At 73.0% G+C, this 115,343-nt stretch carries 92 protein-coding genes and 3 pseudogenes (2 of these 95 cut by a window edge); 53 read left to right on the top strand and 42 right to left on the bottom strand.

Translation table 11 applies throughout. The features are described 5' to 3' along the window. The 3 genes from E1B22_RS12120 to fadH all read right to left on the bottom strand — a co-directional run. A protein-coding gene (locus E1B22_RS12120; protein WP_135224078.1) for a LutB/LldF family L-lactate oxidation iron-sulfur protein crosses the window boundary here: on the bottom strand, positions 1-2,546 show its 5' portion. The gene continues 148 nt to the left of window position 1, outside the view; the window shows 2,546 of its 2,694 coding nt (coding positions 1-2,546); the start codon lies at positions 2,544-2,546; its stop codon lies off the left edge, out of view. Between the two features lie 427 nt (positions 2,547-2,973). Continuing rightward, entirely contained in the window at positions 2,974-3,726 is a 753-nt protein-coding gene (locus E1B22_RS12115) for a (Fe-S)-binding protein (RefSeq protein WP_135224077.1), read from the bottom strand. A 3-nt stretch (positions 3,727-3,729) separates the two neighbouring features. After that, positions 3,730-4,524, bottom strand: coding sequence for a 2,4-dienoyl-CoA reductase (gene fadH, locus E1B22_RS12110; RefSeq protein WP_207669882.1), 795 nt, complete (start codon positions 4,522-4,524; stop codon positions 3,730-3,732). Between the two features lie 200 nt (positions 4,525-4,724). On the opposite strand from fadH, the gene E1B22_RS12105 reads away from it, so the two are divergent. After that, positions 4,725-4,973 carry a hypothetical protein gene (locus E1B22_RS12105; protein ID WP_135224075.1) on the top strand — a complete coding sequence of 83 codons (249 nt, stop codon included), beginning with the start codon at positions 4,725-4,727 and terminating at the stop codon, positions 4,971-4,973. Between the two features lie 165 nt (positions 4,974-5,138). On the opposite strand, the gene E1B22_RS12100 is transcribed toward E1B22_RS12105, so the two are convergent. Next, positions 5,139-6,539 carry an NUDIX hydrolase gene (locus E1B22_RS12100; RefSeq protein WP_135224074.1) on the bottom strand — a complete coding sequence of 467 codons (1,401 nt, stop codon included), beginning with the start codon at positions 6,537-6,539 and terminating at the stop codon, positions 5,139-5,141. A 205-nt stretch (positions 6,540-6,744) separates the two neighbouring features. After that, positions 6,745-8,025, bottom strand: a complete 1,281-nt coding sequence (gene serS / locus E1B22_RS12095; RefSeq protein WP_135224073.1) for a serine--tRNA ligase — start codon at positions 8,023-8,025, stop codon at positions 6,745-6,747. A gap of 527 nt (positions 8,026-8,552) precedes the next feature. Here serS and E1B22_RS12090 point away from each other — a divergent pair. The 4 genes from E1B22_RS12090 (at position 8,553) to E1B22_RS12075 (ending at position 12,598) form a co-directional block, all read left to right on the top strand. Then, positions 8,553-9,068, top strand: coding sequence for a DUF1572 family protein (locus tag E1B22_RS12090; protein ID WP_135224072.1), 516 nt, complete (start codon positions 8,553-8,555; stop codon positions 9,066-9,068). 190 nt (positions 9,069-9,258) lie between these two features. After that, on the top strand, positions 9,259-9,873 hold the full coding sequence (locus tag E1B22_RS12085; RefSeq protein WP_243123474.1) for a hypothetical protein: 615 nt from the start codon (positions 9,259-9,261) through the stop codon (positions 9,871-9,873). Between the two features lie 308 nt (positions 9,874-10,181). Continuing rightward, entirely contained in the window at positions 10,182-10,826 is a 645-nt protein-coding gene (locus E1B22_RS12755; protein ID WP_167758930.1) for an RNA polymerase sigma factor, read from the top strand. A 77-nt stretch (positions 10,827-10,903) separates the two neighbouring features. Beyond that, a complete protein-coding gene (locus E1B22_RS12075) occupies positions 10,904-12,598 on the top strand; it encodes a hypothetical protein (protein ID WP_135225840.1) in 1,695 nt (564 codons plus the stop codon). A gap of 184 nt (positions 12,599-12,782) precedes the next feature. Here E1B22_RS12075 and E1B22_RS12070 read toward each other — a convergent pair whose 3' ends face one another. The 4 genes from E1B22_RS12070 to E1B22_RS12055 form a co-directional block, all read right to left on the bottom strand. Further along, positions 12,783-13,568 carry an SdpI family protein gene (locus tag E1B22_RS12070; protein ID WP_135225839.1) on the bottom strand — a complete coding sequence of 262 codons (786 nt, stop codon included), beginning with the start codon at positions 13,566-13,568 and terminating at the stop codon, positions 12,783-12,785. Further along, positions 13,538-13,807 carry an autorepressor SdpR family transcription factor gene (locus E1B22_RS12065; RefSeq protein WP_135225838.1) on the bottom strand — a complete coding sequence of 90 codons (270 nt, stop codon included), beginning with the start codon at positions 13,805-13,807 and terminating at the stop codon, positions 13,538-13,540. The genes E1B22_RS12070 and E1B22_RS12065 overlap by 31 nt, the downstream gene beginning before the upstream one ends. A gap of 174 nt (positions 13,808-13,981) precedes the next feature. Next, on the bottom strand, positions 13,982-14,413 hold the full coding sequence (locus E1B22_RS12060) for a PadR family transcriptional regulator (RefSeq protein ID WP_135225837.1): 432 nt from the start codon (positions 14,411-14,413) through the stop codon (positions 13,982-13,984). 128 nt (positions 14,414-14,541) lie between these two features. Next, positions 14,542-15,174 carry a hypothetical protein gene (locus E1B22_RS12055; protein WP_135225836.1) on the bottom strand — a complete coding sequence of 211 codons (633 nt, stop codon included), beginning with the start codon at positions 15,172-15,174 and terminating at the stop codon, positions 14,542-14,544. Positions 15,175-15,985: 811 nt separating this feature from the next. Here E1B22_RS12055 and E1B22_RS12050 point away from each other — a divergent pair. Next, the gene (locus E1B22_RS12050) at positions 15,986-16,672 is read left to right on the top strand and encodes a thermonuclease family protein (RefSeq protein WP_243123472.1); all 687 of its coding nucleotides are present in this window, start codon (positions 15,986-15,988) and stop codon (positions 16,670-16,672) included. A gap of 740 nt (positions 16,673-17,412) precedes the next feature. Then, entirely contained in the window at positions 17,413-18,750 is a 1,338-nt protein-coding gene (gene lysA, locus E1B22_RS12045; protein ID WP_135225834.1) for a diaminopimelate decarboxylase, read from the top strand. 132 nt (positions 18,751-18,882) lie between these two features. On the opposite strand, the gene E1B22_RS12040 is transcribed toward lysA, so the two are convergent. Beyond that, on the bottom strand, positions 18,883-19,965 hold the full coding sequence (locus tag E1B22_RS12040) for a DUF1648 domain-containing protein (RefSeq protein WP_243123470.1): 1,083 nt from the start codon (positions 19,963-19,965) through the stop codon (positions 18,883-18,885). 440 nt (positions 19,966-20,405) lie between these two features. On the opposite strand from E1B22_RS12040, the gene E1B22_RS12035 reads away from it, so the two are divergent. The 5 genes from E1B22_RS12035 (at position 20,406) to E1B22_RS12750 (ending at position 28,733) form a co-directional block, all read left to right on the top strand. Continuing rightward, entirely contained in the window at positions 20,406-22,073 is a 1,668-nt protein-coding gene (locus E1B22_RS12035; protein ID WP_135225833.1) for a peptide ABC transporter substrate-binding protein, read from the top strand. A 266-nt stretch (positions 22,074-22,339) separates the two neighbouring features. Beyond that, on the top strand, positions 22,340-23,251 hold the full coding sequence (locus E1B22_RS12030) for an ABC transporter permease (protein ID WP_135225832.1): 912 nt from the start codon (positions 22,340-22,342) through the stop codon (positions 23,249-23,251). 56 nt (positions 23,252-23,307) lie between these two features. Beyond that, on the top strand, positions 23,308-24,351 hold the full coding sequence (locus tag E1B22_RS12025; RefSeq protein WP_243123469.1) for an ABC transporter permease: 1,044 nt from the start codon (positions 23,308-23,310) through the stop codon (positions 24,349-24,351). A 434-nt stretch (positions 24,352-24,785) separates the two neighbouring features. After that, the gene (locus tag E1B22_RS13985; RefSeq protein ID WP_305791207.1) at positions 24,786-27,167 is read left to right on the top strand and encodes an ABC transporter ATP-binding protein; all 2,382 of its coding nucleotides are present in this window, start codon (positions 24,786-24,788) and stop codon (positions 27,165-27,167) included. A 222-nt stretch (positions 27,168-27,389) separates the two neighbouring features. Next, the gene (locus E1B22_RS12750; protein WP_243123467.1) at positions 27,390-28,733 is read left to right on the top strand and encodes a C40 family peptidase; all 1,344 of its coding nucleotides are present in this window, start codon (positions 27,390-27,392) and stop codon (positions 28,731-28,733) included. A gap of 406 nt (positions 28,734-29,139) precedes the next feature. On the opposite strand, the gene E1B22_RS12010 is transcribed toward E1B22_RS12750, so the two are convergent. Beyond that, entirely contained in the window at positions 29,140-29,682 is a 543-nt protein-coding gene (locus E1B22_RS12010; protein WP_135225831.1) for a hypothetical protein, read from the bottom strand. A gap of 135 nt (positions 29,683-29,817) precedes the next feature. On the opposite strand from E1B22_RS12010, the gene E1B22_RS12005 reads away from it, so the two are divergent. Beyond that, positions 29,818-30,561: a transcription repressor NadR gene (locus tag E1B22_RS12005; protein WP_135225830.1), complete on the top strand. Its 744-nt coding sequence runs from the start codon at positions 29,818-29,820 to the stop codon at positions 30,559-30,561. A 72-nt stretch (positions 30,562-30,633) separates the two neighbouring features. On the opposite strand, the gene E1B22_RS12000 is transcribed toward E1B22_RS12005, so the two are convergent. From E1B22_RS12000 to E1B22_RS11980, 5 genes are all read right to left on the bottom strand, one after another. Continuing rightward, a complete protein-coding gene (locus E1B22_RS12000; RefSeq protein ID WP_243123465.1) occupies positions 30,634-31,758 on the bottom strand; it encodes a hypothetical protein in 1,125 nt (374 codons plus the stop codon). 46 nt (positions 31,759-31,804) lie between these two features. After that, a complete protein-coding gene (locus E1B22_RS11995) occupies positions 31,805-32,371 on the bottom strand; it encodes a PTS glucose transporter subunit IIA (RefSeq protein ID WP_207669881.1) in 567 nt (188 codons plus the stop codon). Continuing rightward, positions 32,364-32,678 carry a glucose PTS transporter subunit EIIB gene (locus tag E1B22_RS11990; protein ID WP_256369312.1) on the bottom strand — a complete coding sequence of 105 codons (315 nt, stop codon included), beginning with the start codon at positions 32,676-32,678 and terminating at the stop codon, positions 32,364-32,366. Before E1B22_RS11990 ends, E1B22_RS11995 begins: the two co-directional genes overlap by 8 nt. 354 nt (positions 32,679-33,032) lie before the next feature. After that, entirely contained in the window at positions 33,033-34,166 is a 1,134-nt protein-coding gene (locus E1B22_RS11985; protein WP_135225827.1) for a PTS transporter subunit EIIC, read from the bottom strand. A 206-nt stretch (positions 34,167-34,372) separates the two neighbouring features. Next, a complete protein-coding gene (locus E1B22_RS11980; RefSeq protein WP_243123462.1) occupies positions 34,373-35,503 on the bottom strand; it encodes a PRD domain-containing protein in 1,131 nt (376 codons plus the stop codon). Between the two features lie 619 nt (positions 35,504-36,122). Here E1B22_RS11980 and E1B22_RS11975 point away from each other — a divergent pair. The 6 genes from E1B22_RS11975 (at position 36,123) to E1B22_RS11950 (ending at position 43,319) form a co-directional block, all read left to right on the top strand. Then, the gene (locus E1B22_RS11975; protein ID WP_135225826.1) at positions 36,123-38,234 is read left to right on the top strand and encodes a HAMP domain-containing histidine kinase; all 2,112 of its coding nucleotides are present in this window, start codon (positions 36,123-36,125) and stop codon (positions 38,232-38,234) included. Positions 38,235-38,591: 357 nt separating this feature from the next. Beyond that, on the top strand, positions 38,592-38,954 hold the full coding sequence (locus E1B22_RS12745; protein WP_167758929.1) for a DUF2512 family protein: 363 nt from the start codon (positions 38,592-38,594) through the stop codon (positions 38,952-38,954). 410 nt (positions 38,955-39,364) lie between these two features. Further along, entirely contained in the window at positions 39,365-40,477 is a 1,113-nt protein-coding gene (locus tag E1B22_RS11965; protein ID WP_135225824.1) for a M20/M25/M40 family metallo-hydrolase, read from the top strand. Then, positions 40,455-41,489, top strand: a complete 1,035-nt coding sequence (locus E1B22_RS11960; protein ID WP_135225823.1) for a M42 family metallopeptidase — start codon at positions 40,455-40,457, stop codon at positions 41,487-41,489. The genes E1B22_RS11965 and E1B22_RS11960 overlap by 23 nt, the downstream gene beginning before the upstream one ends. Then, entirely contained in the window at positions 41,473-42,798 is a 1,326-nt protein-coding gene (locus E1B22_RS11955) for a M42 family metallopeptidase (RefSeq protein ID WP_243123460.1), read from the top strand. The genes E1B22_RS11960 and E1B22_RS11955 overlap by 17 nt, the downstream gene beginning before the upstream one ends. A 272-nt stretch (positions 42,799-43,070) precedes the next feature. Next, a complete protein-coding gene (locus E1B22_RS11950) occupies positions 43,071-43,319 on the top strand; it encodes a ferredoxin (RefSeq protein WP_135225822.1) in 249 nt (82 codons plus the stop codon). A gap of 159 nt (positions 43,320-43,478) precedes the next feature. Here E1B22_RS11950 and E1B22_RS11945 read toward each other — a convergent pair whose 3' ends face one another. The 6 genes and pseudogenes from E1B22_RS11945 to E1B22_RS13750 all read right to left on the bottom strand — a co-directional run. Next, complete coding sequence (locus tag E1B22_RS11945) at positions 43,479-43,862, bottom strand: DUF1801 domain-containing protein (protein ID WP_243123457.1); 384 nt, start codon at positions 43,860-43,862, stop codon at positions 43,479-43,481. Further along, complete coding sequence (locus tag E1B22_RS11940; protein WP_135225821.1) at positions 43,862-46,675, bottom strand: aconitate hydratase; 2,814 nt, start codon at positions 46,673-46,675, stop codon at positions 43,862-43,864. Before E1B22_RS11940 ends, E1B22_RS11945 begins: the two co-directional genes overlap by 1 nt. 201 nt (positions 46,676-46,876) lie before the next feature. Continuing rightward, a complete protein-coding gene (locus E1B22_RS11935) occupies positions 46,877-48,367 on the bottom strand; it encodes an NADP-dependent isocitrate dehydrogenase (protein WP_135225820.1) in 1,491 nt (496 codons plus the stop codon). A 361-nt stretch (positions 48,368-48,728) separates the two neighbouring features. Then, positions 48,729-49,001, bottom strand: coding sequence for a DUF3243 domain-containing protein (locus E1B22_RS11930; protein WP_135225819.1), 273 nt, complete (start codon positions 48,999-49,001; stop codon positions 48,729-48,731). A gap of 33 nt (positions 49,002-49,034) precedes the next feature. Next, on the bottom strand, positions 49,035-50,042 hold the full coding sequence (locus tag E1B22_RS13755; protein ID WP_371413500.1) for an MFS transporter: 1,008 nt from the start codon (positions 50,040-50,042) through the stop codon (positions 49,035-49,037). A 153-nt stretch (positions 50,043-50,195) separates the two neighbouring features. Next, positions 50,196-50,426: pseudogene (locus tag E1B22_RS13750) on the bottom strand (MFS transporter); the annotation flags it as partial. A 168-nt stretch (positions 50,427-50,594) separates the two neighbouring features. Between E1B22_RS13750 and E1B22_RS11920 the strand changes: the two are divergent. Then, positions 50,595-52,205 carry an IS200/IS605 family accessory protein TnpB-related protein gene (locus E1B22_RS11920; protein WP_243123453.1) on the top strand — a complete coding sequence of 537 codons (1,611 nt, stop codon included), beginning with the start codon at positions 50,595-50,597 and terminating at the stop codon, positions 52,203-52,205. On the opposite strand, the gene E1B22_RS11915 is transcribed toward E1B22_RS11920, so the two are convergent. The 4 genes from E1B22_RS11915 to E1B22_RS11900 form a co-directional block, all read right to left on the bottom strand. Further along, on the bottom strand, positions 52,200-52,601 hold the full coding sequence (locus E1B22_RS11915) for an MFS transporter (protein WP_135225817.1): 402 nt from the start codon (positions 52,599-52,601) through the stop codon (positions 52,200-52,202). The two genes, E1B22_RS11920 and E1B22_RS11915, sit on opposite strands and share 6 nt — an antisense overlap. 439 nt (positions 52,602-53,040) lie before the next feature. Continuing rightward, complete coding sequence (locus E1B22_RS11910) at positions 53,041-54,171, bottom strand: ABC transporter permease (RefSeq protein WP_243123450.1); 1,131 nt, start codon at positions 54,169-54,171, stop codon at positions 53,041-53,043. Further along, positions 54,131-54,967 (bottom strand): ABC transporter ATP-binding protein, encoded by an 837-nt coding sequence (locus tag E1B22_RS11905; protein ID WP_135225816.1) that lies wholly within the window; start codon positions 54,965-54,967, stop codon positions 54,131-54,133. The genes E1B22_RS11910 and E1B22_RS11905 overlap by 41 nt, the downstream gene beginning before the upstream one ends. Beyond that, on the bottom strand, positions 54,964-55,521 hold the full coding sequence (locus E1B22_RS11900; protein ID WP_135225815.1) for a MarR family winged helix-turn-helix transcriptional regulator: 558 nt from the start codon (positions 55,519-55,521) through the stop codon (positions 54,964-54,966). The genes E1B22_RS11905 and E1B22_RS11900 overlap by 4 nt, the downstream gene beginning before the upstream one ends. Positions 55,522-55,832: 311 nt before the next feature. Here E1B22_RS11900 and E1B22_RS11895 point away from each other — a divergent pair, with 311 nt between their 5' ends. The 7 genes from E1B22_RS11895 to lpdA all read left to right on the top strand — a co-directional run bounded on the left by E1B22_RS11895 (position 55,833) and on the right by lpdA (position 71,919). After that, on the top strand, positions 55,833-59,405 hold the full coding sequence (locus E1B22_RS11895; RefSeq protein WP_135225814.1) for a helicase-related protein: 3,573 nt from the start codon (positions 55,833-55,835) through the stop codon (positions 59,403-59,405). Between the two features lie 97 nt (positions 59,406-59,502). Next, a complete protein-coding gene (locus E1B22_RS11890; RefSeq protein ID WP_135225813.1) occupies positions 59,503-62,337 on the top strand; it encodes a DUF1156 domain-containing protein in 2,835 nt (944 codons plus the stop codon). 37 nt (positions 62,338-62,374) lie between these two features. Next, positions 62,375-65,764 (top strand): Swt1 family HEPN domain-containing protein, encoded by a 3,390-nt coding sequence (locus E1B22_RS11885; protein WP_135225812.1) that lies wholly within the window; start codon positions 62,375-62,377, stop codon positions 65,762-65,764. A 137-nt stretch (positions 65,765-65,901) separates the two neighbouring features. Then, positions 65,902-67,254 carry a pyruvate dehydrogenase (acetyl-transferring) E1 component subunit alpha gene (gene pdhA / locus E1B22_RS11880; protein ID WP_243123447.1) on the top strand — a complete coding sequence of 451 codons (1,353 nt, stop codon included), beginning with the start codon at positions 65,902-65,904 and terminating at the stop codon, positions 67,252-67,254. Then, complete coding sequence (locus E1B22_RS11875; protein ID WP_135225811.1) at positions 67,254-68,231, top strand: alpha-ketoacid dehydrogenase subunit beta; 978 nt, start codon at positions 67,254-67,256, stop codon at positions 68,229-68,231. The genes pdhA and E1B22_RS11875 overlap by 1 nt, the downstream gene beginning before the upstream one ends. A 447-nt stretch (positions 68,232-68,678) precedes the next feature. Then, positions 68,679-70,298 (top strand): dihydrolipoamide acetyltransferase family protein, encoded by a 1,620-nt coding sequence (locus E1B22_RS11870; RefSeq protein ID WP_135225810.1) that lies wholly within the window; start codon positions 68,679-68,681, stop codon positions 70,296-70,298. Between the two features lie 136 nt (positions 70,299-70,434). Beyond that, on the top strand, positions 70,435-71,919 hold the full coding sequence (gene lpdA, locus E1B22_RS11865) for a dihydrolipoyl dehydrogenase (RefSeq protein WP_135225809.1): 1,485 nt from the start codon (positions 70,435-70,437) through the stop codon (positions 71,917-71,919). 329 nt (positions 71,920-72,248) lie between these two features. Here lpdA and E1B22_RS11860 read toward each other — a convergent pair whose 3' ends face one another. After that, positions 72,249-72,449: a hypothetical protein gene (locus E1B22_RS11860; RefSeq protein ID WP_135225808.1), complete on the bottom strand. Its 201-nt coding sequence runs from the start codon at positions 72,447-72,449 to the stop codon at positions 72,249-72,251. A gap of 216 nt (positions 72,450-72,665) precedes the next feature. On the opposite strand from E1B22_RS11860, the gene E1B22_RS11855 reads away from it, so the two are divergent. After that, positions 72,666-73,814 (top strand): MFS transporter, encoded by a 1,149-nt coding sequence (locus tag E1B22_RS11855; protein WP_207669880.1) that lies wholly within the window; start codon positions 72,666-72,668, stop codon positions 73,812-73,814. Between the two features lie 985 nt (positions 73,815-74,799). Continuing rightward, the gene (locus tag E1B22_RS11850; protein WP_135225806.1) at positions 74,800-75,402 is read left to right on the top strand and encodes an ECF transporter S component; all 603 of its coding nucleotides are present in this window, start codon (positions 74,800-74,802) and stop codon (positions 75,400-75,402) included. A 316-nt stretch (positions 75,403-75,718) separates the two neighbouring features. On the opposite strand, the pseudogene E1B22_RS11845 reads toward E1B22_RS11850, so the two are convergent. Beyond that, a pseudogene (locus E1B22_RS11845) lies at positions 75,719-76,015 on the bottom strand (YunC family protein); the annotation flags it as partial. A gap of 543 nt (positions 76,016-76,558) precedes the next feature. Here E1B22_RS11845 and E1B22_RS11840 point away from each other — a divergent pair. The 4 genes from E1B22_RS11840 to E1B22_RS11825 all read left to right on the top strand — a co-directional run bounded on the left by E1B22_RS11840 (position 76,559) and on the right by E1B22_RS11825 (position 80,787). After that, on the top strand, positions 76,559-77,773 hold the full coding sequence (locus E1B22_RS11840; RefSeq protein ID WP_207669879.1) for a hypothetical protein: 1,215 nt from the start codon (positions 76,559-76,561) through the stop codon (positions 77,771-77,773). A 426-nt stretch (positions 77,774-78,199) separates the two neighbouring features. Then, a complete protein-coding gene (gene lipA, locus E1B22_RS11835; protein WP_243123445.1) occupies positions 78,200-79,360 on the top strand; it encodes a lipoyl synthase in 1,161 nt (386 codons plus the stop codon). Further along, on the top strand, positions 79,357-80,073 hold the full coding sequence (gene lipB, locus E1B22_RS11830; RefSeq protein WP_243123443.1) for a lipoyl(octanoyl) transferase LipB: 717 nt from the start codon (positions 79,357-79,359) through the stop codon (positions 80,071-80,073). Before lipA ends, lipB begins: the two co-directional genes overlap by 4 nt. Before the next feature lie 42 nt (positions 80,074-80,115). Next, positions 80,116-80,787, top strand: coding sequence for an MBL fold metallo-hydrolase (locus E1B22_RS11825; protein WP_135225804.1), 672 nt, complete (start codon positions 80,116-80,118; stop codon positions 80,785-80,787). Here the strand turns inward: E1B22_RS11825 and E1B22_RS11820 are convergent. Continuing rightward, positions 80,784-81,386 (bottom strand): DUF2203 domain-containing protein, encoded by a 603-nt coding sequence (locus E1B22_RS11820; RefSeq protein ID WP_243123441.1) that lies wholly within the window; start codon positions 81,384-81,386, stop codon positions 80,784-80,786. The genes E1B22_RS11825 and E1B22_RS11820 overlap by 4 nt on opposite strands. Before the next feature lie 66 nt (positions 81,387-81,452). Here E1B22_RS11820 and E1B22_RS11815 point away from each other — a divergent pair, with 66 nt between their 5' ends. Beyond that, the gene (locus E1B22_RS11815; protein ID WP_256369289.1) at positions 81,453-81,992 is read left to right on the top strand and encodes a dCMP deaminase family protein; all 540 of its coding nucleotides are present in this window, start codon (positions 81,453-81,455) and stop codon (positions 81,990-81,992) included. A gap of 279 nt (positions 81,993-82,271) precedes the next feature. On the opposite strand, the gene E1B22_RS11810 is transcribed toward E1B22_RS11815, so the two are convergent. After that, the gene (locus E1B22_RS11810; protein WP_135225803.1) at positions 82,272-83,132 is read right to left on the bottom strand and encodes a DUF421 domain-containing protein; all 861 of its coding nucleotides are present in this window, start codon (positions 83,130-83,132) and stop codon (positions 82,272-82,274) included. A 218-nt stretch (positions 83,133-83,350) separates the two neighbouring features. On the opposite strand from E1B22_RS11810, the gene E1B22_RS11805 reads away from it, so the two are divergent. The 3 genes from E1B22_RS11805 to E1B22_RS11795 all read left to right on the top strand — a co-directional run bounded on the left by E1B22_RS11805 (position 83,351) and on the right by E1B22_RS11795 (position 85,356). Beyond that, positions 83,351-83,770, top strand: coding sequence for a translation initiation factor IF-2 (locus E1B22_RS11805; RefSeq protein WP_135225802.1), 420 nt, complete (start codon positions 83,351-83,353; stop codon positions 83,768-83,770). Positions 83,771-83,776: 6 nt separating this feature from the next. Beyond that, complete coding sequence (locus E1B22_RS11800; protein WP_135225801.1) at positions 83,777-84,142, top strand: DUF4363 family protein; 366 nt, start codon at positions 83,777-83,779, stop codon at positions 84,140-84,142. Between the two features lie 170 nt (positions 84,143-84,312). Then, on the top strand, positions 84,313-85,356 hold the full coding sequence (locus tag E1B22_RS11795; RefSeq protein ID WP_243123438.1) for a serine hydrolase: 1,044 nt from the start codon (positions 84,313-84,315) through the stop codon (positions 85,354-85,356). A gap of 3 nt (positions 85,357-85,359) precedes the next feature. Here the strand turns inward: E1B22_RS11795 and E1B22_RS11790 are convergent, their stop codons facing one another. The 3 genes from E1B22_RS11790 to E1B22_RS11780 form a co-directional block, all read right to left on the bottom strand. Continuing rightward, positions 85,360-86,355, bottom strand: a complete 996-nt coding sequence (locus E1B22_RS11790) for a hypothetical protein (RefSeq protein WP_135225800.1) — start codon at positions 86,353-86,355, stop codon at positions 85,360-85,362. A gap of 259 nt (positions 86,356-86,614) precedes the next feature. After that, complete coding sequence (locus E1B22_RS11785; protein ID WP_135225799.1) at positions 86,615-88,018, bottom strand: aspartate ammonia-lyase; 1,404 nt, start codon at positions 88,016-88,018, stop codon at positions 86,615-86,617. A gap of 57 nt (positions 88,019-88,075) precedes the next feature. After that, entirely contained in the window at positions 88,076-89,011 is a 936-nt protein-coding gene (locus E1B22_RS11780; protein ID WP_135225798.1) for a TerC family protein, read from the bottom strand. A gap of 471 nt (positions 89,012-89,482) precedes the next feature. Here E1B22_RS11780 and crcB point away from each other — a divergent pair, with 471 nt between their 5' ends. Together crcB and E1B22_RS11770 are read left to right on the top strand one after the other, a co-directional pair. Further along, a complete protein-coding gene (crcB, locus tag E1B22_RS11775) occupies positions 89,483-89,860 on the top strand; it encodes a fluoride efflux transporter CrcB (protein WP_135225797.1) in 378 nt (125 codons plus the stop codon). 197 nt (positions 89,861-90,057) lie between these two features. Continuing rightward, positions 90,058-90,444, top strand: coding sequence for a DUF190 domain-containing protein (locus tag E1B22_RS11770; RefSeq protein WP_135225796.1), 387 nt, complete (start codon positions 90,058-90,060; stop codon positions 90,442-90,444). On the opposite strand, the gene E1B22_RS13590 is transcribed toward E1B22_RS11770, so the two are convergent. Continuing rightward, entirely contained in the window at positions 90,441-91,028 is a 588-nt protein-coding gene (locus tag E1B22_RS13590) for a cupredoxin domain-containing protein (protein ID WP_243123435.1), read from the bottom strand. The genes E1B22_RS11770 and E1B22_RS13590 overlap by 4 nt on opposite strands. A 183-nt stretch (positions 91,029-91,211) precedes the next feature. On the opposite strand from E1B22_RS13590, the gene E1B22_RS11760 reads away from it, so the two are divergent. The 14 genes and pseudogenes from E1B22_RS11760 to E1B22_RS11695 all read left to right on the top strand — a co-directional run bounded on the left by E1B22_RS11760 (position 91,212) and on the right by E1B22_RS11695 (position 106,720). Beyond that, positions 91,212-93,053: an ATP-binding protein gene (locus E1B22_RS11760; protein WP_135225795.1), complete on the top strand. Its 1,842-nt coding sequence runs from the start codon at positions 91,212-91,214 to the stop codon at positions 93,051-93,053. Between the two features lie 330 nt (positions 93,054-93,383). Next, positions 93,384-94,424 carry a PstS family phosphate ABC transporter substrate-binding protein gene (locus E1B22_RS11755; RefSeq protein WP_243123433.1) on the top strand — a complete coding sequence of 347 codons (1,041 nt, stop codon included), beginning with the start codon at positions 93,384-93,386 and terminating at the stop codon, positions 94,422-94,424. A gap of 158 nt (positions 94,425-94,582) precedes the next feature. Next, a complete protein-coding gene (pstC, locus tag E1B22_RS11750) occupies positions 94,583-95,689 on the top strand; it encodes a phosphate ABC transporter permease subunit PstC (protein WP_371413475.1) in 1,107 nt (368 codons plus the stop codon). After that, positions 95,689-96,666: a phosphate ABC transporter permease PstA gene (pstA, locus tag E1B22_RS11745; protein ID WP_135225794.1), complete on the top strand. Its 978-nt coding sequence runs from the start codon at positions 95,689-95,691 to the stop codon at positions 96,664-96,666. Before pstC ends, pstA begins: the two co-directional genes overlap by 1 nt. Positions 96,667-96,691: 25 nt before the next feature. Then, positions 96,692-97,636 carry a phosphate ABC transporter ATP-binding protein PstB gene (pstB, locus tag E1B22_RS11740; RefSeq protein WP_135225793.1) on the top strand — a complete coding sequence of 315 codons (945 nt, stop codon included), beginning with the start codon at positions 96,692-96,694 and terminating at the stop codon, positions 97,634-97,636. Positions 97,637-97,664: 28 nt separating this feature from the next. Continuing rightward, positions 97,665-98,321, top strand: coding sequence for a phosphate signaling complex protein PhoU (gene phoU / locus E1B22_RS11735; RefSeq protein WP_135225792.1), 657 nt, complete (start codon positions 97,665-97,667; stop codon positions 98,319-98,321). Positions 98,322-98,506: 185 nt separating this feature from the next. Then, the gene (gene arsC / locus E1B22_RS11730) at positions 98,507-98,962 is read left to right on the top strand and encodes an arsenate reductase (thioredoxin) (RefSeq protein ID WP_135225791.1); all 456 of its coding nucleotides are present in this window, start codon (positions 98,507-98,509) and stop codon (positions 98,960-98,962) included. Between the two features lie 150 nt (positions 98,963-99,112). Further along, entirely contained in the window at positions 99,113-99,697 is a 585-nt protein-coding gene (locus tag E1B22_RS11725; protein ID WP_135225790.1) for a glycerol-3-phosphate responsive antiterminator, read from the top strand. A 659-nt stretch (positions 99,698-100,356) separates the two neighbouring features. Beyond that, positions 100,357-101,070 carry an MIP/aquaporin family protein gene (locus E1B22_RS11720; protein ID WP_135225789.1) on the top strand — a complete coding sequence of 238 codons (714 nt, stop codon included), beginning with the start codon at positions 100,357-100,359 and terminating at the stop codon, positions 101,068-101,070. Between the two features lie 18 nt (positions 101,071-101,088). Continuing rightward, positions 101,089-102,090: a dihydroxyacetone kinase subunit DhaK gene (gene dhaK, locus E1B22_RS11715; protein WP_135225788.1), complete on the top strand. Its 1,002-nt coding sequence runs from the start codon at positions 101,089-101,091 to the stop codon at positions 102,088-102,090. A gap of 1 nt (position 102,091) precedes the next feature. Continuing rightward, positions 102,092-102,760: a dihydroxyacetone kinase subunit DhaL gene (gene dhaL, locus E1B22_RS11710; RefSeq protein WP_243123431.1), complete on the top strand. Its 669-nt coding sequence runs from the start codon at positions 102,092-102,094 to the stop codon at positions 102,758-102,760. Continuing rightward, a complete protein-coding gene (dhaM, locus tag E1B22_RS11705; protein ID WP_135225786.1) occupies positions 102,757-103,248 on the top strand; it encodes a dihydroxyacetone kinase phosphoryl donor subunit DhaM in 492 nt (163 codons plus the stop codon). The genes dhaL and dhaM overlap by 4 nt, the downstream gene beginning before the upstream one ends. 36 nt (positions 103,249-103,284) lie before the next feature. After that, a pseudogene (gene glpK / locus E1B22_RS11700) lies at positions 103,285-104,784 on the top strand (glycerol kinase GlpK). Between the two features lie 289 nt (positions 104,785-105,073). After that, positions 105,074-106,720: a glycerol-3-phosphate dehydrogenase/oxidase gene (locus tag E1B22_RS11695; RefSeq protein ID WP_243123427.1), complete on the top strand. Its 1,647-nt coding sequence runs from the start codon at positions 105,074-105,076 to the stop codon at positions 106,718-106,720. Positions 106,721-106,820: 100 nt separating this feature from the next. Here the strand turns inward: E1B22_RS11695 and E1B22_RS11690 are convergent, their stop codons facing one another. The 8 genes from E1B22_RS11690 to cobA form a co-directional block, all read right to left on the bottom strand. Beyond that, a complete protein-coding gene (locus E1B22_RS11690) occupies positions 106,821-107,402 on the bottom strand; it encodes a redoxin domain-containing protein (RefSeq protein ID WP_243123424.1) in 582 nt (193 codons plus the stop codon). Between the two features lie 349 nt (positions 107,403-107,751). Further along, positions 107,752-108,423 carry a response regulator transcription factor gene (locus tag E1B22_RS11685; protein WP_135225785.1) on the bottom strand — a complete coding sequence of 224 codons (672 nt, stop codon included), beginning with the start codon at positions 108,421-108,423 and terminating at the stop codon, positions 107,752-107,754. A gap of 248 nt (positions 108,424-108,671) precedes the next feature. Then, positions 108,672-109,388, bottom strand: a complete 717-nt coding sequence (locus E1B22_RS11680; RefSeq protein WP_135225784.1) for a nicotinamidase — start codon at positions 109,386-109,388, stop codon at positions 108,672-108,674. A gap of 36 nt (positions 109,389-109,424) precedes the next feature. After that, positions 109,425-111,461: an adenylyl-sulfate kinase gene (gene cysC / locus E1B22_RS11675; protein ID WP_135225783.1), complete on the bottom strand. Its 2,037-nt coding sequence runs from the start codon at positions 111,459-111,461 to the stop codon at positions 109,425-109,427. A gap of 22 nt (positions 111,462-111,483) precedes the next feature. Then, entirely contained in the window at positions 111,484-111,942 is a 459-nt protein-coding gene (locus E1B22_RS12960; protein ID WP_207669878.1) for a hypothetical protein, read from the bottom strand. 95 nt (positions 111,943-112,037) lie between these two features. Then, entirely contained in the window at positions 112,038-112,856 is an 819-nt protein-coding gene (locus E1B22_RS11665) for a phosphoadenylyl-sulfate reductase (RefSeq protein WP_207669877.1), read from the bottom strand. Between the two features lie 13 nt (positions 112,857-112,869). Further along, a complete protein-coding gene (locus tag E1B22_RS11660) occupies positions 112,870-114,594 on the bottom strand; it encodes a nitrite/sulfite reductase (RefSeq protein WP_243123422.1) in 1,725 nt (574 codons plus the stop codon). Between the two features lie 5 nt (positions 114,595-114,599). Then, positions 114,600-115,343, bottom strand: partial view of a uroporphyrinogen-III C-methyltransferase gene (gene cobA / locus E1B22_RS11655; RefSeq protein WP_243123421.1) — the end only. Its footprint extends 1,029 nt past the window's final position; only the last 744 of its 1,773 coding nucleotides appear in the window; the start codon falls outside the window, past its right edge; the stop codon is at positions 114,600-114,602.

Raw genomic sequence — 115,343 nt, 5'->3', positions numbered from 1 at the left:
TCGATAAGGCCGGCGATGGCCTCGGCCAGAGTGGGCACCATGACGGCCGCGGGCACCAGGATCAGCAGGTGTTCAGGGAGCAGGCTCACCGCCCGGCCCCGGCCCGGACCGTGCACCACCGCCACGGTGCCGCTGGCGGCGACGGCGAAGTGGGCCACCACGATGCCCAGATTCGCCGTGGCCGCCGCCTCACGCAGGCTCAACGGAGCATGCCGCGGCCGGTCTTCCCGCCAACGGGCGATCTGGCAGCCGGCTTCTTCCAGGGCGTGAAGCACGCCTTCCAGGACCGGCCCGGCGCCCTCCGGCAGGTCCGGGGCGGCGGGGTCCCAGGCCACCACCCGGCGCAGGCTGCGGGACCGGACGAATGCGGCACAGGCGGCCGCGCAGGCCGCCGCAACGGCTTCGGGCGTTCCGCCGTGGACGCGGGTCCAAGTGCCGTGGACAGCCTCCAACTCCCGGCCAAAGCGCTCGGGCCAGCCGGAGGGGTCGGGGCCCGGGTGGTCCGCCCGCGGCAAGCCGGCGGTGGGACCGGACGCCACCACGGGGAAGGGGGTGGAGGCAGGTGCAGCGGGCGCCAGGCACCGAGCCATCGCCCGGCCCGGGGTCCGGGGCTCGGACCCGGCCTCGGATCCCTTCCCGGATCCGTTCTCAGGCCGGGACCCGTCGTCGAACCGGGCTCCGGAGCGGGGGTGCGACGGCGCCTCGGCCGTACCTTGGGACCGGGTCGTCGGCGCGGGCTGCGGCTGGATCGCAGCTGCGTCCCTGGCCGGTGGGCCGGCTTCGGCGGAGGCGGGCGTGAGGGATGGACCGCGGTTGCCCCCGGGCTCGGCGTCCTGGGACCCTGCGGGGCCGGGATCCACCTCCCGGGCTAGGGCGGCCCAGCGAGCATGGAAGGGCCGGGAGGCGACGGCCGGGAAGTCGCGGGAGGCCGTCCAGGCACCCAGGGGGCCCGGCTCGCCGCGGAGGACGGCCCCGACCATTAGCCCGGCCGCCGGTTCGTCCCTGGTGTGGGATTCCGCATCGAGCCACGGCACCTGCACCCACGCGGCCAACCGGGCCGCCAGCCGGTACCGCCGCGGGTCAGAAAAGACCCACCGCCACAGGCGGAAGGCCCATCGCTCCGCGTGGTCGTGGAGGCCCTTCGTGCCCGCCGCTGTGGCGTCGTCGTTGCCGGTGGGCGCCTGACCGGACCGCCCCCGGTTCACCACCTCTTCCCGCAGGTCGACCAGAAGATCGTGCAGGGGGATCATCACCGGGCAGGCCTCGTGGCAGGCGCCGCAGAGGCTGGAGGCATAGGGCAGGTCGTCCCAGCCGTCCAGGCCGCCCAGCAGCGGCGTGATCACCGCCCCGATCGGCCCGCTGTAGACGCCCCCGTAGGGATGGCCCCCGATCTGCCGGTACACGGGGCAGGCGTTCAGGCAGGCGCCGCAGCGGATGCAGTGCAGGGCCTCCTGGAAGCGGGTGCCCAGCAGGTTCGACCGCCCGTTGTCGACGATGACCAGGTGGAACTCCTCGGGTCCGTCGGCCTCGCCGGGACGCCGCGGCCCGCCCACGAAGGTGGTGTAGACGGTGATCTTCTGGCCGGTGGCGCTGCGGGCCAGGACCTCCAGGAGCACGGCCAGGTCGGCCCAGGTGGGCACGACCCGCTCCATGCCCATGACGGCGATGTGGATCCGGGGCAGGGAGGTGACCATGCGGCCGTTGCCCTCGTTGGTCACCAGCACAACGGTGCCCGACTCCGCCACCAGGAAGTTGACCCCGGAGATGCCGACGTCGGCGCGGAGGAACTTCTGGCGCAGCTGCTGGCGGGCGAAGGCGGCCAGGGCGACGGCGTCGTCGGGGAGGGGGCGGCCCGCCTCGCGGCTGAAGATCTCCCGGATCTGCTGCTGGGACAGGTGCACGGCCGGCGCCACGATGTGGGAGGGCCGGTGACCGGCCAGCTGGATGATGTACTCCCCCAGGTCGGTCTCCACCACCTCGATGCCCGCCGCCTCCAGGTGGGGGTTCAGATGGATCTCTTCCGTCACCATCGATTTCGACTTGACGACCCGGCGGGCGCCGGCCCGGTGGATGATACCCAGGATCGCCTCTACCGCCTCACCCGCCGTCGCCGCCCGGTGGACGTGGCCGCCCCGGGCCTGGACCGCGGCGATGGCCTGGTCCAGGTACCGGTCGAGCTGGGCGATGGTGCGGGCGCGGATGGTCCGGGCCCGCTCCCGCCACTTGAGGGGATCGCCCAACTGGGCCAGCGCCTGCTCGCGGCCGTAGTGCTGGCGGTAGGTGGCGCGGGGGACGGCGACGCGGAGGAAGTCGTCCCGCAGGGCCGCGGCGGCTCGCTGGTGGAAGGGCTCGGCGGGGGGACGGTGGGAGAGGCTGGCGGGTTGCGTGGTGCTGCTCAGGGCGGGGCCATGGCTGGGGCCGTGGGCGGGGCTTGGGGTGGCGCCGGCCGGGCCGCCGGAACTGCCGGGCGTGTTTCCGAGGCTGCCAGCCATGCTGCGAGTCGGCGCCGTTCCCGCCTGATGGTGATCGAATGGTGCGCTGTGCATGGCCGGTTCCTCCCCTCGGTGCGTCACTGTTGCGTTGCGGTACGCCGGTCAAGGGTGAACCTGGCGGACGAACCCGGCGGGCACGGGCCAGGGCCGGGGCCAGCGAACCCGCGGCCGTGGGGCCGTTGCGGGGACCCTGGGTGGGGACCCTGGGGCTGCACCGAGGAAGCCCCCGACCGCCTGGCGTCGCCCCAGGTTGCTCCGGCCCGGCCGCCGGGCCCCACGATAGCCGGCGTCCGTCACCACCGGCTGTTTCCGTGGCAGTGACGCCGCGACAGTCACACCGCGGTGCTCACCCTGCCGAACCACGATGGTATACGGGCTACCGCCCAACGGTCCCGTGGCGGCGGCAGGCCCTCCACCTGCAGCCGGCATCGCCGGGCAGGGGCGATACCGGGCCCGGGCCCCCGGGCCACGCTGGCTTCCCCTACGCCGTCCACCGGGCCGGCCTCGTCACCTCGTCCAGGAGCTGGGCCAGGTGCAGCACCCGCACCGGCCGGCCGAGGCGCCGCAGCCGCCCGCCGATGTGCATGAGGCACCCCACGTCGCAGCCCACCAGCAGTTGCGCCCTTGTCTCCTCGATGGCCTGGACCTTGGCGTCAACCATGGCCGTCGAGAGCTCCGCCATCTTCACGGCGAAGGTGCCGCCGAAGCCGCAGCACTCGCCGGGGTGGGGCAGGTCCACCAGCTCAAGCCCCTCCACCGCCCGCAGGAGCGCCAGGGGTTCCTCCACGAGGCCCAGCCCGCGGGCCATGTGGCAGGACCGGTGGAAGGTGGCGACGGCGGGGTAACGAGCGCCGAGGTCCGTCCGGCCCAGGACGTGGACGATGAACTCCGACAGCTCATAGACCCGCTCGGCGAAGGCCGCGGCCCGGGTGGCCCACTCCGAATCGCCGGCAAACAGGCGCGGGTAGTGGTGGCGGATCATTGCGGCGCAGGAACCCGACGGAGTGACCACCGGCACGTCCGGTGCCTCCCGCTCGAAGACCTCGATCAGGTTGCGGGCCACGTCCCGGGCCTCGGCGGTGTAGCCCGTATTGTAGGCCGGTTGGCCGCAGCAGGTCTGCCCGGCGGGGAAGGTGACCTCGACGCCCAGCCGGCGCAGCAGCCGGACGGTGCTCTCGCCCACCTCGGGGAAGAACAGGTCGCACAAGCAGGTGATGAACAGGGCGGCGCGCACGGTTCATCGCCTCTGGCCCTTGAACACGCCCCGCCCCAGCCACTGCCCGCCGTCGATGGTCAGCACCTCGCCGGTGATGAACCCGGCGTAGTCGGACACCAGGTAGGCTGCGGCATGGGCGATCTCTTCGGGCCGGCCCATGCGGCCCAGGGGGATGGAGCGCAGCACCGCCTGGCGGGCCTCTTCCGTGGGCCAGAGCTGGGGTGCGGCACCCGTGCCGTCGACGGGCCCGGGGGCGATGCAGTTGACCCGGATCCCCTTGGGCGCCCACTCCACGGCCAGGGTGCGGGTCATGGCCAGAACCCCGGCCTTGGCCGCCGCCGAGTGGACCGTGCCGGGCCCGCCCGTCCAGGCGTAGGTGGCGATGATGTTCAAGATGTTGCCGCCCCGGCCCTGGGCGATCCAGTGCCGGGCGACGGCCCGGGTGCAGTAGAAGGTCCCGTGCAGCACGATGTTGACGACGGCGTTCCAGCCGTTGACGGAGAGCTCCTCGGCAGGGCACACGAAGTTGCCGGCGGCGTTGTTGACCAGGATGTCGATCCGGCCAAAGCGGTCCAGGGCGGCCTGGACCATCCGGTCGACCTGCTCCGGGTCGCGGACGTCGGTGGGGACGGTCAGGGCCTCGCCGCCCCGCTCGGCGATCTCGGCAGCGGCCTTCTCCAGGTTCTCGGGCTTGCGGCTGGCGAGCACCACCCGCGCCCCCAGACGGGTGAACTCCAGGGCCATGGCCTTGCCGAGGCCGGTTCCTCCCCCGGTGATGATGGCGACGCGGTCCTGTAGCGTGCCTGGCGGCAGCACGCCGGTTCCCCTCCCCTGACGCAGGTTCTTAACAGACATTCCCTTTCGGGAGGCCGGATGCCTGCTGGGCGCCGGGCCGCAAGATCCCGTCGCCCACGGGCGTAGTAGAGAGTAAGGGGCCCTTACGGGGGAGGCACCTCATCCGCCTGGGCCTCGACCTGGGTCCGGCTCGGGACGGTGCGACCCTCCGGACGGTCAGCGTGCAGGGGCTCGTTCTACCGGCAGGGGCTGGCGCGGGTGGGAAGGGCGGCGAGGCGGCCGGTGAGAGCCTGGATGGCGGCTTCGCAGCGAACGCCATCGGCGGGACGTACGATGGCCAGAACCGGCTGGTGGAAGTATGGCTCGACTTTCCCCGTCCGCTCCCCCGGGGTGGAGAGGTGGTTGTGCGGCTGACGAACCCGACAACGGTGGTGGAGGGTCCCTGGACCGTTTCCATTCCCCTGCGCTAGTCCCCCGCGCGAGCCGGGTGAGCGGGCGGCGCGGCTGCGGCGCCCCGGCCGCAGCGCCCGGGCTGGCCCCCTTGCCGGTGCCGGCTGACTTGTCTGTCGATTCGGCCGCCGGAGACGATGGCGCGGCCCCATAGATCTGGGAAGGATACCTATATGGACAGGAGCCTATGGGAAGAACAAGGCCCGGGCCTGTCGTACGGCCGCCTGCATCCGCTCCCGGTCCCCCGCCGAGTACACCGACGCGAACTGCTCGGGGGTCAGAAAGAGCCGCAGCCAGTGATCCGGTGACGGTACGAAGGGCAGGACCTGTTCCACCATGGCCGCCATCAGCACGATATAGGTCGGCTCGGAGTAGTAGTTCGAGCGAAGAGCGCCCAGGTACTCCACCTTGCTCAGGGTCACCCTGGCTTCCTCCAGGGCTTCCCGCCGGGCCGTTTCCTCCAGGCTGCGGTCGCCCCGCTGAACGTGGCCGCCGGGGATGTCAAAGCCCCGGGATTGCAGGGTGACCGCGACCTTTCCCTCCCGGGTGAAAGCGATGACCCCCACGCTGGTGACCTGCTCGAAGGGGGGTATGAACTCTTTCGGCAGGGGAGTCAGGGTGACCCGGTGGCGGCTGGCCGGCAGCAGGTCGGTGCGCCGCCGGTCCTGCGCCGAACGGGCCCGGTCACCGGCGTTCCCGGCACCGGTCGGGTGGGGCGCGTTCCCCAAGGCGTCTTCCTTATCGTGGGTCTTATCGTGATCGTGGGTCTTATCGTGGGTCACGCCACGTATCACGGGTGCATGGGCTGGACGGTCAGGGCGACGTACGAGGAGGATACCCTGTTGCCCGTCGGCGATGACCCGCACGGTCCGGCCCACCAGCGCCTGGGCCGGAAGCCAGGCGACGGACATGTAGCCGAAGCGGTCCCTGGGGACCCCCGGGGGAGGCAGCCGGTCATGCCGCGGGGCGAGATGGAAGCCGTCCTCCGCATCGAGCACCACGACCGGCCGGCCCTGACGCAACAGGGCAGCCAGTCGCCCGTTCTCCCACAGGGGCCGGCGCCCGGTGAGCAGGATCGCGGCGGGATGGCCGCTCCGATGGGGGTCCCGCCCGCCGGTGGCCGGTTCGTCCGGGTGGCCATGCCAATCATCGACGCAGGCCACGACACCCTCGCAGTCGAAGGCACCCCACACGAACCGCGTCTCGCTCCACTTCGCATACCATGCCGCTCCCCGGGGCCACCGTTCTTCCAGGGTCCAGGGGGCCGGGCGCGGCGTGGCCCGCTCGGTGCAGCGCCTGACGGTCAACTGGTGGTTGTCGAACTCCAGCTCGGCCAGAACGGACCGGGACCCCAGGGACGGGTACCTCGTCCGGTACCAGCTCCGGAGATCCCCGACCAGCTTGTCCAGGTCCAGCAGGTTCTCGATGTACGAAGCATTGCGGTCCCAGCGCGTGGTCTCCCGGTAGCGCACGGCACCGTCCGAGACCTCCAGATAGTAAACCTCGCGGCCCCAGTGGACCTCGAGGGCGATGGTCTCGGCGGTCACCGCGGCGACCAGGGTTGTCCTGCCCGTGGAGTGGTCCATGGATTGGCGTGCTCCTCTCCCGCCGCGGCGGGTCACCGGTCCGGACCCACCGGCAGCCCACCGGCGCCTGCGGATGCCTTCCGTTCGGGGTGGCGGGTGCCGGGCGGGGCGCTGGGCGTCTCTGCAAGAGATTCCCTGCCGCGGCGCCGCCGCCTGCCGCCCTCCCCCGGGACTGCCCTCGGCTGCCGTTGCGCTGCCGTGACACTTACGCAATCCGGGGGGCCAGCGCCTCCAAGCCGCCCATGTAGGGCCGGAGTGCCTCCGGGATGCGGACGCTGCCGTCTTCCCGCTGGTGGATCTCCAGGAGCGGGATCAGGATCCGGGGCGACGCGACGGCGGTATTGTTCAGGGTGTAGGCGTACCGGACCCGCCCGTTCCTGTCCCGGTAGCGGATGCGAGCGCGGCGCGCCTGGAAGTCGTGGAAGCTGGAACACGAATGGGTTTCTCCGTACCGGCCGCGGCTGGGCATCCAGGTCTCGATGTCGTGTTTCAAGACCTGTCCCTGTCCCATCTCGCCCGTACAGACTTGCACGACCCGGTAGGGTAGTTCGAGGGCCTGCAGGATGTCCTCGGCATTTTTCAGGAGTTCCTCGTGGTAGCGGCGGGAGGCGTCGGGATCGGCCTCGCAGATGATCACCTGCTCCACCTTGAAGAACTGGTGGACCCGGTAAAGGCCGTGGACGTCGCGGCCCGCGCTGCCGACCTCGCGTCGAAAGCACGGGGAGAGTGCGCAGTAGCGCCGGGGCAATTCGTTCTCCTCGAGGGTCTCATCCATGTGGTAAGCCACCAGCGGGACTTCGGCGGTGCCGACCAGGTTCAGCTCGTCCCGCTCGAGCCGGTACACCTCCTCGCGTCCCAGCGGGAAGTACCCCGTGGCCGTCATGGCCTCGTCCCGGACCAGCACCGGTGGTGCCAGCAACGTATAGCCCCGCCGAAGCAACAGGTCGACGGCGAATCGGAGGACGGCCCATTCGAGGAGGGCCCCCTCGTTCTTCAGGAAATAGGCGCGGGAACCCGCCATTTTCACCGCCCGCTCCGTCTCGATGATCCCCAGCAGCTGCCCGAGTTCCATGTGGTCGCGTGGCGGGAAGGGAAACGAGGGCGGCTGGCCCCACCGGCGGACCTCGACGTTGTCTTCGTCGGATGAACCTACCGGGGACGAGGGCGCAGGCGGGTTTGGCAGGCACAGCAGGAGGTGCTGGAGCCGGTTCTGGACGTCCCGCAGCTCGGGTTCCAGCTGTGCCAACCGCTCCTTGAGCACGGTCGCGCGGGTGAGGGCCGCGTGACGCTCCTCCGGGGGCAGGCTACCGATCCTCTTGGATAGGGCATTGCGCTCCGCCCGCAGGCGCTCGACGACGGCGAGGAGCTCGCGCCGGCGCCGGTCCAGGGTGACCGCCAGGTCTACCGTTTCAGGGTCGAAGCCCTTGAGTCGGGCCGCTTCGCGGATGCGCTCGGGATCCTTGCGAAGCAGTTCCGGATCGATCACGATCGTCTCCCCCTTCGGCACTGCAAAAAAGAGACTCCCGCCCTTCCGGGCGGGAGTCGTCCCGCGGTGCCACCGGACTTGACGCCGTGACGGCGCCCCCTCGTGCCGCGTATCGGGCGGCAGCCGGCCGCCTTCCCACCAGGCATGTGCACGCGACGGCGCGCGAACTGCATCCGTGGCTCGGCGGCGGGCTCCCGGGCGGATTCCCCAGGCGCGGCCTACCGGCTTCCACCGTCCCGGCTCGCTGGGAGGCGCGCTTCCCGGGTACTCTTCCCGTTCATCGCCTTCGGAAATCGGAGATGGCCAGACCCCGTTGTCTGTCACGACGTTAACAAGGATCCAGCGAGCGGGTCAACGGACCGAGGGCTCTAACAATAGGAACCAAGAAGAAGGGGGGCCGGGAGGCGCAGGAACCGCCCGGCACGATGTGCAACGAACTCTATACGCGCGCCCTCGTTCGGAGCCCGGCGCCACGCCGCCGGCCGGCAGGCGAGGTGCGTGATCCCCAGCCCAGGGAGGGAAGGCCCGTGCATGACCTGGTGGACGGCCCGGGGGTGGCGGAGGTCTACCTCGAGGCCGTCAAGAGCCGGTTCCGCTACATCAAGGACCTCGCGGAGCGGGCGCTGGCGCAGGTGGACGACGACGCCCTCGCCTGGTCCCCCGGCGGGGAGTCCAACAGCATCACGGTGCTCATCAAGCACTTGAGCGGCAACATGGTCTCCCGGTGGACCGACTTTTTGACCTCGGACGGCGAGAAGCCCGATCGCGACCGGGATGCCGAGTTCGTCGAGGAGCGGCTGCCCCGGCAGGAGCTGATGGAGCGCTGGGAGAGGGGGTGGCGGGCGCTCTTTGCGACGCTGGATGCCCTGAGGCCGGACGACCTGCTGCGGACCGTGTTCATCCGCGGCGAGCCGCACACGGTGATCGACGCCATCGAGCGCCAGCTGTTCCACACCTCCTATCACGTGGGCCAGATCGTCTACCTGGCCAAGGCCAGGGCTGGCGAGCGGTGGCAGAGTCTCACCATACCTCGAAGGCGATGATCGGAAGCGACTGTCCCTGCCCGTTCTTTCGGCCAGGGCCATTGCCTGACCCGTGCCCCCGGACCCCCGCACGGCTGCCCCGGTAAGCGGAGGGAGATGACTGCAGACTAGGCTACAGGGAATGGATTCACGCCGCACCGTGACCGTACGTGTGCCGTGTCTCGGGCGGCCCGTCGGGGGGGGAGAGGGGGTGGTTCTCCTGCTGCTCGCCGGTCTTGCCGGGGTGTTGGGGGTGGTTGGGATCCGGCGATCGCTGGTCGACCGGGTGCAGGGCCATGGCCTGACCCGTCACCTGCTACGATTTCCGTGGTTCCACCGGGATACGGGCGCTGGCGGGTTCTTGCTGGCATCGAACCTGTTGCTGTTCGGCGCGGCGCTGGCGTTGCTGTCGGGCGTGGTTCGGCTACGGATTCCGTATTGGCACCGGCTCGTCATGGTCGGTGCGGTCGTTACCAGTGTGTACCTTTGGCTATGCACAGCCGCCGCCTGCGGGGTGAGGGGCCGCGACAGCGTTCGGGTGGCACTCCTGGGCAGCAGCCCGTATTTGTTTCTGGCGGCCGCCTTTTCCTACCGGCTCGCGGATCTCAAGCCGGCGTACCCGGGAGACGACCTTGTCATGGCTACCGTGGGCCTGATCAACTGCGGTGCTGGTGACCGCCGTCGCTTTAGCCACCTGCCTCCTGATCGTGGGTTTTTCGGGGCGCGCACTCGGCTGGCCTTACGGGTGGCAGGCGCACGGCCGGTCCCGCCCCGCCCCGTCCCATGCCACCGACCGGATCCTTCCCTCGCAAGAAGACTCCGGTGACCACCGTAGTAACGGGTGAAGGGTACTCTGCGAGGAGGCGACGGGCCATCTCCCATCGGCCGGCGGGGGGCTCGACCCCACCACCATTCCGCATTCGATCCAAGGCACCGCAAAGCGTCATGGCGTCATCTGAAGGCGTCACGGAGTCACCGGAAGGCGTCACGCACGCGCAGGACCCCACCGCATGTCCGGACGGTGCCGGCCCAACCCCGGTGGCCCCGACCCCTGCGGCCACCGTCCCGGCGGGCCTGACCGACGACTTTCCACCGGACCTGGTCGACCGGATTCGCCGGGGAGACCCGGACGCCGTGGCGGAGATGGTGCGGCGTCTTGGGGAATCCGTGCTGTACCTGGCCCGGCTCATCCTCGGGCCCGCGGGCACCGACGCCGACGCCGAAGAAGTCGCGGCGGACGCCCTGGTGGCCGCCTGGCAGCGGGCGGCCGAGTTCGACCCGGCGCGCGGCCGGTTCAGGACCTGGGTCTTCATGCTACTCAAGTACGCGGCCCTGGACCGGCGCAGGCAGCTCAAACGCGAGCTGCGCCGTCGCAGCGGGTGGCTGCACAGGGCCGGGGCCGGCCCGGGAAGGCGTCCCGGTCCCGCGTCGCACGCTGGCGGCCCGGCTTGGTCCAGCCTTGACGAAGGCTTGCCTTCGGGCGGCCACGCCCTGGTCTCACCGGCGGACCCCGCCGAGCTGGTGGCGGCGCGGGACGAGGCGGTGCGGCTGCGCATGGCCCTGGAGTCCCTGTCCCCGGCGGAACGGGACCTGCTGATCCGCCGGTACTGGATGGAAGAACCCATCGAACGGATGGCGCGGGAGGCAGGCATCTCGCGGAACGCCATGGACAGCCGGCTCTGGCGAGCGCGCCAGGCCCTACGGAAGGCGCTGGTCGAACGGGCGCCAGCGGCCGGCAGGCGGCCGGCATCCGCCGATAGGAAAGGAGATCCCACATGACGCGGCAGCGAATGGGACGCAGCGGGGACCGGCACGGGGGAAGAGGGGGGCGGCACGTACAACGGAGCCATCCCGGTGTGAAGCTGCTGCGCCTGGCGCGGGACCGGCGAGGACCCGACTCCACGGGCGATGGAGAGTCGGTGCGCGTGACTCCCCGCTGGACCGCTGAGGAAGCCGCGTTCCTGCAAGAGCTGGGCATTCCCCCTAGCCGCCTGGAAGCGGTAGGGGATCTGCTCCTCGAACGCGTGGCGGCCTCCGCGCCTGCGGCGCCGGCAGGGAGCCTGGAGCGGCTGCAGGAGCGTGTCGCCGCCCGGGTGGCCATGGGCGCGGAGTCCAAGGACGGCCTGGCCAAACAGGGCGCCGGCTCACGTCGGTCCTTCCGGGACCGGCCTGTGGCTCAGGGTGCTCTCGCCAGCTCCCGCCCATGGCTCGTGGCCGCAGCGGTCCTGGCCGCGGCGGGCCTGCTGGTCTGGACGAACCCGGCCGTGGTCCAGGCCGCGTTGGAGCACATTGCCCGGTGGCTGCCGGGGGCCGGGTTCGTCCGCGAGGAAGGGGCCAAGGTCCGGGCGCTGCGGGAGCCTGTCACGGTGCCGCTGGCTTGGCTCGGCCCCGGCCCGGACCGCCTGACCGTCGAGTCGGTGGTGGCGCTACCGGAGCTGACCGAGGTCCGGATCCGGATGGGTGGCGACGGCGCCAGCGGAACCCGGGGCGGCACCAACCGGGAGGGGGAGGGGGAGCGGGACGGGAGCGATGAGCTCATGCACGGATGGGCCCTGCAGCTGCCCGATGGAACGGTCCTCACGCCCAAGGTGGTGTCGTGGGGGCCGGACGACCCCCTGTACCTGTGGTTCCCTCCCCTCCCGACGGGGATCGCAGAGGTGACGCTGGCCCACGAGCCGGACCTGCGGCTTCCCCTGGTCCTCGTGGATGGCGCTCGTGCCGGCAGGGCGGCCATGGATCCGGATGCCTGGTCCAGCGCCCGGGCGGGGCTGCAGCTCGGCGTTCCCCACCTGGTCGGGGGACGGGACGAGGTGGTCCTCCATCTAGAGGTGCGGCCAGCGGCCGGTTCCGGCGCATCGCGGCCGGACGGTGCCGGCGCCGTCCCGGACGCGAGCCAGGGGCCGGGTGAAGCCGGCGACTCCGGGCAAACAGCCTCCTGGCACTTGGTCGGGGTGGAGGACCTGCGCCTTGCGGGCCCGCTGGGTACCCGGCTGGAGCTTGCCGACGTGCAGGTGCCCCACGGCTGGGTTGACGCCCCCACCTTCCAGCTGGTGGCACGCTTCCGCGGGGTCCTTCCGTCCTGGGTCCGATCGCTGCACCTGTCGGCCTCCCGCATCCGCGTGCTCGAGCCGGGGGCTGGGGTGATGCGGATCCCCCTGGACGAACTGGCGCCCGGCAGCACCCGGCGTGTCGACCGGCGCGTCCGGGTGGGCCGGTGGACCGTTGCGGTCAAGGAAGTAGCTCGGCCCGACCGGGCGCGGATCGTGTTGAACCTGGACCTGGGGCCGGCGCAGGACGGGAGGGTGCTCGAGCGCGTATCCGTCACAGCGAGCGTCATCCCTGAAGGTGTGGCGGAAGTCTCCCCCGGAGCGGAGGCGGGCTGGATACCGGACGGCGTGGCCACCGAACACGACCCCCACACCGGCCAGTTGGACCGAGTGCACTTGACCTATCCAGTCCTTCTTCCCCGGGACGGGGTCCTCGTGGTCCGTTTCGCCACCCCGCAGTCAGTGGTGGACGGCCCGTGGTCGGTGGAGATCCCCTTGCGGTGACGGCCCTGCCGGGCCGAGGCACCCCGCCACTGGGACGAACCGGCGGCGGGGTGCCAGGCTGGGCGAGGGAAGAGGGGCCCGGGCAGATCCGGCGCCAGGATCGGGTACGGGTCGATCGACCCGCACCCGTTTCCCATCCTTGCGGTCCTCGCGCGTTCCGGGCCGGCCACGCCGGCTTGCCCGTTCAGCCCATGTCGGCGCCGTTCAACCGCCGCCAGAGCAGATACGAGTAGACCGTCGTTCCCATGGTGACCCCGATGACGCTGGCCAGGATCACCGGCACCGTCCAGCTGGGCGGCAGGAAGGCGGTCGTCGCGATGGCCAGCCCCGCGAGGATGAACAGCCAGCCCCCGGCACGATGGGTCTTGCGCCACACCGCCTCACTGGACAGCGTCCACGGCGTGCGGATGCCGAAGAAGAAGTTGGGGCGCACTTGACCCATGACGTTGCCCATGATGATCAGCATCAGGCCGACGCCAAGACCGATGACCCGGTCGACGGCGACGGGGATGCCGAGGCCGGTCATGAGGACCACCGCGTGGACGCCCAGCAAGAACAGGACGGTGATCTGCCGGACCAGCCGGTAGGCGCCTGCGAACCGGGGGTAGTTGGCGCGGCGCGGGTCGATGGACGGAAGAACCTTCAGCAGAAGGTACGTGCCCGCCGCCGTCGCCCAGCCGAACCACGCTGCGAAGGCCCTGGGAGCCCATCCGTCTGGCTGCCCGGCTGCGTTCCAGTGGATCACCATCTGATCCGGGAGGCGCGGGTAGACCCCGGCGGTCGCCAGGGCCGCCAGGGCGAGGAGCAGCCATTCCAGAACGTCGCGACCGCGGTCGTCCCGGTCCGGCCCCTGGCCGTCTTGCGGCGGAGCCGCATGCCCACCGCGCGAGGACATCGCGGGGCCGCCGGCTTCCGGGCCGGACCCGGAGCCGTGCGAGGTCACCGCGGGCCCGCCAGGTCCATCAGCCATGCGATCACCTCCTGGAAGACCGTGGTGTTGAGGGAGTACGCCACGTGCTGCCCTCGCCGCTCGTCCAGCACCAGCCCCGCATGCTTAAGGAGGCTCAGGTGGTGCGAGATGCTGGCCTGGGTGACCGGGAAGTGCGCGGCGATCTCCCCTGCCGTCAGGTCGCGGTCGCGGAGCAGCCGCAGGATGGCCCGGCGGGTGGGGTCGGCCAGGGCTTTGAAGACCAGCTGGGGCTCACCCACGCTGTGCCTCCTTGAGGCTGTTTTTAGAAGTTTGTCTAAATATTAAACTACGTATCGTGAACCCATCAAGGGGTGCATCCCTTGGTCGCGGGTTCGCGGGGGTCTGGCCCGGTGAGGCGGTCAAGAGGAGGTCCCTTCGGGGGGGCGGCCCCGGTGGTGACGGGCGGGGCGCGGTCAGGGGCCCGGACCCCCACGGAGGGGGATGGCGGGATCGGGGGCGGAATCGCCGCGTCCGCAGGCCGGGTTGGCTGCGCGGGCGGCGGGCTGGCCCGTCACCACCCCGTCCACGCCCCGTGCGAACCGTTGCCACTCGTCCACCCACCGATGAAGGGCCTGATGGCCCTGGGGCAGGATGCGATAGTACTTCCGCGGTGGCCCTTGCGGTGAGGGCTCGAAGTATCCTTGGACGAACCCGGCCCGCTCCAGGCGGGCGAGAACGGGGTAGATGCTCCCCTCGCTGACGAGGTGCAGCCCGCGCCGGCCGAGTTCTTCCACCATCTCGTAGCCGTAGCGGGGTCGCTCGGCGATCAGGGCCAGGAGCAGCATGTCCAGGACGCCTTTGAGCAGCTGGCTGCCGCGGGTTTCATCGCGACCACGGTCGCGCAAGGCTCGGACACCTCCTCCGGCAACGGTCTGGGCCTCGTTCGTGCGCCAGGACCCGGTGGCCGGCCCCGGCGGCCGGTGCATGACCCGGGCGACCATGGTGGCCTGATCCGGGTGCTGGCGTCGTCCGCCTACGGGAGGGAGGCCGGTGCCCGCGGCCGGGTGGGGTCGCGGAGGATCGCAAGCCCGTTGATCACGAGGCAACCCACCATGACGAGCACCGCCTGCCACCGGGGGATCTCGAGGAGGACCCACTCGGGTACCCAGGGCATGGCCGGGCTCAGGACCAGCATGCCGACGAAGGTGACGGCGGCCACCGCCACCCACAGGCGGCCGTAGCGCTCCCTGGCGCTGTTGGCCAGCCAGCGCGCACCCAGCCGGGGCGAGAACAGGATCCAGACGCCCGTTGCCATCCACAGCACCTGGACGAGGTGAGCCGCCTCCACCGCGACGACCGGCTGGACCCAGACGGCCGGTAGCAGCGTGATGAAGACCGCCGCCGCGACGATCTGCGCCGCCAGCACCAGCGCCTGCCATCGGGGCTGGTGCCGGCCCACGGCGCGCCACCACTCCTCGGCGAACCGGGCGACGTCGCCGCCGATCACGGCCTCGACGGATTTGCCGGCCGCCACGGCTTGCTCGAGGTGGGCCCGCAGCTCGGCGGCCATCTGATCGATCTGCGCCCGGGGAAGGCCGGCGGCGACCCAGTACACGATGCACGAGTCGACGGCCTCGGTGACGGGGTTCTTGGGTCCCTGCGCCATCGTCCAATCCTCCTGGCCATGGCGTATCTTGTACCGCAAGGTACTGCGTCGAGCATAACAGAGGCTATCATGTTTTGCAATATAGTCGCGGCCGCGAGGCGACGCAGGGCTGGGGCGCGGGGCGGCGCAGGGGTGGGGTGGGTTGCGAGGCCGCTCACGGGTGGGTCGCGAGGCGGCTCAGGGGCCGAAGTGGCCGCCGGTCCGCCGGCCGCACGCGTGAATGGGCGCGGCCCACGCCCCTTGACGCCGGTGGCGTCAGCTGCGGACAACTAACGGTGGTAGGCCGCGGTGGCGATGGTGGGATGCCGGTGGCCGACGCCTGTGGGGACTGCGACCTGTGCAACGAATGGTGGCGGTGACGATGGTGGGATGCTCGACCTTGCACCGAGGTCAGCGGGGGCTGGGCCAGGCCGACGACCCGTGGGCGATGGGCCCCGGGAGGAGCGGTCGAGCGATGCGTGATCTGGCGGTGTGCAAGCTGGGAAGGTGCGGCGTGCCGGCGCGGGCCCGTGCCAAAGCCGCGGCCCTGCTGGTCGCGTTGGTCCTCGCCGTCGCCCTCGGAGCGGCTGGGTGCGGCACCGAGACGGAGCCGGCCACACCGGCGGGTCCCGGCTCGTCGGGGGTGGCGCCGTCCGGCCGCGATGCGGCCGCGAACGATGGGACCGGGGCCACGGAGCCAGCCGCGGGTGCCGCCGGCGAAAGCGCCGAAGGGTCCACGGGCACCGGTGCGAAAAGGGATTCGTCGCCGTCCTCGGGGCGGCTGCAGCCCGCCGCGGAGCGTCAGCGTCCGGGACTCACCCGCGCCCGGGTGGTGGACGTGATCGACGGCGACACCCTCGAGGTCGAGCCCCTGGGCGGTGCGCCGCTGCCCTCGACGCGGGTGCGGCTGATCGGTGTCAACACCCCCGAGGTCCACGGCGAGGTCGAACCCTACGGTCCGCATGCGGCCCGCTTCACCCGGCGGCATCTCGCGGGCCGGGTGGTGTGGCTCGAGAAGGACGTGTCGGAGACGGACCGCTACGGCCGCGCCCTGCGCTACGTTTGGCTGGTCGAACCGCCTGAGCGGCCGACGCCGGCCCATGTGCGGGAGGGGATGTTCAACGCTATCTTGCTCCTGGAGGGCTCCGCCCAGGTGGTCACCTACCCGCCGGACGTGCGATACGCGGACCTGTTCGTCCGGTTCCAGCGCGAGGCCCGGGAGGCGGAGCGCGGCCTGTGGGGCCTGCGGGCTGCGTCCGGCGGAAGGTATGGTGCCGGCGCGGCTGACGGCGGCTCGTCGCAGCCGGGATCCGGCGCGATCCGGACGGCGGGAGCGCGGGATCCCGCCCCCGTCGGCCGACGCGGAGGGTGCGATCCCGCCTATCCCGATGTGTGCATCCCATCGCCGCCGCCGGATCTCGATTGCGGGGACATCCCCTACCGCGACTTCCGGGTGCTGCCGCCCGATCCGCACCGGCTCGACGGCTGGGACCGGGATGGCGTCGGATGCGAGCGGTGATCGCCGTCGCGACCGCTGGGGGACCGGTGTCCGATCACGGCGGGCATCCGAACGCGGGGCCCGGTCCCATGAAGGTTGCGACCGGGGGGTGGAGACGGCCCACGCCAGGGCCACCACACCCCCCAAGAGGTCGAGGGCCCATATCGGACGACCAGCGTGATCATGCAGTCGCATCCGTCGTGCCGCCACACCCCCCAAGAGGTCGAGGGCCCACATCGGTCTGCGGGCCTGGGTCCGGTCGATGCGATACCCCCAACAGGCGAGGCCGAGCAGTACGGCGCCGCTCGCCCCTCGTACCAGGGCGCTGAGGACTGTCAGGATTCGGCCGACGAGTGCGTCCGGCATGGGATCGACCCTCGTCCCTTGTTGCCGATGACGGCGCCAGGGCTGACGTGGTGTCGCGTGCTGACGTGGTCCCTGGGCCCCCGTTGGCCAGGACCGTCTGCCCGCCTGGGTCCCCGGCCCCGGCCTCGGCGACCTGCGGTCGGTGGGGGGAGCGGTCGCACGGGGTGAGCCGACCTGTCATCGGAGTTCGTCACCGCAGGCGGCGCTCCCACCCGCGTTGCCGCTCCCACCCGCGCTCCCGTCCCTCCGGCCTTGTGCCCCTTCCCGGACCTGTGCTACGTTAACCGCGATTTCCCTGCTCCCACCCGGGTCCGGCCGGCCGACGGGCGGCGCGCAGCACCCCGCCCGGCCGCGAACGACCCAAGGGCACGAGCGTCGAGCGGGAGGAGAGCACCTTGCCGCAGCCGGAACTGCAGTCGCGCACGGCCTGGCCGCCGGTGGTCACGAGCCCCCGCGGCCACCTGGCCATCGGGGGAGCCGACGCCCTGGACCTGGTGGAACGGTTCGGGACGCCTCTCTACGTCCTCGACGAGGCCGCCATCCGTCGGCGTTGCCGCGCCTACCGCGAGGCCATGGGCAACGCCGGGGTCGTGGCCTACGCCGCCAAGGCGCTGTGCACCACCGCCGTCCTCCGCATCATGGACCAGGAGGGGCTGTGGCTCGACCTGGTCTCCGGCGGCGAGCTCCACACCGCCCTGTCCGCCGGGTTCCCGCCCGCCCGCGTCCTCCTGCACGGGAACAACAAGAGCGACGAGGAACTGCGCCTGGCCATCGAGGTCGGCGTGGGCCGGGTCGTCGTCGACAACTTCCACGAGCTGGAGCGCCTGGCTGCCATGGCCCGGGCCGCCGGCCGCACCGTTCCCGTCCTCCTGCGGGTGGCGCCGGGGGTCGAGGCTCACACCCACGAGTTCATCCGCACCGGCCAGCAGGAGTCCAAGTTCGGCTTCGACCTGGCCACCGGCCAGGCCCTGGAGGCCCTGGACCGCGTGCTGGACGAACCGGCCCTGGACTGGTACGGCTTCCACTGCCACATCGGCTCGCAGATCCTGGCCGTCGAGCCCTGGGAGCAGGCGGCCCGGATCATGATGGACCTGGCCGCCGAGGCGCACCGGCGCACGGGCCGGTTCGTCCGGGAACTGGACCTGGGCGGCGGCCTGGGCATCCGGTACGTGCCGGGTGACGAGCCGCCCTCCATCGCCGAGACGGTCACCCGCATCCGGACCGCCGTGGCCCGCCTGGCGGACGAGCGCGGCCTGCCGGTGCCGCGACTCATCCTGGAGCCCGGGCGGTCCGTCGTGGGCGAGGCCGGGGTCACGCTGTACACGGTGGGGTCCGTCAAGCGCGTCCCGGGCCTTCTGCCCTACGTGGCCGTCGACGGCGGCATGGCCGACAACCCCCGCTACGCCCTCTACCGCGCCCTCTACACGGCCGTGCTGGCCAACCGGCCCCTGGACGAACCGGCCGAGCGGGTCTGCCTGGTGGGCCGCTACTGCGAGTCGGGCGACGTGCTGATCCCGGAGATCGAGCTGCCGCGGGTCGAGCCCGGCGACGTGGTGGCGGTCTTCAGCACGGGCGCGTACAACTACAGCATGTCCAGCCAGTACAACCGCTTCCCGCGGCCCGCCATGGTGCTGGTGCGGGAGGGGGAGGCCGCGGTCATCGTGGAGCGGGAGACCTACGACGACCTGGTGCGCCACGACCGGATCCCGCCGTCCCTGGCGCGGGAGGGCTGAGGGACCTCGTCCCCGGTTCGTGGCGAGAGCCTCGGGTCCAAACGCCCCGGACCCGATCCTCCAGGGGGTAGGGGTCGCGCCGAGCCGGCCCATCGCGAGCCGCCTCGCCCGGGACTCGGGAGGAAATCCCGCTCAGCGGCATGGGCCGCGGCCGCCTTCGACCACGGCCTGGGGGCAGCGTTCCCGTAGGACCGCGATGAAGCCCTCGCGATCCACGGGGGATACCAGCACCGTCTCGCCCGCGTCGGTCTCGATGGCCACGCGGCGCAGGGACGGTGCGGCGCTCGCTACAGGGTTCCACGTCGGTCGCACCCGGCGGATGCGCTGGAGCGGCACGTCAAAGTCCATCAGCCCCACCCGGATCTGGAGGTGGGTCGGCGTGACGCGGTAGTAGGACGGGCGCCAGAAGGTGTAGCCCACCACCAAGAGGTACGGCCCCAAGGCGACGAAGCCGACGATGGCCGTCTCGTCTCCGCGCAGCGCCATGTAGAAGGGAATCAGCGGCGGGATCGCCGTCAGGGCCATCAGGATCTTGCTGCGGGCGGCGGGGAAGTCGACCACGTCCGGCCAGGGCCCGTCCGGCCCGCTCGCGGCCGGCGCCGCCCGAAGGCGCAGCCCCGCCCGGTACACCGCCGCGCACCCCCCGATCGCCACCGCCAGCAGCGCCACGATCCACAGATAGAACCAGGGGGTAAGGCCGACCCACCGGCCCAGGGCGACGGCGGTGACCCCCACCGTCAGATGCAGCCACGCAGCCATGAGCAGGAACTTGAACCCACGGAGCAGGTGGCGGCTGGCGCGGGCCATGGCCCGGGCCGTCTCCGGCCGGGGTTCGATGGGCCAGTTGAGCAGGGACGCCGGCCATCGCGTCACCGCCGTGGCCAGCGCGTAGAGGAGCACGCCGATCCCGAGCAGGCCCCAGATGCTTCCCTTGGCGGCGAAGCCGTCGGCCTCGCCCCGCAGGTTGAAGTGGATGGGGACCTGGTCGGGCAGATGGGGCCACCAGATGGCGACCCAGACGAAGGACGCCAGCAAGAGGAGGGCGGCGGCGAGTTCCAGCACGCGCTCGCCGGGCTCCAGGGGCTTGCGCCACGCCGCCTCCAGGGCGTCCTGCCAGGTCCCCGCATGACCACGGGGCGCCCCGGGGGCCGCGTTCCCGGGGCCCGCGGGCGCGTCCTGGGAGGCCGTGTCGGTGCGGACACCCCTCTCCTCCAACCCGATGACCTCCCTGTCCGCCTATGCCATGGGAGCCGGGCATGAGCCGACGTGGGCCTCGGATCCCGACGATCCCGCCGTGGGCCTCGCATCCCATGGCGAGCGACCTCCTATGGATCAGCTTACCATCCCGGCGGCCCGGGCGTCCTCCCGGAAACGCCGTGGAGGGAGGGACCCCGCCTCGGCCCGGCCGGCTGGATCGGGGTCGCCCCGGGCGTCCTCCTGCCAACACCGTGCAGGAGGATGGCTCGCCCGGTGGCCCGGGTACCCCGTTCTAGGCCTCTCCGGCTGGTCGTAGGCTTGGAGGGGCACGAATTCGGACGAACCTCGCCGGCAGCCGGCAGGAATGCGGCCGTCCGGAAAGAAATCCCCGTCGATCCGAATCTTGGAGGCCACGTCGGAGGCCACGTCGCGAGGCCCACGGGGCGGGAGGGGATAGGGTGAGCCACGGTTCGTGGCGGCGGTTGCCGCGACGTCTTCGCCGGGCGGGCGGCGTCGCGCTCATGGTGGCGTTGGTCGTCTCGCTGGCCCTCGGCGGCTGCGGGGCGCCGAGTTCGTCCGGAGAGGGGGGCGCGGGGGGCGGCGACGAGCAGGTGCTCAACGACAACATCGGCTCCGAGCCCCCGACGCTGGATCCCGCGCTGATGACCGATCTCACCAGCTTCCAGATCGTCAATGCGGTGATGGAGGGCCTCACGCGCATCGGGCCCAAGGGTGTGGAGCCCGGCATGGCGGAGTCCTGGGATGTGAGCGACGACCAGTTGACCTACACCTTCCACCTGCGGGACGCCGTCTGGCAGAACGGCGATCCCGTCACCGCCCACGACTTCGTCTACGCCTGGCTGCGGGTGCTGGACCCCAAGACCGCGGCTCCCTACGCCTACCAGCTCTACTACGTCAAGAACGCGCAGAAGTACAACAGCGGCGAGCTCACCGACCCCTCGCAGGTGGGCGTCAAGGCCCTCGACGACAAGACGCTGCAGGTGACCCTCGAGGCGCCGACGCCGTACTTCCTCAGCCTGACCGCCTTCCCCACGCTGATGCCGGTCCACGAGGCGACGGTGGAGGCCAACCCCGACTGGGCGGGGGAGGCCGCGACCTACGTGGGCAACGGTCCCTTCCGGATCGCCGAGTGGGTCCACGACAGCCACATCGACCTCGTCAAGAGCGACACCTACTGGGACAAGGACACGGTGCGCCTCGAGCGGATGCACATCGTCATGGTCAACGAGGGCAGCACCGCCGAGACCATGTTCGCCAACGGCGAGCTGGACTCCAACGGCAGCCTGAACCCCCAGGACATCCCCCAGCTGCTGGCGAGCGGCGAGGCGAAGACGTCGCCCATCATCAGCGTGACGTCGATCTACTTCAACACGAAGCGGAAGCCCTTCGACGACCCGCGGGTGCGCAAGGCCTTCACCCTGGCCCTGGACCGCAAGGCCATCGTCGAGCAGGTCCTCAAGGGCGGGCAGAAGCCGGCGCTGGCCTTCGTGCCCTACGGCATCCCCAACCCGGTGACCGGCAAGGACTTCCGGGAGGAGGGCGGCGACTACTTCCAGGACGCCGACGTGGAGACGGCGCGGCGGCTCCTGGCGGAGGCGGGCTATCCCAACGGACAGGGCTTCCCCAAGGTGACCTACTTGTACAACGACAACGACACGAACCGGGCCCTGGCCGAAGCCTACCAGCAGATGTGGAAGCAGAACCTGGGCGTGCAGGTGGAGCTCCAGTCCATGGAGTGGAAGGTGTACCTGGAGACCACCAAGCGGGGTGAGTACGACCTGAGTCGCGGCAACTGGGTGGGCGACTACCTGGATCCCATGACCTTCCTCGACCTGTGGGTGACGGGCGGCGGCAACAACCGGGTCGGGTGGTCGAACCGCGAGTATGACCGGCTGATCGCCGAGGCCAAGGCCACCGCCGATCAGGAGGTCCGCTTCCGCAACATGCACGAGGCGGAGCGGATCCTGATGGACGAGATGCCCGTGGGGCCGATCTTCTTCGGGGTCAACGTCTACCAGGAGAAGCCGTACGTGAAGGGCGTGTTCCGCACGGCCCTGGGGACCACGGACTACAAGTGGGCGTACATCGAGGGCAAGGGCCGGTGAGGGAGGGGCGGTAGGGTGGCGCCCACGGGTCGTCGCGGGCGCGGACTCGCGGGCGCCCGCACCGGCCCCCAGTGGCCCCGGCCCCCGGCAGCGCCGGTCCCCCGGCCGGTCCCCCGGTGGCGTTGTCCTGCAGACCCTGAGCCCACGGGGTTCGCCGGTTGGCGTCGAGGGGCGGGGTCGCGGGTTCGCGACGCCGAGGCCAGCACGCCCGGCGGGCTGCGGCCCGGGGGCCGGTTCGTCCCCGTGGTGCAGGAGGAGGCCGAGCCGTGCAGTACGCCGGCCAGCGCCTGGTGATCACGCTGATCACCCTCTGGGCCATCGCGACGCTGACCTTCTTCATGATGCGCGCGGTGCCGGGCGGGCCCTTCGACGCGGAGAAGGACCTGCCGCCGGCGGTCAGGGCGAACCTCGAGGCCCGGTACCACCTGGACTGGCCGGTCTGGCGGCAGTACCTGGACTACCTCTACCGCACCGCGGTGTGGGACCTGGGGCCGTCCTTCACCTACCCCAACCGGACGGTCAACGACATCGTGGCCGAGGGGTTCCGGGTGTCCGCGGCCCTGGGTGCCCTGGCCATCGCGGTCGCGCTGGTCCTGGGGATCGGCGTGGGCGTGGTGGCGGCGCTGCACCACGGCCGCTGGCTCGATCGGGCGGCGATGTTCGCCGCGACCCTGGGCATCTCCATCCCCAACTTCATCCTGAGCGGGCTGCTGATCTACGTGTTCGCCTTCCGCCTGCGGTGGTTGCCGGCCGGCCTGTGGGGCAAGCCCGAGCAGGCGGTCATGCCCACCCTCGCGCTGGCGGCGCTCCCGACGGCGGTCATCGCGCGGCTGGTGCGGGCCAACATGCTGGAGGTCCTGCGGCAGGACTTCATCACCGTCTGTCACGCCAAGGGGTTGAGCCCCGGCCGGGTGGTGTTCGTCCACGCCCTGCGCAGCGCCGTGCTGCCGGTGATCACGTACCTCGGCCCGCTGGCCGCCGGGGTCCTGACGGGTAGCTTCGTGGTGGAGAACATCTTCGCGATCCCGGGCCTCGGCAAGTACTTCGTCCAGAGCGTGACGAACCGCGACTACACCGTCATCATGGGCGTCACCATGTTCTACAGCGTGCTGCTGGTGGTCGCCAACGCATTGGTCGACCTGGCCTATCGGCTGGTGGATCCCCGCATCCGCCTCTGAGACGGGGCGAACCGGCGGGCGGGACCCTTCGCAGCGACGCGGAGAGGAGGGCCGGCATGAAAGCGTCGTCGCACCAGGCGCTGCCCGGGTCACCGGCACGGCCGCGGTCCGACCCGGCCGAGGGAGGGGGGAGCGCTTCCACCGGGCCGGGAGGTGGCGCACCCGGTGCCGGCGGCGAAGGGGGCGGCTCCCCGGCTGTACCGTGGGCCGAGGGCGGCGACGGCTTCGGGGGGGTACCCCCGGAGGCGCTGGCCCCGGCGGCACCGGGATACTGGCAGGAGGCCTGGCGCCGCCTGCGGAGGAACCCGCTGGCGATGGCAGGGCTGGTGGTCATCGGGCTGATGGTCCTGGCCGCGGCCATCGGACCGGTCCTCTCGCCCTACGGCTACGACGAGCAGGTGCTCGCCGAGGCGAACCAGCCGCCCAGCGCCGCCCACTGGTTCGGCACCGACCACCTGGGGCGGGACATCCTGACCCGCGTGCTCTACGGAGCCCGCATCTCGCTGGCCGTGGGCATCATGGCCAGCTTGATCGGCCTCACCATCGGCGTGGCCTACGGCGCCATCGCCGGGTTCTACGGCGGGGTCGTCGACAACGTCATGATGCGCGTCATCGATGTGATCTACGGGCTGCCCTTCATCCTCTACGTGGTCCTGCTCATGGTGGTCCTGGGACCCGGCCTGGACAACGTCTTCATCGCCCTGGGGGCGGTGTACTGGACGGGGATGGCGCGGATCGTGCGGGGCGAGGTCTTGAGCCTCAAACAGCGGGAGTTCGTCCTCGCCGCCCGCGTCATGGGCGTCCCGCCCTGGCGGGTGGTCTGGCGCCACCTGGTGCCCAATGCCATCGGTCCCATCCTGGTCACGATGACGCTTTTGGTGCCCGAGGCCATCTTCAGCGAGGCCTTCCTGAGCTACTTGGGCCTGGGGGTGCAGGCCCCCATCGCCTCCTGGGGCGTGCTGGCCGCCGAGGGCAACCGCGCCTTGCGGGCGGCCCCGTGGGCCCTGTTCTTCCCGGCCACCTTCATCTGCATCACCATGCTGGCCTTCAACTTCCTGGGGGATGGGTTGCGGGACGCGCTGGATCCGCGGCTGCGCTGAAGGGCAGGGCGCGCCGGGATCCGCTCCGGACGACGCCGGGGTCGGCCGGCCGGGGCCGACGTGGGGGCGGTGCAGGGATCGCGAGGGGCCAGGGCCGACGCAGGGGGGGACGCAGGGATCGGGATGGGCCAGGGCCGACGCGACGGGCGACGCAGGGATCGCGATGGGATGGGGCCCTGCCGGTGGGATCGGCGGCGCAACTCCGCCGGTGGGGGCCGCGTGCAACTCCGCCGGCGGGGTCCACGGTGCAACTCCGCGTGGGGCCGGCGGTGGCGCCCCGCAGGCAGGATCCGCGGCGGCACCCCGAAGCGGCCGAGGGGATGCTCCTGTCGCCGCCGCTGGATCCTCGTGGCCGGTGCGATGGGCACGTCCGGGCCGGTCGGCGCCGGCGGCTCATCACGGCATGACCGAAGGGCGATCGAGGAGGCGACGCCGTGGGCGGGTTGGACCCGAGGCGAACCGGTGCAGGGGCCATCGGGAGGCCTCCGGCCATCCGGGAGGCCGGGGCGGCCGGCCCTGCGGAGCGGGGGATCCCGGAGTCCGGGCGGGCGCTGGCTGCGCACCGGGACCCGGCCTCCGCGGGCACCGATCCCCTGCTGGTGGTCGAGGACCTGGAGGTCACCTTCTTCACCGACCAGGGCCCGGTGCCAGCCGTGCGCGGGGTGAGCCTCACCGTGGGAGGCGGCGAGGTGGTGGCCCTGGTGGGCGAGTCGGGGTCGGGGAAGTCCGTCACCGCCCGGGCCATCACCGGCCTGGTGCCGCCCCCGGGCCGGGTGGTCGGCGGGCGGATCCGCCTGGCGGGGCGCGACCTGACCGGCCTCGGTCCCGCCGACTGGCGCCGGATCCGGGGCCGCGAGGTGGGGATGGTCTTCCAGGACCCCATGACGTCCCTGGACCCCCTGTTCCGCGTCGGCGACCAGCTGCTCGAAGCCATCACCGCCCACCGGCGGATGACGCGATCCCAGGCTCTGGCCCGGGCCGAGGAGCTGCTGGCCATGGCCGGGCTGCCCCGGCCCGCCGACCGGCTGCGCCAGTACCCCCATGAGCTCTCGGGCGGCATGCGCCAGCGGGTGCTGATCGCCATGGCGCTGGCGACGCCGCCGCGGCTGATCATCGCCGACGAGCCCACCACGGCCCTGGACGTGACCATCCAGGCCCAGATCCTCGCCCTGCTGGACGACCTGCGCCGCCGCACCGGGGCCGCCCTGCTGCTCATCACCCACAACCTCGGCGTGGTGGCCGAGCTGGCCGACCGGGTGTACGTGATGTACGGCGGCCGCATCGCCGAGGCGGCGCCCGTCGACCGGCTCTTCACCCGTCCGGCCCATCCCTACACCCGGGCCCTGCTGGCGGCCGTCCCCGACCCCCTGGCCACCGAGGCGCGTCCGCCCGAACCCATCCCGGGCGACCCTCCCGATCCGCGGCGGCTCCCTGCCGGCTGCCCCTTCGCCGGCCGCTGCCCCGTGGCGGAACCGCGGTGCTTCACCGAGGCGCTGCCGTTCCGGGAACTGGCTCCGGGTCACGGGGCGGCCTGCTGGCTGCTGGACGAGGCCAGCGGGCCCGCGGAACCGACGGGGGCGGCCGATGGGTACGGGGCCGCGCCGGCGGGGTGGACCGATCACCGCCGGGCGAGCCCAGCGGTGCCGCCGGCGGCGGACGAACCGGCCACCGAACGATCCCGGGGGCCGCGGGTCCGGCTGACCTTCGGGGCTGCAGAGCGGCGTCTCCCGGCGGATCGCAGCGGTCCCGCAGGAGGCGAGCCGCCTTCCACGGCACGGCGTTCGCCGGCGGCGGCCGGCGGGCATGCCGCCGACGCCATCCCCCGCCCCGCCGACCCCACCGCCCGGCCGGGCGACGCCTTGCTCCGCCTGGAGGCCGTGACCACCCTGTTCCCCGTGCGGCACGGCTGGCGCAAGGTGCGCCAGCTGCGCGCCGTGGACGGCGTCTCCCTCGAGGTGCGCCGGGGGGAGACGGTGGGGCTGGTGGGGGAGAGCGGGTGTGGCAAGACCACGCTGGGGCGGACCATCGTCCGCCTGTATCGGCCCGCCCGGGGCCGCATCCTGTTCCGCGGCCACGACCTGGCGAACCTGGACGAACCGGCCCTGCGCCCCCTGCGGCGCCATCTGCAGATGGTGTTCCAGGACCCCTACGCATCGCTGGATCCGCGCATGCGGGTGGAGGACCTGGTCGCCGAGCCGCTCCACCTGATCCCGGGCCTCAGCCGGCGGGAGCGACGGGAACGGGTGCGGGCCATGCTGGCCCGCGTGGGGCTGCGCCCCGAGCACGCCCTGCGGTATCCCCACGAGTTCTCCGGCGGCCAGCGCCAGCGCATCGGCATCGCCCGGGCGCTGGTGGTCGAGCCGGAGCTGGTGGTCGCCGACGAGCCCCTCTCCGCCCTGGACGTCTCCGTCCAGGCCCAGATCCTGCGCCTCCTGGCCTCCCTCCAGGACGAACTCGGCCTCGCCTATCTGCTGATCACCCACGACCTGGCGGTGGTCCGCCACGTCTGCCAGCGGGTGGTGGTGATGTACCTGGGACGGGTGGTGGAGGAGGCGCCGGTGGCGGAGCTCTTCGCCCACCCCCTGCATCCCTATACCCAGGCCCTCCTGGCCGCCATCCCCGTCCCCGATCCCGTCCGGGCCCGGCGGCGGGAGCGGCGGCTGGTGCAGGGCGAGCCGCCGGATCCGCTGAGTCCGCCTTCCGGGTGTCCCTTCCGAACCCGGTGCCCGGTGGCCCAATCCCGGTGCGCCGAGGAGGTCCCCATGCTGCGGGAGCTGGCGCCCGGCCACCGGGTGGCGTGTCACCTCGCGGGATGAATCGACACCGCTGTAGATCCACTGCCGCAGGCGGGAGAGGAGGTCGAATCGGTGACAGCCGCCCCTGCACCCTCGTCGACGCCCTGGGCGCCGCCCCCCGTGCAATCCCAGGACCCTCCGTCCGCAAGCTCGGACCCGGGCCCAGGGTCCGGACCGCGTGTCGCCCGTCCGGTTCCCGATCCGAACCCTGGGCCGAAGCCCGGCGCCACCCGCTGGGTGGCGGTGGCCGTCGCCACCGTGTGGCGCGACCCGGACCGGCCGCGCCCTGTGGACCTGCCGGCCCTGGCGAACCCGACGGCGCTGAGGGAGTGGCTGGCGGCCCTGGACGTCGCGGCGAAGAAGGATCTGGTCGGACGCATCGAAACCCAGGTGCTCCTGGGCCAGCCCGTCACCGTGCTCGAGGAACGGGACGGGTGGGTGCGGGTCGCGGTGCCCGAACAGCCGGAACCGGGGGCACCGCGAGGCTATCCCGGTTGGATCCCCAGTTGGCAGCTGACATCCGATCCGGCGTGGGCAGCCCTGGCAGGGCCGGCGGGGGCCGGCGGGGCGTGGGGCCCCTGGACGGCACCTTCGACTCCCCCGGACCAGAGCACCGTCGGCAGTGGCTCCAAGGCCGCGGTGGTGCCCGCGACCGTCACCGTGGCTGCGGTGACCACGTGGCTCCATCACCGGCCCCACCCGCAGGCCCGCTGGATGGAGATCAGCTTCGGGACCCGCCTGCCCCTCGTCGGCGAACTGGCCCCCAGCGGCTGCGGGGGGGCCGGTTCGTCCCCTTCCGCGCGGTCGAGCGGCACGGGGCCGTCCACGACCGACGGGGGAGCGGGGACGTCGAGCGGCGCGGGCGCGGCCTCCTCCTACACCACCCGAGGACGGGAGGCACGGGGTGGAGCGGGAGGGCCCATGGCGACCACGGAGCGCGAGGGGTGGATCGCGGTGGCGGTCCCGGTCCCCGAGTGGTGCGCCGGGCTCTCGCCCCCCGGTGAAGGCGCGGGCGGTCGGGTTCCCCGGGGTGCTCGGACGGATCCGGGAGCGACAGGCGCTGGCGTGGCCGTCGCCTGGGTGCGCCGGGCCGACGTCCGCATCGACGGCCGCCAGACGACCCCGGGGGTGGCCGAGGGCGCCAGGGAGGAGCACGGGCCAGCGCCGACCGGCGCGGGCGGCGTCCGGCCGGGTTCGACCGCCACGGGGTCCATGCTGCTCGAGACGGCCCGGCGTTTCCTGGGCGTGCCCTATCTATGGGGCGGCACCTCGGGCTTCGCGGTCGACTGCTCGGGCTTCGTCTACCTGGTCCACCGGTTTCACGGCATCGCGATCCCGCGGGACGCTGCTCCCCAACGGGACCACGGCGGGGGCCAGCCGGTGCCCCGGGACCGGCTGCGGCCGGGCGACCTGGTCTTCTTCGCCCACGACGGCGGCAAGGGCCAGGTCCACCATGTGGGCATGTACGCGGGCGACGGGCGCATGATCCACGCGCCCAACTCGGAGCGGGTGGTGGAGGAGATCCCCCTGGACACGCCGCCGTACGGCGAGCGTTACGCCGGCGCCCGCCGGTACCACGCCGGCTAGGTGGGGCGGCGCACCACGGGCAGGCAGGGTGGCGCGCCACGCCGGGCCCGGGTGCCGGCCATCCGGGGCACGCCAGGGGGCCAAACCGCGCGGGCCAGGCGGGCCACCCGCGGCGGCCCCGCCCGGACGACCGCCTAGCTTCCCAGGCCGCTGGGACCGCCCGGACGACCACCGGACGACCGCCGAGCTTGCCACGCCTCCGGAAGCCCGCCCGGGCGACCGGCCGGCTCGCCAGGCCGCCGGGGCCTGCCCGGACGACGCCCCTGCGTGCAAGGCGGCCAGGGCCCGCCCGCCCCCCGCCCGCCTTGCCAGCCGGGCGCGGGCCGGGTCCAGACGACCCCGCGGCCAGGGCGGGTGGCCGTCCGAGCAGCCCGGGCGGCCACCCGCCGGCCCCGGCGACCATCCCCTAACGGCCTTGGCCGGCGGTGGGCAGTCCTGAGGCTGCCCGCCCCGGACCGGCGAGGCGGATCCCGGCCCGCGCCAGGAGCTGCACGACGGCCAGGGTCAGCGCCCCGTCCATCAGGTGATGGACGGCGGTGCCGACCCCGGTGACCCAGCCCTGCCAGGGCGTGCCCGACGCGGCCCAAACCACCAGGGCCTCGCCGACGGCGTGGATCGGCAACACGGCCAGCAGCGCCGCCCACGGCGCCCAGCCCCGACGGAGCAGCAGGGCGCCGACGGCGGCGAAGGGCACGTGGGTGAAGGCGCGGGCCGCGACCACGGGCCCGAGGGTCAGGAAGAACCCGGCCGTGGCCCCCAGCCCCACCATGACCGCGGTGGTCGGCCCGAGCCACATCGCCAGCATCGACGGCACGTGGGACGCCAGGGTCGCGCTGAAGTGGGGACCGATCATCACCTGGAGGGTTCCCCGGAAGAAGATCGGAATCATCAGGGCGAGGGCCGTGAGCAGGCCCCCGAGGACCACCTGGCGCGCGGGTTGCGACGGCATGGCGGCACCCCCCAACTTCTGGGTCCTGTGTGTTTTCAGCTGTATATACAGCACGATGGGGACGGGATCCTGCCGTCGGCGCCGACCGGGTCGAGGCGCCGTGCGCCGGGGAGGGGGTCCGGAGGTGAGGTCGGCATGCCCCGTGAGGGGAGGGCTCGAGCGGGTGCCCCATCCGAGGCCGGTTCGTTCCATCGACCGGCGCCGGCGCCGGAGGGACGGCTCCCTGGCGCCGGAGCGCAGCCGGCAGGGGGTGACGCCACGGCGCGCCGTCACGCCATCCTCGAGGTGCTGGAGGAGGCTGGAGAACCCGTGCCCGGCCACCGGCTGGCGGCGCGGTTCGGCGTCACCCGCACCGTGATCGTCCACGACATCGCCCTCCTGCGCGCCCAGGGGGCGCCCATCGTGGCGACCCCGTCGGGGTACGTCATCAACCGACCGGCCGCCCGCCACGTGTGGAAGGTGGCCGTCGAACATGGCCCCGACCTCGAGGTGATCCGGCGCGAGCTCTATGCCATCGTCGACCAGGGGGTGACGGTGCGGGACGTGATCGTCGAACACCCCGTCTACGGCGAGCTGCGCGGCTGGCTGGATCTGCGGTCGCGCCACGACGTGGACCGGTTCTGTCGGCGGATGGCGGCCACCCGGGCCGAGCCGCTGCTCACTCTCTCCGGCGGGCCCCATCTCCACACCCTGGAGGCCGACGATCCGTCGGCCCCGGGACGGGTGGCCGAGGCCCTTCGACGGCTGGGGTTCCTCCTCGAAGAAGGTGCGGCGGGTGCCCCGGAGCCGCTCGGCCGCGGCGGGATGACGACGGGGAACGGCGATGCGCCGCCAGGGAGCGGCGGCGCATCGAAGGAAGACCGGGCACGCGGTCCGTGATGGCACGGTCCCCGGTACGAGGCCAGGGAGGGCGGCGGGCTGCCGGCCGCGAGCGTGCCGCGACCGCCTGCCCTACGCCCGCGCCGTCGACATCGCCATCCGGCGATAGGTGTGCCGGCGCCCGCGGATGGCGATGCCGTAGGCCAGGATGTTCTCGGGCAGGGCCACGCCGTGGTACCCCGCGTCGCCCAGGTGGTGCAGGTCGAACCCGCAGGCCTTGCTCATCAGGGCGATGTGTCGCACGGTGGCCTCGTCGGCGCCCTCCTGGGAGGTCCCGACGGTGGCCATCGCCAGGGCGCCGGCGGCGTGGGCCGCCCCGACCCACCGCCGCGCCTGCTCCACCGTGACGCCGGGCACCGTGGCGGGTGCAGGCAGGGCGACCACGTCCACGCCGGCCGCCACCAGCCCTTGGATGGCGGCCTCGTCCAGGAAGGGCTCCTGTCCGAACCAGGCGCCGGCGCCGTGCATCCGCCCCGCGGCCAGCAGCAACCGCTCCGGCGGGAGCACCCGGCGGATGGCGGCGGCGGCCCGCTGGATGCCCTCGACGGTGACGCCCGTCTGGGGGTTGCCCGTGAGGAGGATCCACTGCGCGCCCTGGGCCACGGCGCGCAGGGCGTTGTCCGGCGTCGCCCGACGACCGGTCGGGACCCGCTCGCTGGGCTCCAGGTTGATGCCCACCACCCGACCGGCCAGGCGGGCCAGGGCGGCAAGGGGGCCGAGGGGTGAAGAGGGAGCCGGCCCCGCCGCGGATGCGGCCCTGGGCTCGACGCCGGAGCGGCCGTCCCCTGCCGCCGGGGTTGCCGAACCGCCTTCGTCGCGCTGGGCGTCGGCTTCCGCCCTTTGGGGGGATGAACCGGCCCCGGCCGCCGTCGGCTCGTCGGTCGGCATGGCCCACGCGGGCGCAGCGGTGCCGGCTTCGTCCGAGCCGGGCAGGCCCGCGATCCGGGGCCTCAGCACGTCGTAGACGTTCACCAGCAACAGGTCGGCACCGAAGGCGGCGGCCAGCTCGCCGTTGGTCACGCCGTCCACCAGCGGCGGCGCCACGGCCACCGTCTCGGCCGCCAGCACGCGGCCCTCGCTGGCCGCGACGGCGTCCCTGAGGGCGCGTCCCCGCAGGGCCAGCAGCCGGGCGGGCGGCATCTCCAGGAGCCGGGCCGGGTTCGTCGGGGTCGGGAGGGGCACCTCGTGGCGGCTCACGGGCAGGGTCCTCCTTCGACGATGCGGCCGGACCGGAGCGGCGGGTTCACCCCCGGCCTCGCGAGAGGGTGCTGCCCCGCCCGTCCGGGGCGGGGGCCGGCTCCGCCCACACCACGCGGAAGAGCACGTCGCGCCCCGCGCGGACGGGGCCGCGGGCGGGCTCCGCGATGCGGCCGGCCCGTTCGTCCAGATTGGTGACCACCACGGGCGAGAGCACCGACCGGGCCGCGGCGGCGAGGCGGCCGAGATCCGCCCGGATCAGGGGCTGACCGGGTCGGACGCGGTCGCCGACCCGCACCAGGGCCGCGAAGACTCCCTCGGCGTGGGCGGAGTCGATGCCCACGTGGATGAGCAGCTCCAGGCCCTCGTCGGTGCGAAGCCCCACGGCGTGCCCCGTGGGGAAGAGGGCGGTGACGGTTCCCGCCAGCGGCGCCACCACCTGGCCGTCCTCGGGCAGCACGGCGGCGCCGTCGCCGACCATCCGCTCGGCGAAGACCGGGTCGGGGACCTGGTCCAGGGGCACGACGCGGCCCGTCAGCGGGGCGGGCACGGCCACGCCGTGCCCGCCCCCGCCGTCACGCCTCCGGACCCGGGGGGCCACGCCCTCAGCCACGGCCCAGCAGCTCCTTGATCTCGGCCTCCAGGTGTTCGGCGCTGGTCCCGAACACCACCTGCACCGCCCCGCCGCCCAGGCGCACCACCCCCATGGCGCCCTGCCGGCGCAAGGCCGGTTCGTCGACCTTGTTCGGGTCGGCCAGCACCAGGCGCAGGCGGGTGATGCAGCTGTCCAGCTCGCGGATGTTGTCGGCGCCGCCCAGGGCTTCGATCACCGCTTTCGCCTTCTCGGACATGGTCTGCGCCTCCCTGGCAGGTGATGGCGAGGTCGACCGACCCGTTCGGGGCCGGGCGGCCCGTTCCACCCCTCCAGCGACCGGTTCCACCCTACCACAACCCGGCCGCCCCCCGCGTCCCCGCCCCGTCGCGCCCCGTCACCCGCCCGTCCCCGCGGGCGGCAGCCGCTGCGCCGCCCCCTCCCCGCCTCGGCGTCATCGGTCCGGGCCGAGCCTGCCATGCGATCCCGCAGGCGCGGGGGCGTCCGGCGGCAGGGTCCAGCCGGCGTCGCGGCCGGATGGCCGAGACCCTCCCGGCCGGCGTCCGGGCATGGGGTGCGCGGGCGTTGCCGCGGCCCGACGCCCCCACCGCGACGACGCCCGGGGACGCCTTGCGGCCTCACGGTGATTCGCCTTGCGGCCTCCCGGTGACGCCTTGCGGCCTCACGCGCCGGGATTCGACCGCGCCTCGGCGGGCTCGCGACCCGGCGTGGGCAGGTCGAGGCGCCGGATCAGGAAGCGGAACAGCACGTAGTACACCACCAGGAACACCAGGCCGATGGGGATCAGCAGGGCCGGCTTGGTGGCGATCCCCCAGTTGATCACGAAGTCGATGAGACCGGCCGAGAAGGTGAACCCGTGGCGGATGCCCAGCTCGTAGACCAGGGCCATGGAGATGCCCGCCAGCACGGCATGGGTCACGTAGAGCACCGGCGTCAGGAACATGAAGGCGAACTCCAGCGGCTCGGTGATGCCCGTGACGAAGGAGGTCAGGGCCGCCGAGAGCAGGATGGCGCGGGCCGATGCCCGGTTCTCGGGCTTGGCCTCGTGGATCATGGCCAGGGCCACGCCGATCAGGCCGAACATCATGATCGGATACCATCCGGCCATGAAGATCCCGGCCGACGGGTCGCCGGCGAAGAAGCGGTGCAGGTCGCCGTGGACCACCTGCCCCGTCTGCGGGTTGGTGTAGTCGCCGAAGACGAACCACACCAGGCTGTTGATGATGTGGTGCAGGCCGAAGGGCAGCAAGAGCCGGTTCAGCACCCCGAAGACGAAGACCCCGGCGGCCCCCGCCCCCACGATCCAGTTGCCCAGCGCGTCGATGGCCTGTTGGACCGGTCCCCAGACGAACCCGAAGACCACGCCCAGGACCAGGGCCCAGAAGGCGGTGACCAGCGGGACGAACCGGCGCCCGCCGAAGAAGCCCAGCCACTCGGGGAGCCGGATGTTGTGGTAGCGGTTGTACATGGCCGCGGCCAGCGCGCCGGTGAGGATGCCCGCCAGCACGCCCATGTTGAGGTCCTCGTTGATGGTGGTCAACGTCTTCTGGAAGACCACGTAGCCCACCAGGGCCGCCAGGCCCGCCACCCCCGCCTGCTCGGCGAGGCCGATGCCGACGCCCAGGGCGAAGAGCAGCGGGAGGTTCGAGAAGATCGCGTCGCCCGCCTGGGCCATCACCGGGATGTTGAGCAGGTCCGGCTGCCCCAGGCGCAGCAGCAGGCCGGCCGCGGGCAACACCGCCACCGGGGTCATCAGCGCCCGGCCGACCCGCTGCAATCCCCCCATGAGGTTCATCGTCCACACCCCTCCTCGTGAAATCTGTCCATCGGCCCCAGCAAAAAACCGGAGGATGCGCCGCCCTCGGGCTGCGCACGCCTCCGGTTGATGCCGGGTCGAACCCGTCACACACCGGTTCGCTTGGGTGGAACGGCTCCCGGGAAGAACGGGCAGGTCATGGGTTCGACGCCGGTGCGCCACCTCCTGCCGGCGGACCGGGGCCCCTACGGCGCTCCCGGGACCGGACCGGGAGCGGGCGCATCCCTGGGGGGACGGCGCCGTCCGGCCGCCTCCCGGGGTCCGGTCGCCACCGCCGGGTCGCCCCCTGAACGGACCGCGGCGCGGTCGCCCGTCGTCCCCGATCCGGGTGCGGACCGGCCGTCGGGCCGGCCTGCGGGCAGGGGCTCGGGCGACGGCGGACCGGCCGCCCCGCCGTCCAGCATGAGCTTCGCGAGGTGCAATGCGACGTAGCCCAGGTCGTCGGGTTGGACGGGCTTGCCCAGCCGCCGCGCGATCTCCTCCCCCAGCTCCCGGGCGAGGGCCATCGCCTCCGGGAACTCCTCGGCGATGCGGGGCAAGAGCGGGTTGGGCGTGCCGCCGCCCCGGGCCACCGCGTCGACCAGGTACCGCAGGTGGGCGACCAGGCGGGCGTGGTCCAGGCCGCCCGGCCGCAGGGCGACCCCCAGGCGCCGGCGCACCCACTCCACCAGATCGTGGACCAGGGCCGTGCTGCGGGCGGGTTCCTTGACCGGCACCCGCGCCCGGGCGGCCCGCAGGTGGAGGGCCACGAACCCGGCCTCGTCGGGCGGCAGCGGCGGACCGCCCGCGGCCACCACCTCCGCCAGGACCTGCCGCGCCAGCGCCAGCTCCTCCGGGAAGAGGACCTCGATCTCGGCCAGGAACGGGTTCTCCAGGGGCAGCCCGCGGCGCACCCGCTGCACCGCGAAGGCCAGGTGGTCCAGCAGGGCCGGCACGATGTGGGGGTCGACGGGCTCGCCCAGCGCCGCCTCCGCTCGTTCCACCAGCTGCGCGACGAGGCCGGGCAGCCACGGCGGCACGGGGACCCCGGGGGCGCCCGCGGCGTACGTGGCTTCGATGGCCGGGTCGTCCGCGGCGACGTAGGCGGCCTTGCGGGCGCGGAAGCCCAGCCCGCGGCCCTCCAGCACCAGGGTCCGACCCGCGGCGTCCCGCACCAGCACGGCGTTGTTGTTCAGCACCTTGACCACCCGGTACGCGCCATGACCCGCCGGCGACGGCCCGTCGCCCTGCGGATCGGCACCGCGGCGCCGGGCCTGCGCTCGGGGGCGCGTGGTCCGGTCCTGGGGCATGCGGCCGCCCGGCTCCTCGCCGGCCATCGCCGTCCACCCCCTGCCCCTGCGACGGTCCATCGTCCTCCCTGGGGCGGTCGGCCGTTCCGCCCTGCGGCGGTCGCTCCCCCCGGGGCCGGACCGGCCCTGGGGCGCCGCCACGCGTCCGGGACGAACCGGCCGCCCACGGTTCGGGGCGACGGTTCGGGGCGGCGGCGCCCAACTCCTGCTTCGCTGCCCGGGACGGATTGCCATCGCAGGCGGCGAAGGTCTATGGCGAATGTCGCAGCGGCTTCGCCCGCGCGGCGGTTCGCCTCGCAAGCCGCCGTGATCCGGGGGGCGGCGCGGTCGAGATTTGTCGCATGAGGGCAGGGGGCTTCGCGGAATCTCGCGGAATCTCGAGGAATTTCGTGCCAGGATATGGACAAGCCTCACCGAACACCGAACTCGGAACATCCCGGGGTCGCGTGGCGAAACGGGCGGGGTCGGGTCGCATGGCGAGATGGGCGCGACCGGCGTGCCGAAGATGGTCGGCGGGGGAGGGGGCGTCATGGGGGGATCGGGCATGGGATCCACGGCGGGGTGGGACGGGCAGCCCCGATGCGACGGGCAGGCGCGACGCGACCCGGGTCTGGGCGGGGACGGGCTGTCGCGAGGTGGCGGGGGGATGCCACGGGCCCAAGGGCCGCGGAGGGACGGGCGGCCGCCACGGGACATCGCCGCCGCCGTGGGCCGCTGGGGCCGGGTTCCGGTGGCCGGCCTGCGCGGGTGGACGGCGACGCATGCCTGGCGCATCCGCCAGGCCCTCGGCGTGGTCGCGGTGGGTGCCGGGACGGCGGCGGCGGTGGAGCTGGCGCGGAGGGCGGGGGCGCCGGCTTGGGGCACCGCCCTGGCCGGGCTCCTCGCGGCGCTGGCCGGCGCGTGGTGGTGCGACCATCGGGGGCGGACGCAGGTTCGCGACGAGGAACACCGCCACCGGCTGCTGGAGGCGGTCCTCGATGAGTTCCGCTCGCGGGCGACGGCCGTCACCCTGGCCGCGGGGGTGTTGCGGCGGCACGCCCCGGTCGGCGAGCCCGCCGGCGAGGCGGGGGCCCGAGCCGCCCCAGGCGGCGGCCACCCTGGGGCGCGGCGGGGTGCGGCAGCCGCGGAGCCCGGGTCGCCGGCGGCGGGCGGTGGGAGCTGGCCGGGCCAGGCGACCGGCGGCGGGGGCCGATCCGCACGGACGAGCGGGGACGAGAGCCAGCCCGCGTGGACGGGCGGGGACGAGAGCCGGTCCGCGTGGACGGCCGGAGACGGGAGCCGACCGGCGCAGGCGGCCGCGGCGCACCGCGAGGATGCCGCCGCCGACGCTCCCTGGGGGGATGCGGAGGAGGGCCGCGGCCGGCCCGCCGACGGGGCGGACGGCAGGTGGCCTACCGCCAGGCGCTGGAGGCAAGGCGCCGTGGACCACCGCGGGTACGCCGTGGTCCAGCTGGAGGCCGAGGCGGAGCTGTTGCGGGTCGGCGCCCTTCAGCTGGCCTGCTGGTTGCGCCTCCGGGCGGGCCGGGTTCGTCCGGAACGGGAGCGGGTCGATCTCGCCGCGGTGGCCGAGCGGGTGGTCCGCCGCCTGGCGGTGGTCGCCCAGGCCCGCCAGGTCCGCCTGGCCTTCACCGGGTCGCCGGGTCCCGCCGCCGTGGTCCGGGGCGACCGCGCCCTGCTGGAACTCCTTTGCACCAGCCTGGTGGCCGTCGCGCTGGATCGGCACCGCCCCGGGGGACGGCTGGTCGTCGCGGTGGACGGCGACGGGGCCGCGGTGACGTTGGGCGTGCTGGAGGCCACGGGTCGCGCCCCCGGCGAGGAGGGTGGGGCGGCGCAGCCGACGCAGGGCGTCGGGGCGGGTCCAGGGCCGGTCCCGGCGCGCCGGTCGGGCGGGACGGGGGGAGGGGCGACGCCCCTGGGCGATCCCCTGGCGGGACCTTCGGGATCCTCCCGCTGGCGCCGTGGGGGGCCGTGGGCGCTGGCCCTGGAGCTGACGCGCGATCTCGTCAGGCTGCATGGCGGCCGCCTGCGGGTGGGGCGCGGCCTTCCGTGGGTCGTCGAGATCCCCGCGGCCCTCGGCCCCTTCGGGGGCTTGCGCGCCAGGGCCTGGGCGGCGGTGCCCTGGCGCTGGGACGCCGGCCAGGATGCCCCGGGGGCGCGGGCGGCCGAGGCGTGGCGGGGCGCCGGCTTCGCGGCGGGGCCGGAACCGACGGCCGGCGGCAAGGCGAGCCCTTGCCGCCGGCCGTCGCCGGGGGAGGCGGCGAGGCGCCACCGGGCGCGGCGTCCGCCGGCGGAGCGGGGGGCCGCGGCCCAGGCCGGCGGCTGGGGGGCCGGGCGCTCGGCTGTAGGCGACGGGGCGCCGCCGCCCGGCACCGCGGGCGGCGGCGCCCCGGGGCCGGCCAGGGCCGTCTCGCCCTGCGGCGGGTGGCGGGGCAGGGGGGACGGCGGCGACGGCGGCCTAAGCCCAGCCGGGTGGTTGCGGGCTGCCTCGGCGTGGCGCGGCCTCGCCCGGGGCATGCTAGGCGTGATCCGGCGGGCGCGGGCGGCAGGCCCAGGGCGTTTGGAGGGGCCGAGCCGACCGGCGACCGCCGCCGCGCCGAAGCCCGCGGGGTCCGCGGAGCTCCGGGTCCCGTTCTCCGTAGGGACGAACGAGGCGGGGGCGCGCCCGCCGCGAGCCGCCGGGCTCCGCCGGAGGTTGGGGCTGCGCGTCCTCCGGGCTCGAGCCCTCCGCGGGTGGGCTCTCCGCGGATCAGGCGGTTGACGGGGCGCCCGACGGCCGGCGGTCGGGCGGGTGCCTCGCCCCTGGATGCCCGGCCTGATGCCCGACCTTGGGGGGCGCAGGATCCGCGGACGCCGGCCTCGGCGCACGTGCACGACCGCAGGACGTCCGCCCTGCCAGCGGGGCCACGCCGGTCGGCCGTCCAGCGGGGCGGCCACGCCGGTCGGCCGTCACGGGGGGCGCCCGTGGCCTCCCACCCGCTCCGGTACCGGGATCCGCCGGGGAGCCGGGGCGTGGCGCACCGGGCGGCCGGCGAAGCACCGGCCCGGAGGGGGGCGATGGCGCACGACAGAGGGCGCACGACAGAGGAGGAGATGGCGCCTCGAGGGGGTGGCCGAGATGGCGCACCTGGGCGCCTTGGTCGTGAAGTTCGTGGCGACCGCCGCGGTGCTGCTGTGGGTCCTCCCCGCCGGCGGCAGCATGGCCGGGCCGGCGGCCCTGCTCGGCCTGGCGGCGGGGATCATCCTGCTGGGGTACGCGGCCGGGGATCGGCTGGTGCTGCCCGTCGGGGGACAGGCGGTGGCCGTGGTGGTCGACGTGCTGCTGGCGGCGGCGATCCTGGCGATGGCGGCCTATCTCTGGCCCACCCTGGCGCTGCGGCCGGGGGCGATCGGCCTGGCGGCCGTTGCCCTGGGGGTCGCCGAGTTCTTCTTTCACCGTTACCTCCAGGCGCGGGGTCTCGTCCGGTTCGACACGACCTGAGCCCACCCCCGACCGGTCCCTGGGCCCCGCCGGGCGCCCGGGCCGGTGGCCTCGTGCGCCGCCGGGTGGATCGCCGTCGCCACGGGGCGCTGGGCCCGCAGATCGGCGTCCCGGAGGACCTTCCCGCGGGTGGGTTCCGGCGATGATCCTGCCGGCGAAACCGGGCGAAAATCCTCCGGCAATGCCGAAAATCCCCTGGCAAACATGGTATGATCGACGGTTGGGAGGTCGACGGTCCGCCGGTGCGGTGCAAGCCGCACCGGCGGACCGTTCAGGGGGACCGCCGACCGGGAGGCGGTTCGCGGGAGAACCGACCGCACGCCGCGGGGCGGCGACGGCCGGACCCCAGGCCGCGACCATCCCGTGGCCCTCGACGCGGCGGGCCCCCGGCGGGTGGGGAGGGTCGCCCATTGGATGCAGCGGAGGTTCTGGCCCGGCTGGCCGGCATCCCCGGCCCCCCGGGCCACGAGGTCCAGGTGGCGGCCGCGGTGGAGGCGCTGTGGCGCCCACTGGCTGCCGAGGTGCGCCGGGACGCGCTGGGGAACGTGATCGCCGTCGTTCCCGGCGAGGGACTGGCGCTGCCCGACGGCCGGCGGGCCAGCGTGATGTGGGCCGCCCACATGGACGAGATCGCCCTGCTGGTGTCGTCCATCGAAGAGGGAGGGTTCCTGCGGGTCGACGCCGCCGGCGGCGCCGACCCCCGCAACCTGCTGGGGCAGGAGGTGACGGTCCACACCGCCGCCGGCCCCCTGGCCGGGGTGGTGGGCACCAAGCCGCCCCACCTGACCAGCGCCGACGAGGCCCGCAAGGTCCCCCGCCTGCGGGACCTGTTCGTCGACGTGGGGCTGCCGGCCGAGGAGGTGCGCCGGCGGGTGCGGGTGGGCGACCCCATCACCATCCGCCAGTCGCCGGCTCGCCTCCAGGGCCAACGGATGACGGGCAAGAGCCTGGACAACCGGGTGGGGGTCACCGTGCTCACCCTGGCGCTGGAGGAACTGGCCCGGCGCCGGCACGCCGTAGACGTCTACGCCGTCGCCACCGTCCAGGAGGAGGTGGGGCTGCGGGGGGCCGCCACCAGCGCCTACGGCCTCGAGCCCACCCTGGCCGTGGCGGTGGACGTCACCTTCGGCGACCAGCCCGGCATCCCCGACGGCAAGACCGTGGCGCTCGGCCAGGGGGCGGCCATCGCCCAGGGCGCCAACGTGCACCCGCGGGTGCTGGCCGCCCTGCGGGAGGCGGCCACGGCCGAGGGGATCGCCACCCAGCCCGAGCCCATCCCCGGCTCGTCGGGCACCGACGCCTGGGCCATCCAGATCGCCCGGGAGGGCATCCCCACCGCCCTGGTCTCCGTGCCCCTGCGCCACATGCACAGCCCCGCGGAGGTGGTCGACCTAGGCGACGTCCGCGAGGCGGCCCGCCTGCTGGCGGCCATGGCGGCGCGCCTCGACGCCGAGGCGGTGGGCCGCCTGGTGGGGCCGGGCTGGCAGGAGGTGAGGGCCGGTGCTGCTGGCACGGCTCAGTGAGGCCCGGGGCGTCGCCGGCGACGAGGCCGCGGTCCGTGACATCATCCTGGAAGCCGTCCGCCCCTTCGTCGACGCCTATCGCGTCGACGCCATGGGCAACCTGCTGGTCGTCAAGGGAAGGGACAAGCCCGGTCCGCGGGTCATGGTGGCCGCCCACATGGACGAGGTCGGCCTGATGATCACCCGGGTCGAGAAGAGCGGGCTGCTGCGCTTCGCCAAGGTGGGCGGTCTGGACGACCGCCTGCTGCCCGGCAAGCGGGTGCGGGTCGGCCCCGACGGCGTCCCCGGGGTCATCGGCAGCAAGCCCATCCACCTGGACCGCAAGGCGAGCAGCGTCACCCCGGCGGACGAGCTCTACATCGACATCGGCGCCACCTCCCGCGAGGAGGCGGAGCGGCTGGTTCGTCCCGGGCACTACGCCACCTTCGACACGGCCTTCGGCGAGTTCGGCCAGGGCCTCTGGAAGGGCAAGGCCTTCGACGACCGGGCGGGATGCGCGCTGCTGGTCGAGCTGCTGCGGGGCGAGTACGGCTTCCCCCTCTACGGCGCCTTCACCGTGCAGGAGGAGGTGGGCCTGCGCGGCGCGGCGACGGCGGCCCACGCCCTCGACCCCGACGTGGCCCTGGTGCTGGAGGGCACCACCTGCGCCGACATCCCCGATGCGGACGAACACGGCCAGTCCACGCGGCTCGGCTGCGGCCCCGCCATCACGGCCATGGACCGCACGGTGATCCCGCCGCGCTGGCTGACGGACCGGCTGGTGGCGGCGGCGGAGCGCCGCGGCATCCCGTACCAGTGGAAGCGCACCACCATGGGCGGCACCGACGCCGGGCGCATCCACCAGGCGCGGGCCGGCGTCCCGTCGGCGGTGGTCTCGGTGCCCTGCCGCTACATCCACTCGCCGTGCGCGGTGATGAGCCGGCAGGACTTCGAGCACGCGCTGGAGTTGGTGCGCGGCTTTCTCGAGGATCTGAGCGAAGGAGGCGTGCCCCGCCATGGCGACCCCCAGTGAACAGCCCGACCGCCCGACCCGAGGGTCCGCGGGCGCCGGCGCTGACGCCGGTGCCGGCGCGGCCCTGGGCCCTGGGCCCACGGATGCCCCGGACCCGCGACTCGGCGGTTCGGACCCGCGAGGCCTCGGCGCGGCCCCGGGCGCGGGCGCCGCGGATGCGACCCCGCCCTCGGCCTCTTCCACCCCGGCTCCGACCTCGGCCGGCCGGGAGTCCCGCGCGCCCGCAGGCGAGTCCCGGCTGATCGGCTTCCTGCGCGAGCTGACCGAGACCTACGGCCCGCCGGGCCGGGAAGACGCCGTGCGCGAGGCCATCCGCGCACGGGTGGAGGCCTGGGCGGACGAGGTGCGCGTCGACGCCCTGGGCAATCTCATCGCCCGGCGGTCGCCGCGGGGCGGCGCCGGAGCCGGTGCGAGGACGGGCGGCGCCGGCGGCGGGGGCGGTGCGGGTCGAAGCGGCCACCGCGTCATGGTGGCCGCCCACATGGACGAGATCGCCCTCATCGCCACCCACATCGACGACAGGGGCTTCATCCGCGTCGAGCCGGTGGGCGGCCAGGATCCCCTGGTGCTGGTGGGCCAGCGGGTGGCGTTCGCCGGCGGCGTCGTGGGCGTGGTGGCCTGCGAGCGGCTGGACAGCCCGCGGGATCTCAAGATGGGCAAGCTGTACGTGGACATCGGCGCCCCGTCGGGCGATGCGGCGCGCCAGCGCGTGCGCGTCGGCGACATGGCCGTCTTCCACCGGCCGCTGGAGCGCGCCGGCAGCCGCCTGGTGGCCAAGGCCCTGGACGACCGCTCGGGCTGCGCCGTGCTGATGGAGGCCATGGCGCGGCTCAAGGAGTCGCCCCACGAGGTGCCTCACGAGGTGTTCTTCGTCTTCACCGTACAGGAGGAGGTCGGACTGCGCGGGGCGCGCACGGCCGCCTTCGCGGTGGAGCCCGACGTGGCGGTGGCCGTCGACGTCACCGTGGCGGGTGACACGCCGGAACCCGAGCACCGGCTGGCGGTCGAACTCGGCAAGGGGCCGGCCATCACGGTGAAGGACAACAGCCAGATCGTCCACCCGCTGGTCCGGCGCTGGATGGAGACGACCGCCCAGGCGGAGGGCATCCCGTACCAACTGGAGGTCCGGCCCTTCGGCGGTACCGACGCGGGGGCCATGCAGCTGGTGCGCGCGGGGGTGCCGGCGGGCACCCTGTCCATCCCGATCCGCCATGTCCACACCCCGGGGGAGATGGTGGACGCCGACGACCTGGAGCATGCCGTCCGGCTTCTGGTCGCCATGCTCCAACGGCCCCTGCCGGCGGCGTAGGGCGGTGGCAGCCGCCCGACCATTCATGAAAATGAATGTCACTTCTTATCTGCCGAAAACGCGGGATTTTGCGAATTCCCGGCAGGATTCTCCGCCGGACGTGCGGTACAGTAAGAGGGGGTCGACGTGCATCCTCCCCACGGGGGATGCGAGGTCTCCCGCCACGGGGGCGGCCGCCAGGGGGCAACCGCCGCTGCCAGCGCGCTTGCCACGGTGGACGGGGTTGCCATAGACTGAGAGGGGTAATCCGGCGAGGAAAGGAGCACCGGCCGATGATCTACGTCATCTGCGAGCCGTGCATCGGCACCAAGGACCAGTCCTGCGTCGAGGTCTGCCCGGTGGACTGCATCTACGAGGGCGAAGACCAGTTCTTCATCCACCCCGAGGAGTGCATCGGCTGCAGCGCGTGCGCGGCCGTGTGCCCCGTCGAGGCGATCTACGACGAGGACGAGGTCCCCGAGCAGTGGCAGCACTACAAGGAGAAGGCCCGCAAGTTCTTCGAGGAACGCGGCCAGCTCTGATCCTCGGCCGCCCCTGCTCCCATCGCCGATCGTGCCATCCAGGAGCGCCCCGGAGCCGACTCCGGGGCGCGTATCGTATTTGGACCGCACCCCGCGCGGGGGAACACGGCTCCGACCGCCGGACGGCCGGCTCCCCGGAGCTCGAGGCCGGCCTTTGCCTCAGCGCCTGTGGGCCGCCGTGGCGTGCCGCACGATGGCCGCGACGCGCCTCTCCGTTGGTTCGTCCAGATGGCTGAAAAACCAGGCACTGGGCATGAGCTGGTCAGCCTGGTTCGGCTCCCGCTCGAAGTGGGCTTTGTCCGTCAGGCCCAAGGTCATGAAGCGCTCGTCGGCTCGGAAGAAGCAGAGGACAGGACCGCTGCCCCTGGCGTATCCGGGCATGCCGTACCAGAGCCGCGGGGTGAGTTCGGGCACGGCATCGAGGATGACCCGATGCAGTCGCTCTCCTTTCCCAGCTGCATGGGCGGCGGGGCGGCCCTCCTCGGAGCCGCCCCGCCGGTCACCGGTCACCGTGCATCCCACGTTGCCTTGCCCAGGCGGCATCACGCCGCCTGCAGGATCTGCCGCAGCACCTTCTGCAGGATGCCGCCGTGCCGGTAGTACTCCACCTCGATGGGCGTGTCCAGCCGGCACAGCACCTCGAAGCGCACCTCGCTGCCGTCGTCGCGCCGGGCCGTCACCTGCAGGCGCTTGCGGGGCTGGAGCCCCTCGCGGATGCCGGTGATGAAGTACTCCTCGGTCCCCGTGAGGCCCAGCCTCGCCGCGTTCTGCCCGTCGACGAACTGCAGCGGCAGCACGCCCATGCCCACCAGGTTGCTGCGGTGGATGCGCTCGAAGCTCTCGGCGATCACCGCCTTGACGCCCAGCAGGTAGGTGCCCTTGGCCGCCCAGTCGCGGGAGCTGCCGGTGCCGTACTCCTTGCCCCCGATGACGAGCAGCGGCGTGCCCTCCTTTTGGTAGCGCATGGCGGCGTCGTAGATGGTCATCTTCTCGCCGCTGGGGATGTGCACGGTCCAGCCGCCCTCGGTGCCGGGCACCAGCTGGTTGCGCAGCCGGATGTTGGCGAAGGTGCCGCGCATCATCACCTCGTGGTTGCCGCGGCGCGAGCCGTAGGTGTTGAACTCCTCCCACTTGACGCCGCGCTCCAGGAGGTAGCGGCCCGCCGGGCTGTTCTTCGGGATGGCGCCCGCGGGGGAGATGTGGTCCGTGGTGATGGAGTCGCCCAAGAGGGCCAGCACCCGCGCCCGGACGATGTCCTCCGGCTGGCCGGGTTCGTCCGCCATGTCCTTGAAGAAGGGCGGCTCCTGGATGTAGGTCGAGTTGGGATCCCACTCGTAGAGCTCGCCGGTGGGCGCGGGCAGCTGCCGCCACTGCTCCGGGCCTTCGAACACCCGGGCGTACTCCTTCTTGAACAGCTCGGGCCGCACCACCTGGCGGATGGTCGCCTGGATCTCCTCCTGGGTCGGCCAGATGTCCCGCAGGTAGACGGGCCGGCCGTTGGGGTCGTAGCCCAGGGGGTCTTCCAGCAGGTTGATGTCCACCGTGCCGGCGATGGCGTAGGCCACCACCAGGGGCGGCGAGGCCAGGTAGTTGGCCTTGACCAGCGGGTTGATGCGCCCCTCGAAGTTGCGGTTGCCGCTGAGCACCGCCGCCGCCACCAGGTCGTTCTCGGTGATGGCCTGGGCCACGTCTTCGGGCAGGGCGCCGCTGTTGCCGATGCAGGTGGTGCAGCCGTAGCCCACCACGTGGAACCGCAGCGCCTCCAGGTACGGCAAAAGCCCCGCCTCCCGCAGGTAGTCGGTGACCACCCGCGAGCCCGGCGCCAGGCTGGTCTTCACGTAGGGCTTGACGGTCAGGCCCCGCTCCACGGCCTTCTTGGCCAAAAGCCCCGCCGCCAGCATCACCGAGGGGTTCGAGGTGTTGGTGCAGCTGGTGATGGCGGCGATGACCACCGAGCCGTGGGTGAGCTCGGTGGTGGTCCGGGGCCGGGTCAGCACCGCCACGCCGCCGCCCTCACCGGACGAACCGGCATCGCCCGCGCCGGCTCCCGCACCGTTCCCGCCGGCCGCGGCCGCACCCGCCCGGGCCGCCTCGCGCCCCGGCTCGGCGCCCGTCCGGAAGGGGACCGAGGTGTCGCCGGGCTTCTTGCCGAAGGTGGCCAGCGCCTCGCGGAAGGCGCGGCCCGCCTCGCGCAGCGGCACCCGGTCCTGGGGCCGCCGCGGCCCGGCCAGGCTGGGCTCCACGTCGCCCAGGTCGAGCTCCAGCACGTCGCTGTAGACGGGGTCGGGCGTCGCGTCGGTGCGGAACAGGCCCTGCTCCTTGCAGTACCGCTCCACCAGGGCGATGTGCTCCTCGTCCCGGCCCGTCAGGCGCAGGTAGTCCAGGGTCTCGCCGTCCACGGGGAAGAACCCGCAGGTGGCGCCGTACTCGGGGGCCATGTTGCCGATGGTGGCCCGGTCCGCCAGGGGCAGGTTCGCCAGGCCCGGCCCGAAGAACTCGACGAACTTGCCCACCACGCCCTTCTTGCGCAGCATCTGGGTGACGGTGAGCACCAAGTCGGTGGCCGTGGCGCCCTCGGGCAGCCGGCCCGTCAGGCGGAAGCCCACCACCTCGGGCACCTGCATGAAGTAGGGCTGGCCCAGCATCACCGCCTCGGCCTCGATGCCGCCCACGCCCCAGCCCAGCACCCCCATGCCGTTGACCATGGTGGTGTGGGAGTCGGTGCCCACCAGGGTGTCGGGGTAGGCCCGCACCTCGCCGTGTTCGTCCCGGCGGTGGACCACCTTGGCCAGGTACTCCAGGTTCACCTGGTGGACGATGCCCGTCCCCGGCGGCACCACGCGGAAGTTGTCGAAGGCGTTCTGCGCCCAGCGGAGCAGGGTGTAGCGCTCGCGGTTGCGCTCGAACTCCTTCTCCACGTTGTAGAAGAAGGCGTACTGCGTCCCGAAGGCGTCGACGATCACCGAGTGGTCGATGACCAGGTCCGCCGGCACCAGCGGGTTGATCCGCTTGGGGTCGCCGCCCATGCGGGCCACGGCGCTGCGCATGGCGGCCAGGTCGACCACCGCCGGCACGCCGGTGAAGTCCTGGAGCAGCACCCGGGAGGGCATCCAGCCGATCTCCCGGCCGTCGGGCCTGGGCTGCCAGCGTGCCAGCGCCAGGACGTCGTCCTCGGTGATGGTCTCGCCGTCCAGGTTGCGCACCAGGTTCTCCAGCAGGATGCGGATCGTGAAGGGCAGGCGGTCCAGGTCGACGCCCGCGGCCTCAGCCAGCTTGGGCAGGCTGTAGATCACCACGGGGCCATCGGGCGTCTCCAGGGTCGTACGTACGCCAAACGGGTCGCGACGCTCGGTCATCGGTCGTCCCCCTCTCTGGGGCCATTGTAGCGCTTTTCGATCGCCATTTCCGCCAGGACGAACCGGCCGGCGGCGGTACCGGGACGATGCCAGAAAGGCGGGGTGCCCGGCGGCATCCGCCGGGCACCCCGTTTGCGACGATGCGGTCCTCGCGGTCGCTCGTGCCTCGCGGTCGCTCGTGCGCGGGCTGCCGGGCCGCTCTCAGTCCTCGCCCTGCGCCTTGGTGAACCCCGGCTCGCCGTCGAACTCCTGCAGCACCTCGATCTGCATCCAGCGGAAGCGGCTGCCCACGCGCTGGACCAGGTCGACGACGTCCTCCTGGCGCGCCTCGCCGTCGCCCTTGTAGAGGAAGCGGCAGCGGTAGTGGTCCACCAGGTCGATCAGCCCGCCCGTGGGCGGGTACACCTGGGTCCCGCGGTTGGAGATCATCTTCAGGCGGAAGGCGCTGCCCTCGGCCAGTTCCTCCAGGGCGGGACCCAGCTGCTCCGGACGGAGGTCGCTCTCGACGAACACGTCCGCGCCCACGATGCGGCGGCTCTTGGCCTTCACGTAGGCCGGGTCGGGGCTGATCTGGGGCAGGCGCACGGCGCGGTGGGCGCGCACCTGCGTGGTCCGCGGCTTCTGGCCCAGGTTCGCGATGATGGCCTGGGTGTACTCGGTGGTCTTCGCGCCGCGGTCGTAGCCCACGACGTCGCCCGTCAGGACCTTGCCCTCCTCCAGCGTGTAGAGGATGGCGTTCTCGATGAGCTCGGCCACGGCGAACTCCTCGATGTAGCGCAGCATCATCACCGCGGACAGCAGCACCGCGGTGGGGTTGATCACGTTCTTGCCCGCGTACTTGGGGGCGGAGCCGTGGACCGCCTCGAAGATGGCCACCTCGTTGCCGATGTTGGCGGACGGGGCGAAGCCGAGGCCGCCGACCAGGCCCGAGGCGAGGTCGGAGAGGATGTCCCCGTTCATGTTCGTGGTGACGAGGACGTCGAACTGCTCGGGGCGCTTCACCAGCTGGTGGGCGGCGTTGTCGACGATGATGTGCTGGGCCTCGATGTCGGGGTACTCCTGCGCCACACGCTCGAAGACCCGCTTCAGGGTCCCCTCGCTGAGCTTCATGATGTTGGACTTGGTGGCGCAGTGGACCCGCTTGCGCCCCTCGGCCCGGGCCAGCTCGAAGGCGAAGCGGACGATCTTCTCCGATCCCTTGTCGGAGATCAGCTTCAGGGTCTGGGCGACGCCCGGCGTCTGCTGGTGCTCGATGCCGGCGTAGAGGTCCTCCACGTTCTCGCGGACGACCACCAGGTCGATGCCCCGGCCCGAATAGGGGGTGGGCACGTTGGGCAGCTCCCGCACCGGCCGCACGTTGGCGTACGTCTCGAAGAGCTTGCGCAGGGTGACGTTGGCGCTCTTCTCACCGTAGCCGACAGGCGTCTCCAGCGGCCCCTTGAGGACGATCCGCGACTTGCGGATGGACTCGATGGTCTCCGGCGGCACGCCGGAGGCGAGGCCCTTCTTAAATACACTGGCCCCCGCTTCACGGATCTCGAAGACCAGGGGGGCCTTGGCTGCCTCCAGAATCTTTAATGTCGCGTCGATACACTCCGGGCCGATGCCGTCGCCGGGAATGACGGTGACGAGCTTGCGGCCGTCTTCCGTGACGAAGAGCTTCTTCCCGCTCTCGGTGGTTACGAGTGGCATATCTTCCTCCCCAGGGGCTCGCGCGCCCCTCGACGCGAGTATAGCACTGCGCTTGCCAGCGGCGTCAACTTTCGGGAGGAACGGGCGCAAGACCGGTGCGGACCTGCGGGTGCCGGTCCTGTCCACAGGCCCGCGGCCGGCGGTCGGCGGGCGGTCGGGGACACGGGCGTCGGGCCGGTTTCGCGCCGGTGGGGTGGCGCCGGCCACGGCACCGCCGGGCGGAAGGCGCGACGGGGCCCCCGGGCGACGGGGGCGCCCGCCGGTCGGGATCTGCCAGCGGCCGGTCGCTCGGGCCGAACGAGCGCCGGGCCGGCGATCGCTCCGACCGCCGGCCCGGCGCGAAGCGGCTCCCCGCCTCGGATCACTTGACCACGCCGCGTCCCACGGTGCGGTCGGCCAGCTTGATCAGGGCCGAGGCGATCTGCGCCTGCTCCTGGTTGGAGGCGTGCTTCCACATCTCCTTGAGCAGCCGCTGCTCGGCGCTGCGCGGCTCGGCCTCCTTCGCCAGCCAGTCGCCGACCTCGGTGACCACGCCCGTGATGCCCTCGTTGGACATGCCCAGGTTCTCCATGGTCCGGACCTTGTCGGCCAACACGGTCAGTTGCTGGCGGAAGACCTCGCTGAATTCCGGCACCGGCGATTCCTCCCTTCACCGGTGTCTAAGGTGTCACCGGCGGCGAGCGGGTATGCGACCGGCCCGGGAGGCCGGGACCCCGCTGGATGCCGATGGACCGGGGATCGGCGATCCAGTTATGCGACCGGCCCCGGAGGCCGGGATCCACCGGATGAGCGCCAGCAGGCCCACCGCCGGAACCAGTAGCCCGAGCGCCAGCTCGCGCAACATGCGGCCGTCCAGGGGCCCCGCCAGGATGAGCCCCAGCAGGCTGCTGGAGAGGATGCTGCCGATGTACCGACAGGTCATGTACAGGCCGGAGGCGGCCCCCGTCTCCTCCCGCGGGACGAACCGGTACAGCGCGGTCTGCAGCGCCAGATTGTTCACCCCGTTGCTGGCGCCGAGGAACGCCAGCACGACGAAGAGCAGGGCGAGGGGCGCCTGGGGACCGACGGCCAGCAGGGCCAAGGCGCCGGTCGACAACGAGAGCCCGGCAGCCCAGAGGGCCGGCCGGTGTCCCACCCGGTCGACCCACCGCCCCACCAGCGGCGACGCCACGCTGCTGAAGCCGGCGACCGAGAGCATCATGAGCCCGCTGGTGCGGGGATCCAGGTGGCGCACCTCTTCAAAGTAGGCCGGCATCCCGAAGAACACCGTGTAGAAGGCCAGGTTCGAGAGGATCCAGGCGCCGTAGACGGCGGTGCGGGCGCGGTCCCGCCGTAGCAGCCCCAGATCCAGGAACGGCTCCCGGCCGGCGGCGCGGACCCGGCCCTCCCACCGGGCCAGGGCCACGCCCAGGCCGACGGCCACCGCCATCGCCCACCAGGCCGGCTGCGGTTCCGACAGGGAGAGGAGGGCCGCCAGCCCGAAGGTGACGGTTCCGGCGAAGAGGACCACGCCGAGCCCGTCGAGCCGCCGGCCGAGCTCCCCCAGGCCTCCGGCCCGCTCCATCGGAGCCGCAGATCGCTGGCCCCGCCCCGGGCCCGCGGATGGCGAGGACCCGCTGGGACCGTCGACCAGTGCCGACCGCCCGGGGCTCGCGGACGCGGCGGACGGGCCCACCCGCGCCGGCCCAGACGGCACTGCCCCGGACGAACGGGCCCGCGCCGGCCGAGGCGACGCCGCCCCGGCCCCGGGCGAACCCACCCGCGCCGGCCGAGGCGACGCCGCCCCGGCCCCGGACGAACCCACCCGTGCTGGTCGAGGCGATGCCGCGCCGGACGAACCGGCCGCCCCGGCATCGGCCGGGAAGGCCCGCAGCGCCAGTCCCGCGCTCAGCGCCACGGGGACGAAGTTCACGTAGAACAGCGCCTGCCAACCGCCCGCCTGCACCAGGAACCCGCCCAGGGAGGGCCCCAGGGCGGCCGAGGTGGAGGCGAACACCGCCAGGATGCCCAGGGCCTGCCCCGTCCGGCCGGTGAAGGCGTCGCGGACGGCGGCCATCCCCGCCGGGTAGAGGGTTCGTAGCTGCTTACCATTCCATCATCCCATTCCATCATCATCTGTTATCAGCCGGAGGCGAACCTTTCGCATAACGGTTCCCCCCACTTCCGACCCGTCCCCCCTATTTGGCTTGCAGACGGAACATACGTTTGCTATCCTGGAAAGAGGAGGATGATCGGGCCGATGCAGGCGACCTTCCAGACGAAGATCCATGACCGGTCGGTTTACCCGGCCCTGGACGCCCTCGCCGCCCTGTACGGTCGCCTGCTGCGCCGGTTGTTCGTCGATCTCTACGTGCGGAAGCGTCCCCTTGTCGAGTGCAAGCGGGAGTCCATTGCCCGCGACGGCATCACAGCCCGCTACTTCAACGCGCTGGCCACCGAACTGAAGGCCAAGGTGAAGGCGGCGGAAGAAGCCCATCGGCACCATCTGGCGCATCTGCGCGGGCAGATCCAATCCACCGAACGAGCGATCGCCAAGCTCCACAAGCAGGCGAAAGCCTTGGCCTCGGGCAAGGGGCGCTGGGCGACCCTTGCCCCCCAAGAGCGGGCGGCGCGCCGGCGCCGGGTCCGGTTTCGGCTGCACCAGAAGAAGCGGCGGCTGGCGATGCTGCGCGCCCGCCTGGAAGCGGCGGAAGCGCGGACGGGATCGCCGCCGATTTGCTTTGGCTCGCGGCGTTTGTTCCACCGGCAGTTCCACCTGGAGGCGAATGGGTTCGCTTCCCACGACGCATGGCGCAAGGCATGGCGCGATGCCCGCAGCCAAAGCTTCTTCTGCCTCGGCTCCAAAGACGAGAGGAGCGGCAACCAGACGTGTTCGCTCTTGGGCGACCGCTTACGCCTTCGGTTGCCCAACGCCCTGGCCGGCCGCTTCGGGCGGCATGTTTGGCTGCAGGGCGTCCGTTTCCCCTATGGGCAGGATGTCATCCTGGCGGCCCTCGCGTCCGGGCAAGCGATTTCCTACCGCTTTGTCCGGAAGAACGGCGCCTGGTACGTCTTCGCCACCACCGAACGGCCCGCGGCCCCGATCACGACATCGCGGAGGGCGGGCGCCCTTGGCGCCGATCTGAACCCCGACCGGCTGGCCGTGGCGGAGGTCGACCGCTTCGGCAACCCGGTGGCGGCGCGCGACATCCGACTTCCGCTCCAAGGCAAGCGCCGGGAGCAGGTGAAGGCCATCCTGGGCGATGCGGTGGCGGACCTGGTGGCATGGGCCAAGGGCGCCGGCAAGCCCATCGTGGTGGAGCACCTGGACTTCCGGGAGAAGAAGACCCGTCTTCGAGAAAAGGACAAGCGATACGCCCGGAAGTTGTCCGCGTTTGCTTACGGCAAATTTTCCGCCCTGCTCATGGCCCGGGCCGCCCGGGAAGGCGTGGAGGTGCTCCGCGTCAACCCGGCCTTCACCAGCGTGATCGGCAAGGTCAAGTTCATGGCCCGGTACGGGCTGTCGCCCTACGCGGCCGCGGCGGTGGCGATCGCCCGCCGGGGCCTGGGTTTGGGCGAGCGCTTGCGCTCCGGAACCGCCCGCCCTCTACCCGCGAGGAATCGAGGGCGGCACGTCTGGAGCGATTGGCGGCGCATCGCCCCGTCGGTGCGCGGCCAGCGGGCGCACCGGCTCTATCAGCGGTCCTCCGAGGACGCCCCAGGTCGGGGGGAACCCCGATCCACCCGGGCACCGGCGGCCTCAAGGCCCCACGGCCCCGGGTGCGATGGTCTGGCTTGGGGTCCGGGGTGCGATCCCCCGGCGCGAATCGTCGGGAGCACCGTTCGCCCGGCGTCATAGGCGGATGCAATCAATGCCTATGTTTTGAGGAACGGTCGAGCTTCCCAGCGCCTGCAGCACCCGCGCCGCCACCAGCGCGCCCAGGGTCGGCGCCAGGGGCGCTGCGGCCGAGGCGAGGGCCACCAGCGCGAGCCCGGCGAAGAAGACCCGCCGGCGGCCGGCCAAGTCGGCCACCTTGCCCATCACCGGCTGGCCGACGGCGCTGGCCAGATAGAAGGCGGCGATCACCCACGTCAGCCGGCCGAGGGGGACCTGGAAGTCCCGGGCGATGGCGGGGAGGGCCACGGCGATCATGGAGGAGTTCAGGGGATTGAGGAGGGCGCCGAAGGCCACGGCGGCGAGGAGGAGCCCGGGGCTGCCGCCGGTTCCAGCCTCGGCCGCCCGGCGAACCGTCATAGCGGCGTCTGGAGCCGCGGCCGCGCGGGAACCCGCCACCGGGTCCGCGCCGGAGGCTGCGGCCGGGCCCGCGTGGGGGCCCACGGCCGAATCCGTGTCGGGGCCCGTGACCGGACCCGCGGTGGAACCCGCGACCGGACCCGTGCCACGGCCCCCGGCCGGTCCCGCGCCGGAGCCCGCGGGTGGGTCCGCGCCGCAGTCCCCGGCCGGTCCCGCGCCGGAGCCGCCGGCTAGGTCCGCGGTGACGCCGGCGGCCGGGTGCGGGGCTCGTCGTCCGGTCGGATGCGACTCCGGTTCTGCCGGCGGGGGAGGGGCCGGGTTCGTCCCCTGGCACCGCCCCGCTGGCCCGGGTCGGCCGGTTGCCCGGCGCCCATCCGCGTCTCCGAGTCGCTCCACCCCATCCGGTTGGATCGCCCGCGGCTCGGCGTCCCGCCCCACCTCAGGTCACCGCCCGCGGGTAGAGGCGCGACGCCACCGCCACCAGGAAGGCCAGGGCCAGCGCCAGCACCGCCACGTCGTGACCCAGGCCGAACTGGCTGGCGCCGCCGCGGATCATCAGGCCCCGCAAGGCGTCGACCTGGTACGTGAGCGGATTCACCCTTGCGATGCCGTGGACCCACCCCGGCATCAGGTGGAGCGGGTAGATGGCGTTGCTGGCGAAGAAGAGCGGCATGGTCAGCACCTGCCCGATCCCCATGAACCGCTCCCGGGTCCGCACCAGGCACGCCACCACCAGGGAGAGGGTGGAGAACACCGCCGCCCCCAGCACCGCCAGCGCCAGCACGCCCACCAGCGCCGCCGGGTCGGACCGAACCGCCACCCCCGTGGCCGCCGCCAGCAGGTAGATCACCACCGCCTGGGTCAGCGCCCGCACCCCCGCCGACAGGGCCTTGCCCAGCACCAGAGCGGTTCGCGGGGCGGGGCTCGCCATGTACTTGTGCAGGATGCCCAGGTCCCGCTCCCAGATCAAGGCGATGCCGTAGAAGATGGCCACGAACAGCGTGCTCTGCGCCAGGATCCCCGGCGCCATGAAGTCGAGGTAGGGCAGCCCACCCGTCGGCATGCCCCGCAGGCGCCCCATCACCTGTCCGAAGACCAGCATCCACAGGGCGGGCTGGACCGCCCGGGTCACCAGCTCGAAGGGGTCGTGCCGCAGCTTGCGCACCTCGGCTTCCACGATGGTCAGGGTCTGCCGGACGAAGGCGGCTGCCGCGGCGAGCGGGCCGGGCGCGGTCGCGCCCGGCCCGCCCCGCGACCCGGGGTCGCCCGTCGCCGTCGGTCCGGATTCCCCGTCGTCTGGCAGGGGCGCGGCGGGCGCCGCCCCGGGCACCGCTCCGCCGCTCGCGGCGGGCGTCCCGGGGGACGCGGGAGCCTGGATCCATCCGGTCGCGCCCGGGCTGCGGACCCCGGGCTCGACGGCGGTCCAGGGCGCAGGCTGGACCGCGGCTCCGGCCACGGGGGCGCGGGCGGCGCCCGGCCCGGCCTCCCCGGGGCCGGTTCGTCCCGGGTCGAGGTGCGGGTCCGGCTGCTCACGAGAGCCGCCGGGCGGTGCGGCGGGTGCGGGCGACATCGCGGTAGGTCCCTCCCGATTCCAGCGAGCTGCCGGTGAAGTGGACGAACACGTCTTCCAGCGTGGCGGCGGCGCCCACCTGGGCCTTGAGCGCGGCCGGCGACCCCACGGCGGCCACCTGGCCCCGGTGGAGGATGGCCACCTGGTCGCAGAGCTCGTCGGCCTCCTCCATGTAGTGGGTGGTCAGGACCACGGTGGTGCCGAACCGGTCGCGCAACAGGCGCACCTGCTCCCAGACCCCGCGGTGGGCGGTGGGATCGAGACCCACCGTGGGCTCGTCGAGGAAGAGCACGGCGGGGCGGTGCAGCAGGGACTGGGCGATCTCGAGGCGTCGGATCATCCCCCCGGAGTAGCGGCGAACCAGGGTGTGGGCGGCGTCGCCCAGGCCGACCAGCTCGAGGAGCTCCATGATGCGCCCGTACCGCTCCCGGGCCGGGATGCCGTAGAGCTTGGCGAAGATCAGCAGGTTCTCGTACCCCGTCAGGGCGCCGTCGGCGGAGAGGAACTGGGGCACGTAGCCCACCCGCCGGCGCACGGCGGCGGGCTGGCGCACCACGTCGAACCCGGCCACCCGCGCGGTGCCGCCGCTGGGCGGAAGCAGGGTGGTCAGCATCTTGATGGTGGTGCTCTTGCCGGCGCCGTTGGGACCGAGGAGGCCGAAGATGGTCCCCGCAGGGATCGCCAGGTCGAGGTGATCGACGGCGACGAAGTCCCCGAAGGACCGGGTCAGCTGGACGGTCTCCACCGCCAGACCGGAGCCGGCGGGATGCGGCGCGGCAGGCGCTGCCGTGGTCAACCCTCCTCGACCTCCTCGGGCAGGCGGGGGCCGGCCGGGTTCTCGCGCCCCTCGGCCGAGGCCGGCTCCGCGACCTCCGCTGCGACGCGCTCCAGCAGCCGCAGTCCGGCGGCCAGGGCAGCCAGTTCCTCCGGCCGGAAGCCGGCCAGCCGCTCGGCGAGCTCGGCCTCGGTCCTCCGGCGGGCGACCTCCAGGTCTTCGCGGCCGGCATCGGTCAGGTGGAGCACGACGCGTCGGCGCTCAGCCGGATCGATGTTGCGGGTCACGAGCCCCCGCTGGACCAGCCGGTTCACCAGTGTGGAGGCGGTGGGGCGGGCGACGCCGAGGTGCTCGGCCACCGCGGAGAGCGACGCCCCCGGGTGATGGTGCAGGTACAACAGGGTGCGGAACTGGGGCACGGACAGCCGCCCCGGTTGATGGCGGCGCATCTGCCTCCGGATCAGGCGCATGAGCCGGGGGACCACCTCGGTGATGAGGCGGGTGCAGCCTTCAGGCGTCGATGGGGATGTCGCGGAGTCCGCGGCCCATTCCCTTGCCGCCGTGCCCGACGTCATGGTGCATCGCCTCGTCCCCGTGCCGGCTCCCGCGGCGCCAGCCCGCCGCCAGCTCCCCGCTACCAGCCCACCGCGGGCAAAGCACAGATATACGCCGTGGGCAACGAGCTCCCCGCAATTCGATTAGCAGAGCTAACATTTAGTGTTCCAAATCATTTCCCGTAGTCAAGGGTCGAGGCGGGCCCGGGGTCGAGGCAGGCGGCCAAGGTCCCTGGCAGGGATCCATCGCGGACGGCGAAGTAAATACCCTGCGCCTTGTCACGATCGGAGTCCCACAGCACCGAATCCAGGGACGAAGCGGGGACCAAGCCTTGGTACGGCTCGAACACATCACCCGGGGGACGCTGCTCAAGGGGCTCCTGCCCAGCGGGCCGGTCACCGTGGTTGACGTCCGCTGGCACGGGTCCAATGTCATCGAGCTCTTCTACAAGGATGCGTCGGGGCGGCCCGGGACGGAACTGGTCTTCCGCGACCGGGAGCCGGTGCTGGAGATCGTCACGCCCGGTCGGCCCTGGAGCCTGGAGGCCGACGGCGCGGCCCTACGCCTGGTCTCCGAGGCCCTGCGCATCCGCCTAGCCCATCTCTTCGACCCGCTGCTGGCGGTGCACACGTCGCTGATCGAACCCCTGCCACACCAGATCACCGCGGTCTACGGGGAGATGCTGCGCCGCCAACCGCTGCGCTTCCTCCTGGCCGACGACCCGGGCGCCGGAAAGACCATCATGGCCGGCCTCCTCATCAAGGAGCTCCGGCTGCGGGGCGACGTGCACCGGTGCCTGATCGTCTGTCCCGGCAGCCTGGTGGAGCAGTGGCAGGACGAGCTGTCCTCGAAGTTCGACCTGCCCTTTGAGATCCTGACCAACGACCGGATCGAGGCGGCCCGGACCGGCAACGCCCTGGCGGAGATGCCGCTGGTCATCGCCCGCCTGGACAAGCTGGCGCGGGACGAGGCGCTGCAGGCCAAGCTCGCCCGCACCGAGTGGGACCTGGTCGTCGTCGACGAGGCCCACAAGATGTCGGCCTCCTTCTTCGGCGGCGAGGTCAAGGAGACGAAGCGCTACAAGCTGGGCAAGCTGCTGGGGACCATCACCCGGCACTTCCTCCTGATGACGGCCACGCCCCACAACGGCAAGGAGGAAGACTTCCAGCTCTTCATGGCCCTGCTGGACGGCGACCGGTTCGAGGGACGGTTCCGGGACGGCGTCCACACCACCGACGTCTCCGACCTGATGCGCCGCATGGTAAAGGAAGACTTGGTTCGCTTCGACGGGACTCCCCTCTTCCCGGAGCGGCGGGCCTACACCGTGGCCTATGAGCTTTCCGACGGCGAGGCGGCCCTCTACAAGGCGGTCACCGACTACGTCCGCCAGGAGTTCAACCGCGCCGATGCCCTCCAGAACGAGGGGCGCAAGGGGACCGTCGGGTTTGCCCTCACCATCCTCCAGCGGCGGTTGGCTTCGTCGCCGGAGGCCATCTACCAGTCCCTGCGCCGGCGCCGCGAGCGGCTGGAACGCCGCCTGCGCGAGGAAGAGGTCCGCCGCCGCGGTGCTCAGGCCCTGGTCCGCCTGGCTTCCTCCGATGCGGCGGCGACGGCCGAGGGGCGCCTGGGGGACTGGCGTGACCTGCCGCAACTGGACGAGGAGGACTGGGTGGACTTCGAGGAGGACACCCCGGGCGCGGAGCGGGAGCGGATCGAGGAAGAGATCGTCGACCAGGCGACGGCGGCCCAGACCATCGCCGAGCTGCGGGGCGAGATCGAGACCCTCAAGCAGCTGGAGGCGCTGGCGCTGCGGGTCCGCCAGAGCGGCACGGACCGCAAGTGGGAGGAGCTCTCGAAGATCCTCCAGGACCGGGAGGTCATGTTCGACGCCCGCGGACACCGGCGCAAGCTGGTGATCTTCACCGAGCACCGGGACACCGTGCGGTACCTGGCCTGGCGCATCCAGACCCTGCTGGGCCGGCCCGAGGCGGTGGTGGTGATCGACGGGGCCATGGGACGGGAGGAACGCCGCAAGGTCCAGGAGGCGTTCACCCAGGACCCCGACGTGCACGTGCTGGTGGCCACCGACGCCGCGGGCGAGGGCATCAACCTCCAGCGGGCGCATCTCATGGTCAACTACGACCTGCCCTGGAATCCCAACCGGCTGGAGCAGCGGTTCGGGCGCATCCACCGCATCGGCCAGACCGAGGTCTGCCACCTGTGGAACCTAGTGGCCCGCGACACCCGCGAGGGTGAGGTGTACCTGGCCTTGCTCCGCAAGCTGGAGGCGGAGCAGAGGGCTTTGGGTGGGCGCGTGTTTGACGTCCTGGGCAAGGCGATCCACGGTGCCGAGCTGCGCAAGCTCATGATCGAGGCCATCCGGTACGGGGACCGGCCCGAGGTGCGGGAACGCTTGAACCGGGTCGTGACCGAGCGGCTGGATCGGGAACGGCTGCGCCGGCTGCTGGAGGAGGGGGCGCTGGCCCGCGACACCCTGGATGCCCGCGCCATCCAGCAGATCCGGGAGGAGATGGAGCGGGCCGAGGCCCGCAGGCTGCAGCCCCACTTCATCGAGGCCTTCTTCCTCGAGGCCTTTCGCCGGCTCGGCGGCGCAGCCCGCCAGAGGGAGCCCCGGCGCTACGAGATCACCCATGTCCCCTCCGTGATCCGGCAGCGCGACCGCGTGATCGGCAGAGGGGCGCCGGTTCTTCCGCGGTATGAGCGCATCTGCTTCGAGAAGGAGCTCATCCGGGTCCCCGGCCGGCCGCCGGCCGCCTTCGTCTGCCCCGGCCACCCCTTGCTGGACGCGACCCTCGACGTGATCCTCGAGCGGTATCGGCCTCTGCTCAAGCAGGGGGCGGTGCTGGTGGACGAGCGGGACCCCGGCGAGACGCCCCGCTGGCTCTTCTACCTCGAGCACGCCATCCGCGACGGCCGGGTGGACGGCGAGGGCCGCGTGCGGGTGGTCTCGCGGCGCTTGCAGTTCGTCGAGATCGATGCCGAGGGCCGCGCCCGCAATGCGGGCTACGCGCCGTACCTGGACTACCGGCCTGTGGCGGAGGAGGAGAAAGCCCTCCTGGCCCTGGAGCTGGAGGCCCGGTTGGAGGGAACCCAGGCCCACGATCTGGAAGCGCAGGCCGTCTCCTATGCCATCGCGCACCTGGTGCCCGAGCATTTGGAGGAGGTGCGGCGGCACAAGGTGGCCCTGGTGGAGAAGACCGTGGCGGCCGTCAAGGACCGCCTGACCAAGGAGATCGCCTACTGGGACCACCGGGCCGAGGAACTGCGCCTGCAGGAGCAGGCGGGCAAGGTCAACGCCCGCATCAACTCCGCCCGGGCGCGCCAGCGGGCCGACGAGCTGCAGGCCCGGCTGGAGAAGCGCATGCGGGAGCTGGAGCAGGAGAAGAACCTGGCGGCCCTGCCCCCGGAGGTGCTGGGCTATGCCCTGATCGTTCCCGTGGGCCTGTTGCGGCGGCTGCGGGGGGAGGTGGCTGCGGGCGAACCCGGCCTGTTCGCCCGGGAGACGGAAGAGGTCGAGCGCCTGGCCATGGAAGCGGTCATGGAGGCCGAGCGGGCCCTGGGCTACGAGCCCCGGGACGTGAGCCGGGAGCGCTGCGGCTACGACATCGAATCGCGGATCCCCACCCAGCCGGGCCGGCTGCGGTTCATCGAGGTCAAGGGTCGCGTCGCCGGCGCCCGGACGGTGACGGTGACGAAGAACGAGATCCTCACGGCCCTGAACAAGCCCGACGACTACATCCTGGCCCTGGTGCAGGTGGAGGGGGGCCGGGTGCGGGGGGTCCGGTACGTGCGGCGGCCGTTCAGGCGCGAGCCGGACTTCGGGGCGGCCAGTGTCAACTACGACTTTGATGAATTGTGGGGGCGGGGGGAGGAGCCCCGGTAGGATCTCCGCCTCGAGCCACAGGGCCCCACTCAGCACCCTGTCACCGAGTCATCGCCGTATAGGGACGCGTCATCAAAATTCGTGAGGTGCACCCATCGTGACCCGGAAGAAACTCATCGAAGTCGCCCTGCCTTTGCCCGAGATCAACGACGCTTCGGCCTATGACAAGATGCCGGGGATCGGGCCGCACCCCAAGGGGATCCACCACTGGTGGGCGCGCCTGCCGCTGCCGGTCGCCCGCGCGGTGCTGTTCGCCTCGGTGGTCGACGACCCGTCGAGCCACCCCGACCGGTTCCCCACCGAGGAGGACCAGGCGCGGGAGCGGGAGCGCCTCTTCGGGATCATCCGCAAGATGATGCAGAAGCAGCTCCACAAGCACCCCGAGGTCTACGCCGAGGCCCGGGCAGAGATGCTCAAGCACTGCGACGGGAAACTGCCCCCGGTGCTCGACCCCTTCGCGGGCGGGGGCTCCATCCCGCTGGAGGCGGCGCGACTGGGGTTCGAAACCTACGCGGGGGACATCAACCCGGTGGCCGTTCTCCTCAACAAGTGCAACCTGGAAATCGCGCCCCGGTGGACGGACCACCCGCCCGTCAACCCGGAGGACCGCGGCAGGACCGGTGGAAACGCCCGGTGGCGTGGTACGGCCGGGCTGGCGGCGGACGTGCGGTACTACGGGCGGGTGATCCTCAAGCGCGCCCGCGAGAAGATCGGCCACCTCTACCCCCCGGTCAAGGTCACGGCGGAGATGGCCGAGGACCGGCCGGATCTCCAGCCGTACGTGGGCAAGGAACTGCCGGTGATCGCCTGGATCTGGGCGCGGACCGTCCCGAGTCCCAACCCGGCGGCCCGGGGTGCCCACGTGCCCCTCATGAGCACGTTCTGGTTGTCGAGCAAGAAGGGCAGCGAGGCGTACCTGGAGCCGGTGGTGGACCGGGTGGCCGGCACGTGGCGCTTCGTCGTGCGCACCGGGGCACCCAAGGACCGGGCGGCGGTGAAAGCTGGCACGAAGACCGGCCGGGCAACTTTCCGTTGCTTGCTGACCGGGGACACAATCACAAACAACTACGTAAATGCAGAGGCAGACAAGGGCAACCTGGCGTTCCGCCTCGTCGCCATCGTTGCCGCCGGGGGTCGTGGCCGGGTGTACGTGCCAGCCGACCCTTTGCATGAGGCAACGGCCGCAGTCACCAAGCCGGCAGGTGTGTTGACTGAGCCTGCGGCCGGCACCTTTGCAGGGAACGCCGTCGGACTCCCCTACGGATTTAAACAGTTCAGCGACTACTACACCCCGCGCCAGCTAACTGCGCTGCTGATGCTGTCGGACCTGGTGCGGGAAGTGCGGGCGGACGTGCGGCGGGATGCGGCTGCGGCCGGGTTGTGGGACGCCGAAGCCGAGGACTACAGCCGCGCCGTCACGACCTTCCTTGCACTGGCAGTGGATCGGTGCGCGGATTTTAATAATTCCCTGTGCAGGTGGAGCCCAAGTAACCAGAAGGTAATGAATCTGTTCGGTCGACAAGCGATTCCGATGGTGTGGGACTTTACAGAGGCTAATCTGCTAGGGGAGTCGGTTGGTGCCTGGTCGACCTGTAGCGAGTACGTTGCCCAGTGCATCGAAACCATGGCAAGACTGCTGCAAGGCCAAGCCCGTTCCATCGATGCCTCGCGGCCGTGGGATAGACTGAAGAACGTTCTGGTCAGCACCGATCCGCCCTACTACGACAACATCGGCTACGCGGCCCTCTCGGACTTCTTCTACGTGTGGCTGCGGCGTACCATTGGTGACCTTTATCCGGAGTTGTTCTACACCATCCTGGTGCCCAAGGAGCCTGAGCTGGTGGCGGCACCCGAGCGGTTCGGTGGAGACAAGTATGCGGCCAAGGAACACTTCGAGGAGGGCTTCCGCCGGGCCTTCGGGCAACTGCGCAAGAAGATGGACTGCCGCTTTCCCCTCACCGTCTACTACGCCTTCAAACAGGACGACGAGGAGAGCGGCACGGACGACGAGGCCGGACAGGTGAACGGTAACCGGGTGGACCGTACCACCGGGTGGGAGACGATGCTGGAGGCCCTGATCGGCACGGGTTTTCAGATCACCGCTACCTGGCCGGTGCGCGCCTCGCAGAAGTGGCGGATGGTCTCCATGGGCACCAACGCCCTGGCTTCGTACATCGTTTTGGCTTGCCGTCCCCGGCCCGAGGACGCACCCCAGATTGACCGCCGTGGCTTCATGGTCGAGCTCAAGCGCGAACTTCCCGAAGCCATCAAGCGTTTGCAGCAGGGTAACATCGCTCCGGTGGACTTCGCCCAGGCCGCCATCGGCCCCGGCATGGCGGTGTTCTCCCGCTACAGCCGGGTGCTGGAGCCCGACGGCCGGCCTATGACGGTCCGCACCGCCCTGGCCCTGATCAACCAGGTGCTCACCGAGGTTCTCGCCGAACAGGAGGACGAGTTCGACAACGAGACCCGCTGGGCCATCGCCTGGTACGAGCAGCACGGGTTCGACGAGGGGGAGTTCGGCGAGGCCGAGCTGCTGTCTAAGGCGAAGGTGACCACCCTGTCCGGCCTGGAGCAGGCGGGGATCGTGCGGGCCCAGCGGGGCCGAGTCCGCCTGCTGCGGCCGGAGGAGCTGGACCACGGCTGGGACCCCGAGCGCGACAAGGCGCCCACCGTCTGGGGCACCACCCACCAGCTCCTCCGGGTCTACTATCACGAGAACGCCGGCGAGGAAGCCACCGCCCGGCTGGTGGCCAAGCTGGGCGGCCGGGCGGAGATGGCCCGGGACCTGGCCTACCGGCTCTTCCGCATCAGCGAGCGCAAGGGCCGCACCCAGGAGGCCCTGGCCTACAACGCCCTGGTCTTGGCCTGGTCCGAGCTGGTCCGGCTGGCGCAAGACCGCCGCCAGGGCGAGCAGATGACCGTCCTCTGATCGGCCGGTACGGCGCGTTTTTATGGGGGGTGGGACCGTGGCCGTAAGCAACTACGAACGAGTCCGCAGGGCTCTCGAACTGCTGCGCAACGGGCTGGCGCCCTTCGTCGCCCGGGAGATCCGCCTGGCCCGCAAGGAGGGGCGGGTGGATGACCGCGTCCTCTTGCGCTTCGTCGACGATCCCCTGGTGGCCGAGAAGCCGGTGGAACAGTGGGACGTCGCCCTCCTGCTCAAACTGATGTGGAACACGTGGAACGACGTGTTCAGGCATACCCTGGGCCATGCTGAGCGCAGCTTCGTCTCCGAGCTCCGGGAGTGGCGCAACCGCTGGGCGCACCAGGAGCCCTTCAGCAGCGACGACACCTACCGGGTGCTGGACTCCGCCCGGCGCCTGCTGGCCGCCATCTCCGCCCCCGAGGCGGAGGAACTGGACCGCATGACCGCCGAGCTCCTGCGGGTCCAGTACGACGAAAAGGTGCGGCAGCAGCGGCGCAAGGCGGGCGGCTCCCTGATCGAGGCGGCGGCCAGCGGCATGCTCGAGCCCTGGCGCGAGGTGGTGAGCCCCCACGAGGACGTGGCCAGCGGCCGCTACCAGCACGCCGAGTTCGCCGCCGACCTCTGGCAGGTGTACCTGGGCGAGGGCAGCGACGAGTACAAAGACCCGGTGGAGTTCTTCCGGCGCACCTACCTCACCGAGAGCCTGAAGTGGCTGCTGGTCAACGCCGTGCGCCGGCTGTCGGGCCAGGGCGGCGACCCCGTGGTCCAGCTCCAGACCAATTTCGGCGGCGGCAAGACCCACTCCATGCTGGCCCTGTACCACCTCTTCTCCGGCCTGCGGCCGGGGAACCTGCCCGGCGCGGAGGAGGTGCTGAAGGAGGCCGGCTTCACCTCCATCCCCCGAGCGCGGCGGGTGGTGCTGGTGGGCAACCGCATCTCCCCCGGCAACCCCAGCGTCAAGGACGACGGCACGGTGGTGCGCACCCTCTGGGGCGAGCTGGCCTGGCAGCTGGGCCGTAGGGACGCCTACGAGCGGGTGCGGGCCGACGACGAGCGGGCCACCAACCCCGGTGACACCCTGCGCCAGTTGCTGGCGGACTACGGGCCCTGCCTGATCCTCATCGACGAGTGGGTGGCCTACGCCCGCCAGCTCCACGACGCCGGCGACCTCCCCGCCGGCAGCTTCGACACCCAGTTCACCTTCGCCCAGGCCCTGACCGAGGCGGTCAAGGCCGTCCCCAACGCCCTGCTGGTGGTGAGCCTGCCCGCGTCGGAGAGCCCCACCGCCACCCGCACCGGTGCCGAGGACGTCGAGGTGGGCGGCTCCCGCGGCCGGGAAGCCCTGGAGCGGCTGCGCAACGTCATCGGGCGCGTGGAGGTGCCCTGGCGGCCGGCCACCCCCGAGGAGAGCTTCGAGATCGTCCGGCGCCGGCTCTTCCAGCCCATGACCGAGCCCGAGCAGTTCGAGGCGCGGGACGTGGTGGCCCGGGCCTTCATGGAACTTTACAAGGCCCATCCCGGGGAGTTCCCCGCCGAGTGCCGGGAACCGCAGTACGAGCGCCGCATCAAGGCGGCCTACCCCATCCACCCCGAGGTCTTCGACCGCTTGTACGGGGACTGGGCCACCCTGGTGCGGTTCCAGCGGACCCGGGGCGTGCTGCGGCTCATGGCCGCCGTGATCCACAGCCTCTGGGAGCAGGGGGACCGCAGCCCCCTGATCCTGCCCTGCACCCTGCCCATGGACGACCGGCGGGTGGAGTCGGAGCTCACCCGCTACCTGACGGACAACTGGGTTCCCGTGATCCAGCGGGACGTGGACGGCCCCGGCTCGCTGCCGCTGCAGATCGATGGAGAGTCGTCCACCTTCGGGCGCTACTCCGCCGCCCGGCGGGTGGCGCGCACCATCTACCTGGGCTCCGCCCCCACCTACACCGCCGCCAACCGGGGCCTGGACGACCGGCGCATCAAGCTCGGCTGCGTCATGCCCGGCGAGTCGCCGGCGGTGTTCGGGGATGCCCTGCGGCGCCTGGCCGGCCGGGCCACCTACCTGTACACCGACGGGACCCGGTACTGGTACGCCCCCCAGCCCAACGTCAACAGCCTGGCGGAGGAACGGGCGGAACAGCTCAAGTACCAGCCGGACCGGGTGGCGGAGGAGATCGAGCGCCGGGTGCGGGAGGAGGTACGCCGCTCCTCCGGTCATTTCGCCGGCGTGCACGCAATTCCCAGGTCCAGCCAGGAGGTGCCGGACGAACCGGCCGCCCGGCTGGTGATCCTCGGCCTGGATGCTCCGTACCAGCGCAACGGCGAGAGCCCCGCCCTGTCTGCCGCCGCGCAGATCCTGGAGTGGCGGGGCAACCAGCCCCGGACCTACCGGAACGCCCTGGTGTTCCTGGCGGTGGACCGCACCCAGTTGGACGGCCTGGACGAGGCGGTGCGACGCTACCTCGCCTGGGATTCCATCCTGCAGGAGCGAGAGGCCCTCAACCTGGACCCGCACCAGGCCCGCACGGCCGAGCAGCAGAAGACCGCCGCCGACACCACCGTCTCCCTGCGCTTGCTGGAGGCCTTCCAGTGGCTCTTGGTGCCCGAGCAGGGGGACCCGCAGGGTGACGTGGGCTGGTTGGCCGTGCGCCTGCAAGGGTCCGGGAACCTGGTGGAACGGGCCAGCAAGAAGCTGGTGGCGGACGGTCACCTGTACACCCAGCTCGGCGGCAACGTGCTGCGCATCCAGCTCGACCGGGTGCCCCTCTGGCGGGGTGACCACGTGGAGGTCCGCCAGCTTGTGGAGGACTTCTTCCGCTACCTCTATCTGCCCCGGCTGCGGGATCCGTCGGTGCTGGTGGGCGCGATCGAGAGCGGCGTGCGGATGCTGACATGGGTGCAAGACGGCTTGGCGTATGCCGAGAGCTATGACGAGGCGGCCGACCGTTACCGCGGGCTGCGGGCGGGGGAGGGGATCTCCCTGGATCCCGATGTGCCGGCGGGCCTGCTGGTTCGTCCCGAGGTGGCGGAACGACAGCTCAAGGCCGAGTTGGCTGCGCCATCGGCGACCGGGGCGGTGCTCGGCGGTGACCAAGCCGCCCAGCCCGCGGTGACCGGCAACGCTGGCGCGACGGTGGCCGGTGTCGTGGTATCGCCGGGGAGCTACGGGCCGGGGTCGGGCTCTCCGTCTGGGGCGCCGGCCCAGCCCGTCTTCCGCCGCTTCCACGGGCGCGCCGCCTTGAACCCCATGCGGGTGGGTGCAGACGCGGGCCGGATCGCCGAGGAGGTCATCGCTCACCTGGCGGCGCCGCCGGGGGCCCAGGTCCGGGTCACGCTGGAGATCGAGGCGTCGCTGCCCGCGGGGTTCTCCGAGCCCGTGATCCGCACGGTCCGGGAAAACTGCAACACGTTGAAGTTCGAGGAGCACCACTTCGAGGAGGAGTAGCCGCCCGGGGCGAGGCAGGGAATGCCACCGCGCAACCGAACTGAACCGGATGGGCGGTGTCTAACGACCGTTTGTAAGCCTCGCGGGGCGAGGGCCGGCTCGCGCCGACGGGGTTCGGTGCGACAGGGGGGAGCGGCGTGGGCAGCTTACACCACCTCCGGGAGGAGACCTTCGCGATGGTCCGGGTGCTGGACCCCGACGGCAACCTGGTCGGGGAGCCCCCTGACCTGGACGACGCGAGGCTCCTCGAGTTCTACCGGTGGATGGTCTTCGCCCGGATCTTCGACGAGCGGTGCCTGAACCTGCAGCGCCAGGGGCGCATGGGCACCTACGCACCCCTGGCCGGCCAGGAGGCGGCCCAGGTGGGCAGCGCCTTCGCCCTCGAGCCGGACGACTGGGTCTTCCCGTCGTACCGCGAGCACGCGGTGACCATGATCCACGGCCTGCCGATGGAGAACGTGCTGCTGTACTGGATGGGCCGCGAAGAGGGCAACCGGATCCCGGAGCACGTCAACGTGTTCACCGTGGCGGTGCCCATCGCCACCCAGATCCCCCACGCCGTCGGCGCCGCCTGGGCGGCGAAGATCCGCGGCGACCGGCGGGCCTTCATCGTCTACTTCGGCGACGGCGCCACCTCCGAGGGCGACTTCCACGAGGGGTGCAACTTCGCCGGGGTCTTCAAGGCGCCGGTGGTCTTCTTCTGCCAGAACAACCAGTTCGCCATCAGCGTTCCCCTGCACCGCCAGACGGCCAGCGAGACCATCGCCCAGAAGGCGGTGGCCTACGGCTTCCCCGGCGTCCGGGTCGACGGCAACGACGTGCTGGCGGTCTACAAGGTGACCAGGGAGGCCCTGGACCGCGCCCGAGCGGGGGAGGGCCCGACGCTGATCGAGGCCGTGACCTACCGCTTCGGTCCCCACACCACCGCCGACGACCCCACCCGCTACCGCACCCCCGAGGAAGTGGAGGAGTGGCGGGAGCGCCGCGACCCCATCACCCGCATGCGCCGGTTCCTCATGGCCAAGGGGCTCCTGGACGAGGCCCAGGACCGGGCCATCGCCGAGGAGGCCCGGGATCGCATCGCCGCCGCCGTCCGGGCCGTCGAGCAGATGCCCAAGGCGGCGCCGGAGAGCATCTTCGACTACGTCTACGCCCAGCTGCCGTGGCATCTCGAGGAGCAGCGGCGGGAGCTGCTGGAGGAGCTCGGGCGGACCAGCGGCACCCCGGGCGGCGGCACCGGGGCCGGCGGCAGCGGGGACGGCACGGGGGGCGGCGGCGCGGGGGCTGCCCCGACCGGCCGGGCCGGTTCTTCCGGGACGAACGCGGCCGGCGCGCCCGAGGGCGGGGCCGGTTCCACCCGCGGCGGTCGGGCGGGGGGCCCAGCCGGTGCGGCGGGCGCGGCCGCCGGCGGCGACCCGAGCCCTCCGCGGGCCGGCGGCGGCGCGGGCGGCGCCGGGGCCTCGGGGGATGCCCGGGGGGGTGGGTGGTGATGGCCAAGCTGACCATCGTCCAGGCGGTGGCCGACGCCCTGCGCACCGAGATGGAGCGGGACGAGCGGGTGGTCGTCCTGGGCGAGGACGTCGGCGTCAACGGCGGGGTCTTCCGCGCCACCGAGGGCCTGTACGAGCGGTTCGGGGAGAAGCGGGTGATCGACACCCCCCTGGCCGAGTCGGGTATCGTCGGCACGGCCATCGGCATGGCCATCTACGGCCTGCGGCCGGTGGCCGAGATCCAGTTCGAGGGGTTCATGGCGCCGGCCTTCGACCAGATTGTCAACCACGCGGCCCGGATCCGCACCCGCTCCCGCGGCCGCTTCAGCTGCCCGCTGGTGATCCGGGCGCCGTGGGGCGGCGGCATCCGCGCCCCCGAGCACCACTCCGACAGCCCGGAGGCCTGGTTCATCCACCAGCCGGGGCTCAAGGTGGTGATCCCCAGCACCCCCTACGACACCAAGGGCCTCTTGATCGCCGCCATCCGCGACCCGGACCCGGTGATCTTCTTCGAACCCAAGCGGATCTACCGCGCCTTCCGGCAGGAGGTGCCGGAGGAGGCGTACACCGTCCCCATCGGCCGCGCGCGTACGGTGCGGGAGGGGCGCGACGTCGCCATCTTCACCTGGGGCGCCATGGTGCGGATCGTGGAGGAGGCGGCGGAGGAGCTGGCCGGCCGCGGCATCGAGTGCGAGATCGTCGACCTCAGGACCCTGAGCCCGGTGGACGTGGAGGCCATCGTGGCGGCGGTGCAGAAGACGGGCCGCGCCCTGGTGGTCCACGAGGCGCCCAAGACGGCCGGCTTCGGGGCGGAGATCGTGGCGCTGATCAACGAACGGGCGCTCTTGTACCTGGAGGCGCCGGTGTACCGGGTGGCGGGGTTCGACACGCCGATGCCCCTCTTCCACCTGGAGGACTACTACCTCCCCAACAAGGACCGGGTGATCCGGGGTGTGGAGCGGGTCCTGAGCTTCTGAGCCCGTCCACGGTGCCGGCCGCGTCCTGGCGCGCCGTGTCGCGTCGCGGCGAGGGCGGGGGGCGAGTCCCGGCGGCTCGGCTTCGCCTCGGGAGCCCGGGAAAGGGACTAGAGTCCGCCAGGGCGTGGGATGCCGCGCGGTGCGGCGACCGGTGCCGGTGGGCGGGGCCGCCCCCTCCCGAGAGGGTCCGCCGGAGCGTGTGGCGGGGTCCGGTGAGGGAACCGCGGCCGCGACGCGACCGGGGAGGAGCGCGGGACGCTGCCGGCGGTACGATGGCCGCGGCGACGCGGGCGGATGCCGGGCGGGACCCCGCCCGGCCCGGTGCCGCAGGGGGTCGGGGCCCGCTGCGGGCCGCGGTCCGGGAGCAGGGCTAGGGCGAGTTCGGGTCTCTTGGTCGACGCGAGGGTTCGGCGAGGGCCGGCAACGGGGAAAGGCGAGGTGCGGGGCATGGCCTACGAGTTCCGGCTCCCCGACGTGGGCGAGGGCATCCACGAGGGGGAGATCGTCCGCTGGCTGGTCAAGCCCGGCGACCGGATCCAGGAGGACCAGCCGCTGGTGGAGGTCCAGACCGACAAGGCCACCGTGGAGATCCCCTCGCCGGTGGCGGGGGTGGTGCGAGAGCTGCGGGCGAAGGAGGGCGACGTGGTCCCGGTCGGCAGCGTCATCGTGGTGATCGACACCGAGGCCCGCGCGGACGAACCAGCCAGGGCGGCGGCCCCGGCGACAGCCGGCCCGACGGGGGCGGGGGCACCTGCCGCCGGTCCCGCCGGGGCGGGGGCGAACCCGGCGCCGGGCGCCGGGACGGCAGCTGCAGCGGCCGGGCCTGCTGAAGCCGGTTCGTCCGCGGCGGGGGCCCCGGGAGCGGCGGCTGCTCGTGCCGCGCGGGGGGCGGTGGCGGCACGCCCGGAAGGGCCTGCAGGCCCGCCCGGGGTTGCGCCGGCGGGGGTTGCGCCGGCGGCCGCGCCCGGTGCCCCGGCCCCCGACGGGCGGCGGGTGCTGGCTACGCCGGCAACCCGCCGCCTGGCCCGGGAACTGGGGGTCGACATCCGGCTGGTGCCGGGCACGGGCCCGGCGGGCCGGGTGACGGCCGAGGACGTGCGAGCCTTTGCCGCCGCCCGGGCGGCGGGGGCGCAGCCGGTGGCGGCGGCTCCGGGGGGTGGGGCGCCGGGCGCGGCGCTTCCCGCGGCGGGAGCCGGTTCGACCCTCACGGCGCCCTCCCCAACGGGCGTGCCGGCGGCAACGCGACCCGGTGGGCCGGCGGGGCCTGCGACCCCGGTGGCGCCGCCAGGTCCCGCTGCACCGGCAGCCCAGGCCGCACCCGAGGCCCCGGCCGCTCCCGGGGTTCCGGCCGTGCCCCCCGGCGGCGAGCAGCGCGTGCCCTTGCGCGGCCTGCGCAAGCGCATCGCCGAGAAGATGGTCCAGTCGATGTACACCGCACCCCACGTCACCCACGTGGAGGAGGTCGACGTCACCGAACTCGTCGAGCTGCGGCGCACGGCGCTGCCCCTGGCCGAGGAGCGGGGGATCAAGCTCACCTACCTGCCCTTCATCGCCAAGGCGGTGGTGGCGGCCCTGCAGCAGTTCCCGATCTTCAACGCCAGCCTCGACGACGAGCGGCAGGAGATCGTGCTCAAGGGCTACTACCACATCGGCGTGGCGACGGCCACCGACGAGGGCCTGATCGTCCCGGTGGTGCGCGACGTGGATCGCAAGAGCATCTTCCAGATCGCCCGGGAGATCGCCGCCCTGACCGAGGCGGCGCGGGCACGGCGCATCGCCCTGGACGACGTGCGGGGCTCCACCTTCACCATCACCAACGTGGGCGCCCTGGGCGGCGGCGTGTGGTCGACGCCCATCATCAACTACCCCGAGGTGGCGATCCTGGGGGTGCACAAGTTCCGGGAGACGCCGGTGGTGCGGGACGGGCAGATCGTGGTGCGGACCATCACCTACCTCGCCCTGAGCTTCGACCACCGGGTGGCCGACGGCGCCGACGCGGTGCGGTTCGTCAACCGGATCAAGGCGTACCTGGAGCAGCCGAGCCTGCTGTTCTTGGAGATGGCCTGAGGTCCTGGGGGATCCACCGCGGCCCGAAGGGAACCGCGGCTCCGGCCCCGGGTCGTGCGGTGCCCGGACCGAATGGACGCAACGCCTCGCTGCGGCGGTGCGGGACCTGGGTTCTGTGGAGACGGGAGTGGATGCGATGGTCGTCGGCGAAGTCGCGACGGAGACGGAGGTCCTGGTCATCGGCGGCGGGCCGGGCGGCTACGTGGCCGCCATCCGCGCGGCGCAGCTCGGCAAGGACGTCACCCTGGTGGAGAAGGATCGCCTCGGCGGCGTGTGCCTCAACGTGGGGTGCATCCCCTCCAAGGCGCTGATCGACGCCGCCAAGGCCTACCACCGCCTGGCGCGCGAGGCCGAGCGCGGCATCGTGGTCGAGGGGGCGCGCCTGGACTTCGGCCGGCTGCAGGGGTGGAAGCAGGCGGTGGTCCAGCGGCTGACGAGCGGCGTCGCGCAGCTGCTGAAGGGCCACGGCGTGACGGTGGTGAAGGGGCGGGCGACCTTCACCGGCCCGAACCAGGTGCGGGTCGAGAACCCCGGCGGCGGCAACGAGGTCTACCGCTTCAAGCACTGCATCGTGGCCACGGGCTCGCGGCCCGTGGAGCTGCCGGGCTTTGGCTTCGACGGCGTGCGGATCCTGGATTCCTCGGACGCCCTGGCCCTGGACCACCTGCCCCTGCGGCTGGTGGTGATCGGGGGCGGGTACATCGGCCTGGAGCTGGGCACCGCCTTTGCCAAGCTGGGCTCGGCGGTGACGGTGCTGGAGCTGGCGGACCAGCTGCTCCCCGGCACCGATCCCGAGCTGGTGCAGGTGGTGGCCCGGCGCCTCCGCCAGCTGGGGGTCAAGGTCCACACCGGCGTCCGCGTCCTGGGGTGGGAAGAGGAGCCCGGCGGCGAGGGGGTCCGGGTGGTGTTCCGGCCCGAGCCCCGCGGGGAGGGGGCGGCGGGAGCCGGTGCACGGGGATCGGCCGGTTCGTCCGGATCGGAAGAACAGGCCGTGGTGGCCGATGCGGTGCTGGTCAGCGTGGGCCGGCGGCCCAACACCGACGGGCTGGGCCTGGAGCGGGTGGGCGTGGAGCTGGACGAGCGCGGCCGGGTGCAGGTCGACGCCCAGCGGCGGACGCGCCAGCGGCACATCTTTGCCATCGGCGACATCGTGCCCGGGCCCATGCTGGCCCACAAGGCGAGCCGGGAGGGGATCGTGGCGGCGGAGGTCATCGCCGGGCTGCCGGCGGCGGCCGATTACGTCGCCGTGCCGGCGCCGATCTTCACCGACCCGGAGATCGCCACGGTGGGGCTCACGGAGGAGCAGGCGCGCCAGCAGGGCTACGACCCCGTGGTGGGCCGCTTCCCGTATGCCGCCAACGGGCGCGCCCTGACGCTGGGCGAGCGGGACGGGTTCGTCAAGCTGGTGGCCGACCGGGAGACGGGCGTGGTCTTGGGCGCGGGGATCGTGGGGCCGGAGGCGTCCGATCTAGTGGCCGAACTGGCCCTGGCCATCGAGATGGGCGCCACCCTGGAGGACCTGGCCCTCACCATCCACGCCCACCCGACCCTAAGCGAGGCGGTGATGGAGGCGGCGGAGGCGGGGCTGGGCCACGCCATCCACGTGCTGGGGAAGCGTTAGGTGCAGGAGCTGGTCGTACCTGCGGGCCTGGGGCGTGGCCCTCGCCGGCGCGGCTTTGAGAGCCGGCGGCCGCGAACGCCGCATGGCTTCGCGAGCCGGCGCGGCCCCGAAAGCAGGGCGCGTCTCGGAGAGCCTGAACGGTCTCCAAGGCCGGCACGCCGCCGAGCACCGGTGAAAACCCCCCGCGCCGCCCCGCGCCGCTGAGAGCCGGCGTGCTGTCGCAAGCCGGCGCGGTTCCTGCCCCCGCCACCAAGCCATGGCGCGCCCCTGCCGGCCCTGGCTTGACGGTGATCCCCCAGCACTCAACCTTGTTGGTGGTTGCCTGGCGCTCAACGAAGTTCGCCGGTGCCACCAGCATCGTTGCGGCGGCGGGCGAGAACGGTCGACACGGCCCAGATGACTCCGCCGGCGATCAGCAGGAAAGGAAGCAGGCCGAGGCCCAGGGTAAAGGCGAAAATGCCGAGCCGTGCCACCAGCAGCAGAGCAAGTCCGACCACGACCAGCGTCAGCGCCCAGCCCATGACGACCACCCCACCGGTCATCCGGTTCGTCAGGCATAACCTGCCCGGAAGGGCCGGGGCCGAGACCGGCGCCTTGTAACAGCGGGCGTAGGGCCTAGGCGCGATGGCAACGACTGCTAGGATACGAAGGGCCGTGCCTGGGGGTGCGACCGGGCGCTCCAGTTCATCGTGCTGGCCGGTTTGATCAGCTTGTTCACGGACGTCACGTACGAAGGGGCCCGCAGCGTGACGGGGCCCTTTCTGCTGCAGCTGGGTGCGGGTGCGGCGGTCGTCGGCTGGACCGCCGGGCTCGGGGAGTTTGTCGGCTACGCGCTGCGGCTCCCTTTTGGCCGCGTCGCAGACCGGACCGGCCGCTACTGGTTCCTCGCCGGCCTTGGTTACGTCCTCAACCTGGTGGCCGTTCCGCTGCTTGCCCTCGCCGGAAACTGGCCGGTGGCATCGGGACTGATCCTGCTGGAACGGTTCGGCAAGGCCATCCGGACCCCGGCGCGGGACGCCATGCTGTCCTTCGCCGTGCAACAGACGGGCCGCGGGTACGGGTTCGGTTTGCACGAGGCCCTGGACCAGGTGGGGGCGGTGGTCGGGCCTCTTGTGGTGGCCTTTGTCCTGGCGCAGGGTGGCGGCGTTCGTCGCGCCTTCGCCTGGCTGGCGATCCCTGCCGCCCTCACGCTGGCCTTGCTGGTCGTGACCCGCTGGCGCTATCCGGCTCCGCAGGAGTTCGAAGGGCCGCCAGGCTGCGAAGGGCGCCCAGGCGACCAGGCCTCGGCGCCCGCGGCGGGCCGCCCAAGGGCCGGTACGGCGGACCCTCCCGCTGGACTGGGGCCGCTTCTGCCCTTTTTCGGCTTCATCGTGCTGTCGGTGGCCGGATTTGCCCACTTCCAGCTGTTGGCCTATCACTTCGAGCACCGGGGCGTGCTGGATGAGCCTTCCATCCCCATGGCCTTCGCCCTGGCCATGGCCGTCGACGCCGTGTCCGCCCTGGCCCTGGATCGGCTCTACGATCGTCATGGCTTGAGGACCCTGATGGCCCTCCCGCTGTTCACCGCCGAGGGTGCCCTGGCCCTGGGCCCCTCAGCGCGGGTCGTCTGGATCGGCATCCTGGCGTGGGGAGCTGCCCTCGGTTTGCAAGAGAGCATCCTGCGCGCGGCCCTGGCGGATTTGACGCCACCCGGTGGCCGGGCTACGGCTTTCGGCGTCTTTTCCCTTCTCTTCGGCGGTGCCTGGCTGGCGGGGAGCGTCGTCATGGGCTGGCTGTATGAACACGGCACGGGGTATGTGGTCGGCTTTTCCCTGCTCACGCAGGTGCTGGCCGGGCTTGTCCTCTACGTCGTGTTCAAAACCCGCGCGACGGAACCCGCGCGACGCCGTCCGTGACGACCTGCGCAGCGAACAACTGCGCTGCGCCGCCCGTCACAATGATGCTCGCCCGACACCCCCTCCCTTCACGACGACGGGCGTTGATCCATGGCGACCGGCACGCGGCCGGCCAATCCATCGGCGCGGCCTCTTGCCGAATCTCTGGTATAGTGAATCTAGAGGTGGGTTTTCGTCCGGACGGTCCTCACCTCCAAAATCCATGACCTTCCTTCGGGGCAGGGTGGAAGTCCCGACCGGCGGTGATGGCGGCGCGCCAATCCTGGTGCGACCGCACCAGCCCGCGAACCGCGTACCGGAGTGCCGAGCCGCGGGTCGACGGCCGCGATCGTCGTCGACGCCGCTGGGCGCGAGGGCACGGTGAAGGGCGCGGCCGATTCCGGTGAGAAGCCGGAGCCGACGGTGACAGTCCGGATGGGAGAAGGAAGGGACGCGGGACCTCCCGGTTGCCGGCACGTGCGATGCGGTCCCGCCGGCGGTCGTGCGCGGGCTCAGCCGCGGGTGGTTCGCGGCACGCCGGCGACGGCCGCAGGTCGGACGAACGCGGCGAGGCGGCGCACCGCTCCCTTTGCACCGCGGACGGGTGGTGGCCTCCCGCGATCCCCCGGTTCCGCTGAGGCTGCGGCGAAGGGCCAGGGTGCGCCGGAGACCCTCGCGCGCGGGATGGGGCTCCCGTACGGGATGGCGCTCCCGTTTCCCGTAGTGGAGCGCACCGGCGGTGGCGCACCGATCGGCGGTGCCAGTGCCGCTGGCGGCGGTGCGATCCACGCCGGCGATGGGGCGCACGCGGCGCGAGGCCGCAGCCCACCGGCCCGGTGGGCGGGATGCACCGTCGGCGGGCTGCGCGCAGCGGCATCGCACCGGGGGGTCGACGACCCGGACAACCATGGTCATACGGGTCCACCTGCGTCCGTTCCCCCGAAGGGCTGGGCGGGACGGGCTTTTTCATGCCCGCCCGCACGCTCTCTCCAGGGGGTGCATGCCGGTGGTTCGGCGCATGGTGCGCCTCGCGCTGCTTTCCTCCATGGCGTTCCTCCTCATGCTGTGGGAGGTCCAGCTGACGCCGCTGCTGCCCTTCATCCCCACCTACCTCAAGTACGACCCCGGGGATCTGCCCGTACTGATGGGGGGCTTCGCCTTCGGTCCCGCGGCGGGGGCCAGCGTGGCCCTGGTGAAGGACCTGCTCTTCCTCTTCTCCGGCAAGTCGACTGCCGGCTGGATCGGCGTCTCCGCCAACCTGCTGGCCAGCATCGCCTACGTCGTGCCCGCGGCGTGGGTCTACCGGCGGCTGGGGACCCGCTGGGCGTTGGGGCTCGCGATGCTGGTGGGCACGGTGAGCACCAGCGCGGTGATGGCCGTGGCCAACTACTTCGTCTTCCTGCCCCTGTGGGGGGTGCCGGCCGGCCAGGTGGGGACCACCGTGGTCACGGCGATCACCCCGTTCAACCTGATCAAGGGCCTGCTCACCGGGATCCTGGCGCTGGTGGCCTACCCGCGGCTGGCGCGGGTGCTGGACGACCCGGTCTTCGCCGCCCCGGCGGAGGCGCCGTTGGCCAAGGAGGCCGCCGAGGAGGGACGTCGCCCCTAGTCCGCGGCCGGCCGTGCGGGCCGCGGGACCGATCGGACGGCGGGACCGCACCTCGCCCCGCGCCAGCGCCGCTGGTGGTCGCGGGGTGGGGCGGCGTTCTGGAGGCCCTGGACCTCATGAACGCGGCCGATCGGCGGCGCGTCGCCTTGGCGACGCGCCGCCGGCCGGCTCGGGATGTCGTATCGTGGGTCCCCGGCGCCGGCGCGCTTCGCGTCGAGGGCCGCGGCGTGCCTCACGCCGAGGCGTCGCCTCACGCCGAGGCGTCGTCCGCGTCGCGCGGGCCGACCGGGGCCTGGGGATCGCCCGCGACGGCTAGCAGCCGCTCCAGGGCCTGGCGGCCCGTCATGCCCGGGCGGATGCCGAGGCGCTCCGCGGCGCGGGTGACGGCCTGCAGCGGGCGGCTCAGGAGGTCGTCGAAGTCGCGGACGCCGAGGGCGCGCCCCGCCACGACCCGGCGCTCGCCCAGCAGGTCGTCGAGCAGGCGCACGTCCAGGGCTCCGCACATGATGTACCCCGCGGGCGTGGCGATGGCCACGAGCCGCGTCTTGGGCAGCTCCACCTTCACCCCGATGGCCGTCCCTCCGGCGAGGGGAATGGGCCGAACCTCCACCACGTCGCGTCCCTCCCTCGAACCTCTGGCGCCTTCCGCTCCTGGGCTGCCTGCCTCGCAGCCGCCTGCCCTGTGGATTGCTAGCGCGGACCGTGACCCGTCCTGCGGACCGGCGGCGTCGGGCCCAGCGACGGGTCCGGGCCGGCCCGGAGCGATGGCGCGGAGATGGTGCGACCGGGCCTGGGACATCGTATGGTGCGGCCGGGACCGTCGTCCCGGAGACCCGATGACCATCCCGCGCGGGTGCCACGCGCCGCACGCCCAGGGTGGGGACCGGCGGGCAGGCCTGGCGGGTGGGCAGGGAGCGGGCGGGTGGCGGAACGCGCTGGGGTCGCGCTGCCGGAGCACCAGGACTGGGCCGCAGGAGCTGGCGCCGGGTGCTTGCCGTGCAGACGGGGCCGGACCCTTGCCGTGTACAGGACTCTGCAGGCAGGACCGCGTGCTTGCCGTGCAGGCGGGGCCGGGCCCTGCCGTGAACTGGAAGGTATAGCAGCGAGACGGCTCCGCAATCTATCCCCTGGAAGACGCGGTCAGGGGGGATCGATCATGGACGAGGCCAACGCGGCGGGTGGCCCGAGCCACGCCCAGTATGGCGCGACACCCGAGTCGTACAACCCGCGGCAGCAGTACACGTCGCAGTGGCAGTCGCCCGCCGGCGGCCACGGCTTGGGCAACCAGGCGTATGGCCAGGTGCAGTCCCAGGCGGGGCAGCCCGGTGCCCTCCAGAGCCAGGCCGGGCAGTACGGGGCCGCGCAGTACGGCACGGCGGGGTCGTACGGACAGGCGGCACCGTATGGAGCCGCCGGCCAATACCAGGCCCAGGCCGGTCAGGCCGTCCCGTATGCCGGCCAGGCGGGGCAGCAAGCGGGTCAGGCGGGAGCGTACGGCTCGTTCCAGAGCCAGGCTGGCCAGTACGCACCGTACGGCGGGGCGTACGGGCAGGCCGGAGGGGCTCCGTACGGGTCGTTCCAGAGCCAGGCCCAGGGCCCGGGCCAGGCGGGAGCGTACGGGGCAGGCGGTCCGAGCAGCCACGCCCAGTACGGGGCCACCGCCCAGAGCTACGACCCGGCGGAGAACTACAGCGCCCGCTGGCAGTCCGGGGCCCAGGCCAGCGCCGGCGGGATGGCCCAGCAGGCCCAGGGCTACGGGCAGGCGGGGCCATACGGCCAGTACGCGTCCCAGGGCCAGCTGGGCGCGTACGGGCAGGCCACGAGCCAGGCCGGTCAGTACGCCGGCCAGGCGGGGCAGCAGGCGGGTCAAGCGGGAGCGTACGGCTCGTTCCAGAGCCAGGCTGGCCAGTACGCACCGTACGGCGGGGCGTACGGGCAGGCCGGAGGGGCTCCGTACGGGTCGTTCCAGAGCCAGGCCCAGGGCCCGGGCCAGGCGGGGGCGTACGGGGGAGGCGGTCCGAGCGGCCACGCCCAGTACGGGGCCACCGCCCAGAGCTACGACCCGGCGGAGAACTACAGCGCCCGCTGGCAGTCCGGGGTCCAGGCCAGCGCCGGCGGGATGGCCCAGCAGGCCCAGGGCTACGGGCAGGCGGGGCCCTATGGCCAGTACGCGTCCCAGGCTCAGCTGGGCGCGTACGGGCAGGCCACGAGCCAGGCGGGCCCGGCCGGTTCGTCCCAGGGCCAGGGGGGGTCGGCGAGCCACGCCCAGTACGGTGCCACGGCCCAGAGCTACGACCCCCAGGAGAACTATTCCGCCCGGTGGCAGTCGGCGACGGCCAACGAGCAGACGGGCGGCGCCTACCGCGGCTGAGTGGCGGCGCGGTGGCGCCGACGAACGGCGGCAAAGGGCCGGGGGCGAGGCCCCCGGCCCTTTGCCGTGCGCCGAGCGCGGCGAGGCGGGCCGGCGAGCCGGCGGCGGACCCTTTGCCATGCGCCATTCTGCCACGAGCCAGTCGCAAGGGGGCAGAGCGGCGGCGTTCCCCCGGCCCGTTGCTTTGCCGCACCCCGGCCGCAGCCGCGCCTCGCGTTGCGGCGGGGCCGGCGCGGGACCGGAGGGGGGCGGTCGGACGGCGGAGAGGGCTCCGGCCGCCCAGCACGGCACGGGTCGTCCCCGGGGAGGAACCCGGCCGCCGAAGGCGAAGGGCCCGTGTGGTGGTGGATCGGCTGCCGTCGTCGACGGGAGCCGCCACGTCGGGCCCTGTCGCTGCGGGGGCCCTGCGAAGGTGGGATCGATCCGATGGACGCGATGAACCGCCACGCGGAAGCAGGTCTTCACGGCCATGAGGGAGCGAGGCCGCCCATCGACGGCCGGCCTGTCGACGGTCTCCGTCCGGCCGTGGTGCAGCCCGGCGTCGCCGCGGAGCACCGGGACGATCCCGCGCTCCGTGACGCCGCCACGGCGCGCGCCGCGGGCGGGGACCGGCCCCCCAGCGCCCCCCCGGCGGGACGACGTCCCGACTGGCTCAAGGTCCGCCTCGCCCAGGGCCCCAACTACAACCGGCTCAAGCGCCTGCTCCGCGGCATGGACCTCCACACCGTCTGCGAAGAGGCCCGCTGTCCCAACATCTACGAGTGCTTCGAGAACCTGACGGCCACCTTCATGATCCTGGGGAACATCTGCACGCGGGCGTGCCGCTTCTGCGCGGTCACCACCGGCCGGCCGACGGAGCTGGACTGGGCGGAGCCGGAGCGGGTCGCCGCCGCCGTCGAACGCCTCGGCCTGCGGCACGTGGTGGTCACCTCGGTGGCCCGGGACGATCTGCGCGACGGGGGCGCGATCATCTTCGCCGAGACGATCCGCGCCATCCGGAGGCGGTGCCCGGATACGGCCGTCGAGGTGTTGATCCCCGACTTCAACGGCGACTGGGACGCGCTCCAGGTGGTGCTGGACGCGGAGCCGGACATCCTCAACCACAACGTCGAGACGGTGCGGCGCCTGTCCGACAAGGTCCGGTCCCGGGCCAAGTACGACCGCTCCCTGGCCCTGTTGGCGGAATCCAAGCGGCGAGCGCCCCACATCAAGACCAAGTCGGGGCTGATGCTGGGCCTGGGGGAGACCTGGGAGGAGATCCTGGAGACGCTGCGCGACCTGCGGGCGCACCGGGTCGACATCGTGACCATCGGCCAGTATCTGCGTCCCACGCGGGATCCCATCCACCTGCCGGTGGAGCGCTACTATCACCCGGACGAGTTCGCGGAGCTCAAGCGCATCGGGCTGGCCATGGGCTTCTCCCACGTGGAGTCCGGCCCGCTGGTGCGCAGCTCCTACCACGCCCACGAGCAAGCCGACCGCGCCAGGGCGCGAGCGGCGGATGCGGAGTCCGCCGGCGCGGGGGTGCCGGCCGCGGGAGCGGCCGCCGCCCTGCCGGGGGCCGCGGGAGGCGCGGGCAGAACATGAGCGGCGACCTGCGCGTCACGTGGCTGCCGGGGCTGACCCCCTACGAGCCCGCCTGGCGGCTGCAGGAGCGCCTGGCGCAGGCCCGCGCGGAAGGCCTCCTGCCGGACCTGTTCCTCTTGCTGCAGCACCCGCCGGTCTACACCGTGGGCCGCAGCGGCCGGGACGAGGAGATCCTGCTGGATCCCGTCGCGCGGCGGCGCCGGGGGGTCCAGGTGTTCCACATCGACCGGGGCGGCAAGGTGACCTATCACGGGCCGGGTCAGTTGGTGGGCTACGGCATCGTCGATCTGAAGAACCTGCCGGGCGGCCTCCGCCGCTACGTCCGCGGCCTCGAAGAGGCGCTGGTCGCCACCCTCGGGCGGTTCGGCATCGCGGCCCACCGGGAGGACGGGCTCGTCGGGGTCTGGGTGGGCCGGGAGAAGATCGCGGCCATCGGGATCCGCGTCCGTCGCGGCGTCACCTGGCACGGCTTCGCCTTGAACGTCGACCCGGACCTCTCCTACTTCGGCGGGATCATCCCCTGCGGCATCACCGACCGGGGCGTGACGTCCATGGGGCGTCTGCTGGGCAAGGCGCCGCCCCTGGACCAGGTGGCGCGGGTGGCGGCCGAAGAGCTGGCGCGCGTCCTGGAGCGCCGGCTGGAGTGGACGCCCTCGCTGGACTGGCTCCGACCCTGGGGGTTCCCGCTCGTCTCGGCCCCAACCGCGGGCTGATGCCGAGGCGTGCGGCGTCGAAGGCCGAGGGGGCGAAGGCCGATGCAGGAAGCGATGCAGCGATCACGGAAGGAGCCCTTTCGCATCCAGGCGTATCCGCTCGGCCCGGTGCAGGCCAACGGCTACGTGTTGCTGGACGACGTCCACCGCGTCGCGGTGTTCGTCGACGCCCCCCACGATCCCGAGCCCATGTTGCGGGCGGCCGAGGGCTACCGGGTGGCGGCCGTACTGCTGACCCACGCCCACTTCGACCACATCGGCGGCCTGCGGACGATCAAGCAGGCGACTGGGGCGCCGGTGTGGATCCACCGCAACGAAGCCGACTGGCTGGGCGACCCGGAGCGGAATCTCTCGGTGTGGCTGGAGCCGGTGGTGGCGCCGCCGGCCGACCACCTGCTGGACGGCGGCGAGCGGCTGGTCTTTGGCGGGATCGAGCTCGAGGTCCGCTTCGCTCCCGGCCACAGTCCGGGCCACGTGGTCTACGTCGGTCCGGGCGTGGTCCTGGCGGGCGACACCCTGTTCGCCGGCAGCATCGGCCGCACGGACCTCCCCGGCGGCGACCTGCCCACGCTGCTGGAGAGCATCCGCCGGGAGCTCCTGACGCTGCCCGGCGAGACCCGGGTCCTCCCCGGCCACGGACCGGAGACCCGCATCGCGACGGAGCGGGCCTCAAACCCCTTCCTCCGGGAAGGCGCCTTGCCGGCGGAACCCTAACGGCGGGAAGCGTCAGGGCCGCACCCGTCGTCGCGTCCCTGGTCGTCTGCGTCCGGGCACCCGCCGGCGGGCGCCGGCCGGTTCGTCCGCATGTCGGGAGCCTGGACCCCACCGCGGCCGGCACCCTCGGCGGCCGACGCGGCAGGGCGGGGCCGGGAGGCGGGGCGGTGCTGGAAGCTCGCACGGGGTGGCAAGGGCTTGCGGCCGCGGAACCCCTCGTGCTCGCCGTGGTAGTAGGCCACCCGGGGCTCGCCCAGCCGCCAGCAGAGCAGCACCGGCTTGCCGTCGAGCTGGGCGGGGAAATCGACCAGCCCAAGGTCCACGTCCTTGACCAGGCAGCCGAAGCCGTGGATCTCGGCCAGCAGCCGGTTCGCCTCCTCGATCGCGGACCGCAGCGCCTGGCGCGCCAGCTTATAGTCGTAGGCCATGATCAGGGTGCCGTCGGGCTTGTAGCCGACGGCCTTGATCTGTTCCATCTCCCGATAGGACTGGCGGGCCTTCTGGTAGAGCCGGCGCAGGCGCAACAGGCGCTGCCGGATGACGGGCAGCAGGGCGGTGGCCTCCTCCGGCGTGAAGAACTTGCGGCCCCCTGCAGGCATGACGGTCACCTCGACTCAAACTGGTGTTATTGTAACATCGCCCGGAACCCACGAGGAGGGACGGCGGTGGTCCACGGCGAGCCGAAGGGGCAACCCGCAGGCGGATCCTCGTCGCCGTCGACGACGTCGACGACGTCGTCGTCCTGTGCGGGGCAGGGAGCCGGCGTCGAGGGGGAGCGCCCCACCTGGGACGCCTACTTCATGGAGTTGGCCGCGGTGGTGGCCAAGCGCTCCACCTGTCCGCGGCGCCACGTGGGGGCCGTGCTGGTGCGGGATCGCCGGATCCTGGCGACGGGGTACAACGGGGCGCCGCCGGGGTTCCCGCACTGCACCGACGTGGGCTGCTTGATGCAGGACGGGCATTGCGTGCGGACCATCCACGCCGAGGCCAACGCCATCCTCCAGGCCGCGCTCCACGGCGTCACGGTGCGGGGCAGCACCCTGTACACCACCGCGACGCCGTGCCTGCACTGCGCCAAGCTGTTGATCGGCGCCGGGGTGGTGCGCGTGGTGTACCGCGACTGGTATCCCGACCCGCGGGCGGTGGAGTTCCTGCAGACGGCGGGGATCCCGCTCGAGCGATGCCGCGCGGGCGCACCCTCCTGAACGTTCGGTAAAAAGAGCAGAGGCGCTGCGCCGTGGCGCAATCGCCTCTGCCGGGGGCATGGGTACCCTCCGGCCCGCCACCGGACGGGCGGGGCAGGCGACCGTCCGGGCGGGGCCGGAAGCTTGCGGTGGACTGGTCTCGGAACCCGACCGGTCACCCTGCGGGGTCGAAGGGGCAGGACGTGCACCCCGCTGCTTCTCGCTGCGACACGGTCCGGTGGAACCCTGCTCGTTTCGGGACGCGAATCGACTTTTGGACCGCGGATGGGCGGACGTCCGTCAGCGCACCAGGGCGTCCAGTTCCTTCCGGAGCGCGGCGGTCTTGCGGGCGTACTCCTCGTACAGTCGACGGGCGTCGGGGTCGTCGGTCTCCAGGGCCCAGCTGGTGAAATCGGCCTGCAGGGCCTCCAGGTCCGCGCCCAACGCCTCGCGGCTCGAGGGCTGGACGACCTGCTGCGTGTCCTGGCGCAAGTCCACGTACAGCTGGTCCCCGATCACCTGGGCCAGCATCACCTGGCGGGGGTCGTCCACCCCGTGGCGCAGGAGCTCCTGCTCGAGCCACGCCCGGTCCTTCCCCGCCGCCCGCAACGAGTTGGGAAGAACCTGCCCGTCGGCGATGACCACGTAGGGGAAGGTGGGCCGCGACGGGGTCGTGACGCCCGCGGTCTTCGGCGTTAGCGGCTCGTACTCCGGCTTCCTGAGCACGGTGATCTCGCCGTTGGTCTCCATCAGCGCCCAGTCCACCTGCTTCAGGTCGAAGACCTCCTTCTCGCGGAGCAGCTCCATCAGCTCGGCCACCGAGAGCCGGGCCTGCCGCAGCCCCTTCTCCTGGACCTGCCCGCGGGCCACTAGCACCACCGGCTCGCCCTCGATGAACTTGCGCGCGACGTTGCTGGACTGCTGCAGGTAGGCCAGCGCCACCGCCGCCGCCGCCCAGATCGCGGCGCCCACCACGCCGTCCAGGAAGCGGTTCTGCGGGTCGGTGGACGCCTGGGCGGCGATGGAGCCGATGGTGATGCCGACCACGTACTCGGTGAAGGTCAGCTGGGAGACCTGCTTGCGCCCGACGAAGCGGGTCAGGAAGAAGAGCCAGACGAAGGCCAGGATGGAGCGGATGACGACCAGCAGCGTCTCAGGCACCCGCACGTCCCCTCCATGCCGCCGTCCCCGGGCCTTGGTCCCGTCGCCCGCCGGCCACCGGGCGCGGCGGAACCGGATTCCTTCTGGGCAGTCTCTGCTGCCGCGTCGCGAAATACGCGCCCCCGGGGCGGGGGATACTCGCTGTCGACGGCAGCGGTTGGGGGCGGGGTCCCGCCCGCCACGGGCCGGCGGGACCTTGCCCGCGAGGAGGGCCGATCATGACCACCTATGCCAAGCTGCTGCGGGCGGCGGCGACCCTGAAGCGCGTGCGCGCCGGCCTCGACTCGCTGGCCGCCCGGGCGCAGACGGAGGAGGAGCGGGAACGGCTGCGCCGTGCTGCGGCCCAGGCACGGGTGATGGAACAAGGGCTGGAGCGCCGGATCCGCCAGGTGGCGGCGGAAGAACCGGAATACGCGCGCCAGTCGCCGGGTGGCGCGCTGATGGGGGAGCAGGGGGCCGTCGCCGACGGGCAGCGATCGGGGGACGACCGTGCCGGCGACGAAGGAGGGACCCCCCCGAGCGGTTCGCGGGAGGGTGCGCGACGCCCCCGGGGCACCGGCGAGGCTGCGGCCGGCGAGGCCACGGTGGTCGGGCGCGGGACCGCGGGAGGACGCGGCGCGGCGGGCGGCCGGGAGTAGGACGCCATGAAGACACGGCGATACGTGATCTTTGCCGTGCTGGTGGCGCTCGGCTTGGCGATCCTGGTGGCACCGACCTACTTCCGCAAGCCGCTGACCCCCAGCGGTCCGGTGGGACGCGGCATCGCAGAGACCCTGGCGGCGGTTCGGGCGGGCGACTGGGATCGCGCCAGCGCCCTGGCTGCGCGCCTGGAGTCCGAATGGAAGCGGGTCAAGGTGCCCATCGCCATCAACAGCGACGCCACCGCGATCCGGGAGTTCGAAGCGCAGCTGGCCACCCTGCGGGCGGCCATCGAGCTGCGGGATCGGGCGGCGGCGGTGACGGCGCTGGCGCTGATGACGACCCTGGTGGAGGATCTGGGCACCTACTGAGGGGGCGCGGCGCGTGAAGGCCGGCTTCGTCCGGACACGAGGGACCTCGCGCAACCGGTGGCGGGCAGCGCGCATGCCCTTGGGGGGTCGCGGGGTGCGCACACCCCTCGGGTTCGGCGGGGTGCACATGCCCTTCAGGGGTGGCGGGGGGCGCATGCCCTTCGGGCTGGGTGGGGTGCGCACACCCTTCAGGGGCGGCCGCGCGCAAACCCTTCGGGGTCGGCGCCCTGGCGCTGGCAGCGGCCATCGCCCTGGCCGGGTGCGGCCTGGCACCAGGGGGCGGGCTGCAGGGTGAGCGCCGCGCACCGGAGGGGGCGGCGAAGCCCGATCGCGCGCCGGGGCTCTCGGCCACCACCCTCCCGGTGGTCGACCCCGACTCCGGGGACACCCTGGCCCGCCTCGACGAGCTGCTGGATCGGGCCGCGCTGCGGCCGGGGGCGCGGCAGCCCGACTACCGCCCGCTGGTGGAGAAGGTCCGGTCCTTCATCGCGACGCGGCCCCAGACCTTCGGCATCTACTTCAAGGACCTGCAGACGGGGGCCACGTGGGGCATCAACGAGCGGGAGCCGATCCACGCGGCGAGCACCATCAAGGTCCCGCTGGTCCTCTACGTGAACCACCAGGTGGCCGCAGGGCGGGCCCGCATGGACGACCGGGTGGTCTACGAGCCCGACCGCGATCTGACGGGCGGCGCCGGGATCCTGCAGCGGGACGGCTTCCCCGGCAAGAGCTACTCGCTCCGGGTGCTCACGAACCTGTCCATCACCATCAGCGACAACGTGACGACCAACATGCTCTTCCGCCACTTCGGCAAGGAGCGGGTCGGCGAGTTCATGCGCAGCCTCGGCGGCGAGGTGATCTTCCCCGAGGGCCGGCGCATCAGCACGGCCCGGGACATGGGCCTCTACATGGAGGCCGTGCTGGACTTCGCGCGCCAGCATCCCCTGCTGGGCGGGCGCATGCTCGACGACATGGGGCACTCCATCTTCCACGTGGGGCTGCCCGGGCTGTTGCCCCCCGACGTGTTCGTCGCCCACAAGGAAGGCGACGTCGAGGGCGTGGCCGACGACGTGGGCATCGTCTTCGGCCGGCGTCCGTTCGTCCTGGCCATCCTCTCCAAGGGCGTCGAGGACATCGACCGCGGCTTCGCCGACATCGCCCGGATCAGCAAGATCGTCTACGACTACCAGGAAGGACTCGGCCCGGCGCACTGAGGCTCAGCCGAGGAACCGGAGGCCCACGACCGTCCCCAGAATGGTGACGAGGCCCCCGATCAGCCATCCGGTCAGGCGTGTGATCCTCTGATCGACGTCGCGGCGCAGATCCGCGATGGCATGCTGGACATCGCCGACCTCCCGGCGTACGGCCGTGATCTCCTGGCGCATCTCCTGGCGCAGGGCCGCCATCTCCTGGCGCATCTCCTGGCGGGCACCGGCAATCGCCTGGTGCATCGCCTGCTGCACGCCCGCGATCTCCTGGTGCATCGCCTGCTGCGCGTCGCCGATCGCTTGGCGGACGGCCGCGATCTCCTGGTGCATCGTCTGCCGCACATCAGCGGTCTCCTGGTGCACGGCGGCGATGTCCTGGCGGACGGCGGCGAACTCCTGCCGCATCTCCTGCCGCACGCCGGCGACTTCCTGGTGCATCGCCTGCTGCACGCCGGCGATCTCTTGGTGCACCGCCTGCTGCAGGTCGGCGATCTCCTGGCGGACGGCGGCGACCTCCTGGTGCATCGTCTGCCGCACGTCAGCGGTCTCCTGGCGCACGGCGGCGATTTCCTGGCGGACGGCGGCGACCTCCTGGTGCATCGTCTGCCGCACGTCAGCGGTCTCCTGGCGCACGGCGGCGATGTCCTGGCGGACGGCGGCGAACTCCTGCCGCATCTCCTGCCGCACGCCGGCGACTTCCTGGTGCATCGCTTGCCGCACGCCGGCGACCTCCTGGTGCATCGCTTGCCGCACGCCGGCGATCTCCTGGTGCATCGCCTGCTGCGCGTCGCCGATCGCCTGGCGGACGGCCGCGATCTCGTGCCGCACGTCGCCGAGCTCCCGGCGTACGTCGGCAAGCCCCCGGTGGAGGAAGTCCACGTGGCCGTAAAGCCTCTCTTGGTCGCGCCTGATGTCGTCCAAGCGCTGCATCACGAGCCAGAGGGCGTCGATGCGCTCCGGCGGTGCCCCAGGCTCCTGGCTGGCGGCCATCTCGCCCGATGCCATGCCGCGCCCCCTCCCGCTCCCCGACCTACGAAGCGTCCCCGCCGACCGGGTCAACCAATATTTTACAGCCGGCGGCGATCCGGTCAATGGATGCCAATCCAAGATGCCAATCCAGCCCAGTCGATCTACTCCAGTCCATGCCACCAGGGGCTGACGGGGGGGTCGCGTCTAGGCCACGGTGCGCGCCGCGCACGCCGCTGTGCCACGCGGCCCAAGGGCGGAGGCGGTCCGCAGCCCGCGCCGGACCGAGGGCCCGCCCTCACTCGGCCCGGCCGGGTTCGGTCATGCGCCGCGGGTCCAGCAGGCGGGCCGCCTCCTCTTCCGACAGCAGGCCCTTCTCCAGGACCAGCTGGCGCACCGTGCGGCCGGTGGCGTAGGCCTCCTTGGCGATCTCCGCCGCCGTGTCGTACCCCAGGCGCGGCACCAGCGACGTCACCATGGCCAGCGATCCCTCGATCAGCGCCTCGCAGCGCTCCCGGTTGGCCTCGATGCCGCGCACGCAGCGCTCGGTGAAGGTGGCGACGCCGTTGGCCAGGATCTCGATGGACTGCAGCAGGTTGTGGGCCATCACCGGCATCATCACGTTGAGCTCGAAGTTGCCGTGGGTGTTGCTGACGGCGATGGCCGTGTCGTTGCCGATGACCTGGGCGCAGACCATCATCAGCATCTCGGACATGACGGGGTTGACCTTGCCCGGCATGATGGACGAACCCGGCTGGGTCGGCGGGATCAGGATCTCGCCGATGCCGCAGCGGGGGCCGGAGCCCAGCCAGCGGATGTCGTTGGCGATCTTCATCAGGCTGGTGGCGACGGTCCGCAGCTGCCCGCTGGCCTCGACCACCGCGTCCCGGGAGCCCTGGGCCTCGAAGTGGTTCTCCGCCTCGCGGAAGGGCAGGCCCGTCGCCTCGGCGATGCGGGCGATGGTGCGGCGCGGGAACTCGGGATGGGTGTTGATGCCGGTGCCCACCGCCGTGCCGCCGAGGGCCAGCTCGGCCAGGTGCTCGCGCACGGCGCGCAGCCGGCGCAGGCCGTGTTCGACCATGCTGGCGTAACCTGAGAACTCCTGACCGAGGCGGATGGGCGTGGCGTCCTGCAGGTGGGTGCGGCCGATCTTGATCACGTCGTCGAAGGCCTTCGCCTTCTCGGCCAGGGCCTGGCGCAGCGCCTCGAGGGCGGGGATCAGCTTGCGCTCGATCTGCTCCAAGGCGGCGATGTGGATGGCGCTGGGGATCACGTCGTTGCTGGACTGACCCATGTTGACGTGGTCATTGGGGTGGACGCTGCGCGACCCCAGCTCGCCGCCGAGGATCTGGATGGCCCGGTTGGCGATCACCTCGTTGGCGTTCATGTTGGTCGAGGTGCCCGAGCCGGTCTGGAAGATGTCCAGCACGAAGTGGTCGTCGAGCTTGCCCTCGATGACCTCGTCGGCCGCCTGGACGATGGCGTCGGCGATGCGCCGGTCCAAGAGGCCGAGCTCAGCGTTGGTCTCGGCCGCCGCGCGCTTGATCAGGCCGAGGGCCCGGATGAAGGGGCGGGGGAACCGGATGCCGCTGATGGGGAAGTTCTCCACGGCCCGCTGGGTCTGGGCGCCGTAGAGCGCCGCGGCGGGAACCCGCATCGCACCCATGGAGTCGCGCTCGATGCGGTAGGCCTGCTCTGCCACCTGGAGCCACCTCCACCAGGACGGGCTGTGCCATCCCGATCATACCACGGGCCGCCCTCACGCCTTGTCCTTGGGCTCTCCGGCCGCCTCGGCGGGCTCGCGCCCGGGGAACAGCACCGACGCGATCACCGAGGTGCCCAGGATCAGGGCAAGGATGCCCAGGGAGGTGGTCGGCGCCAGATGGACCACGTCGATCAGCAGCATCTTCGTGCCGATGAACACCAGGGTCACCGCCAGGCCGTACTTCAGATAGCGGATCAGGGGCAGGATCGCGTTGAAGACGAAGAACAGCGACCGCAGCCCGATGATGGCGAACACGTTGGCGGTGTAGACGATGAACGGGTCGCGGGTGATGCCGAAGATGGCGGGGATCGAATCCAGCGCGAACATCAGGTCCGTGGTCTCGATCAGCACCAGCACGACGAACAGCGGCGTCGCCCACAGCCGACCGTCGCGCCGGACGAAGAACCGGCTTCCGTGGTACTCCTCCGTGACCGGCAGCAGGCGGCGGACCAGCCGCAGCACCGGGTTGCGCTCCAGCGACGCGCCTTCCTCCTCCTTCTGGCGGAGGAACCGGATGCCGGTGAAGATGAGCACCACGCCGAACACGTACAGCAGCCAGTGGAATCGCTCGAGCAGCGCGGCCCCGCCCCAGATCATCAGGCCGCGCATGATCAGGGCGCCCAGCACGCCCCACAGCAGCACCCGCGGCCGCATCGCGTCGGGCACGGCGAAGAACGAGAAGATGGCGATGAACACGAAGATGTTGTCCATGCTCAAGGCGTACTCCACCAGGTAGCCGGCGAAGTACTCCGCCATCGCGGTGCTGCCCCGAGCGGATCCGAGCCAGAGACCGAACCCCACCGCCAGGGCGACGTAGAACAGGGTGCGCGTGATCGCCTGCCGGGCGGTGGGGGTCTGCTGTCGCCGACCCAAGCCCAGGTCGAACAGGATGAGCGCCACCACCAGCAGGTTGAACAGCAGGAAGCCCACCGTTCATCCCCCTCCAACAAGAAAGACCTCCGGGTCGCTGCGAGGTGCGGCAGCGCCCGAAGGTCTTGCCCGCGTGCACCGCGCGCCGCGGGCCGGGTGGCGTAGGGTTGCCCCGTACTGACGGCCCGCGGGACCGCGGGCGGCCGGCTCGCCGCCACGCCGCGGCGGGCGGGGTCGAGCCGGTTCGTCCCGCGGCGGCTACTCCCCTTCCGGCTCTTGGACCCTGGTGCGGCGATGGGCCGCCTGCGCCAACGGCCTCGACACCCGGCCCGGCGGTTCGGTCGCCGCCCGGCGGATGCCGGGCCCGGCATGGCGACGGGCGGCGGGCCTTCGCGAACGTGGCGACGTCCGCAGGCCCACGGCGATCGCCGACTCTGCCGACTCTGGCTTTTCATTATACTGGGTGGAGACGGCGCTGGGAATGGAACCGGGATCACCGGGAGACATCGCGGGGAAGTGGAGTGGAGCTCCTTGGCGTGGATCGGTGTCGCCCTGGGCGGCGCGGCGGGGGCGGTCGTCCGCTATGGACTCAGCCAGCTGCTCGCCCAACGGATGGGAGCCTTCCCGTGGGCCACGCTGGCGATCAACGTGACGGGGTCGTTCATCCTGGCCTTCTTGCACCCGTGGCTGTTGAGCACGGTGGCCGCGCCGGCCCTGCGGGTGGCGATCACCAGCGGCTTCGTCGGGGCGTACACGACGTTCTCGACGATGACGTGGGAGGCGCTGGTGCTGGTGCGCGAGGGGCAGCCCGCGGTCGCGGCCGTCTACCTCGGGGCCAGCCTGGCCCTGGGCATGCTGGCGGCGTGGATGGGCTGGGCCGCGGCGCTGGCCCTGGGGGCGCGCTCGTGAGGCAGGGCGGGAGGCCATGCCGGCGAGGGCGTGACGGGCAGACCCGCCGAGGAAGGGCAACGCGGTGGTGAGCCCGCAGGGCCGGCCGCACCGGGCAGGCGCGCAGCCCGCCGACACGGGGCGGACCCCCGGCCCGTCGACGGCGGGGGAACCTGGGGATCGGGGCCAGGACCGCCGGCCGGAGAGGGGTGGAGGCCATGGGGATCCAGGCGCCCGCGCAGCGCTTGACAGTCTATGTCGGCGAGACGGACCGCTGGCAGGGGCAACCGCTGTATCACGCCATCGTGTTGAAGGCGCGGGAGCTCGGGCTCGCCGGGGCCACGGTCTACCGGGGCATCGAGGGCTTCGGCGCCAACAGCCGCGTCCACACGGCACGGGTGCTGGAGCTCTCCGGGGACCTCCCCGTCATCGTGGAGATCATCGACCACGCGGACCGGTTGCGGCAGATCCTGCCCTTCCTCGACGAGGCGGTGCAGGAGGGGCTCGTGGTCCTCGAAGACGTGGAGGTCGTGGCCTACCGGAGGAACCGGTCGCGGGGGCGACGGCCCGCGGGCGGCGACCACCGGGGGGACGGGGCGGGCTAGGGTTCGGCGCGAATCACCACCCGGGCCACCATCCCGTTCTTGCGGTGGCCCGGCATGCCACACCAGATGGGGAACGCGCCCGCTTCCGCGGGGGCGGTCCACTCCACCACCCGCCGCTGACCCGGCGGCAGCTCGAGGTCCGGCCCCAGCTTGCCTGCCGACTCGAGGCGGTGGGGGAGGCGGGGGTCGGCGTTGACCACTTCGAGGCGGACCGTCTCCCCGGGGCGCACCACGATCTCGGCGGGTTCGATGCGGAACTCCGGGGTGAGGGTCAGGGTCAGGCTGCGCGGACCCCAGGGACGCCCTCCGCATCCTGCGGCGAGGAGCACCAGGATGGCGGCCAGGGCGGCGAGGGCCCGGCAGGCCGGGATGCGGGGCCCGAGGCGCGAGGGATCCCGCCGGACGACGGCGGCCTCGGGCCCCGCGGCGCCGTCCCCGGGGCTGGGGTTCCACGGGGTGCCGCCGGCGGGCGAGCCGCGGCGGGCGGGTGCGACCGGGGTGCGGGCCCTCGGGCGGCGGCGGGCCCGGGTCTTCCCGGCCGCTAGGGGGCGTCGGCAGGGACCGGCGGGGGGCAGGGTCCTCATGGTCCTCCCTCCTCGCGGCGCGCCCGTCGCGCCGGACCCGCTCGGAGGCGTTCCGGCGGGACCGGCGACGGCGGCCCGCGGGGCTATGTCAGGTCTACGCCGGCGGCGCGGGCGGCAGACCGGCACCCGTTGGGCGTCCCTGGCGGGGTGGGCGGCACGAGGCGGCCGAGGGGAGGCGGCACGATGACGGGCGGGTTGCGGCGGTATCTGGCCTGGCGGCTGGCCGTGTTCTTCCCCTTGGGGGTGGCGGTGGTGGGGACCGTCACCGCCCTGCTCCTGGGCGAGGTGGAGCAGCTCTTCAGCCGCGCCTTCCTGCCCACCCTGGTGCTGGGGCTGGTGGTGGCCGCCGGGACGGGGGCGGGGCTGGGGTGGGCCATCGCCGGGCGGGTCACGCGGCCGGTGCAGGAGCTGGTGGACGGCGCCCGGCGACTGGCCGCCGGCGAGTTCGACCGGCGGGTGCACGTCGAGGGACCGGACGAGCTGGTCACCCTGGCGCGGGCCTTCAACGAGATGGCCGCGCGCCTTCGCGCCACCGTGGACGAGCTGGATGCCGAGCGCGAGCGATTGGCCACGGTGCTGGGGACCATGACCAGCGGGGTGCTGTTCATCGAGCGCGACGGTCGACTGCGCCTGGCCAACCCGGCCGCACGCCGCATGCTGGACCTGCCACCCCACGCCGAGGGGCTGGACTACGTCAGCGTGACCCGGTCCTACCCCCTGGTCCAGGCCATCGAGACCGGCCTGCGCACGGGGCGCCCCGTGGCCGAGGACGTCACCCTGCCCGCCGACCCAGGGGAGACCCCCCGGCATCTGCGGGTGGCCGTGGTGACGGTGCCGACCCGGGGCACGGCGCCGCCCGCCTCCCCGCGTCGCCGTCCCCCCGGGGCCCTCGACCCCGTCGACGTCGCCGGTGGGCGTGCAGGGGCCAACGCCGAGAGCCGCACCGACGCCACCCCCGCGGCCTTGGCCGGCACCCAGGGGGTCGTGGTCGTTCTCCACGACGTCACCGACATCCGCCGCCTCGAGCAGATCCGGCGCGATTTCGTCGCCAACGTCTCCCACGAGCTGCGCACGCCGGTGGCGGCCATCCAGGGCTTCGCCGAGACGCTGCTGGAGGGCGCGATCCACGACGACCCGGCGACGGCCGAGCACTTCGCGCGCGTGATCCACCGCGAGGCGGAACGCATGGCGCGGCTGGTCCAGGATCTGCTGGACCTCGCGCGCCTGGAATCCCCCGAACCGGGGTTGCGGCGCGAGCCGCTGGATCTGCGGGAGAGCGCCCGCGCCGCCGCGCAGCAGTGGCGACCCCGGCTGGAGGCGGCCGGCCTCGACCTCGTGCTGGAGCTGCCCCCCGAGCCGGTCCCGGTCTTCGCCGATCCCCACCGGCTGGACCAGGTCTGGACGAACCTGCTGGACAACGCGCGGCAGCACACCCCATCGGGCGGCACGGTGACCGTGGTGGTGCGCCGCGAGGAGGCGGCGCGTCCGGGCCCGGCCGCGGGACCAGGGACGCGGGGTGCGCGGGCTGCCGGAGGGGCCGGGGACGGTGCGGCTCCCCGCACGGCCGCCGGATCGCTGCTGCAGGCCGAAGAGGCCGGCCCCGATCAGGCCGGGACCGCCCCGCCGGCCGGGGGCCCCCGGGCTGCATGGGCCGTGGGCGAGGTCCGCGACACCGGGCACGGCATCCCGCCGGAGGCGCTGCCGCGCATCTTCGAGCGATTCTACCGGGTCGACCGCGGTCGCAGCCGGGCGGCGGGCGGGACGGGGCTGGGGCTGGCCATCGTCAAGCACGTGGTGGAGGCCCACGGCGGGACGGTCGAGGCGGAGAGCGAGCTCGGCCGGGGGACCACGGTGCGCTTCCGCCTGCCGCTGCGAGGGCCCGGCGAGGGACCGGACGACGCGCAGCGACCCGGTGGGGAGCGGGCCGGCAGGCCGGCCGCCGGCGGGGCGCGGGGCGGCGAGCGCTCTGGCGAGCCGGGGGCCGGTGAGGTGCGATACGGCGAGCAGCAGCCCGGCGGGCCCTGAACGGCTCCGCGGCCCGGCGAGGCCGGGGCTGGCGGGGCGCGATGCGGCCAGCGGCGGTCCGGCGGGCCGTGGGCTGCCGAGGTGCGGGGCAGCGAGCGGCAGTCCGGCGGGACGCGCTCGCGCGAAGGGGTGGGCGAATGCGCCGCATGCTCCGGAGCCTGCGTGTTAAGCTCCCTTCACGAAACCTTCCGCGAAGCCCCACACGGTCCTAACCCACGCTTGCGGCGGGTGGACTACCCTGGAGGCGGAGGGGCGGTCCGGCGCGGAGGTCGGACCGCCGCGTCGGCAGCGGAAACCCGCGGAAATCGGGAGCGCAGGAGGGTTCCGGGCTTGGATCGAAACGGCTGCGTCGGGCGGAGACTGGACGGGACGTCGGTCGCCGGGGCGTTCGGGCTGGCGGGCGTGCGCCGCAACCGGCGCGTCCCCGGGCGCCGCTGGACCCGGGGCGCCGTGGCGGCGACGCTGGCGGCCGCGCTGGTGCTCGGCGCCTGCGGGGGCGGCGGTGCCGGCGGAGGTGAAGGCGGCCAGCTCTCTGGGACCATCACCATCGACGGCTCCAGTACCGTGTACCCCATCACCCAGGCGGTCGCCGAGGAGTTCATGGCCGAGCACCCCGGGGTGAACGTGACCGTCGGGGTCTCCGGTACCGGCGGCGGATTCCAGAAGTTCACCCGCGGCGAGATCGAGATCAGCAACGCGTCCCGCCCCATCGAGGCCGACGAGCAGGCGGCCGCCGAGGAGGCCGGCATCGAGTACACGGAGCTCCAGGTGGCGCTGGATGGCATCGCGGTGGTGGTCAACCCCCAGAACGACTGGGTGGATCACCTCACCGTGGAGGAGCTGAAGAGGATCTGGGAGCCCAACAGCACGGTCCGCACCTGGCGGGACGTGCGACCGGAGTGGCCGGACGAGCCCATCCGCCTGTACGGGCCGGGCACCGATTCGGGCACCTTCGACTACTTCACCGAGGCCGTGGTCGGCAAGGAGGGCGCCAGCCGCACCGACTACACCGCCAGCGAGGACGACAACCAGCTGGTGACCGGCGTGGCCAACGACAAGTATGCCCTGGGGTACTTCGGCTTCGCCTACTACGTGGAGAACCGGGACAAGCTGCGGGCGGTGCCCATCGACGGCGGCCGCGGGCCGGTGGAGCCCACCGAGGAGACCATCGCCAGCGGGAGCTACACCCCGCTGTCGCGACCGCTCTTCATCTACGTGAACAACGAGGCGTACCGCACCCGGCCCGAGGTACGAGCCTTCGTGGACTACTACCTGGAGGTGGTCGGGGAGCTGGCGCCGGAGGTGGGCTACATCCCGTTGCCGGACGAGGTCCTGGCCGAGCAGGTGGCGAAGCTCGAGGCCTTGCGCTGAGGCCGATGCACGCGCGCGGATGCCCAGGCAAAGGCCCATGCGGAACGCGTCGACGTCGCCGCGCGTCGATGGGGCGGCGGTGCGCGAGGCGCGATGGGGGCTGGCGTGTCGACCAGCCCTTGCTCCTTTGACGTGGACGGGGCGGAGGAGGATGACCGGTGACGGCGAGGGATGACACACCCGCAGCGAGGGATGACGCACCCGCGGGCGGTGGCGTGGCCGGCGGGCGGCCAGGGCGGCCCGGGGCCGGGACGGCTGCCGGCGTCCCCGGCGCCGGGTCCGGGGCCGGACCGCGGGTCGCCGCGGCAGGGCAACAGCCGTGGGACGCCGCCGGCGTCGCCGGCACGGGGTCCGCGGCGGGACCGGGGACGCGCCCGCGACGTCCGTGGCGGGGTGCCGACCGGTGGGCACCCCGGTTGCTGCTCCTCCTGAGCCTGGTGTCCGTGGTGACCACCGTGGGCATCGTGGTCGCCCTGGCCGGCGAGACGGCCGTGTTCTTCCGCTCGGTGAGCCCGGTGGAGTTCTTCACGGGCCGCGAGTGGACCCCGCTGTTCGCCGAGAAGCACTTCGGCATCCTGCCCTTGCTGGCCGGGACGCTGATGATCACCGTGATCGCCCTGGTGATCGCGATCCCGCTGGGCCTCGGCAGCGCCATCTACCTCAGCGAGTACGCGGGCGACGGGACGCGGCGGGTCCTGAAGCCCGCCCTGGAGCTGCTGGCGGGGATCCCGACCATCGTCTACGGCTACTTCGCCCTCACCTTCATCACCCAGGTGGTCCTCAAGCGGCTGTTCCCAGACATCAGCGTGTTCAACGCCCTGAGCGCCGGGATCGCCGTGGGCATCATGGTGACGCCGCTGATCGCGTCCTTGAGCGAAGACGCCATGGCCGCCGTGCCGCGGCGCCTGCGGGACGGCGCCTACGCCCTGGGGGCCACCCGCTGGGAGGTGGCGCGCCAGGTGGTGGTCCCGGCGGCCCTCTCGGGCATCGTCTCGTCGGTGGTCCTCGCCTTCGCCCGCGCCATCGGCGAGACGATGATCGTCGCCGTGGCCGCGGGCTCCACGCCGCGGCTGACGTGGAATCCGCTGGAGAGCGTCCAGACCATGACCGGCTACATCGTCCAGGCGGCGCTGGGCGACGTGGCCCATGGGGGCCTGGAGTACACGAGCCTCTTCGCCGTCGGCATGACCCTGTTCGTGTTCACCTTGGCGATGAACCTGCTGGCCCTCTACATCCGGGGTCGCTTCCGGGAGGAGTACCAGTGATGGCACGGCGCGCGATCCCTGCCGAGCGGGCCGGGACGTCGGGCGTCGGCGTCGGCCCGGTGGGGACGGGGGAAGCGGCTGCGCCGGCGGGCGGACGAGCGGCCTTTGGTGTCGACGCCGGTCGCAGCCACCTCCTGCGACGGCGCCGCCGGGTGGACCGGTTCTTCCACGGGCTGTGCCTGGCGGCGACCCTGACGGGTCTCGCGGTGCTGGTGGTGCTGCTGGCGGACGTGCTGGCCGACGGCTGGCGGCACCTGGACTGGCACTTCCTGACCAGCTTCGCGTCGCGGCTCCCGGAACGGGCGGGGATCTACGCGGCGCTGATGGGCAGCCTGTGGGTCATCGGCGTCGCGGCGCCGCTGCTGGTGATCGTTGGCGTGGGCACGGCCGTGTACCTGGAGGAGTACGGCGGCGACGGCCCGCTGGCGCGGCTGATCAAGATCAACATCGACAACCTGGCCGGGGTGCCGTCGATCATCTACGGCATCCTGGGCTTGGCCCTGTTCGTCCGGGGGCTCGGGCTGGGGCCGGTGGTGCTGGCCGGCGCGTTGACCATGGCGCTGCTGGTCCTGCCGGTGGTGATCGTCGCCACCCAGGAGGCGCTGCGGGCGGTGCCGGCCTCCCTGCGCCACGCCTCCTACGCCCTGGGCGCCACCCGCTGGCAGACCACCTGGCGCGTGGTGCTGCCGGCGGCGCTGCCGGGGATCCTGACCGGCATCATCCTGGCCCTGTCCCGGGCCATCGGCGAGACCGCGCCGCTGATCGTGGTCGGCGCGGTGACCTACGTGCGCTTCGTCCCCTCGAGCCTGTTCGACCCCTACACGGTGCTGCCGATCCAGATCTACAGCTGGATCACCATGCCGCGCGAGGAGTTCAAGGAGCTGGCGGCGGCGGGCATCGTGGTGCTGCTCGGCGTGCTGCTCTGCATGAACGGGGCGGCCATCTACCTGCGCAACCGCTACCAGCAGCGCTGGTAGGCCGCCGGCGAGGGAGGCGACGACGATGGCGGGATGGATCGCGGGGGCCCTGGCACGGACGTTGCAGGAGAAGGCGAGGGGCGCGCCGGTGGAGGCGCCGCAGCGGCTCGCAGGCGCGGAGGCCGCGGGCGCCCGCGGCGCCGGGGCGGCGCCGGGGACGGCGCGCGGCGTGGGGCCGCGGGCGGGCGCCGGTTCGTCCGGGGCGGGGACGCCGGAGGAGATCGTGCTGCGGGTGGAGGACCTGCACCTCTACTACGGCGACTTCCATGCCCTCAAGGGCATCACCATGGCGATCCCCGCCCGGTCCATCACGGCGCTCATCGGGCCGTCGGGCTGCGGCAAGTCCACCTTTCTCCGCACCCTGAACCGCATGAACGACATGATCAAGGGGGTGCGGATCGAGGGCAAGGTCTGGCTCCACGACGTGGACATCTACAGCGGCGCCATCGAGGTGGAGGAGCTGCGGGCGCGGATCGGCATGGTGTTCCAGCAGCCGAACCCGTTCCCCAAGAGCATCTACGACAACGTGGCCTACGGCCCGCGCATCCACGGCATCCGCGACCGGCGGCGGCTGGACGAGATCGTCGAGCAGAGCCTGCGCCAGGCCGCGCTCTGGGACGAGGTCAAGGACGATCTGCGCCGTTCCGCCTACAGCCTCTCGGGGGGGCAGCAGCAGCGGCTCTGCATCGCCCGCGCGCTGGCCGTCCAACCTGAGGTGCTCCTGATGGACGAGCCCACCTCGGCCCTGGATCCGGCGGCCACGGCGCGCATCGAGGACCTGGTGACGGAACTGAAGAAGCGGTACACCATCGTCATCGTGACGCACAACATGCAGCAGGCGGCGCGGGTGGCGGACCAGACGGCCTTCTTCCTGAACGGGGAGCTCATCGAGTACGGCCCCACCTCGGAGATGTTCACGCGGCCGCGGGACCGGCGCACGGAGGACTACATCACCGGCCGGTTCGGGTGAGCCGCCCGGTGCGAGGGGAGGAACCGGCATGACCCGCGTCTCCTACCACGCCGAGCTGGATGCCCTGCGCCGGGACTTGCTGCGCATGGGGACCCAGGTGGAGGAAGCGATCCGGCTGGCGGTGGAATCCCTCAAGGAGCGGAATGCGGAGAAGGCCCAGAGGGTCCTGGCGCTGGAGGACGAGGTCGACCGCATGGAGCTCGACATCGAGCGGCGCTGCCTGAACCTGATCGCCCTGCAGCAGCCCATGGCCGGCGACCTGCGCCAGATCGGCATGACCCTGAAGGTGATCACCGACCTGGAACGCATGGCCGATCACGCCCACGACATCGCCAAGGTGACGCTGCGCCTGGGCGATGAGCCGCTGATCAAGCCCCTGGTGGACATCCCGCGCATGGCGGAGATCGCCGAGAAGATGGTGCGCGACGGCCTCAAGGCCTTCGTGGAGGGCGACGTGGAGCTGGCCCGGGCCATGGTGGCCCGGGACGACGAGCTGGACCACCTCTTCAACCAGATCTTCCGCGAGCTCTTGATGATCATGCGGGAGAGGCCGGGCACGGTGGACCAGGCCACCCACCTGCTGATGGTGGGCTCCCACCTGGAGCGCATCGGCGACCACGCCACGAACCTGGCGGAGTGGGTGATCTATCTGGTGACGGGCGTGCGGGAGGAGCTCAACGATTGAGGGGCCGCCGAGACGGGCACGGTCCAGGGTGAGGGGCGCGGGACGCCCGGGGCGCGAAGGCCGTCGGGCATCGGCCATCGGCTCGTGCCAGTCGCTACGGTGACGGGCGGCCCCGAAGGCGCCATGATGGCCAGCGGGTGCCCGACGCACCGGTCGCCGAACAGGCCTGCAAGGGGTGTGAGGGGATGGCACAGGCGGTCGCGCGGCGACGACTGCCCGCCGGGACGATCCTCTTCCTCTGCACGGGCAACTCCGCCCGCAGCCAGATGGCCGAGGGGCTGGCCCGCCACTTGCTGGGCCCCCGCTGGGAGGTCCACAGCGCCGGCATCGAGCCCAAGGGCGTTCACCCGCTGGCGGTGCGGGTCATGGACGAGATCGGCATCGACATCCGCGGCCAGACCTCCAAAGCCATCGACCCGGCGCTGCTGGCCCGGGCCGATTGGGTGATCACCCTGTGCGGGGATGCCCGCGATCGGTGCCCCACACCGCCGCCGGGAGCCCGCCACCGGCACTGGGATCTGGAGGACCCGGCGCGGGTCCAGGGCGGCGAGGCCCAGCGCCTGGAGGCCTTCCGCCGGGTTCGGGACGAACTGGCCCGGCGCCTGCGGGAGCTGGCGCGGGAACTCCAGGACGAGGGGTAGGTCGAGCGGCAGGTCCAGGGTGGTCTCCGCGCGAACCCTCGCCCCCGAGGGGCGGGGGGAGCCGCATCGGCGCAGGGTCGCGGAGCGCCCTGCACCGGCCTTGCGGTCCGCCGGTCCCGGCCGTGGAGAGGCGCGGAGAGGGAGGCGACCATGGAGCGGGCCAGCCCGCGTCAGGCCCTGGGCCGGCACCCGGTGATCCCCGCGGTGCGACGGCAGGAACACCTGGAGGCCGCCCTGGCCAGTCCCGCGGCGGCGGTCTTCCTGCTGCACGCCACCCTGCTGGATCTGCCCGGCGTGCTCGACCGGTGCCGCCGCGCGCGCAAGGCCGTGTTCGTCCACTACGACCTGGTGGAGGGGCTGGCCGGGGACCGCAGCGGGGTGGAGTTCCTGGCGCGGTGGGCGCGACCCGACGGCGTGATCACGACCCGCAGCACCGTGGCCCGCTACAGCATCGAGGCGGGATTGGAGACCGTCCTGCGCGTCTTCGCCCTGGACAGCGCCGCCGTGGCGACGGCGGTCCAGGTGATCCGGAAGACCCGGCCCGGCGCCGTGGAGGTGCTGCCCGCCTCCCTGCCCGCCTGGGTGTTCGCCGCGATCCGGGCGGTCCACGGCGGCCCGCTGGTGGCCGGCGGCCTGATCCGGACGCGGCCGGACATCGAGCGGGCGCTGGCGGCCGGCGCCACCGCGGTCTCGACCAGCGACCCGACCCTCTGGGCGTCGGCCCCGCGAGGCTAGTCGTGGGCCCCCGATGACGTCCGGCGTCCCGGGGGCGGAATGGCGCCCTGGCGCCGTCGTCCCCACCCTGCATCCGACTGGGGCTGAAGGCCACTCCCCCTGCCGCCTGCGGACCGCCTCCCCTTGCCGCTCGCCGTCGTGGCGCGACCGGCGGCCGGCGCGCTCCCCCCGGCGCTTGCGACTTCTCCGAAGCCGAGACGGCCCGGCGGCAGGAGACGGGTTCCTCCGCGGAGAAGTCTCCGCCGTGGAGAGATCCTGGTTCGTCCGCGCAGAACTCGTAACCTGAAGCCCAGGATTCATTCTGCAGAATCCATTGCAAGACGGTGCGGCACCCGCAGGCAGGGGCCGGAGACCTGGGAGAGAGGCCCTGCGCGAGGCGTGGCGTTTCCCGCTTCGCGCAGGGCCTTCGTCGTCAGGGCATGCCTGGGATGACCGGGGCGGTTCGCCGGGGCGGCGGGCCGGGCTGGGGCGGCGGCCCGGAACCCGTCGGCGGCCGCGCGGGGAGGAGGTGAGCGAGGGCGCGTCGGCGCCCGGCGGCCGAGCCGCGGCGATCCGGCGGCGTGGAGCCGGTGACCGCACGGCGAAGGGGTCGGAAACCCTGGAGCCCGCGGGGATAAGAAGGGAAGCGGCCGCCCACACCAATCGAGGGGGGTTGACCGGTGAGTCCGTTTCTCGGCGAGGTGCTCGGCACCGCCATCCTGATCCTGCTGGGCGACGGGGTCGTCGCCAACGTGCTGTTGAACCGGTCCAAGGGCCAGAACGGCGGGTGGATCGTCATCACCACGGGATGGGCGCTGGCCGTGGCGATCGCGGCGTACGTCACGGGGCACGTCAGCGGGGCCCACATCAATCCCGCCGTCACCCTGGGCCTGGCGGCCATCGGGCAGTTCCCGTGGTCCCAGGTGCCATCGTACATCATCGCCCAGTTCCTCGGCGCGTTCCTCGGGGCCGTGCTGGTCTACCTGGCGTACCTGCCGCACTGGGCCGTCACCGACGATGCCGAGCTCAAGCTGGCGGTGTTCTCCACGGCGCCGGCGGTGCGCAGTCCGGGAGCGAACCTGGTGACGGAGATCATCGGCACGGCGATGCTGGTCCTGGGCGTGCTGGGCATCAGCCACCCGGCGAACCAGCTGGCGGGCGGCCTGTCGCCGCTGCTGGTCGGCTTCCTGGTCTGGGCCATCGGCCTGTCCCTGGGCGGGCCGACGGGATACGCCATCAACCCGGCCCGCGACCTCGGGCCGCGCATGGCCCACGCCGTCCTCCCGATCCCGGGCAAGGGCGGCTCCGACTGGGGCTATGCCTGGATTCCCGTGGTGGGGCCGGTGATCGGCGGCATCCTGGGCGCCCTGCTGTTCCAGACCCTGTTCGGCTGATCGAAGGAGGACCGCCCCGTGAAGAAGCTGATCAACCGAGTCGAGGCGGTGGTCGACGAGGCGACGGAAGGCCTGGGACTGGCCCATCCCGATCTGGTGCGGGTCCACCTGGAGCCCCGGTACGTGGCGCGCGCCGATGCGCCGGTCCAGGGGAAGGTGGCCCTGATCTCGGGGGGCGGCTCCGGCCACGAGCCGCTGCACGGCGGCTACGTGGGCCGCGGCATGCTGGACGCGGCCTGCCCCGGCGAGGTGTTCACCAGCCCCGTGCCCGACCAGATGGTGGAAGCCGCCAAGGCGGTGCACGGCGGCGCCGGCGTCCTGTTCATTGTGAAGAACTACACCGGCGACGTGATGAACTTCGAGCTGGCGGCCGAGCTTTTGCAGGCGGAGGGCATCGAGGTGCGCTCGGTGCTGGTGGCCGACGACGTGGCGGTGGAAGACTCCCTCTACACCGCCGGCCGCCGGGGTGTGGGCGGGACCGTGTTCGTCGAGAAGATCGCCGGCGCCGCGGCCGAGGCGGGCGCCTCCCTGGACGAGGTGGAGCGCATCGCCCGCAGGGTCAGCGAGAACGTGCGGTCCATGGGCATGGCCCTGACCTCGTGCACGGTGCCGGCCAAGGGCTCGCCCACCTTCGAGCTCGGCGAGGACGAGATGGAGATCGGCATCGGCATCCACGGCGAGCCGGGGCGTGAGCGGATGAAGCTGCGACCCGCCGACGAGATCACCGCGATGCTCGCCGGCCCCGTGATCGACGACCTGGGCGTCAAGGCCGGCGAGCAGGTGATCGCCATGGTCAACGGCATGGGCGGCACGCCGCTCATGGAGCTCTACATCGTCTACCGGAAGCTGGCGGAGATCCTGCGCCAGCGGGGGGTGACCGTGGCCCGCAACCTGGTGGGCAACTACATCACCAGCCTGGAGATGCAGGGCTGCTCCATCACCTTGCTGCGGGCGGACGACGAACTGTTGCGGCTATGGGATGCGCCGGTGCACACGCCGGCCTTGCGTTGGGGGGTCTGAGGTGGGCGGGGCAGGCGAGGTGGCCGGGCGGGGCGTGGACGCCGGGCGGGTGCGGGCCTTCATCCGGCGCTTCGCCCAGCTCGTGGCGGAGCACAAGGATGAGCTGACCGCCCTCGATGCCGCCATCGGCGATGCCGACCACGGGACGAACCTGGATCGAGGCCTCCAGGCCGCCCTGGAGCGGCTCCCCGGCGAGGGGGCGAGCCCGGCGGACCTGCTCAAGGCCGTGGCCATGGCCCTGATCGCCAAGGTGGGCGGCGCCTCCGGACCGCTGTACGGCACCGCCTTCCTGCGGGCGGCGACCGCGGCGGGCGGCAAGGCCGTCCTGGAGCCGACGGACGTGGCGGCCCTCTTCCGGGCGGCGCTGGCCGGCATCCAGGAACGGGGCAAGGCGGCGGTGGGCGAGAAGACCATGATCGACGCCCTGGCGCCGGCCGTGGAGGCGCTCGAGGCGGCCCTCGGCCGCGGCGCGGACCTCGCCGAGGCCCTGGCCGAGGCCGCCCAGGCCGCGCGGGAGGGCTCCGACCGGACCATCCCCCTGGTGGCCACCAAGGGGCGGGCCAGCTACCTCGGCGAGCGGTCCCGGGGGCACCGGGACCCCGGCTCCCTCAGCGCGGCCCTGATGATGCAGGCGGCGGCCGAGACCCTGGCCGGCGGGAAGGCCCCATGACCGCTGGCCGGGAGGCCAGGGGGCCATCGCCGGGCCCAGGGGGCCAGGGGGGCTCGGCATCCGGCGCGGGTGCGGGGTCGCCGACCCCCACCGCCCTGGTGCTGGTGTCCCACAGCCGCCGGCTGGCCGAGGGGGTGCGGGAGCTGGCGGCCCAGATGGCCGGGCCCGCGGTGCCGATCCTGGTCGTCGGCGGCCTCGACGACGGCACCCTGGGCACCGATGCCACCCGCATCCTGGCCGTGCTGGAGGAGGCCTTGCGTCGGGCGGCCGGGGTCGTGGTGCTGGTGGACCTCGGCAGCGCCTACCTCAACGCGGTCACGGCCCTGGAGCTGCTGGCCGAGGACCGACGGGCCCGGGTGCACGTGGCCGACGCGCCCCTGGTGGAGGGTGCAGTGCTGGCGGCGGTGGCCGCCTCGGTGGGCGAAGCGGCGGCGACGGTCCGGCAGCGGGCCGAGGAGGCCCGGGGGATGCGCAAGGTCCCCGAATAGAACGCGGGGCGGAGAAGCCCGAGGAGGGAACGAGGCATGGCGCGGTACGTCCTCGCCCTGGACCAGGGCACCACGAGCTCGCGGGCGATCCTGTTCGACCGGCAGGGCAGCATCGTGGCGGTGCGCAACCAGGAGTTCCGGCAGATCTATCCGCGGCCAGGCTGGGTGGAACACGACCCCCTGGACATCTGGGACTCGCAGATCGCCGTGGCCAAGGCGGTGCTCAAGGAGGCCGGCGCGTCGCCGGCCGACGTGGCCGCCATCGGCGTGACGAACCAGCGGGAGACCACCGTGGTCTGGGACAGGGAGACGGGCGAGCCGGTGCACAACGCCATCGTCTGGCAGGACCGGCGCACCGCCGACCTGTGCGGCGACCTCAAGCGGCGGGGACGCGAGGCGCTCTTCCGCGAGAAGACGGGACTGGTGATCGACCCCTACTTCTCCGGCACGAAGATCGCCTGGCTGCTGGACCACGTGCCGGGATTGCGGCAGCGGGCGGAGCGGGGCGAGGTGCTCTTCGGCACCGTGGACGCGTGGCTCCTCTGGAAGCTGACGGGCGGGCGGGTCCACCTCACCGACTACTCCAACGCCTCCCGTACGTTGATCTTCAACATCCACACGCTGGATTGGGACGAGGAGCTCCTCGACGAGCTCGGCATCCCGCGGGCCATGCTGCCCGAGGTCCGGCCCTCCAGCCAGGTCTACGGGGAGACCGACCCGGCCTTGTTCGGCGGGCCCATCCCCATCGCCGGGATCGCCGGCGACCAGCAGGCGGCGCTGTTCGGGCAGGCGTGCTTCCGGCCCGGCATGGCCAAGAATACCTACGGCACCGGCGCCTTCGTCCTGATGCACACCGGCGAGCGGCCGGCCCGCTCGGAGCACGGCCTGATCACCACGGTGGCGTGGGGCATCGACGGCAAGGTGGAGTACGCCCTGGAGGGCTCGATCTTCATCGCCGGCGCGGTGGTCCAGTGGCTGCGCGACGAGCTCAAGATCATCGACAAGGCGGCCGACACCGAGCCGCTGGCCCGGTCGGTGGAGGACACCGGCGGCGTCTACCTGGTGCCCGCCTTCGCCGGCCTGGGCGCGCCGTACTGGGACCCCTACGCCCGCGGCACCATCGTCGGCATCACCCGGGGCACCGGCCGGGCCCACCTGGCCCGGGCCGCCCTGTAGTCCATCGCCTACCAGACCCGCGACGTGCTGGGTGCCATGGAGGCCGACTCCGGCCTGACCCTGAGCGCCCTGCGGGTCGACGGCGGCGCGGTGGTCAACGACTTCCTCATGCAGTTCCAGGCCGACGTCCTGGGCGTGCCGGTGGACCGGCCGGTGGTCAATGAAACCACGGCCCTGGGGGCCGCCTACCTGGCGGGCTTGGCGGTGGGCTTCTGGAAGAGCCGCGAGGAGATCGAGCAGTTCTGGCAGCGGGACCGGCGCTTCGAGCCGGCCATGCCCGAGGACGTGCGGGAGAGGCTGTACGCCGGTTGGCGCCGGGCGGTGGAACGGGCCAAGGGCTGGGAGGAACCGGCCCAGTGAGCCGGACCGGCGCGGCCGGCCGGGGGGCACGCCCTGGGGCGGGGCGGCCGGTGGCACCGGCCGCCCCGCCCCGCGCCCGGGCCTCCTCGCCTCGGGCTCTCGGCCGCCCGGGCGCCCCGGGCGGGGCGCCCGCAGGGGCTGGCGGGCCCGGGGCCGGGGTCCACCCCGCGCCCGATGTCGCGGGCCGCGGCGGCGCAGCGACGGGCGTACAGCGGCGGGGGGGATCGCGGGAGGCTGCGCCGGCCGGCGGCGGGCCGGCGATGCGAGGGCGATCCGCGGGCAGGAGGCGGTGGCAGTGGATCGGCAGCGGGCACTGGCCCAGCTCCAGCAGGAGACCTTCGACCTCTTGATCATCGGCGGGGGCATCACGGGGAGCGGCGTGGCGCGGGAGGCCGCCCATCGGGGGCTGCGGGTGGCGGTGGTGGAGGCACGGGACTTCGCCGCCGGCACCAGCAGCCGCTCGACCAAGCTCATCCATGGCGGCCTGCGCTACCTCAAGGAACGGGACTTCCGCCTGGTGCGCGAGGCGGTGGTGGAGCGCATGCGGCTGCTGCGGCTGGCGCCCCACCTGGTGCGGGCGGAGTGGTTCGTCTTCCCCGTCTACCGGGGCGACCCCGACCCCCTCTGGCAGCTGCGCATCGGCCTGTGGCTCTACGACCGGTACGCCGGCCGCAGCCTCGGCACCCTCCGCCACCGCATGCTGCGCCCCGAGGAGGTGCTCCGGGAGGAGCCCCTGCTGCGGCGGGAGGGGCTGGTGGGCGCCGGCATGTACGTCGACGCCGTCACCGACGACGCGCGTCTGACGGCTACCGTCGCCCGCCAGGCCGCGGCGGCGGGGGCGGTGGTGGTCAACTACGCCGAGGTGGTCGGCTTCGTGAAGGACGAACGCGGCCAGGTGGTGGGCGTGCGCGTTCGCGACCGCCTGGCCGGCGGGGGCCCCGACCAGGGGGGCGCCACCCCAGGCGAGGCGTTCGTCGTCCGCGCGCGAAAGGTCCTCAACGCCACGGGCCCCTGGGCCGACCACGTGCGCCGCCTGGACGACCCCGCGTCGCCCCGGCTCCTGCGCCTGACCAAGGGCATCCACATCGCCTTCACCCGCGAGCGGCTGCCCCTTCGCCACGCGGTGACCATGCGCGGGCCGGACGGCCGGATCATGTTCGCCGTACCCCGGGCCGAGTTCGCCTACGCCGGGACCACGGATACGGTCTACCGGGACGACCCGGCCCGGCCGCAGCCCGAGGCGGACGACGTGCGCTACGTGCTGGCGGCGCTGCACCGCAACTTCCCCGACGCCGGCCTGGGCCCCGACGACGTGATCAGCGCCTGGGCCGGGCTGCGGCCGTTGATCGACCCCGGCGATGCCCGCGACCCGGGGGCGATCTCCCGGGACTACCAGCTCTACTGGAGCCCCTCGGGCCTGATCACCGTGGCCGGCGGCAAGCTCACCGCCTACAAGGCCATGGCGCGCAACATCGTGGACCGGGTCTTCCCCGAGACCCGGGGCGCGCCGGCGGACGAGGAGCCCCTGCCGGGCGGCCACCGGCCGCCGGGGGAGGCGGAGCTGCGCGAGAGGGCGGCGCGAACCGGCCTGCCGGTGGAAGAACTGCGGTGGCTGGCCCGCCACTTCGGCGATGAGGTGGACCGCGTCCTGGGCCACCTGCGACCGGAGGACCTCCAGGCCGGCCCGCGGGCGGCGCGGGTGCGGGCGGCGGTCCGGTACGCGGCGGCGGAGGAGATGGCCTGCACCCTGGCCGACGCCCTGTGGCGACGGGTACCCGAGGCACTGTGGAGCACCGACAACGGCCGGGGCGTGGCGGCCGACGCGGCGGCGGCGATGGGCGAGGTGCTGGGCTGGGACGAGGCCCGCCGCGACGCGGAGGTGGCCGCCTACCTGGGCCAGGTCCAGGCCATGCACGCCTGGCGGGAGGCCCTCTGAGGCCGGCATGCCGGGCAGGGACCGGGTCGCGGGCCATGTCATGCCCTCACGCGGGAACGTCTGCACCCGTCGCGGTGGGGCGGCGTGGCGACCGGGAGACCTACGGCGTGGAGGCGGCGAGGTGGCCCAGGACCTCGCGGGGATCGGGCAGGTAGCCCAGGTCCGGCGCACGCCAGGTCCACCGCACCAGGCCGCGTTCGTCCAGGACAAACACGGCCCGGTCGGCGAAGGGGCCGAGCCCCCAGCGGACGATGGCCACGCCGTAGGTTCGGATCACGCGGCGGTTGTAGTCGCTCGCCAGGGGGAAGGGCACGCGGTACCGCTCCGCCCAGGCCTGGAGGGCGAAGGGGCTGTCGGTGCTGATGCCCACCACCTCGGCGCCGCGGGCGGCGAAGGCATCGTAGTGGGCGGTGAACGCCTCCACCTCGTTGCAGCACCCCGGGCTGAAGGCGAAGGGGAAGAACAGCAGCACCACCGGCCGTCCCCGCAGGTCCCGCAGGCGGAGCCGGCGGTCGCCGACGCCCGCCAGGGGCAGGTCGAAGTCCGGCGCCGGCCGACCGGGTCGGGGCATGCGCCGGCGGAGCCAGCGCTCCCGCAGACGATCGGCCAAGCCCGGTTCCGGGGGTGGCGAGGCCGGGACGTGGCGTTCGGCGGTGGACACGTCGGCGTTCCCGCGCTCCACACCCTTCACCCCCCAACCCTTTCACCCCGGTGGACGGGGTGCGAGGCCCCGGCGACCCATGGCCTTCCCCGGCCCCGGCCCGGCGCGGACCAAGACCCCACGGCGCAATGCGGGTCGGTCGCCCTCCGCCTCGGACCGCCAGATGGGGCGACCTGCCAGGTGAGAGACGCCATGAAGGTCGGCGTCGATGGGAGCCCATCGCCCTCCGCGCGTCGGACCGCCGGGTGCGGGCGACCCAGCGGGTGAGGTGCCAGGAAGGCCGGTGCCGATGCGAGCCGGTCGCCCTCGGCGCGCCGGAGGCGGCGGCCGCGGTGTGGTCCGTCCGGAGCTGCGGACGTCCCGCGGCCGCTCACAGGCGGGGCAGGGGCGAGTTCAACTTGTAGCCGTGGCCGCGCACCGTCAGGATCCACTCCGGCTGGCTGGGGTTCCGCTCCAGCTTCTCCCGCAGGTGGCGGACGTGGACGTCCACGGTGCGGGGGTCGCCGAAGGACTCCTCGCCCCACACCCGGTCCAGCAGCTCCTGCCGGGAGAAGGCGCGGCCGGGCTCGGATGCCAGGGTGGCCAGCAGCTTGAACTCCGTCGGGGTCAGCTGGACCCGCTGGCCGTCGCGGTACACCTCGTGGCCGGTGTAGTCGATCAGGATCGGGCCGATCTGTTGGCGGCGGCCCTCGGTCCGGCGCAGGAGCGCCTTGATGCGCGCCACCAGCTCGCGGGGGCTGAAGGGCTTGGTCACGTAGTCGTCGGCGCCCAGCTCGAGCCCCAGCACCTTGTCGATCTCGCTGTCCCGCGCGGTGAGCATCAGGATCGGCGTCTGGACGCCCCGCTCCCGCAGGTGGCGGCACAGGGTGAAGCCGTCGGTGTCGGGCAGCATGATGTCGAGGATGATCACCTGCGGCCGCCGCTCCTCCAGGCGACGCAGCGCCTCGGCGCCGTCCCGCGCCAGCACGGGCTCGAGGCCGTTCCGCCGCAGGTTGTAGGCGACCAGCTCCAGGAGGGACTCCTCGTCGTCGACGACCAGCACGGCGGGTCCGGTCGCCGCCGGCTCCCCAGCCGTGGGGCCGGTCGAACGATGGGAAGCGGCGGCCCTCGACCGGCCGAGGCCCCCGGGTTGGGCCGCGTCGGTCCTGCCCGCAGCCTTCGCACCGGCCGCGGTGCCCGCCGCCCCGACCCCAGCGGCGGGCCTGGCCGAGCCGAGCGCCGCGTCCCTGCCGGCCGCCGCCTGCCCGGCCGCCGGCCCTGGGAGGGGGCCGCGTTCGTCCCGGGACACGGTCACGGGGCCTCCCCGCCCGCCAGGACGGCGCCGCGGGCCTGCATCTCCTCCAGGGCGCGCCGGCCATCGCCGGGGCTGACGTCCACCGCCCGGACCGCCGGGACCAGCACGGTCACCTGGAAGCCCTCGCGCAGCCCGTCCAGCACCGTGGCCCGCACGCAGTAGTCCGTGGCCAGCCCGCCCACGTACAGGCGCCGCACGCCCTGCTGTCGCAGCCAGCCGGCCAGGTCCACCTCCGGCTCCACGCCGGTCTCGCCTCGGGCCAGGGCGCCGTCGAAGCCGCTGTAGGCCTCCCGGTCGGCGTCGAAGCCCTTGCGGAACACGGTCCCCTGGACCAGGAGGTCGGGGTGGAAGGCAGCCCCCCGCGTCCCCTGGATGCAGTGGGGCGGCCACGGGCCCCCGCGCTGCCGGAAGCTGACGTGGTCCTGCGGGTGCCAGTCCTGGGTGTAGACCACCACGCGGCCGGCACGGCGGAACGCGTCGATCCAGCGGTTGAGGACCGGGACCACCCGATCGCCCTGGGGAACCGCCAGGGCACCGCCCGGGCAGAAGTCGTTCTGGACGTCGACCACCACCAGGGCGCCCTCCGGGTCGCGGGCGGCGGCGTCCGGGTCGACGGTGGCGCCGGCGGCCGTGGGGGTGCCGACGGTGGCGCCGGGGTCGCCACCGGGCTCCTGCGGATGGGGATGGGCGGGGCGGCCGTCAGGCTGGTCCATGGTCGTGCTGCCCCCCTTCGGGCTCGTTCCCTTCCATTATAGACTGGCCCGAACCTGGCCCTCTGCGTTGGCATGGGCCCCAGGTTTGGCCACCGCGCCACGCGCCGCCTCGAGCAGGATGCGCGCCACCTCGGGCCGCGAGTACTCGGGCGGGGGCAGCTCGCCGCGGGCCAGCATCGCCCGCACCCGCGTGCCGCTGAGCAGGAGCCGGTCGTCGTCGCCGTGGGGGCAGGTCTTCGTGGTGGCCATGCCGCCGCAGCGCCGGCAGAAGAAGGCGTTCTCGAACTTGAGGGGCGTGATGCCGAGTTCGTCCGGGTCGAACCGGTCGAACAGGCGCTGGGCGTCGTACGTCCCGTAGTAGTTGCCCACGCCGGCGTGATCGCGGCCGACGATGAAGTGGGTGCAGCCGTAGTTCTTCCGGCACAGGGCGTGGAAGACCGCCTCCCGTGGCCCGGCGTACCGCATGGCGGCGGGGAAGACGGCGAAGAGCACCCGCTGGGCGGGATAGTAGTGGCGGAGGAGCTCGAGGTAGCAGCGCAGCCGCACCGGGGCGGGCACGTCGTCGGCCTTGGTCGGCCCCACCAGCGGGTGGAGCAGCAGGCCGTCCACCATCTCCAGGGCCACCTTCTGCAGGTACTCGTGGGCGCGGTGGACGGGATTGCGGGTCTGGAAGCCCACCACGGTCCGCCAGCCGTACCGGTCCATGCGTCGCCGCGTCTGCCACGGCGTCAGCCGGTAGGGGGCGAAGGGGTCTGCGGCCTGGGCCACGGCGCCGGACCCCCGTTCCACGGGTTCGGGCGCCGGCCCCTCGGTGGCCTCCCCGTCGGGTCCCACGGGCAGCGGCCGATCCCGCCGGCCCAGGTACCAGATGGGGCCGGCAACCAGCACCTCGCCCCGCTGGAGGAGCCGGGCGACCCCGGGATGGGCGGGGTCCGCGGTGCCGAAGACCGCCCGCGCCTCCCGCTCCTTGTCGTAGGGGAAGACGTCCGTCACCTGGAGGATCGCCACCGGCTCGTGGTCGGCGTCGACCAGCGCCACCTCCTGCCCCTCCCGCAGCCCCGCCGCCTCCCCCCGAGAGACGGCCAGGGTGACGGGCAGGGGCCACACCACGCCGCTGGCCAGGCGCATGGCCTCCACCACGGCCTGGTAGTCCGCCCGGTCCATGAAGCCGGTCAGCGGGCTGTAGGCGCCGGTGGCCAGGAGCTCCAGGTCGGCGGCGGCCAGTTCGTCCAGCGGCAGCCGGGGCAGGGCGGCGACGCGCTCCAGGGCCGCCCGGCGTGCCTCACCGCCCAGCACCCGCCACACCAGCCGACCGCCGTGGGGGGCGATGGGGCCCGGCACGGCCGCGGCGGCCGTGCCCGGCCCCGCCGGGGTGGCGGTCGCGGGGCGGCGCCCCGCGACCGCCACCCCGGGCCGGCCATCGCCGGTCGCGGCGCCATCCCCCGGCACCGGCCCCCCGCGGCCGGGGGTGGCGGCGGGCTCCGCCCCGGTGGAGCCGCCGGGCGATCCGCCGGCACCGGCCCCACGGGCCGCCGCGGCATCCGCCGGCACGTAGCCGCGTTCCTCCAGCAGGGCGAGGACGCGGGCCGTGCTCTCGGCCACGGTCTCGCGGGCGGTGTCGCAGACCAGATCCGGCTGTAGGGGCTCCTCGTAGGGGTCGTCCAGGCCGGTCAGGCCGCGCAGCTCGCCGGCCAGCGCCCGGCGGTAGAGGCCCTTGGGGTCCCGCTGGATCAGCACCTCCAGCGGCGCCCGCACGTACACCTCCAGGAAGTCGCCGATCTCGCGTCGGGCCTGCTCCCGGCTGTCCCTGTAGGGGGCGATGACCGCCACCAGGACGATCACCCCGTGGCGGGTCAGGGTCGCCGCCACCCAGGCCGCCCGCTCCGCCTGCCGCCGGCGGTCGTCGGCGGAGAAGCCCAGGTCCCGACACAGGCTCTGGCGCAGGACGTCGCCGTCGAGGACCTCGACGGGCAGGCCCTGCTGCCGCAGCCGGCCCGCCACCTGGCGGGCCAGGGTCGACTTTCCGGCTCCGGGCAGGCCGGTGAACCACACCGTCACCCCGCGGTGGGACAAGGTCGAGCACCACCTTTCCCGTCTAGATCGCCAGCTCCAGGCTACGCGCCGTGGCGCCGGTCGGACCCAGGTCCAGCACCAGCCGCCGACCGCCGGCCTCCACGGCCAGGCGGAACCGGCCCGGACCCGCCGCCGCCAGGCGCAGGCTCTCCAGGGGGAGCCCCTCCAGCGCGGCCAGGGCCGCGTTGACCGCGGCCACATGCCCCTCCAGCTCCCGTCCCGGCGGGGTGCGCCGGTACACCTCCCCCAGGGCCTGTTCCTCCCGCGGGCCATAGCGCGCCGCGATCCGGCCGCTGGTCAGGGTGAGCTGGAGGAGCTGGCCCAGCAGCGCCAGCAGGTCGTCGGGCACGGAGCCCTCCGCCGCCGCGGCGGCCAGCCGGTCGAAGGCCTCGCGGACGGCGGGGCTGGCGGCCTGGGCGGCGAAGGCGGCCGCCTCCTGGCGCACGATGGCCGCCGTCTCCCCTGGCAGGTGCACGGGCAATGGACCCACCCCCCTCTTGGCCGACGGCGCCCCGTCCCGGTCCCTGGTGGCGCCGCCGCGTCGGCGATCCTCCCCGCGGCGACCCAGGCTGCGCCCTATTCGTTCAGCTGGCCGCCCAGGTCGTGCCCGAGGATCGCCTCCACCTCGTGCTCGAAGCCGCCGGTCTCGATGGGGCAGTGCATCCCGCACTCCTTGGGCGCGTCTTTCTCCCACCACCAGCGGCCGCTGCGGGGGTCGGCGCCGGGTTCCACCGGGCGCGTGCAGGGGGCGCAGCCGATGCTGGTGTAGCCCCGATCGTAGAGGGCGTTGTAGGGGACGTCGTTCTGGCGGATGTAATCCCAGACGTCGTCGTCGCTCCAGTCGGCCAGGGGGTTGAGCTTGACCAGCCCGCCGTGGTCGTGGTCGATCTCCACCTTCCGGATGTTGGCCCGGGTCGCCCATTGGGCGCGCCGCAGGCCGGTCACCCAGGCGTCCAGGCCCTCCAGCACCTGCTGCAGGGGCAGGACCTTGCGCAGGTGGCAACAGAGAAGGCGCAGGTTGACGTCGCGATAGAACAGGTTCATCCCGTGGCGCCGCACCATGCGGCCGATGAGCACGGGATCGGGCATCACCACCTCGACGGCGATGCCGTAGCGCTCCCGCACGCGGTCGATCAGCTCGTAGGTCTCCTGGGGCAGTCGCCCGGTGTCGACGGTGATCACCCGCACCTGGGGGTTGATGCGCCAGGCCATGTCGATCAGCACGCTGGACTCGGCCTGGAAGCTCGAGATCAGGGCCAGGCGCTGGGTGCCGAACCGCTCGAAGGCCCACTCCAGCAGGTCCTCAGGCTCCCGGTCCTCGAAGTGGACGGCCCACTGGCCCGCCTCGTAGTCGTCCATCAGCGCGGGGCGCGAGGGCGTGCTCGACGGCTGCACGGCGATCCCTCCTTCAACCCTCCATCACCGCCAGCAGCTGCGCGTCGTCGTGCCGGCGGAAGAAGGCCTGGGGCGACTCCCCCGGGCGCCGCTCGGCCAGGTAGAAGGCGACCAGGCGCTCCACGTAGTCGCCCAGCCGGTCGGCGGGCACCCGCCGGGCCACCGGCCGGCCGATGGCCGCCTCCGGGCCGAGCCCGCCCCGCAGCAGGATGTCGTAGGCCGGGATCTTCTCGCCGCGTTCGTCCCGGGCCGTGGTCCCCTGGATCCCGACGTCGCCCACCCAATGCTGGCCGCAGGCGTGGGGGCAACCGTCCAGGTGGATGTGGAGGTCCGCGATGGCCTCACCGAAGCGGGCCTCCAGCCGCTCCACCAGCCGCACCAGCTGCGGCTTGGTGTCGCCCACGGCGTAGTTGCAGTGGGGGTTGCCGGTGCAGGCGATGCTGCCGCCCCGCACCGGGTTGACGTCCAGCGGGAAGCCGAGCTCCGCCATGGCCGCCACCACCCGGTCCACGTCGGCCCGGGCGATGCCGGTGATGATCAGGTTCTGCTCGCGGGTGAAGCGCACGTCCTCGCCGTAGGCCTCCGCCAGGTCGGCCACGGCCACCATCTGGTCGCCGGAGATCAGGCCGGGGAAGACGGGGAAGCCGATGTAGTAGCGCCCTTCCTGCTTCTGGGGGTGGATCCCCAGATGCCCCGTGCGGCCGGCGGGCCGGGGCACCTCGGCCAGCGGTCGCAGCGGGCGGCCCAGGCGTTCCTCGATGCGGCGGCGGATCGCCTCGGGGCCGTGGTCTTCCACCATGAACTTGAAGCGCGCCTTGGCCCGGTTGGCCCGGTAGGTGAGGTCGTTGCTCCACACCTCCAAGAGCGCCCGGAGGAAGTCGATGAGCTCCTCCGGCGGGACGAACACGCCCAGGGGCTCGGCCAGGCGCGGGTAGGTGGAGAGGCCGCCCCCCACCAGCACGGCGAAGCCCGGCTGCCCGTCGACCACGGTGCCCACCAGGCCGACGTCGTGGATCTCCGGGGCGTTGCACTGGTGGGGGCAGGCCGCCAGGGTCCACTTGTGCTTGCGCGGCAGGTCGCTGTACTCGCGGTTGTGGTAGAAGAAGTCGGCCAGGGCCCGCACGTAGGGTCGCGTGTCGAAGAGCTCGCCGGCGTCGATCCCCGCCACCGGGCAGCCGGTGATGTTGCGCAGGATGTCGCCGCACGCCCCCGCGGTGGTGAGGCCGTTCTGCCGCAACAGGTCGAAGATGGCCGGCACGTCCTTGAGCTCGATCCAGTGGATCTGGATGTTCTGGCGGGTCGAGATCTCGCCGCTGTTGCGCCCGAAGCGGCGGGAGATCTCGCCGATCACCCGCAGCTGCTGGGGCGTGACGATGCCGCCCGGGATCTTGACCCGCATCATGAAGGTGCCGACCTTGGGCTTGTCGTGGTAGAGCCCCCACCACTGCAGGCGGAGGATGTCGTCCTCCGGGATGTCCTCGTAGTGGGTGGCGGCCAGCCGCGGCAGCTCGTCCAGCAGGTCGAAGGGCAGCTTCTCGTGCTTGACGCGCTCCACGTAGTTGCGGCGGCGCACCTCCTCCCAGGTCAGCGGGCGCCGCTCGCGCCGCGCCCGGCCGGGGCGGGCGCCGTCGCGATCCGAACCCCGCGGATGGGCGCCGGCCGGTGGGGGGCTGGCACCTTCCGCGGACGACGGACTCGCCGGGGTCCTGGGGACCTCGGGCGGGTTGAGGCCGGTCATGAGGGTCACCTCCTGGACGCTCCGCGGACGGGAGCCGGGGACGAGGGGGCGTCGACCCGGGCGGCCGGTGGGGTGCTCCGGATCGCCGGTTCGTCCGCCCAGGCGGCCACCGGGCCGATGATCCATACGGCCGGTGCCTCCGCCTGGACGCGGCCGGCGGCGACGGCCTCCAGGGTCGCCCGGATCACCCGCTGCCGGGGCCAGCTGGCCCACTCCACGAAGGCGCACGGCTCGGCGGGCGGGCGCCCCGCCTCGATCAGCGCCCGGGCGGTGGCCTGGCGGTTCGCCACGCCCATGAGCACCACCAGGGTGTCGGCGGCAGCCAGCCGGGCCCAGTCCTGGGACGAACCGGCCTGACAGTGGCCGCTGGCCACGGTGAAGGACGACGCCACCCCGCGCAGGGTCAGGGGGATGCCCGCCAAGCCGGGCGCCGCCACCGCGGACGTCACCCCGGGCACGACCTGGACCGGGATGCCGCGGCGACGCAGCTCCGCCAGTTCCTCCCCGCCCCGGCCGAAGACCATGGGATCGCCGCCCTTGAGGCGGACCACCACCCGGTGGCGCCGGGCGCGGTCGGCCAACAGATCCAGGATCGCCTCCTGGCTCCAGGCGGCCATCGACCCGCCGGCGCCACGGGGCGCCTTGCCCACCGCGATGCGCTCGGCGCCGGGGCGCACCCGGGCCAGCACGGCGGGTGAGACCAGGCGGTCGTAGAGCACGCAGTCCGCCTCGGCCAGGATCCGGGCGGC

Origin of the sequence: Thermaerobacter sp. FW80, from assembly GCF_004634385.1 — a bacterium.
Taxonomy (GTDB): Bacteria; Bacillota; Sulfobacillia; order Thermaerobacterales; family Thermaerobacteraceae; genus Thermaerobacter; species Thermaerobacter composti.
The sequence above is the reverse complement of the archived record's forward strand: the minus strand, read 5'-3'. Positions and strand labels throughout refer to the sequence as shown.

Excerpts from the sequence above, each read along its gene's own strand:
- E1B22_RS12100 (WP_135224074.1), bottom strand. The coding sequence starts at position 6,539 with ATGGACCACTCCACGGGCAGGACAACCCTGGTCGCCGCGGTGACCGCC.
- E1B22_RS12070 (WP_135225839.1), bottom strand. The coding sequence starts at position 13,568 with ATGGCTGATGGACCTGGCGGGCCCGCGGTGACCTCGCACGGCTCCGGG.
- E1B22_RS12055 (WP_135225836.1), bottom strand. The coding sequence starts at position 15,174 with ATGGCGCAGGGACCCAAGAACCCCGTCACCGAGGCCGTCGACTCGTGC.
- E1B22_RS12025 (WP_243123469.1), top strand. The coding sequence starts at position 23,308 with ATGAAAGCGTCGTCGCACCAGGCGCTGCCCGGGTCACCGGCACGGCCG.
- E1B22_RS12010 (WP_135225831.1), bottom strand. The coding sequence starts at position 29,682 with ATGCCGTCGCAACCCGCGCGCCAGGTGGTCCTCGGGGGCCTGCTCACG.
- E1B22_RS12005 (WP_135225830.1), top strand. The coding sequence starts at position 29,818 with ATGCCCCGTGAGGGGAGGGCTCGAGCGGGTGCCCCATCCGAGGCCGGT.
- E1B22_RS11985 (WP_135225827.1), bottom strand. The coding sequence starts at position 34,166 with ATGAACCTCATGGGGGGATTGCAGCGGGTCGGCCGGGCGCTGATGACC.
- E1B22_RS11980 (WP_243123462.1), bottom strand. The coding sequence starts at position 35,503 with ATGGCCGGCGAGGAGCCGGGCGGCCGCATGCCCCAGGACCGGACCACG.
- E1B22_RS11975 (WP_135225826.1), top strand. The coding sequence starts at position 36,123 with ATGCCACGGGCCCAAGGGCCGCGGAGGGACGGGCGGCCGCCACGGGAC.
- E1B22_RS12745 (WP_167758929.1), top strand. The coding sequence starts at position 38,592 with ATGGCGCACCTGGGCGCCTTGGTCGTGAAGTTCGTGGCGACCGCCGCG.
- E1B22_RS11955 (WP_243123460.1), top strand. The coding sequence starts at position 41,473 with ATGGCGACCCCCAGTGAACAGCCCGACCGCCCGACCCGAGGGTCCGCG.
- E1B22_RS11950 (WP_135225822.1), top strand. The coding sequence starts at position 43,071 with ATGATCTACGTCATCTGCGAGCCGTGCATCGGCACCAAGGACCAGTCC.
- E1B22_RS11945 (WP_243123457.1), bottom strand. The coding sequence starts at position 43,862 with ATGCCGCCTGGGCAAGGCAACGTGGGATGCACGGTGACCGGTGACCGG.
- E1B22_RS11940 (WP_135225821.1), bottom strand. The coding sequence starts at position 46,675 with ATGACCGAGCGTCGCGACCCGTTTGGCGTACGTACGACCCTGGAGACG.
- E1B22_RS11935 (WP_135225820.1), bottom strand. The coding sequence starts at position 48,367 with ATGCCACTCGTAACCACCGAGAGCGGGAAGAAGCTCTTCGTCACGGAA.
- E1B22_RS11920 (WP_243123453.1), top strand. The coding sequence starts at position 50,595 with ATGATCGGGCCGATGCAGGCGACCTTCCAGACGAAGATCCATGACCGG.
- E1B22_RS11915 (WP_135225817.1), bottom strand. The coding sequence starts at position 52,601 with ATGACGGTTCGCCGGGCGGCCGAGGCTGGAACCGGCGGCAGCCCCGGG.
- E1B22_RS11910 (WP_243123450.1), bottom strand. The coding sequence starts at position 54,171 with ATGTCGCCCGCACCCGCCGCACCGCCCGGCGGCTCTCGTGAGCAGCCG.
- E1B22_RS11900 (WP_135225815.1), bottom strand. The coding sequence starts at position 55,521 with ATGACGTCGGGCACGGCGGCAAGGGAATGGGCCGCGGACTCCGCGACA.
- E1B22_RS11875 (WP_135225811.1), top strand. The coding sequence starts at position 67,254 with ATGGCCAAGCTGACCATCGTCCAGGCGGTGGCCGACGCCCTGCGCACC.
- E1B22_RS11870 (WP_135225810.1), top strand. The coding sequence starts at position 68,679 with ATGGCCTACGAGTTCCGGCTCCCCGACGTGGGCGAGGGCATCCACGAG.
- lpdA (WP_135225809.1), top strand. The coding sequence starts at position 70,435 with ATGGTCGTCGGCGAAGTCGCGACGGAGACGGAGGTCCTGGTCATCGGC.
- E1B22_RS11840 (WP_207669879.1), top strand. The coding sequence starts at position 76,559 with ATGGACGAGGCCAACGCGGCGGGTGGCCCGAGCCACGCCCAGTATGGC.
- lipA (WP_243123445.1), top strand. The coding sequence starts at position 78,200 with ATGGACGCGATGAACCGCCACGCGGAAGCAGGTCTTCACGGCCATGAG.
- lipB (WP_243123443.1), top strand. The coding sequence starts at position 79,357 with ATGAGCGGCGACCTGCGCGTCACGTGGCTGCCGGGGCTGACCCCCTAC.
- E1B22_RS11825 (WP_135225804.1), top strand. The coding sequence starts at position 80,116 with ATGCAGGAAGCGATGCAGCGATCACGGAAGGAGCCCTTTCGCATCCAG.
- E1B22_RS11820 (WP_243123441.1), bottom strand. The coding sequence starts at position 81,386 with ATGCCTGCAGGGGGCCGCAAGTTCTTCACGCCGGAGGAGGCCACCGCC.
- E1B22_RS11805 (WP_135225802.1), top strand. The coding sequence starts at position 83,351 with ATGACCACCTATGCCAAGCTGCTGCGGGCGGCGGCGACCCTGAAGCGC.
- E1B22_RS11800 (WP_135225801.1), top strand. The coding sequence starts at position 83,777 with ATGAAGACACGGCGATACGTGATCTTTGCCGTGCTGGTGGCGCTCGGC.
- E1B22_RS11790 (WP_135225800.1), bottom strand. The coding sequence starts at position 86,355 with ATGGCATCGGGCGAGATGGCCGCCAGCCAGGAGCCTGGGGCACCGCCG.
- E1B22_RS11770 (WP_135225796.1), top strand. The coding sequence starts at position 90,058 with ATGGGGATCCAGGCGCCCGCGCAGCGCTTGACAGTCTATGTCGGCGAG.
- E1B22_RS13590 (WP_243123435.1), bottom strand. The coding sequence starts at position 91,028 with ATGAGGACCCTGCCCCCCGCCGGTCCCTGCCGACGCCCCCTAGCGGCC.
- E1B22_RS11760 (WP_135225795.1), top strand. The coding sequence starts at position 91,212 with ATGACGGGCGGGTTGCGGCGGTATCTGGCCTGGCGGCTGGCCGTGTTC.
- pstA (WP_135225794.1), top strand. The coding sequence starts at position 95,689 with ATGGCACGGCGCGCGATCCCTGCCGAGCGGGCCGGGACGTCGGGCGTC.
- pstB (WP_135225793.1), top strand. The coding sequence starts at position 96,692 with ATGGCGGGATGGATCGCGGGGGCCCTGGCACGGACGTTGCAGGAGAAG.
- phoU (WP_135225792.1), top strand. The coding sequence starts at position 97,665 with ATGACCCGCGTCTCCTACCACGCCGAGCTGGATGCCCTGCGCCGGGAC.
- arsC (WP_135225791.1), top strand. The coding sequence starts at position 98,507 with ATGGCACAGGCGGTCGCGCGGCGACGACTGCCCGCCGGGACGATCCTC.
- E1B22_RS11725 (WP_135225790.1), top strand. The coding sequence starts at position 99,113 with ATGGAGCGGGCCAGCCCGCGTCAGGCCCTGGGCCGGCACCCGGTGATC.
- dhaM (WP_135225786.1), top strand. The coding sequence starts at position 102,757 with ATGACCGCTGGCCGGGAGGCCAGGGGGCCATCGCCGGGCCCAGGGGGC.
- E1B22_RS11680 (WP_135225784.1), bottom strand. The coding sequence starts at position 109,388 with ATGGACCAGCCTGACGGCCGCCCCGCCCATCCCCATCCGCAGGAGCCC.
- E1B22_RS11660 (WP_243123422.1), bottom strand. The coding sequence starts at position 114,594 with ATGACCGGCCTCAACCCGCCCGAGGTCCCCAGGACCCCGGCGAGTCCG.